Annotated in this window: 102 protein-coding genes (2 of these 102 running past the window's edge); 85 read left to right on the top strand and 17 right to left on the bottom strand. The window is 41.6% G+C overall.

All coding sequences use genetic code 11. The features are described 5' to 3' along the window. From IGI84_RS08725 to IGI84_RS08700, 6 genes are all read left to right on the top strand, one after another. On the top strand, window positions 1-855 hold the 3' portion of the coding sequence (locus IGI84_RS08725; protein WP_144771745.1) for a glycerol dehydrogenase. 246 nt of this gene lie to the left of the window's left edge; the window shows 855 of its 1,101 coding nt (coding positions 247-1,101); the start codon falls outside the window, past its left edge; it ends in the stop codon at window positions 853-855. 404 nt (window positions 856-1,259) lie between these two features. Continuing rightward, the gene (locus IGI84_RS08720; RefSeq protein WP_430600204.1) at window positions 1,260-2,225 is read left to right on the top strand and encodes a PLP-dependent cysteine synthase family protein; all 966 of its coding nucleotides are present in this window, start codon (window positions 1,260-1,262) and stop codon (window positions 2,223-2,225) included. Beyond that, entirely contained in the window at window positions 2,215-3,360 is a 1,146-nt protein-coding gene (locus tag IGI84_RS08715; RefSeq protein ID WP_081118613.1) for a cystathionine gamma-synthase, read from the top strand. Before IGI84_RS08720 ends, IGI84_RS08715 begins: the two co-directional genes overlap by 11 nt. 2 nt (window positions 3,361-3,362) lie before the next feature. Further along, complete coding sequence (locus IGI84_RS08710; RefSeq protein ID WP_077454420.1) at window positions 3,363-4,007, top strand: class I SAM-dependent DNA methyltransferase; 645 nt, start codon at window positions 3,363-3,365, stop codon at window positions 4,005-4,007. Window positions 4,008-4,019: 12 nt separating this feature from the next. Further along, window positions 4,020-4,475 (top strand): S-ribosylhomocysteine lyase, encoded by a 456-nt coding sequence (locus tag IGI84_RS08705; protein WP_430600203.1) that lies wholly within the window; start codon window positions 4,020-4,022, stop codon window positions 4,473-4,475. Window positions 4,476-4,894: 419 nt separating this feature from the next. Next, on the top strand, window positions 4,895-5,134 hold the full coding sequence (locus IGI84_RS08700; protein WP_081118611.1) for a hypothetical protein: 240 nt from the start codon (window positions 4,895-4,897) through the stop codon (window positions 5,132-5,134). A gap of 50 nt (window positions 5,135-5,184) precedes the next feature. Here IGI84_RS08700 and IGI84_RS08695 read toward each other — a convergent pair whose 3' ends face one another. Next, complete coding sequence (locus IGI84_RS08695) at window positions 5,185-5,922, bottom strand: amino acid ABC transporter ATP-binding protein (RefSeq protein ID WP_077454419.1); 738 nt, start codon at window positions 5,920-5,922, stop codon at window positions 5,185-5,187. A 1-nt stretch (window position 5,923) separates the two neighbouring features. Further along, window positions 5,924-8,077: an amino acid ABC transporter substrate-binding protein/permease gene (locus tag IGI84_RS08690; RefSeq protein ID WP_430600201.1), complete on the bottom strand. Its 2,154-nt coding sequence runs from the start codon at window positions 8,075-8,077 to the stop codon at window positions 5,924-5,926. A 270-nt stretch (window positions 8,078-8,347) separates the two neighbouring features. Between IGI84_RS08690 and uvrB the strand changes: the two genes are divergently transcribed. The 7 genes from uvrB (at window position 8,348) to whiA (ending at window position 18,402) form a co-directional block, all read left to right on the top strand. After that, window positions 8,348-10,339 carry an excinuclease ABC subunit UvrB gene (uvrB, locus tag IGI84_RS08685; protein WP_086292292.1) on the top strand — a complete coding sequence of 664 codons (1,992 nt, stop codon included), beginning with the start codon at window positions 8,348-8,350 and terminating at the stop codon, window positions 10,337-10,339. A 13-nt stretch (window positions 10,340-10,352) separates the two neighbouring features. Beyond that, window positions 10,353-13,169: an excinuclease ABC subunit UvrA gene (uvrA, locus tag IGI84_RS08680; RefSeq protein WP_430600199.1), complete on the top strand. Its 2,817-nt coding sequence runs from the start codon at window positions 10,353-10,355 to the stop codon at window positions 13,167-13,169. Window positions 13,170-13,477: 308 nt separating this feature from the next. After that, window positions 13,478-14,731: a carboxylate--amine ligase gene (locus IGI84_RS08675; protein WP_077454415.1), complete on the top strand. Its 1,254-nt coding sequence runs from the start codon at window positions 13,478-13,480 to the stop codon at window positions 14,729-14,731. A gap of 3 nt (window positions 14,732-14,734) precedes the next feature. After that, window positions 14,735-15,445 carry an amino acid racemase gene (locus IGI84_RS08670; protein WP_077454414.1) on the top strand — a complete coding sequence of 237 codons (711 nt, stop codon included), beginning with the start codon at window positions 14,735-14,737 and terminating at the stop codon, window positions 15,443-15,445. A gap of 114 nt (window positions 15,446-15,559) precedes the next feature. Beyond that, a complete protein-coding gene (gene rapZ, locus IGI84_RS08665) occupies window positions 15,560-16,450 on the top strand; it encodes an RNase adapter RapZ (RefSeq protein ID WP_077454413.1) in 891 nt (296 codons plus the stop codon). Beyond that, window positions 16,447-17,448: a gluconeogenesis factor YvcK family protein gene (locus IGI84_RS08660; protein WP_077454412.1), complete on the top strand. Its 1,002-nt coding sequence runs from the start codon at window positions 16,447-16,449 to the stop codon at window positions 17,446-17,448. The genes rapZ and IGI84_RS08660 overlap by 4 nt, the downstream gene beginning before the upstream one ends. An 18-nt stretch (window positions 17,449-17,466) precedes the next feature. Further along, window positions 17,467-18,402: a DNA-binding protein WhiA gene (gene whiA / locus IGI84_RS08655; protein ID WP_005235679.1), complete on the top strand. Its 936-nt coding sequence runs from the start codon at window positions 17,467-17,469 to the stop codon at window positions 18,400-18,402. A gap of 88 nt (window positions 18,403-18,490) precedes the next feature. Here the strand turns inward: whiA and IGI84_RS08650 are convergent, their stop codons facing one another. After that, window positions 18,491-19,006, bottom strand: a complete 516-nt coding sequence (locus IGI84_RS08650) for a DsbA family protein (RefSeq protein WP_077454411.1) — start codon at window positions 19,004-19,006, stop codon at window positions 18,491-18,493. 227 nt (window positions 19,007-19,233) lie between these two features. On the opposite strand from IGI84_RS08650, the gene nifJ reads away from it, so the two are divergent. From nifJ to glmM, 4 genes are all read left to right on the top strand, one after another. Further along, window positions 19,234-22,944 carry a pyruvate:ferredoxin (flavodoxin) oxidoreductase gene (gene nifJ, locus IGI84_RS08645; RefSeq protein ID WP_140964827.1) on the top strand — a complete coding sequence of 1,237 codons (3,711 nt, stop codon included), beginning with the start codon at window positions 19,234-19,236 and terminating at the stop codon, window positions 22,942-22,944. Window positions 22,945-23,245: 301 nt separating this feature from the next. Next, entirely contained in the window at window positions 23,246-24,127 is an 882-nt protein-coding gene (gene cdaA / locus IGI84_RS08640) for a diadenylate cyclase CdaA (RefSeq protein WP_005235688.1), read from the top strand. Continuing rightward, window positions 24,124-25,215: a CdaR family protein gene (locus tag IGI84_RS08635; RefSeq protein WP_220426573.1), complete on the top strand. Its 1,092-nt coding sequence runs from the start codon at window positions 24,124-24,126 to the stop codon at window positions 25,213-25,215. The genes cdaA and IGI84_RS08635 overlap by 4 nt, the downstream gene beginning before the upstream one ends. Before the next feature lie 39 nt (window positions 25,216-25,254). Then, window positions 25,255-26,610 carry a phosphoglucosamine mutase gene (glmM, locus tag IGI84_RS08630; protein WP_077454554.1) on the top strand — a complete coding sequence of 452 codons (1,356 nt, stop codon included), beginning with the start codon at window positions 25,255-25,257 and terminating at the stop codon, window positions 26,608-26,610. Window positions 26,611-26,895: 285 nt separating this feature from the next. Here the strand turns inward: glmM and glmS are convergent, their stop codons facing one another. Continuing rightward, window positions 26,896-28,707, bottom strand: coding sequence for a glutamine--fructose-6-phosphate transaminase (isomerizing) (gene glmS / locus IGI84_RS08625; RefSeq protein ID WP_077454553.1), 1,812 nt, complete (start codon window positions 28,705-28,707; stop codon window positions 26,896-26,898). A gap of 445 nt (window positions 28,708-29,152) precedes the next feature. On the opposite strand from glmS, the gene IGI84_RS08620 reads away from it, so the two are divergent. The 8 genes from IGI84_RS08620 to IGI84_RS08585 all read left to right on the top strand — a co-directional run bounded on the left by IGI84_RS08620 (window position 29,153) and on the right by IGI84_RS08585 (window position 36,906). After that, complete coding sequence (locus IGI84_RS08620) at window positions 29,153-29,443, top strand: hypothetical protein (protein WP_096742774.1); 291 nt, start codon at window positions 29,153-29,155, stop codon at window positions 29,441-29,443. 31 nt (window positions 29,444-29,474) lie between these two features. Next, window positions 29,475-30,506: a signal peptide peptidase SppA gene (sppA, locus tag IGI84_RS08615; RefSeq protein WP_081118601.1), complete on the top strand. Its 1,032-nt coding sequence runs from the start codon at window positions 29,475-29,477 to the stop codon at window positions 30,504-30,506. Between the two features lie 2 nt (window positions 30,507-30,508). After that, window positions 30,509-31,339, top strand: coding sequence for an RDD family protein (locus IGI84_RS08610; RefSeq protein ID WP_220426571.1), 831 nt, complete (start codon window positions 30,509-30,511; stop codon window positions 31,337-31,339). A 37-nt stretch (window positions 31,340-31,376) separates the two neighbouring features. Continuing rightward, entirely contained in the window at window positions 31,377-32,324 is a 948-nt protein-coding gene (locus IGI84_RS08605; protein ID WP_220426570.1) for a hypothetical protein, read from the top strand. 119 nt (window positions 32,325-32,443) lie between these two features. Next, entirely contained in the window at window positions 32,444-33,727 is a 1,284-nt protein-coding gene (gene tig / locus IGI84_RS08600) for a trigger factor (RefSeq protein WP_005225965.1), read from the top strand. Window positions 33,728-33,953: 226 nt separating this feature from the next. Beyond that, a complete protein-coding gene (clpX, locus tag IGI84_RS08595) occupies window positions 33,954-35,198 on the top strand; it encodes an ATP-dependent Clp protease ATP-binding subunit ClpX (protein ID WP_005235713.1) in 1,245 nt (414 codons plus the stop codon). Between the two features lie 70 nt (window positions 35,199-35,268). Continuing rightward, window positions 35,269-35,853 (top strand): ribosome biogenesis GTP-binding protein YihA/YsxC, encoded by a 585-nt coding sequence (gene yihA, locus IGI84_RS08590; RefSeq protein ID WP_077454549.1) that lies wholly within the window; start codon window positions 35,269-35,271, stop codon window positions 35,851-35,853. Window positions 35,854-36,024: 171 nt separating this feature from the next. Further along, window positions 36,025-36,906 carry a helix-turn-helix domain-containing protein gene (locus tag IGI84_RS08585; protein ID WP_220426569.1) on the top strand — a complete coding sequence of 294 codons (882 nt, stop codon included), beginning with the start codon at window positions 36,025-36,027 and terminating at the stop codon, window positions 36,904-36,906. 111 nt (window positions 36,907-37,017) lie between these two features. On the opposite strand, the gene IGI84_RS08580 is transcribed toward IGI84_RS08585, so the two are convergent. Continuing rightward, the gene (locus IGI84_RS08580; RefSeq protein ID WP_170920138.1) at window positions 37,018-37,194 is read right to left on the bottom strand and encodes an SPJ_0845 family protein; all 177 of its coding nucleotides are present in this window, start codon (window positions 37,192-37,194) and stop codon (window positions 37,018-37,020) included. Window positions 37,195-37,324: 130 nt separating this feature from the next. Here IGI84_RS08580 and IGI84_RS08575 point away from each other — a divergent pair, with 130 nt between their 5' ends. After that, entirely contained in the window at window positions 37,325-38,656 is a 1,332-nt protein-coding gene (locus tag IGI84_RS08575; protein WP_220426568.1) for a hypothetical protein, read from the top strand. Window positions 38,657-38,698: 42 nt separating this feature from the next. Here IGI84_RS08575 and IGI84_RS08570 read toward each other — a convergent pair whose 3' ends face one another. From IGI84_RS08570 to IGI84_RS08560, 3 genes are read right to left on the bottom strand one after another with little or no spacing between them, the layout of a single operon-like run. Then, window positions 38,699-40,624, bottom strand: coding sequence for a PTS fructose transporter subunit IIABC (locus IGI84_RS08570; protein WP_430600196.1), 1,926 nt, complete (start codon window positions 40,622-40,624; stop codon window positions 38,699-38,701). Window positions 40,625-40,637: 13 nt separating this feature from the next. Beyond that, entirely contained in the window at window positions 40,638-41,555 is a 918-nt protein-coding gene (pfkB, locus tag IGI84_RS08565) for a 1-phosphofructokinase (RefSeq protein WP_220426567.1), read from the bottom strand. Next, entirely contained in the window at window positions 41,552-42,307 is a 756-nt protein-coding gene (locus IGI84_RS08560; protein WP_220426566.1) for a DeoR/GlpR family DNA-binding transcription regulator, read from the bottom strand. The genes pfkB and IGI84_RS08560 overlap by 4 nt, the downstream gene beginning before the upstream one ends. Window positions 42,308-42,512: 205 nt before the next feature. Here IGI84_RS08560 and IGI84_RS08555 point away from each other — a divergent pair, with 205 nt between their 5' ends. From IGI84_RS08555 to coaE, 27 genes are all read left to right on the top strand, one after another. Beyond that, window positions 42,513-43,979: an alpha-amylase gene (locus IGI84_RS08555; protein WP_220426565.1), complete on the top strand. Its 1,467-nt coding sequence runs from the start codon at window positions 42,513-42,515 to the stop codon at window positions 43,977-43,979. Between the two features lie 214 nt (window positions 43,980-44,193). Next, window positions 44,194-46,437 carry a DNA helicase PcrA gene (gene pcrA / locus IGI84_RS08550; RefSeq protein ID WP_220426564.1) on the top strand — a complete coding sequence of 748 codons (2,244 nt, stop codon included), beginning with the start codon at window positions 44,194-44,196 and terminating at the stop codon, window positions 46,435-46,437. 13 nt (window positions 46,438-46,450) lie between these two features. Further along, window positions 46,451-48,481: an NAD-dependent DNA ligase LigA gene (ligA, locus tag IGI84_RS08545; protein WP_077454541.1), complete on the top strand. Its 2,031-nt coding sequence runs from the start codon at window positions 46,451-46,453 to the stop codon at window positions 48,479-48,481. A 215-nt stretch (window positions 48,482-48,696) separates the two neighbouring features. After that, window positions 48,697-49,002 (top strand): Asp-tRNA(Asn)/Glu-tRNA(Gln) amidotransferase subunit GatC, encoded by a 306-nt coding sequence (gene gatC / locus IGI84_RS08540; protein ID WP_005225977.1) that lies wholly within the window; start codon window positions 48,697-48,699, stop codon window positions 49,000-49,002. Beyond that, entirely contained in the window at window positions 49,002-50,474 is a 1,473-nt protein-coding gene (gatA, locus tag IGI84_RS08535; protein WP_430600195.1) for an Asp-tRNA(Asn)/Glu-tRNA(Gln) amidotransferase subunit GatA, read from the top strand. The genes gatC and gatA overlap by 1 nt, the downstream gene beginning before the upstream one ends. Beyond that, entirely contained in the window at window positions 50,471-51,901 is a 1,431-nt protein-coding gene (gene gatB, locus IGI84_RS08530; RefSeq protein WP_005225979.1) for an Asp-tRNA(Asn)/Glu-tRNA(Gln) amidotransferase subunit GatB, read from the top strand. The genes gatA and gatB overlap by 4 nt, the downstream gene beginning before the upstream one ends. 10 nt (window positions 51,902-51,911) lie before the next feature. Continuing rightward, entirely contained in the window at window positions 51,912-52,946 is a 1,035-nt protein-coding gene (locus tag IGI84_RS08525; protein WP_081118589.1) for a diacylglycerol kinase, read from the top strand. Between the two features lie 369 nt (window positions 52,947-53,315). Next, a complete protein-coding gene (locus IGI84_RS08520) occupies window positions 53,316-53,615 on the top strand; it encodes a YlaN family protein (RefSeq protein WP_077454545.1) in 300 nt (99 codons plus the stop codon). Window positions 53,616-53,617: 2 nt separating this feature from the next. Continuing rightward, window positions 53,618-54,781, top strand: coding sequence for an FtsW/RodA/SpoVE family cell cycle protein (locus IGI84_RS08515; RefSeq protein WP_077454538.1), 1,164 nt, complete (start codon window positions 53,618-53,620; stop codon window positions 54,779-54,781). Between the two features lie 22 nt (window positions 54,782-54,803). After that, complete coding sequence (locus IGI84_RS08510; RefSeq protein ID WP_430600194.1) at window positions 54,804-58,232, top strand: pyruvate carboxylase; 3,429 nt, start codon at window positions 54,804-54,806, stop codon at window positions 58,230-58,232. 15 nt (window positions 58,233-58,247) lie between these two features. Further along, a complete protein-coding gene (locus IGI84_RS08505) occupies window positions 58,248-59,378 on the top strand; it encodes a CAP-associated domain-containing protein (protein WP_220426561.1) in 1,131 nt (376 codons plus the stop codon). Beyond that, window positions 59,365-59,793 (top strand): YlbF family regulator, encoded by a 429-nt coding sequence (locus IGI84_RS08500; protein ID WP_430600193.1) that lies wholly within the window; start codon window positions 59,365-59,367, stop codon window positions 59,791-59,793. Before IGI84_RS08505 ends, IGI84_RS08500 begins: the two co-directional genes overlap by 14 nt. Further along, window positions 59,780-60,124: a YlbG family protein gene (locus tag IGI84_RS08495; RefSeq protein ID WP_077454534.1), complete on the top strand. Its 345-nt coding sequence runs from the start codon at window positions 59,780-59,782 to the stop codon at window positions 60,122-60,124. The genes IGI84_RS08500 and IGI84_RS08495 overlap by 14 nt, the downstream gene beginning before the upstream one ends. Window positions 60,125-60,224: 100 nt before the next feature. Then, window positions 60,225-60,779 (top strand): 16S rRNA (guanine(966)-N(2))-methyltransferase RsmD, encoded by a 555-nt coding sequence (gene rsmD, locus IGI84_RS08490; RefSeq protein WP_086292315.1) that lies wholly within the window; start codon window positions 60,225-60,227, stop codon window positions 60,777-60,779. Between the two features lies 1 nt (window position 60,780). After that, window positions 60,781-61,275 (top strand): pantetheine-phosphate adenylyltransferase, encoded by a 495-nt coding sequence (coaD, locus tag IGI84_RS08485; RefSeq protein ID WP_005231326.1) that lies wholly within the window; start codon window positions 60,781-60,783, stop codon window positions 61,273-61,275. Next, on the top strand, window positions 61,265-62,317 hold the full coding sequence (locus IGI84_RS08480; RefSeq protein ID WP_077454533.1) for a SepM family pheromone-processing serine protease: 1,053 nt from the start codon (window positions 61,265-61,267) through the stop codon (window positions 62,315-62,317). The genes coaD and IGI84_RS08480 overlap by 11 nt, the downstream gene beginning before the upstream one ends. 92 nt (window positions 62,318-62,409) lie before the next feature. Continuing rightward, window positions 62,410-62,823, top strand: coding sequence for a DUF1149 family protein (locus IGI84_RS08475; RefSeq protein WP_042890719.1), 414 nt, complete (start codon window positions 62,410-62,412; stop codon window positions 62,821-62,823). 22 nt (window positions 62,824-62,845) lie between these two features. Continuing rightward, window positions 62,846-63,217: a VOC family protein gene (locus tag IGI84_RS08470; RefSeq protein ID WP_081118582.1), complete on the top strand. Its 372-nt coding sequence runs from the start codon at window positions 62,846-62,848 to the stop codon at window positions 63,215-63,217. 164 nt (window positions 63,218-63,381) lie between these two features. Next, window positions 63,382-64,116 (top strand): metallophosphoesterase family protein, encoded by a 735-nt coding sequence (locus IGI84_RS08465; protein ID WP_086292316.1) that lies wholly within the window; start codon window positions 63,382-63,384, stop codon window positions 64,114-64,116. A gap of 136 nt (window positions 64,117-64,252) precedes the next feature. Continuing rightward, the gene (locus tag IGI84_RS08460) at window positions 64,253-66,439 is read left to right on the top strand and encodes a Tex family protein (RefSeq protein WP_220426560.1); all 2,187 of its coding nucleotides are present in this window, start codon (window positions 64,253-64,255) and stop codon (window positions 66,437-66,439) included. Beyond that, window positions 66,436-66,900 carry a SprT family protein gene (locus IGI84_RS08455; protein WP_220426559.1) on the top strand — a complete coding sequence of 155 codons (465 nt, stop codon included), beginning with the start codon at window positions 66,436-66,438 and terminating at the stop codon, window positions 66,898-66,900. The genes IGI84_RS08460 and IGI84_RS08455 overlap by 4 nt, the downstream gene beginning before the upstream one ends. Window positions 66,901-67,014: 114 nt before the next feature. Next, the gene (gene murC / locus IGI84_RS08450; protein ID WP_077454527.1) at window positions 67,015-68,349 is read left to right on the top strand and encodes a UDP-N-acetylmuramate--L-alanine ligase; all 1,335 of its coding nucleotides are present in this window, start codon (window positions 67,015-67,017) and stop codon (window positions 68,347-68,349) included. A gap of 142 nt (window positions 68,350-68,491) precedes the next feature. Next, a complete protein-coding gene (locus tag IGI84_RS08445; protein WP_430600192.1) occupies window positions 68,492-68,965 on the top strand; it encodes a MaoC family dehydratase in 474 nt (157 codons plus the stop codon). After that, window positions 68,958-69,650 (top strand): Bax inhibitor-1/YccA family protein, encoded by a 693-nt coding sequence (locus IGI84_RS08440; protein ID WP_200124605.1) that lies wholly within the window; start codon window positions 68,958-68,960, stop codon window positions 69,648-69,650. Before IGI84_RS08445 ends, IGI84_RS08440 begins: the two co-directional genes overlap by 8 nt. 125 nt (window positions 69,651-69,775) lie before the next feature. Then, window positions 69,776-72,421 (top strand): DNA polymerase I, encoded by a 2,646-nt coding sequence (gene polA, locus IGI84_RS08435; RefSeq protein ID WP_086292321.1) that lies wholly within the window; start codon window positions 69,776-69,778, stop codon window positions 72,419-72,421. A gap of 15 nt (window positions 72,422-72,436) precedes the next feature. Next, window positions 72,437-73,279: a DNA-formamidopyrimidine glycosylase gene (gene mutM / locus IGI84_RS08430; protein ID WP_220426558.1), complete on the top strand. Its 843-nt coding sequence runs from the start codon at window positions 72,437-72,439 to the stop codon at window positions 73,277-73,279. Continuing rightward, window positions 73,276-73,869, top strand: a complete 594-nt coding sequence (coaE, locus tag IGI84_RS08425; RefSeq protein ID WP_220426557.1) for a dephospho-CoA kinase — start codon at window positions 73,276-73,278, stop codon at window positions 73,867-73,869. Before mutM ends, coaE begins: the two co-directional genes overlap by 4 nt. 161 nt (window positions 73,870-74,030) lie before the next feature. On the opposite strand, the gene IGI84_RS08420 is transcribed toward coaE, so the two are convergent. Then, window positions 74,031-74,810, bottom strand: coding sequence for an ABC transporter ATP-binding protein (locus IGI84_RS08420; RefSeq protein ID WP_216696303.1), 780 nt, complete (start codon window positions 74,808-74,810; stop codon window positions 74,031-74,033). Between the two features lie 176 nt (window positions 74,811-74,986). Here IGI84_RS08420 and IGI84_RS08415 point away from each other — a divergent pair, with 176 nt between their 5' ends. The 12 genes from IGI84_RS08415 (at window position 74,987) to IGI84_RS08360 (ending at window position 85,209) form a co-directional block, all read left to right on the top strand. Further along, entirely contained in the window at window positions 74,987-75,316 is a 330-nt protein-coding gene (locus IGI84_RS08415; protein WP_008380072.1) for a hypothetical protein, read from the top strand. 246 nt (window positions 75,317-75,562) lie between these two features. Continuing rightward, on the top strand, window positions 75,563-76,204 hold the full coding sequence (locus tag IGI84_RS08410; protein WP_144771612.1) for a FusB/FusC family EF-G-binding protein: 642 nt from the start codon (window positions 75,563-75,565) through the stop codon (window positions 76,202-76,204). Window positions 76,205-76,407: 203 nt separating this feature from the next. Next, complete coding sequence (nrdR, locus tag IGI84_RS08405; RefSeq protein ID WP_005226004.1) at window positions 76,408-76,878, top strand: transcriptional regulator NrdR; 471 nt, start codon at window positions 76,408-76,410, stop codon at window positions 76,876-76,878. Between the two features lie 13 nt (window positions 76,879-76,891). After that, window positions 76,892-78,268, top strand: coding sequence for a replication initiation and membrane attachment family protein (locus IGI84_RS08400; RefSeq protein ID WP_430600190.1), 1,377 nt, complete (start codon window positions 76,892-76,894; stop codon window positions 78,266-78,268). Then, window positions 78,268-79,197 carry a primosomal protein DnaI gene (gene dnaI, locus IGI84_RS08395; protein WP_220426556.1) on the top strand — a complete coding sequence of 310 codons (930 nt, stop codon included), beginning with the start codon at window positions 78,268-78,270 and terminating at the stop codon, window positions 79,195-79,197. The genes IGI84_RS08400 and dnaI overlap by 1 nt, the downstream gene beginning before the upstream one ends. 26 nt (window positions 79,198-79,223) lie before the next feature. Further along, on the top strand, window positions 79,224-79,685 hold the full coding sequence (locus IGI84_RS08390) for a hypothetical protein (protein WP_140964789.1): 462 nt from the start codon (window positions 79,224-79,226) through the stop codon (window positions 79,683-79,685). Window positions 79,686-79,780: 95 nt separating this feature from the next. Next, window positions 79,781-80,476, top strand: coding sequence for a tRNA (adenine(22)-N(1))-methyltransferase (locus IGI84_RS08385; protein ID WP_220426555.1), 696 nt, complete (start codon window positions 79,781-79,783; stop codon window positions 80,474-80,476). Further along, a complete protein-coding gene (locus IGI84_RS08380) occupies window positions 80,473-81,591 on the top strand; it encodes a Nif3-like dinuclear metal center hexameric protein (RefSeq protein WP_321205996.1) in 1,119 nt (372 codons plus the stop codon). Before IGI84_RS08385 ends, IGI84_RS08380 begins: the two co-directional genes overlap by 4 nt. 11 nt (window positions 81,592-81,602) lie before the next feature. After that, a complete protein-coding gene (gene pepT / locus IGI84_RS08375; RefSeq protein ID WP_430600188.1) occupies window positions 81,603-82,835 on the top strand; it encodes a peptidase T in 1,233 nt (410 codons plus the stop codon). Window positions 82,836-82,935: 100 nt separating this feature from the next. Next, a complete protein-coding gene (locus IGI84_RS08370; RefSeq protein WP_430600187.1) occupies window positions 82,936-83,844 on the top strand; it encodes a diacylglycerol/lipid kinase family protein in 909 nt (302 codons plus the stop codon). Window positions 83,845-83,877: 33 nt separating this feature from the next. Further along, complete coding sequence (locus IGI84_RS08365; protein WP_005235800.1) at window positions 83,878-84,150, top strand: DUF1294 domain-containing protein; 273 nt, start codon at window positions 83,878-83,880, stop codon at window positions 84,148-84,150. A gap of 27 nt (window positions 84,151-84,177) precedes the next feature. Further along, window positions 84,178-85,209 carry a lysylphosphatidylglycerol synthase transmembrane domain-containing protein gene (locus tag IGI84_RS08360; RefSeq protein ID WP_081118567.1) on the top strand — a complete coding sequence of 344 codons (1,032 nt, stop codon included), beginning with the start codon at window positions 84,178-84,180 and terminating at the stop codon, window positions 85,207-85,209. Between the two features lie 38 nt (window positions 85,210-85,247). Here the strand turns inward: IGI84_RS08360 and IGI84_RS08355 are convergent, their stop codons facing one another. Continuing rightward, window positions 85,248-86,774, bottom strand: coding sequence for an ABC-F family ATP-binding cassette domain-containing protein (locus IGI84_RS08355; RefSeq protein ID WP_430600185.1), 1,527 nt, complete (start codon window positions 86,772-86,774; stop codon window positions 85,248-85,250). Window positions 86,775-87,082: 308 nt separating this feature from the next. Between IGI84_RS08355 and clpB the strand changes: the two genes are divergently transcribed. The 4 genes from clpB (at window position 87,083) to lepB (ending at window position 93,082) form a co-directional block, all read left to right on the top strand. Beyond that, a complete protein-coding gene (gene clpB, locus IGI84_RS08350) occupies window positions 87,083-89,689 on the top strand; it encodes an ATP-dependent chaperone ClpB (RefSeq protein ID WP_081118566.1) in 2,607 nt (868 codons plus the stop codon). Between the two features lie 164 nt (window positions 89,690-89,853). Continuing rightward, the gene (locus IGI84_RS08345; protein WP_223079760.1) at window positions 89,854-91,395 is read left to right on the top strand and encodes an ABC transporter permease/substrate-binding protein; all 1,542 of its coding nucleotides are present in this window, start codon (window positions 89,854-89,856) and stop codon (window positions 91,393-91,395) included. Continuing rightward, window positions 91,392-92,345, top strand: a complete 954-nt coding sequence (locus IGI84_RS08340; protein WP_216681754.1) for an ABC transporter ATP-binding protein — start codon at window positions 91,392-91,394, stop codon at window positions 92,343-92,345. Before IGI84_RS08345 ends, IGI84_RS08340 begins: the two co-directional genes overlap by 4 nt. 167 nt (window positions 92,346-92,512) lie before the next feature. Then, complete coding sequence (lepB, locus tag IGI84_RS08335; protein WP_008380056.1) at window positions 92,513-93,082, top strand: signal peptidase I; 570 nt, start codon at window positions 92,513-92,515, stop codon at window positions 93,080-93,082. Window positions 93,083-93,139: 57 nt separating this feature from the next. On the opposite strand, the gene IGI84_RS08330 is transcribed toward lepB, so the two are convergent. The 4 genes from IGI84_RS08330 to IGI84_RS08315 all read right to left on the bottom strand — a co-directional run bounded on the left by IGI84_RS08330 (window position 93,140) and on the right by IGI84_RS08315 (window position 96,019). Further along, window positions 93,140-93,325 (bottom strand): hypothetical protein, encoded by a 186-nt coding sequence (locus IGI84_RS08330; RefSeq protein WP_005226019.1) that lies wholly within the window; start codon window positions 93,323-93,325, stop codon window positions 93,140-93,142. A gap of 276 nt (window positions 93,326-93,601) precedes the next feature. Then, a complete protein-coding gene (locus tag IGI84_RS08325; protein WP_086292337.1) occupies window positions 93,602-94,267 on the bottom strand; it encodes a hypothetical protein in 666 nt (221 codons plus the stop codon). Next, entirely contained in the window at window positions 94,268-94,753 is a 486-nt protein-coding gene (locus tag IGI84_RS08320) for a nucleoside 2-deoxyribosyltransferase (protein ID WP_010748216.1), read from the bottom strand. Between the two features lie 51 nt (window positions 94,754-94,804). Further along, window positions 94,805-96,019 carry a GNAT family N-acetyltransferase gene (locus tag IGI84_RS08315; RefSeq protein WP_430600184.1) on the bottom strand — a complete coding sequence of 405 codons (1,215 nt, stop codon included), beginning with the start codon at window positions 96,017-96,019 and terminating at the stop codon, window positions 94,805-94,807. Window positions 96,020-96,164: 145 nt separating this feature from the next. Between IGI84_RS08315 and lepA the strand changes: the two genes are divergently transcribed. The 10 genes from lepA (at window position 96,165) to IGI84_RS08265 (ending at window position 107,360) form a co-directional block, all read left to right on the top strand. Continuing rightward, entirely contained in the window at window positions 96,165-98,000 is a 1,836-nt protein-coding gene (gene lepA, locus IGI84_RS08310) for a translation elongation factor 4 (protein ID WP_074535928.1), read from the top strand. Between the two features lie 360 nt (window positions 98,001-98,360). Continuing rightward, a complete protein-coding gene (locus tag IGI84_RS08305; RefSeq protein ID WP_216691368.1) occupies window positions 98,361-99,089 on the top strand; it encodes an ABC transporter ATP-binding protein in 729 nt (242 codons plus the stop codon). Between the two features lies 1 nt (window position 99,090). Continuing rightward, window positions 99,091-99,807, top strand: coding sequence for an ABC transporter permease (locus tag IGI84_RS08300; RefSeq protein ID WP_140965653.1), 717 nt, complete (start codon window positions 99,091-99,093; stop codon window positions 99,805-99,807). Window positions 99,808-100,565: 758 nt separating this feature from the next. Then, on the top strand, window positions 100,566-101,213 hold the full coding sequence (locus IGI84_RS08295) for a GNAT family N-acetyltransferase (protein WP_195265095.1): 648 nt from the start codon (window positions 100,566-100,568) through the stop codon (window positions 101,211-101,213). A gap of 132 nt (window positions 101,214-101,345) precedes the next feature. Beyond that, window positions 101,346-103,361: a HelD family protein gene (locus IGI84_RS08290; protein WP_216681752.1), complete on the top strand. Its 2,016-nt coding sequence runs from the start codon at window positions 101,346-101,348 to the stop codon at window positions 103,359-103,361. After that, on the top strand, window positions 103,348-104,103 hold the full coding sequence (locus IGI84_RS08285; RefSeq protein WP_086292342.1) for a MerR family transcriptional regulator: 756 nt from the start codon (window positions 103,348-103,350) through the stop codon (window positions 104,101-104,103). Before IGI84_RS08290 ends, IGI84_RS08285 begins: the two co-directional genes overlap by 14 nt. 37 nt (window positions 104,104-104,140) lie before the next feature. Beyond that, the gene (locus IGI84_RS08280; protein ID WP_185932359.1) at window positions 104,141-104,563 is read left to right on the top strand and encodes a GFA family protein; all 423 of its coding nucleotides are present in this window, start codon (window positions 104,141-104,143) and stop codon (window positions 104,561-104,563) included. Between the two features lie 240 nt (window positions 104,564-104,803). After that, window positions 104,804-105,502, top strand: coding sequence for a M23 family metallopeptidase (locus IGI84_RS08275; protein ID WP_411415369.1), 699 nt, complete (start codon window positions 104,804-104,806; stop codon window positions 105,500-105,502). A gap of 382 nt (window positions 105,503-105,884) precedes the next feature. Beyond that, window positions 105,885-106,835 carry a zinc-binding dehydrogenase gene (locus tag IGI84_RS08270; protein WP_216681751.1) on the top strand — a complete coding sequence of 317 codons (951 nt, stop codon included), beginning with the start codon at window positions 105,885-105,887 and terminating at the stop codon, window positions 106,833-106,835. A 273-nt stretch (window positions 106,836-107,108) separates the two neighbouring features. Continuing rightward, complete coding sequence (locus tag IGI84_RS08265) at window positions 107,109-107,360, top strand: hypothetical protein (protein WP_430600183.1); 252 nt, start codon at window positions 107,109-107,111, stop codon at window positions 107,358-107,360. Window positions 107,361-107,573: 213 nt separating this feature from the next. On the opposite strand, the gene IGI84_RS08260 is transcribed toward IGI84_RS08265, so the two are convergent. Together IGI84_RS08260 and IGI84_RS08255 are read right to left on the bottom strand one after the other, a co-directional pair. Beyond that, window positions 107,574-108,083 carry an AAA family ATPase gene (locus IGI84_RS08260; protein WP_118215236.1) on the bottom strand — a complete coding sequence of 170 codons (510 nt, stop codon included), beginning with the start codon at window positions 108,081-108,083 and terminating at the stop codon, window positions 107,574-107,576. Window positions 108,084-108,122: 39 nt separating this feature from the next. Next, window positions 108,123-108,527, bottom strand: coding sequence for a hypothetical protein (locus tag IGI84_RS08255; protein ID WP_430600182.1), 405 nt, complete (start codon window positions 108,525-108,527; stop codon window positions 108,123-108,125). Window positions 108,528-108,962: 435 nt separating this feature from the next. On the opposite strand from IGI84_RS08255, the gene IGI84_RS08250 reads away from it, so the two are divergent. Beyond that, window positions 108,963-111,011: a glycosyl hydrolase 115 family protein gene (locus tag IGI84_RS08250; RefSeq protein ID WP_430600961.1), complete on the top strand. Its 2,049-nt coding sequence runs from the start codon at window positions 108,963-108,965 to the stop codon at window positions 111,009-111,011. A gap of 78 nt (window positions 111,012-111,089) precedes the next feature. Here IGI84_RS08250 and IGI84_RS08245 read toward each other — a convergent pair whose 3' ends face one another. Further along, entirely contained in the window at window positions 111,090-111,602 is a 513-nt protein-coding gene (locus IGI84_RS08245; protein ID WP_430600181.1) for a GNAT family N-acetyltransferase, read from the bottom strand. 345 nt (window positions 111,603-111,947) lie between these two features. Between IGI84_RS08245 and IGI84_RS08240 the strand changes: the two genes are divergently transcribed. The 5 genes from IGI84_RS08240 to IGI84_RS08220 form a co-directional block, all read left to right on the top strand. After that, on the top strand, window positions 111,948-112,652 hold the full coding sequence (locus IGI84_RS08240; RefSeq protein ID WP_430600180.1) for a flavodoxin: 705 nt from the start codon (window positions 111,948-111,950) through the stop codon (window positions 112,650-112,652). Between the two features lie 416 nt (window positions 112,653-113,068). Continuing rightward, window positions 113,069-113,950 (top strand): LysR family transcriptional regulator, encoded by an 882-nt coding sequence (locus IGI84_RS08235; RefSeq protein ID WP_186366392.1) that lies wholly within the window; start codon window positions 113,069-113,071, stop codon window positions 113,948-113,950. Window positions 113,951-114,114: 164 nt separating this feature from the next. Beyond that, the gene (locus IGI84_RS08230; protein ID WP_077453315.1) at window positions 114,115-114,681 is read left to right on the top strand and encodes a flavodoxin; all 567 of its coding nucleotides are present in this window, start codon (window positions 114,115-114,117) and stop codon (window positions 114,679-114,681) included. After that, entirely contained in the window at window positions 114,650-114,994 is a 345-nt protein-coding gene (locus IGI84_RS08225) for a carboxymuconolactone decarboxylase family protein (RefSeq protein WP_430600179.1), read from the top strand. Before IGI84_RS08230 ends, IGI84_RS08225 begins: the two co-directional genes overlap by 32 nt. Then, a protein-coding gene (locus IGI84_RS08220) for a cupin domain-containing protein (protein ID WP_430600178.1) crosses the window boundary here: on the top strand, window positions 114,995-115,343 show its 5' portion. 71 nt of this gene lie beyond the right edge of the window; 349 of the gene's 420 nt are visible here — the first part of the coding sequence; the start codon lies at window positions 114,995-114,997; its stop codon lies off the right edge, out of view.

The raw sequence follows: 115,343 nt of genomic DNA, 5'->3' as shown, positions 1-115,343 counted from the left end.
GAATCCATTGAAGTGATTGCTGCATTAGGTGGCGGGAAAGCCATCGATACTGGGAAAGCTGTTGCAGATGAATTAAAAATCCCGATTGCCGTTTTGCCAACGATCGCTTCTACTGATGCACCAACTTCGGCACTTTCTGTTATTTATACAGATGAAGGTCGCTTTGAAAAGTATCGTTTTTATCACAAAAATCCTGAACTTGTCTTAGTGGATACAGCCGTTATTGCGAAAGCGCCTGCCAAGTTATTGGCAGCGGGTATTGCGGATGCACTCGCAACCTATGTCGAAGCACGCGCCGTTGCCCGAAGCCATAGTCAGAATATGGTTGGCGGCATTCAACCAATTGCCGGCATGGCGATCGCTGAAAAATGCGAAGAGATTCTTTTTGAGAATGCGCTGAAAGCCTATCAAGCAAATAAAAAACAAGTCGTTACCGAAGCGTTTGAACAAATCGTGGAAGCCAACACTCTGTTAAGTGGTTTAGGTTTTGAAAGTGCTGGTCTGGCAGCAGCTCATGCGATCCATAATGGCTTGACAGCCCTTGAAGGAGACGTCCATGATTTGACTCATGGAGAGAAAGTTGCTTACGGGACACTTACACAATTGATGCTGGAAAACGCGGATCCTGATGAAATTGACCAATATATTGAGTTGTATCAGGCGTTGGAATTACCAACGACATTAGCTGAAATGCATCTTGCGGATGTCAGTGATGCAGACCTTATGAAAGTCGGCAAACAAGCAACCATCGAAGGGGAGACGATTCACAATATGCCGTTCACGGTATCTGCAGAAGATGTTGTAGCCGCGATCAAAGCCGTGGATGCCTATGTGACCGCTTATTATCCTCTATGATGTTATTTTATAAACGTTCATTGATCGATACTTGTTGATTAAAAAAAACGTTTGACAATGAAAAAGAGTCGTGCTATTTTGTTAACAAGCAAATTAAAGGAGGGAACAAGACATGACGAACTTCAACACGCAAACTACATGTTGTTGTTGTATGGTGCAGAAAGCAGCATACCCATTTGTCATGCCTATTATTAGTTCCTTTGTCGCAGCAGATCGCTGAGTTTTTTAGTGATTCGCTTCTATCCGGATAAGACGACATTTTTGGGGTACTGATGTAATAGTCAGTACCCCTTTTTGTTTGCTATTTTTTACCGCTTTCATTGGCGACGGCTGATGATTGCAAACGAAAATGAGTACATGAAGCATACGAGTTGTACCAAAAAAGTTGAGCGAGGAGTCGAGCGATGATCGTTAATAATATAAAAGCATTGATTGGGCAAACCCCATTCTTTGAATTTGATGCCGCAGCATTTGGCGGCAAAAAGGGAAGTACCATCTATGCAAAACTTGAGTATTTAAGTCCTGGTGGAAGTATCAAGGACCGATTAGGAAAATATTTGATCGATGAAGCGTTTCGTGAGCATGTGATCAATCATGAGACAACCGTTATCGAACCGACAGCGGGAAATACTGGAATTGGTTTGGCTTTAGCTGGGATCGAGTATGGCTTAAAAATGATTTTTGTCATTCCTGAAAAATTCAGCCTTGAAAAGCAGCAATTGATTGAAGCATTAGGCGGGACCATCGTTCATACGCCCACTGAAGCAGGCATTCAAGGGGCGATTGAAAAAGCAAAGGAACTAGCAAAACAGCTGCCAAATAGTTTTATGCCAATGCAATTTCACAATCAAAACAACCCTGCAGCCTACCAAGCAACCTTAGGCCCAGAGATCTTTCAGGAGCTATCTGGAAAAATTGATAGCTTTGTTGCCGGGGCTGGTAGCGGGGGAACCTTCGCAGGTGTCGCAACATACTTAAAGAAACAAAAATCTAGTACTCGTCTTGCTGTTGTTGAACCGGAAGGATCAATCTTGAATGGCGGTCCTGCCCACGGCCATGAGATTGAAGGGATCGGTGTTGAGTTCATTCCACAATTTTTTGACGATTTACGTATTGATCAAATTTATACGATCAGTGATGCGGAAGGCTTTGCCTTTACTCGTTACTTGGCAAAAAACTATGGTCTGCTTATTGGGAGTTCAAGTGGTGCCGCCATGGCAGCAGCCGTCAAAGAAAGTTTTGTTTTGCCAACGGGCAGCTCGATCGTCACAGTTTTTCCCGATGGTGGCGACCGCTATCTATCAAAACAAATTTATGCTGGCGAATCCACAATTACACCATTTACAGGAGGAGAATACAATGCACTTTAATACAAAAGTAATCCACGGTGGTATCAGTGAAGACGAAACGACTGGGGCGGTCAGTGTGCCGATCTATCAAACATCAACTTACAAGCAAAACGCACTTGGTCAGCCAAAGCAATATGAATACAGTCGTTCAGGCAATCCAACTCGTTTTGCCGTAGAAGAATTGATTGCGGATCTTGAAGAAGGCGCCCAAGGGTTTGCTTTTGCCTCTGGATTAGCAGCCACCCATGCGGTCTTCTCGCTGTTTCAGACAGGAGATCACGTCATTTTAGGGGATGATGTATATGGCGGGACGTTTCGTTTGCTTCATCAAGTATTAGAAAAAAGCGGCTTGACTTATTCGCTAGTCAAAACCGATGATTTAGCTGCTATTGAAGCAGCAATTCTTCCTGAGACCAAAGCGATTTTTCTAGAAACACCGACGAATCCATTATTGAAGATTACGGACATCGCAATCGTTGCCCAACTAGCTAAAAAACAGGACATTTTGACGATCGTGGATAATACCTTTGCGACGCCATATTTTCAAAAGCCGCTACAATTAGGCGCAGATATTGTGATTCACAGCGCTACTAAGTATCTCGGTGGACACAGTGATGTAGTAGCTGGGTTAGCGGTTGCCAAAGAGCTACAAATCGCCAAAAGAATTGCTTTTTTACAAAACGCCATTGGTGGTGTATTGGGGCCTCATGATAGCTGGTTGATCCAACGAAGCATCAAAACACTTGCTTTGCGGATGGAAGCACATCAAAACAACGCGATGAAAATTGCCCACTACTTACAAGCACATCCAGCTGTCGCAAAGGTTTATTATCCAGGATTGATTGACCATGAAGGACATGAAATCGCCAAATCACAGATGTCTGGGTATAGCGGTATGATATCTTTTGAACTAACCGATGAAACGAAAACAGCCGGCTTTGTTGAAGCATTAAAGATTTTTACTTTAGCAGAAAGTTTAGGTGGCGTGGAAAGTTTGGTAGAAGTGCCAGCCGTGATGACCCATGCCTCAATCCCTAAAGAAATTCGCCAGCAATCTGGGATCAAAGATGGCTTGATTCGATTGTCGGTCGGCATCGAAGACGGTGAGGATCTACAGGCAGATTTAGAGCAAGCGTTTGAAAAGGCAGGTAACTAGTGATGGGGAGAGAGTTTATTCCAATTTTTTCAGACTGGGCAGCTGAGTACGATGAAACAGTTGCAGGTAAGGATGAAGAATATCGAGCAGTTTTTTTAAAATATGAACAGTTACTAGCAGAAATTGCTGAAAAGGCAGGGCGGTCTGTGGTAGAATTTGGTAGTGGAACTGGAAATCTAACACAAGCTCTACTTGATCAAGGAAAAAATGTGCTGGCGATCGAGCCATCGCCAGAGATGCGGCGGATCGCCAAATCAAAACCCAGTCTTTCTAAAGTGACTTTTGTTGATGGTGATATGGAGGTTTTTCCTGAGATCACGGATGCGATTGATACGATCGTTTCTACCTATGTTTTTCATCATCTTACGGAGGACGAAAAACAACGGGTGATCGGCAAATATGCGGCGATGCTGCCAAAAGGCGGGAAAGTGCTTTTCGGTGATACGATGTTTCTTTCTTTAGCCCGCAAAATGGAACTAATCGACGAAGCGCGTCAAGCTGGTCACCAGCGACTAGCCGCTGATCTGGAACGGGAGTACTATCCAGTTACTGCGGATATCGAACGGTACTTTCGCCAACATGGGTTTACCAGTCGTTTTAAGCAAATCAATGAGTATGTTTGGCTTGTGGAAGCACAAAGAGAGTAGGAGAGAAGTACAATGAAAATGAACGTTGAAAGCTTTAATTTGGATCATACGAAAGTCAAAGCACCTTATGTACGGGTTGCCGATAAAAAACAAGGAACGAATGATACCATTATCAAATATGATGTCCGTTTGAAGCAGCCGAACCAAGCGCATATGGATATGGCAAGTCTGCATTCTTTAGAACATTTGACGGCAGAATTGATTCGTAATCATGCAGATTATATCGTGGATTGGTCACCAATGGGCTGCCAAACCGGCTTTTATTTGACTGTCTTGAATCATGACGATTATGAAGAGATTTTGACAGTCCTTGAAAAAACCATGAGGGATGTTTTGCAAGCAACTGAAGTACCTGCCAGCAATGAAGTGCAATGCGGTTGGGCGGCGAACCATACCTTAGAAGGTGCGCAAAAATTAGCGCAAGAATTTCTTGATGAACGTGACAATTGGTCGACCGTTTTTGCCTAAATGAAAAAGATCATAGAAAAAAGTGCCTGTGTTTGTATTCACGGGCACTTTTTTTGTTGGCTAAGCAATAAGAAGAGGATTCAATATTTGGGGTTCTTCAAAGTGATAAGCTGCATTTTTGTTATCTTTTTGTAAGGCGTATTAGTTTTGGGGTGAACGTTGGTAAATAAGTGTAATATGTCACTTCTGATCTGCTCACTGGATTTCAAATATTATTTGATAGTTTCAGTAAATTATGAGCTGCAGCTTACGCGGGTGAAAAGGAAATGTTATAATAGATTTATCTATTCAATAAAAATATGCTGTATCAAAGGTGAATCCTAGAGGCTCTTCTCAGGTCGATAGGAAGTAGCACGCGGTTTGCCAAGAATGTATATAAGCAATTCTTTTTTAATAAAGAAGGAGAGGAGGACAAGAAGATGAGCATCTTAAAGCAATGGCAAGCAAAACATCAAGCGAAAAAAGAAGTGAAAAAACAAGCGTTACGTTTAAAAAATGCGAGGCTTCGTGCGCAAGGAAAAGAGCCATTGAAAGGTTGGGGAAAGATGGTTGATACCGGCATCGGTGGGGCAAACAAAGCAAACCCGATCGATACAAAAGTATTTTTAGGTGAAAATCAAAAACGGATCTCAGAAGAAACAAAAAGAAAAAATCAATGAAAAAAGACCTCTGGAACAGTCCGAGAAAAGAACTGTTCCAGAGGATTTTTTTAGATATTCAAAACTTTGTCTAAGAAATCTTTCGTACGATCGTGCTTAGGGTTGGTAAAGATTTGCTCAGGTGTGCCGTCTTCTAAGAAATTACCGCCATCAATAAACATCACGCGGTTCGCTACTTCTTTGGCAAAGCCCATCTCATGAGTGACGATCACCATGGTCATTCCTTGTTTTGCCAAATCCTTCATAACATTTAGTACATCCCCAACCATTTCGGGATCGAGTGCGGAGGTTGGTTCATCGAACAGCATCACATCGGGATTCATCGCTAAAGCTCTCGCGATCGCCACCCGTTGTTTTTGTCCTCCAGATAGATTGTCAGGGTACATGTCTTTTTTATCAGCCAGACCTACCGTCTCTAATAAACGAATCGCGTTTTGTTCCGCTTCTTGCCGAGAAGCATTTTTTAGATCCATCGGGGCTAGGATGATGTTTTCTAAAACTGACAAGTGCGGGAAGAGATTAAAATGCTGAAACACCATGCCGATATGTTGTCGTACAGCATTGATGTTGGTGTTCTTATCCATCAGATGCGCGCCATCAATGATGATATCACCGCTGGTTGGTTCTTCTAAGCGGTTCAAACAGCGTAAGAACGTCGATTTTCCAGATCCTGAAGGACCAATCACACAAACAACTTCTCCTTCAGCGATGGAAACATTGATATTGTTCAATACGGTATTGTCTCCGTATTTTTTCACAAGGTTTTCAACTAAGATTTTTTCTTTCATGCTATTTCACCTTCTTTTCTAAAACTTTTGCAAGTTTCGTTAAAGCTGTGATCACGACTAAGTAAATAATCGCGATGATCAAGTAAACATAGGTACTTTGCGTGGTCCGAGCAACGATGATTTTCCCGGTTTGCAATAATTCTACGACTCCGATAACCGAGATGATCGTTGTATCTTTCAACGAGATAACGAATTGGTTAACGAAAGATGGAATCATGATTTTGATCGCTTGCGGTAAAATGATTTTCTGCATCGTCCGAGTGTAGGTCATCCCCAAACTTCGAGAAGCTTCCATCTGACCTTTTGGCACCGCATTGATCCCGCCACGAACGATCTCAGCGATATAAGCACTGGCATTTAAGGTCAATGTAATGACCCCGGCTGCAAAGTCCGGAATTGTGATACCAATCGCATCGGAAAGACCGAAGAAGATGAAGAAAGCCAATACCATCATCGGGATACCACGAATGATATCTACATAGATTCCTGCAAAAACCCGTAAAGCTTTGATTGGTGCGACACTAAATAGTCCAAAAATGATCCCGATCACTAATGCTAAAGCAAATGAAATCAAGGCTAGTAAAAGGGTATTCCATAATCCTTTTAATAAGACGTTATAGTTGTTGCTGATCAAACCAGTGATCGTTGATTCATCTACTCGTTTTTCTGTGGCAGAACCATCTTCAATGTATTTGTTGATGATTTGATCGTACTCCCCAGTACGTTTCATTTCTTTCAATGCTTCATTAAACATTTGGATCAATTCAGGATTTTGGCCTTTTTTCACCGCAAATCCGTACTGACCGCCAGATTCTTTTTCAATCGGTGTCATTAGTTTTTGTCCTTGGCTGATGGCATAACCAATCACTGGATAATCATCCATCATGGCATCAATTTGCCCACCGTTAACAGCCGCATATAATTGATCGGCGGCATCATAATATTTGATGGAATAGCCATATTTCTCTTCGTTGGCGATCAAGAAGTCTGCACTTTCAGTCCCAACTTTCGCACCGACGGTTTTCCCATCTAAATCTTCATAAGATTTGATGGAATCATTGCCTTCTTTTACAGCAATCTGAATACCACTTTCAAAGTAAGAATCAGAAAAGTCATAGGATTGACGACGCTCATCAGTGATTGTCATCCCAGCGATCATCCCATCTGCTTGGTTGCCATCCAACGCTTGCAAAGCTCCTGAAAAACCGATGAAATTGAATTCAATGTTGAATCCTTGCAATTCTGCAGCCCGATTCATTAAATCAACATCGATTCCCACATATTTGTTGTCTTCGTTTTGAAACTCGAATGGGGCAAAAGCGGAATCACTGGCAATGCGGTAAACATCTTTCTTTGGTTCGACTTTCACCATTTCGCTAGTGTCTGCATCTGAATCAGACGTTGTGATGTAAGTATTGACGATTTCATCGTATTTGCCGGAAGCTTTCATATTGGCTAAACCAGCATTGAATTTTTCAAGTAGCTCTTGATTTTGGCCTTTTCTGACAGCGAATCCGTAAGAAGCACCTTTTTCAGGTTCGCCGACAAGTTTCATCGGTTCGCCATTGTTAATAGCATAGCCAAGCACTGGATAATCATCAAAAGCGGCTGCCACAGTGCCATTGCGTACAGCGCCATATAGTCCAGTAGCGTCATCATATAATTTGATGTCGTAGCCATATTGGTCTTTATTGCTTTCTAGAAAGCGGGCACTTTCGGTACCAACCTTTGCACCGACCGTTTCGCCCTCAAGATCTTCATAGCTAGTAATGCTGTCATTATCTGCAGCTACAGCCATTTGGATCCCGCTATCAAAATAAGGGTCAGAGAAATCAAAGTTCTCTTTGCGTTCTTCTGTGATACTCATCCCAGCAATCATTCCGTCCAACTGATTGGATAAAACACCTTGGATGGAAGGATCAAAACCGAGTGGGCGTAAATCAACTGCAAAACCCTGATCTTCAGCGATCGCGTTTAATAAATCTATATCGATCCCAACATATTCATTATTTTCATTCTTGAACTCGAAAGGCGCAAATGTTAAATCTGTTCCTATCTTATACGTAGTTTCCTCCGCATTCGCTGACTTTACCGAAAAAGTAAAAAAGCTGATGATCAGCGCGATTATAGCGAAGGTCATGTGTTTTCTTTTCAAGAAAATTCCTCCTTTAGATATAACGTATCTATAAATTATATGGATTTTTTCTTCAACACACAAGTCTTTCTCTTTAAAAATATGACAAAATCCTGCAAACCTCACATCGGATGTTAGAAAATCGGACATGTTAAGTTATGCTAAATCGCATGAAACTTTCATAGCAAATGATGGCGAAAGTATGTTCGCTATGATATACTTATTTATGGAAAAGCGACAGCGAGTTTTTCTTTTTTTGTTGTCGTTTAGAATAATCGAGGGGGAATGAAGATGATCGAAAGAACAACTTCCCATGAATTTGACTTAGTATCAAAATATCAACCAGCAGGTGATCAGCCGGAAGCGATTCGTCAGTTGGTTGACGGGGTGGTCGGTGGAAAAAAAGCACAGATTTTGTTGGGAGCCACCGGTACTGGAAAGACTTATACGATTTCTAATCTAATCAAGGAAGTCAATAAACCGACATTGATCATTGCCCATAACAAAACATTGGCTGGACAATTATATGGCGAGTTCAAGGACTTCTTCCCAAATAATGCGGTCGAGTACTTTGTCAGTTACTATGATTACTATCAACCAGAAGCGTATGTTCCTTCCAGTGATACATACATTGAAAAAGACTCCAGTGTTAATGATGAAATCGACAAGCTACGTCATTCGGCAACCAGTTCTTTATTAGAAAGAAACGATGTGATCGTTGTAGCGTCCGTCTCCTGTATTTTCGGTTTAGGTTCGCCGATTGAGTATGCGAGACAAGTTGTTTCTTTACGAGTAGGGATGGAAAAGTCTCGAGACCAACTATTAAAAGAATTGATCGAGATCCAATTTGAGCGAAACGACATCGATTTTCAACGGGGACGTTTTCGCGTGCGTGGCGATGTTGTGGAGATTTTTCCAGCTTCTCGTGACGAGCGAGCATTACGCATTGAGTTTTTTGGGGATGAAATTGATCGGATCCGTGAAGTCGATGCCTTGACGGGTGAAATCATGAGTGACACCGAACATGTGTCGATCTTTCCAGCAACCCACTTTGTGACCAATGAAGACCATATGGAACATGCGATCGCCTCGATTCAAAGTGAGCTGGATGCCCGACTGGAAGTCTTGCGAGCGGAAAACAAGCTGCTAGAAGCACAGCGTTTAGAGCAGCGAACCAATTATGATATTGAAATGATGCGGGAAATGGGGTACACCTCAGGGATCGAAAACTACTCTCGCCACATGGATGGACGAAAAGAAGGGGAACCGCCCTATACGTTATTGGATTTCTTCCCAGATGATTTTCTATTAGTAATCGACGAATCACACGTAACGATGCCGCAAGTTCGTGGGATGTATAACGGTGACCGGGCGAGAAAACAAATGCTAGTGGACTACGGTTTCCGCTTGCCTTCTGCGCTGGATAACCGTCCGTTGCGTTTGGAAGAATTCGAGAAACATGTCAATCAAATCGTCTATGTTTCGGCCACGCCTGGTCCTTATGAGTACGATCAAACCGATACCGTCGTTCAACAAATCATTCGTCCAACTGGTCTGTTAGATCCGGTGATCGAAGTACGACCGATCATGGGTCAAATCGATGATCTCGTGGGAGAAATTAATGAGCGCGTTGAGCGAAACGAACGGGTCTTTGTTACGACCTTGACGAAAAAAATGTCAGAAGATTTGACGGATTACTTCAAAGAATTAGGAATCAAAGTCAAGTATTTACACAGTGATATCAAAACGTTGGAACGAACAGAAATCATTCGCGATCTACGTCTCGGTGAATTTGATGTACTAGTGGGGATCAACTTGCTACGGGAAGGTCTTGACGTACCGGAAGTTTCTCTGGTTGCGATTCTTGATGCCGATAAAGAAGGTTTCCTACGAAGCGAACGTTCATTAGTCCAAACTATTGGACGGGCAGCTCGTAACTCAGAAGGAAAAGTAATCATGTACGCCGATAAAATGACGGATTCGATGCAGCGAGCAATCGACGAAACAGCCAGACGCCGTGGTATTCAAGAAGCGTACAATAAAGAACATGGGATCGTACCGAAAACTATTATCAAAGAGATTCGCGATCTGATTGCGATCACGAAAGTGGCGGAAGAGACCGGTGAATACACTACGACATCTTATGAAGAACTAAGTCGTGAAGAAAAAGCAACCTTGTTGCTGAAATTAGAAAAAGAAATGAAAGATGCTGCAAAAGCATTGGATTTTGAAACGGCTGCTACCTTAAGAGATACTATTCTTGAGCTGAAGGCTGCTGATTAGAAGGAGAAACAATATGGCAAATGATAAAATTGTGATCCATGGGGCACGGGCCCATAATTTAAAAAACATCGATGTGACGATTCCCCGAGACCAGCTCGTGGTTGTAACTGGTCTTTCGGGTTCAGGGAAAAGCTCCTTAGCATTTGATACGCTGTATGCTGAAGGACAGCGCCGATATGTCGAAAGTCTATCGGCGTATGCCCGTCAGTTTTTAGGGCAAATGGATAAACCCGACGTAGATAGCATTGATGGACTTAGTCCAGCGATTTCTATCGATCAAAAAACCACCAGCAAGAACCCACGATCAACAGTAGGGACGGTTACTGAAATTAATGATTATCTGCGTCTTCTTTACGCACGAATCGGTCACCCGATTTGTCCCAATGATCATATCGAAATTACTAGTCAGTCGGTTGAGCAGATGGTGGATGAAGTTTTGGCGTTACCAGAACGCACCAAGATCCAATTGTTGGCACCGATCGTTTATCAAAAGAAAGGGCAGCACAAAAAAGTCTTTGAACGTATCCAACGGGAAGGCTATGTTCGGATGCGGGTGGATGGCGAAGTTTACGATGTCTCCGAAGCGCCTGAATTGGAAAAAAATAAAAAGCATGATATTGCTATCATCATTGACCGAATCGTTGTAAAGGAAGGCATCCGTTCTCGTCTGTTTGATTCCTTTGAAGCAGCATTACGTTTAGCGGATGGCTATGCGGTAGTCGATGTGATTGGTCAAGAAGAGATGCTTTTCAGTGAACATTATTCTTGTCCGTATTGTGGCTTTACAGTTGGTGAATTAGAACCACGGCTCTTTTCATTCAATGCGCCTTTTGGTGCTTGTCCAGACTGTGATGGTCTTGGTGTGAAGCTCGAAGTCGATGTAGACTTAGTGATTCCCGATCAAACTAAAACCTTACGTGAAGGTGCCATATTGCCATGGAACCCAATCAGTTCTCAATATTATCCACAAATGCTAGAACAGGCTTGCCAAGAATTCAATATCGATATGGACACACCCTTTGAAGAACTGCCAGAAGAACACAAAGACATTATTTTGAATGGTTCGAATGGAGAAATTTTCCATTTCCATTATGAGAATGATTTTGGTGGGGTACGTGATGTTGAGGTCGCTTTTGAAGGGATCTTACCAAATATCAAACGCCGTTATCATGAAACCAATTCTGATTTTACCCGGGATCAAATGCGTCTGTACATGACGGAATTGACTTGTAAAACTTGTCATGGCTATCGTTTGAACCCTCAAGCGCTGTGCGTGCAAGTCAACGGGAAGCACATTGGTGAAATGAGTGAGATGGCCATCAACAATGCCTTGAACTTTGTCGAAGAATTGAAACTAACGGAACAAGAGCAAATGATCGCACGTCCCATTGTGAAAGAAGTCGATGATCGTCTAAGCTTCTTAAAAAATGTCGGATTGGACTATTTGACCTTGAGCCGTGCGTCAGGCACGCTCTCTGGTGGGGAAGCGCAACGGATTCGTTTGGCAACACAAATCGGCTCCAATTTGTCTGGAGTGCTTTACATTCTTGATGAGCCATCGATTGGTCTTCACCAACGAGACAACGATCGCTTGCTCGATTCATTACGGAAAATGCGTGATCTTGGGAATACCCTGATCGTCGTTGAGCATGATGAAGACACGATGCGGGCAGCGGACTACTTGATTGATGTTGGTCCAGGTGCGGGACACGCAGGCGGTGAGATCGTGGCTGCCGGCACTCCAGATGAAGTTGCAGCCAATGCATCTTCTTTAACAGGCCAATACTTATCTGGGAAACGACAAATCCCAACACCGGCAGAACGCCGCAAAGGCAATGGTGAAAAGATTCGTGTGACCGGTGCTTCTGAGAATAATTTGAAAAACATTTCGGTCGATTTTCCATTAGGAAAGTTCGTCGCCGTTACTGGGGTCTCCGGCTCTGGTAAATCGACATTAGTCAACGAAATTTTGAAAAAAGCCTTGGCGCAAAAAATCAATCGGAATTCGAACAAGCCCGGTCGCTTTAAAACCATTACTGGTTATGAAGCTATTGAGAAATTGATCGATATCGATCAAAGCCCTATCGGCCGGACGCCTCGAAGCAATCCAGCAACGTATACCAGTGTCTTTGATGACATTCGCGATTTATTTGCTAAAACCAATGAGGCGAAAGTCCGTGGTTACAAAAAAGGCCGCTTTAGTTTTAATGTGAAAGGTGGACGCTGTGAAGCATGTAAAGGGGACGGAATTATCAAGATCGAGATGCACTTCTTACCTGATGTCTACGTACCTTGTGAGGTTTGTCATGGCAAACGTTATAACTCAGAAACCTTAGAAGTTCATTACAAAGCAAAAAATATTTCTGAGATCTTAGATATGACCGTGGAAGATGCAGTGGAATTTTTCCAACATATTCCAAAAATCCATCGGAAATTGCAAACGATCGTTGATGTCGGTTTAGGTTATGTCACTATGGGACAACCAGCCACTACTTTGTCTGGTGGGGAAGCGCAACGGATGAAACTTGCAAGTGAACTGCACAAAAATTCCAATGGTAAGAGTTTTTATATCTTAGATGAACCGACAACAGGTCTGCATACGGATGATATTGCCCGTTTGTTGAAAGTCTTGGAACGGTTTGTTGACGCAGGCAATACTGTTTTAGTGATCGAACACAACTTGGATGTCATCAAATCAGCGGATTATGTAATTGACTTAGGTCCAGAAGGTGGCGAAGGCGGTGGAACGATCATTGCAACTGGTACACCAGAAGAAATTGCTGCCGTTCCAGAAAGCTATACCGGTCATTATTTGAAAAAAGTCCTATGATCAAGAGGGAAAGCTTCCACTTTTTTACTTATCTGTCAATAGGTTTCGCTAAAGTTTAAGGAAGCCTGAAATATCTGTAAATTTCATGATAAAGGCTTGAAATCAAAAATTTATTTGATAGAATAGCAATAGGTATACGTATATTCGCATTGAATAAACTGCCTATAAGTTCTATCCGTTCAAAGTGGGAGAAAGCAATCAAAGATAGATACTTTGATTGCTTTTTTCTTTGTGGTATGATAATGCTATTGTAATTAAACGAAACGAGAGCGGTCGTTTTTCGTATTCAAAAGAGAGAGTGATTTTTGATGAGTCAGGAAAATTTTCTTCCCATATTATTAGGAAGCGATATGAATGTTTATGGTATGGCCAGAGCATTCCACGAAGCTTATGGCATTCAATCAGTTGCCTATGCTGGTGCGGAACTTGCGCCAACCCGCTTTAGTAAAATTGTAAAAATCAATCAAGTGGAAGGTTTTGACCATGATCCCGGATTCACTGAGACGCTGATTGAGTTAGGGAAAAACACTTACAACGATCCTACAATGAAGTATTTGTTGATTCCTTGCGGCGATGGCTATGCGGAACTGTTGGCAAAACACAAAGAAGAATTGCAACCTTATTATACCTTTATCGCCAATGATTATTCCTTATTAAAACGGTTGATCAATAAAGTAAGTTTTTACGAAGTTTGCGAGGAGTATGGTTTGCCTTATCCAAAGACGTTCATTTTAACGCCTGAACTGTTGACGGAAGGAACGTTTAAAGGAGAGCTGCCGTTTGATTTTCCTGTAGCCTTGAAACCTGCAAATAGTGTCGCGTGGCTTTCGGTTGATTTTGAAGGTCGCAAAAAAGCTTTCATCATTGATGATCGAGCAGAATTTGAAGAAATCGTTTCTCGCATTTATCAAGCGGGGTATCAATATGAAATGATCGTCCAAGATTTTATTCCTGGTGACGACAGCAACATGCGGGTTTTAAATGCTTATGTTGATGAGAATCATGAAGTTCGCGTGATGGGTTTAGGTCATCCGTTACTAGAAGACCCAACCCCAGGTGCTGTTGGGAACTATGTCGTGATTATTCCAGACGAAAATGAGCAAATTTATCAAATGATCCGCAAGTTTCTAAAAGAGATCGAATATGTTGGATTTGCCAATTTTGACTTGAAATATGATGCACGAGACGGGCAATACAAATTATTTGAAATCAACTTGCGTCAAGGAAGAAGCAGTTTCTTTATTACCTTAAGCGGATTGAATCTGGCGAAGTTTATCACAGAAGATTTAGTCTTCGATAAACCTTACACAGAAACGGTTTATGGCAAAGCTGACGCGCCAGAAGCGAAATTATGGTTAGGTGTACCAAAAAACATCTTCTTGACCTATGCAAAAGAAAATCCTGCGAAAGAACGGGCAAAAAAATTATTAGCAGAAGATCGTTGGGGAACGACTGTTTTTTACAAAGAAGACTTATCTTTAAAGCGTTGGATTCTATTAAAGAGAATGTTCCATCTGTACAACAAACGATTCAAAACGTATTTCCATACGAAAGAAGGCTAGAAGATGGAGAATTTTTTTAGTATTTTAGGCGGCATGGGAACGTTAGCGACGGAAAGTTTTGTTCGCATCTTAAACCGACGGACGCAGACCCATAAAGACCAAGACTATTTGAACTATGTTTTATTCAATCATGCGACAGTTCCAGATCGGACCGCGTATATTTTAGATAATACGTTAGAAAATCCGGTTCCTTATTTAATGGATGATATCGAAAAGCAAAATCTATTAAAACCCAATTTTATTGTACTGACTTGTAACACGGCTCATTATTTCTTTGATGAATTACAAGCAGCCACTGAGATTGAGATATTGCATATGCCTCGGGAGGCGGCGAAAGTCGTTTTTGAAAAAGGCGTCACTGGCAAAGTGGCCTTTCTTGGGACAGAAGGCAGTGTCAAAGCCGGCATCTATGAGAAAGAACTGCGCCAGTTGGGACTTGATGTCTATCTGCCAGAGCCAGCGATTCAAAAAAAGGTCAATACATTGATCTATGATCGAATCAAAGAGAATGATCATCTTGATCAAGGGCTTTACTTTGAGATATTGGAAGAAGTCACCGAACGCATCGGCTGTGAAAGCGTAGTGCTTGGATGTACCGAGTTGTCCTTGATGGATGAGTTTGTGACTGACAATCCTTATCCAGTCGTGGATGCTCAATCCATATTGGTTGATCGGACGATCGAAAAAGCATTGGCAGATCGCCAAGCAATCTAAAGCTGATAGCGACGTTAGCGGCATCTATTGAGCTAACGTCTTTTTTTTATGCCGGTGTTCCAATGATACGCCCGGCATGATATAATAGAGTTGTTTCAGAAAGGAGTTTTACCTATGACTGAAGTGGATCATTTAGAATTGGTTATTATTACTGGGATGAGCGGAGCCGGCAAAACGGTCGCTATCCAGAGTTTTGAAGATATGGGGTACTTTTGTATCGACAATATGCCCCCAAGCTTGATTCCTAAATTTTGGGAACTGATCAAAGAATCAGGTAAAGTGACAAAAATTGCCTTAGTTGTCGATTTGCGCTCTAGATCGTTTTTTGAAGAAATCCAGAGTATGCTGATCGATATTGAAAATACGAATTTTATCGACACCCGGATGCTCTTTTTAGATGCATCGGACAATGAACTGGTATCAAGATACAAAGAAACGAGAAGAGCTCATCCTTTAGCGATGGATGGCTTAATTACGGAAGGGATCCGCAAAGAGCGTGCGATCTTGGATGATTTGAAGACTCGTGCCAGTATCGTTATCGACACAACGACGTTAACTCCAAGGCAACTGAGAGAAAAAATCAATCAAGAGTTTCGGGCTTCCCATGAGACGGGCTTTCGTGTTGAGATCGTATCTTTTGGGTTTAAGTACGGTTTGCCGATCGATGCTGATATCGTTATGGATGTGCGTTTCTTACCAAATCCTCATTACATTCCTGAGTTGCGTCCTTTAACTGGTAAAGATGAGCCGGTTTATGACTACGTTATGTCTTTTCCGGAAACGGAAGAATTCTATCAGCAATTTACTACGCTGTTGCAAACCATCTTGCCAGGGTATGTCAAGGAAGGAAAAAGCAGCTTGACGGTTGCCATTGGTTGTACCGGTGGGCAACACCGTTCGGTTGCTTTATCGGAGCGAATCGGGGCAACTTTGTCTGAAGACTATCGTGTAAATATTACCCATCGTGACAAAGATAAGCGTAAAGAGACGGTGAATCGCTCATGAAAATGAAAACATACCGGATCAGAAAGCCGAAGATCGTTGTGGTGGGTGGCGGAACTGGGTTACCAGTCATTTTAAAAAGTTTACGAAACCAAGGCGTTGACATCACAGCGATCGTTACGGTCGCTGATGATGGTGGCAGCAGCGGCGAAATCCGCAATTTGGTTTCATCGATTTCACCTCCGGGGGATCTGCGCAATGTTTTGGCGGCTCTATCTGATATGCCGCAACTGTATAACGATATTTTTCAATATCGTTTTAAAGCAGAAGACAAATTTTTAGCCAATCATGCCCTTGGGAACTTGATTATTGCGGCGATTGCCGAAATGCGCAACAGCACCTACGAAGCCATTCAGATTTTATCGAAAATCATGCATATCGACGGACGGGTTTTTCCTTCCTCTGATCTGCCGTTAGTCTTACATGCAGTGTTTAAAGACGGCACTGAAGCTGTAGGCGAGTCCAAGATCGCGGTCGATCGCAAAACGATCGATCGGGTCTTTGTTCGTAATCAAGAAAATAATGATGAGCCGAAAGCAGCTCGTAAAGTTGTTTCTTCAATTATGGAGGCAGATATGATCGTCTTGGGTCCTGGTAGTCTCTTTACTAGTATTTTGCCCAATCTCATGATCAGCGAGATTGGCCAAGCAATGTTGGAAACCCAAGCGGAAACCGTTTATATTTGTAATATTATGACCCAAAAAGGTGAAACCGAACACTTTAGTGATGCCGACCATGTCCGGGTCCTGCATAAGCATTTAGGCAAACCCTTTATTGATACGGTGTTAGTTAATACCGAGAAAGTTCCAGAAGGGTATATGGACCCAGAGATTTATGATGAATATCTTGTACAAGTGAAACACGATTTCCAAGGACTGCGAGAAGAAGCCAGCCGTGTCATTTCAGCTGACTTTCTGGAGCTTAGAGATGGCGGAGTTTTTCATGATGGAGATAAAGTGATTGAAGAACTTCTACGTATCGTTTACGGGGCCAAAATCTAAGAAAGGAGGGATTTTTTTATGTCCTTTGCAGCAGAAGTTAAAAAAGAATTGACTGCATTAGAAGTTCATCGCGAACATGCCAAGGCAGAATTGGCAGCTTTGATTCGGATGAATGGGTCATTAAGTATCAACAACCAGCAATTTGTTTTAAACGTTCAAACAGAAAACGCGGCGATTGCCAGACGCATCTATTCTTTACTAAAAGATCATTACGACGTGCGCAGCGAATTGCTGGTCCGTCGCAAAATGAAATTAAAAAAGAACAACGTCTACATCGTTCGTTTGAAACAAGAGACAAAGCGCGTGCTTTTGGACTTAGATATCATGGACGGGCTGATGTTTCAAAGCCATGTTTCTGATGAGATCATGGGCAATACTCAAAAAATGCGTTCCTATTTACGAGGAGCTTTTATGGCATCTGGATCGATCAATAATCCAGAAACCAGCCGCTATCACTTAGAGATCTATTCCATCTACGAGGAGCATAACCAAGATATTTGCGATATGCTAAACGCATATGGCTTGAATGCCCGTGCATTAGAGCGTAGAAACGGGTATATCTCTTACTTGAAAGGCGCTGAGAAAATCGCTGATTTTTTGACCCTGATCGGTGCCACCAATTCCATGTTGAAATTTGAGGACGTGCGGATCGTGCGGGATATGCGTAACTCAGTCAACCGCTTGGTGAATTGTGAAACCGCCAATATGAACAAAACGATCGACGCTGCTTCGAAGCAGATCGACAATATTGAATTTATTCAAGATCGAGTTGGCTTGCAAGCTTTACCTGAAAAGCTGCAAGAAATCGCCGAATTACGTCTGGAACATCCCGAGGTCAGCTTGAAAGAACTAGGAGAAATGATTCCATCAGGAGCGATCTCGAAATCAGGGATCAATCATCGTATTCGCAAAATCAATGAATTTGCGGATCATTTGCGTGAACAAGTCAGTTAATCTAAGTAGTGAATGAAATCAAAAAAGCAGGAGCTTGCATTTGACATGGATTTTAGTGTCAAATCAGCTCCTGTTTTTTTGTTAGAGGTTATTCATTGATCAATGCAGTTAATTCTTCAGCAGAGATCGATTCATCAAAAATGTGCCCACCTAAGATAATCGTTGGCACAAATTGAATGTTGGCGTTTTTCGCTTCTTCCACAATTTCTCCGGCGATCGCAGGATGGTTTTGTTCAGCTAGCCCTAAGGTATTTTTCGCATATTCTGCCACTTCAGGTAAAGACAAATGACCCCATTCGTCTTGTGTTTGATAAATTTTTGTGATCTCAGCGATCGTTGCTTGTGGGTCTGTACTAGAAACAAAGCGGTGCATCACATTGCCTCGTTGCAAGGATTCTTTTTCTTTGTCAAATAATTTGATGACACGGCGTAGTTTCCCAGCTGCGACAGCTTCACTTAAGATCGGTAACGATTCCTCAAACCATTGCCGACAATAAGGACAGCGCAAATTCATAAATTCTACGATTGGTTTTGCAGACGGGTCTCCGATATGTATCCCTGTTACCGCATTTGTTTCTTGTGCTTTGATAATTGAAATATCCATTTAAATTCCTCCTTTTTCTCTTAGTTTACCGAAGTTTCTATTGAAAGAAAAGCCACAGGTCTTTTCATCAAACTCTGTGAAATGAGAGCAAAAAAGAGCGAGAATCTATGTATTTCGTTTCACGAAATTAACAGAATTATACTGGGAATGCTTTTATATTCCCTAATTTTCAGCTATAATGAATTGTGTTTTATTGTGCAAAATGATGATTAAAGGAAGTTATATAGATGAGAAAAAGAAAAACAATGGATGGCAATACGGCAGCTGCCTATATTTCCTATGCCTTTACGGAACTTGCGGCGATCTATCCGATAACCCCTAGTTCAACCATGGCCGAATTAGTGGATCAGTGGTCTGCTCAAGGAAAGCATAATCTTTTTGGGCAGCCGGTGAAGGTTGTTGAGATGCAATCCGAAGCAGGGGCTGCTGGAGTGGTTCACGGCTCTTTAAAAACAGGTGCCTTAACGACAACCTATACGGCGTCACAGGGACTTTTACTGATGGTGCCTAATATGTATAAGATTGCTGGTGAAATGCTGCCAGGCGTCTTTCATGTCGCCAGCCGAGCAGTGACGACCAACGCCTTGAATATTTTCGGAGATCATACCGACGTAATGGCCACCCGACAAACAGGCTTTGCTATGTTAGCGGAAAGCAGTGTTCAAGAAGTAATGGATTTAGCGCCAGTCGCTCATTTAGCAGCTATCGAAGCCAATATACCTTTTTTAAATTTTTTTGATGGTTTCCGAACCAGTCATGAGATTCAAAAAATCGAGGTTTTGGACTATGAAGAACTCGCACAACTGGTTAATCATGAAAAATTGGCTGCTTTTCGTCAAAAAGCCATGAATCCGAATCACCCAACAACGAGTGGAACGAATCAAAACCCTGATATCCATTTTCAACAGCGGGAAACGATCAATCAGCATTATCAAACATTGCCTGAGATCGTTCGTTTTTACATGAAAAAAATCAATGCTTTAAGAGGGACCAACTATGATTTAGTGGATTATTATGGTGCTTCAGACGCCGAAGAAGTCATCGTTTCGATGGGCTCCTCGACGCAAACGATCCAGCAAACGGTGGATCATCTGTGCGCTTTAGGCCGCAAGGTAGGGGTCTTGTCGATCCATTTGTATCGACCATTCCCATTAGAAGTCTTCTTAGAAAAACTGCCTGCTTCCGTCAAAAGTATCGCTGTATTGGATCGCAGCAAAGAACCTGGCGCCAATGGCGAGTCTTTGCTTTTAGATGTGCAAAGTGCCATGTATGATGCAGCGATGCGGCCGACGATCATTGGTGGACGCTATGGTCTGGGGTCAAAAGATGTGACGCCTGATCAAATCGTTGCTGTCTATGACGAATTGCTCAAGCCAAAAGCCAGTCAAAAGAAACGCTTCACTATTGGGATCACGGATGATGTGACGCAATTGTCGTTGCCATCAAAGGGAACGCTAGATCTAACTGATCCATCCACCTTCCAAGCGAAATTCTGGGGATTCGGCTCTGACGGGACCGTCGGGGCGAATAAGTCAGCAATCAAAATCATCGGTGACCATACCGAAAAATATGTGCAAGGCTATTTCCACTATGATTCGAAAAAATCTGGTGGTCTAACGGTTTCCCATCTGCGATTTGGGGATACCCCCATTCGTTCCACCTATCTGATCGAACACGCGGATTTCGTTGCATGTCATACGCCTGCGTATTTGCATACGTATGATTTGCTGAAAGGACTCAAAAAAGGCGGAACCTTTTTGTTAAATACGACCTGGTCACAAGAGCAAATCTTTAAAAATCTACCGAAGAAGATGAAACGTTATCTTGCTGAAAACGAGATCCGTTTTTATACCATCAACGCCATGCAGTTGGCAATGGAAGTTGGTTTAGGTGGACGGATCAATACCGCGATGGAAACAGCCTTCTTTTACTTGGCAAACATCATTCCGACCGAGGAAATCTTGCCGATTTTAAAAGAAGAGGCGCTGAAAAGTTATCGGCACAAATCGATGGCGATCGTTGAAAAAAACCAAGCAGCCATTGATCGCACCATCGAATTATTACAAGAAATCCCTGTTCCAAACAAGTGGGCAACGATCGAAGTGCCGGAAAGGACATCCACTGCGACAACACAATTTGTGCGAGAAATCGTGGAACCCATCAACCGTCAAGAAGGCAATCAACTAAGCGTGGGTACCCTCGTACGGAATCAAATGACTGAAGGGGTGATTCCTGTCGGGACCACAGCGGTTGAGAAGCGGGGGATCGCTGTTGAAGTCCCCGAGTGGTTATCAGATCGCTGTACCATGTGTAATGAGTGTGCCTTTGTCTGTCCTCATGCGGCGATCCGTCCGTTTTTGGCAGATGAAGATGAATTAGCCGAAGCGCCGGAAGGCTTTATCGTCAGAGAGATGCGAGGCGCGAATGGGCAAAAATATCGAATTCAAGTTTCCGTTGAAGATTGTACAGGTTGCGGTCTTTGTGTGGAAGCCTGCCCCGCCAAAGGGAAAGCTTTGACGATGCGTCCTTACGAAGAACAAAAGGAACAAGCTTTAAATTGGGCTTTTGCGATGACTTTACGTCAAAAAGAAAATCCAGCAAAACCTGGGACGGTCCTAGGCTCCCAATTCAATAAACCTTTATTGGAGTTCTCTGGTGCTTGTGCGGGTTGTGGGGAAACCCCTTATGTCAAATTATTGACCCAAATGTTTGGGGATCGCATGATGATCGCCAATGCGACCGGCTGTTCTTCGATTTGGGGTGGAACCTCACCAGTATCCCCTTATACAACCAATCACTTAGGACAAGGTCCAGCTTGGTCAAACTCGTTGTTTGAAGACAATGCCGAATATGGCTACGGCATGTTCTTAGCCAATCAAACCAGACGGGAGAAATTAGCAGCCCAGTTGCAGTCATTGAAAGCCGCTGTATCAGAAGAATTGCAGGCTTTGATTGAGGATTGGGACTTTCATCGAGAAGAAAGTGCTGGGACCCAGCAGCGAGCAGCGAAACTGATCGCCGCCTTAGAAGCGGAAGTCTTCGATACTCCGCAGCTGGCTCCAATCTTGAAGGAGAAAGATTTATTCGTTAAGCCAAGCCAATGGATGATTGGCGGGGATGGCTGGGCGTACGATATCGGATTTGGTGGTATTGATCATGTCCTCGCTTCTGGTGCAGATGTCAACATTCTCGTGTTAGATAATGAAGTCTATTCTAATACAGGGGGACAAGTCTCTAAAGCAACACCGACTTCGGCAATTGCTAAATTCGCTGCGAGTGGCAAGTTTGTTTCCAAAAAAGACTTGGGAATGATGGCGATGACCTATGGCCACGTTTATGTCGCACAAATCGCATCTGGTGCCAATCAAATGCAAACAATCAAAGCCTTTGAAGAAGCCGAGCGATTCCCTGGGCCGTCAATCATTATTGCCTATACACCATGTATCACTCATGGTCTTGCTGGTGGAATGCGTCAATCCTTGAAGGAAGCACAAGAAGCAGTTGCATCGGGGTATTGGAGTCTCTACCGCTATAACCCGCTTCTGGCAGAAAAAGGGAAACAGCCAATGACCCTTGATTTCAAAAAGCCGGCATTTGACCAAATGCCCGCCTTTATGCAGACCCAAGTTCGTTTTGCATCTTTACACAGTGCCAACCCCAATGCGGCGCAAGCATTGTTTGAAAAAACCGTTTCAGATGCCAAAACTCGTTTCTATAACTATGCCCGTTTAGCAGGTCAAGAAGAAAAAATACGAGCAAAACTTGAAAAAACAGACGTTACGGACGAAAATAGCCCATTGGAATGTGGTCACCCGGAACAAACAACGGCTGTAAAATCGACTCGTGTGCGTAGAGAAAGACAGACCCTAAGCGAAGAACAGTTAGCTGAAAGGGCTGCGCGGCGAGCGGCACGCGCGAAACGCCGTCAGCAAGAGTAAGCTAAGTGGTTTTAATCGCTCTTTGAGGAATCAATCGATTGCGGAGAAACGACCCTGAAAAACGGTTTGTGCTGTTTTTTCAGGGTCGTTTGTTTTTTTTCTATGAAATGGGTACCGATGACTCCTTAGATGAAATCTTCGAAGACCTTTGACAAACAATGATTTCAGGATAATGGTAAACTAAGTAAAAGAGCTGTTTATTTTTTCAAAACTTTTTCATAAATTTGTTTTTTTTCAAATCTTTGAAGAAGTCCTATGTTATACTATTATCTGAAGTCTTAAGAATAAAGGAAGGCTGTTTATGTTGATAAATTTCAGGGATTTTTTTAATTTAGATTATTGGAGAGAATTGCTCTCATTTGATATATTTTCTTGGTCATTTTTAGTAAATGTTTTAGACGTGATCGTTGTTTGGTACTTGGTTTATAAGCTGATCCAGCTTGTGCGAGGCACAAAAGCGATCCAGTTGTTCAAAGGAGTCGGCCTGTTCATTGTTCTAAGGTTTTTGGCAGGTATTGTAGGATTAAAGACGCTATCTTGGTTGATGGATCAAGTCATCACTTATGGTGTGATTGCTGCAATTGTTATTTTCCAACCAGAAATTCGACGAGGGTTAGAGCATCTAGGACGCAGCTCTTTCTTCAAGACTTCTAAGAATGAAAAACGACGGGATGAAGTTTTGGTCCAAGCGTTAGACAAAGCTGTTCAATATATGGCAAAACGAAAGATCGGTGCGTTGATCACGATCGAGCGGACGACGGGATTAGAAGAATATATCGAAACCGGGATTCCTTTAGATGCGGATGTGACGGGTGAATTGCTGATCAATATTTTTATTCCCAATACACCGCTTCATGATGGCGCAGTCATTTTAAGAGATGATAAGATCGCTGTTGCTAGTGCCTACTTGCCATTGTCGGAAAGTCCGCTGATTCCGAAAGAATTCGGGACACGCCATAGAGCGGCTGTCGGGATTTCAGAAGTCAGTGACGCATTGACCATTATCGTCTCAGAAGAAACCGGTGATGTTAGTATTACGCTAAATAATCGCATGTTGACCGAACTTTCTCGCCAAGAGTATCTTGACGTGTTGAATCGCGAATTAGTGCCGGAAGAAAAACCTGGTAAACGCAACTTGCTGCAATCTTTCTTTGAAGGGGTCAACAAAGGAGGAAGAAAATGATCAAGAAAGAACGTCGTCAAAACGTATTTTATGGTATACTAGCGCTGTTCTTTAGTCTGGTTCTGTTTTTCATCGCCAGCGGATCAAGTCTGCAAGTCAATCTTGCGGGAACATCAAATCCTTATGAGGAAGAGATCGATAATGTACCGATTCAGACCACCTACGATACGGATGAATACTTCATCCAAGGATTTGAAACAACAGTGGATGTGACCTTATCTAGTCGAAATCGTGTACAATTGAATGCGGAACGTAGTGAGGAAACACGGAGCTTTCGAGTCGTAGCTGATTTGACTGGGCTCGATGAAGGAACGCACGAGGTCCCTTTAGAAGTAAAAAATCTTAGTTCAAGTGTCACAGCTGAAATCGAACCAAAAACAGTCACTGTGACGATCGAGAAAAAAGTCACTCAAACCTTTACCATTGAACCCGTCATCTCCACCGACGGAGCAACCAGCGGCTACGGCGTCGATTCAATGAGTGTCGATCCGCAGAAAGTAGAAATCACGACCGGCGATCAAACGTTAGCGGAAATCGACCGAGTGGTAGCAATCGTCAATCCCGATGATATCACAGGTGATTCAATCACTGTCAGTGGAACGATCGAAGCATGGGATAGTGACAACAATCCACTAGCGATCATCGCTGACCCTGATTCGGTAGATGTTGCCTTGATGATGGAAGCACCAAGTAAAGAAATTGAGTTGTTTGTTACGCAACAAGGGACAACACCAGAAGGGGTCTCCCATTATATCTACCGCATGAGCAGTATTAGTGCCGTTTTGACAGGACCACAAAGTATCTTGGATGAAACACAGCAGATTGGTGTGCCGGTGGACGTTAGTGAGATCACGACAACGACGGAACGGACAGTAACCATTCCAGTGCCTGATGGGACGACGATTAATCCGACGGTCGTGACGATCCAAATCACACCAGTTGCACAAACTACTACGGAGAATCAATCAAACAATGATAGCAATGAAGCAGAGAATAGTGAGAATTCTCAAGATAATTCTTCGGCAGTCGACACGACAAACGAGCAGACAGAGAATTCCGCAAGCAGCACAACGACAAGTAGTCCTTAGTCGTTTGACTGTAGAGAATGAATAAGAGAGGTTATTAAAATGGGAAAATATTTTGGTACAGATGGTGTTAGAGGAGAAGCAAATAAGGAGTTGACACCTGAGTTAGCATTTAAATTGGGTCGGTATGGCGGCTATGTACTAAGTCAGCACGAAACCGGTGACCGTCGTCCTCGCGTATTGGTTGGGCGGGACACACGGATTTCTGGACAGATGTTAGAAAGCGCATTGATTGCTGGTCTATTATCCGTTGGGATCGAAGTATTCCAGCTAGGTGTTATTTCCACACCGGGAGTGGCTTACTTGACGAAAGTACAAAAAGCAAGCGCAGGTGTAATGATTTCTGCTTCTCACAATCCCGCACAAGACAATGGGATCAAGTTCTTCGGAAATGATGGCTTTAAATTAGTTGATGAACAAGAAGCTGAAATTGAAGCATTGCTTGATGCGCCTGAAGACACACTTCCGCGACCTTCTGCCGATGGCTTAGGAACGGTGGATGAGTTCCCAGAAGGGTTATTGAAATACTCTCAATTTCTACGTCAAACGATTCCTGACGATTTGGAAGGGATCACGGTTTGCGTTGATGCAGCAAATGGCGCAACAGCTACCAGTGTCAATCGACTGTTTGCCGATCTAGAAACAGAATTCTTCACGATGGGTACTTCCCCAGACGGATTGAACATCAATGATGGTGTTGGTTCAACGCACCCCGAAGCATTAGCTGAGTTCGTCGTTGAAAAAGGTGCAGATGCTGGTCTTGCGTTTGATGGAGATGGTGATCGGGTCATTGCAGTTGATGAATTAGGGAACATTGTTGATGGCGATAAAATTATGTATATCTGTGCAAAATATTTAGCAGAACAAAAACGCTTGAACCAAGGAACGATCGTTACGACGGTCATGAGTAACTTAGGCTTCCATAAAGCAGTCGAAGCCATTGGTTTGAAAGATGTGATCACACAAGTTGGTGATCGCTATGTCGTAGAAGAAATGCGTAAAAATGATTATAATTTCGGTGGCGAGCAATCTGGGCATATGATTTTCTTAGATTTTAATACGACCGGAGACGGCTTACTTTCAGGGATCCAACTATTGAATATCATGAAACAGACAGGGAAAAAATTGTCTGAATTAGCAGGAGAAGTAACGATCTATCCACAAAAGCTGGTCAACATTCGAGTGACCGATAAGAATGGTGCGATGGATGTTCCTGCAATCCGTAAAATCGTAGAAGAGACAGAAGCAGAAATGAACGGTGAAGGCCGCATCTTAGTTCGTCCTTCCGGAACAGAACCATTGCTTCGGGTGATGGCGGAAGCGCCAACGATTGAAAAAGTTGACTATTATGTAGAAAAAATCGCAGCGGTCGTTCGAGAAGAAATCGGTGCGGAATAATTAAACGAAAAAAAGACGATCAGAGGAAAGCTTTGATCATCTTTTTTTCAGTTGCTAATCAGAAAAAAGTGAAAAAGGATCGTCCTAATTATCACCGGAATAAAGGGTGCTCATTTAAGGTAAGTCGCGGTTTCAACAAGTGGAGCTAGTTTTTTAAAAGTCTTTTTGTATTTATTGGGCAAGCGATAAGGGAAAAAGACCGGCTAAGTAAGATCGAGAGATCCTCTTAGCCGGTCTTTTTATTTTGTAGAGTCTAATCAATTTGCTTTTGATCTTTTAAAAAACTTATTCGACCGTAACGGATTTTGCTAAGTTTCTTGGTTTATCAACATCGAATCCACGTTGTAAAGTAGCAAAGTATGCTAGCAGTTGCGTTGGAACGACTGCCACTAAGCTGGTTACCAATGGGTGGACGTTTGGCAAGATGATTTGATCGGTCGCTTTTGCTAATTCTTGGCTAACGATCACAAGGGTATGAGCCCCACGAGATTCGACTTCTTTTAAATTGCCTCGCGTATGAGAGCCGGTCACTTCTTCCGTGATCACACCGATCACTGGTGTACCTTCTTCGATCAACGCGATGGTGCCGTGTTTTAATTCACCAGCCGCAAAACCTTCCGCTTGGATATAAGAAATTTCTTTTAATTTCAATGCCGCTTCCATCGATACATAGTAATCATTCCCACGACCAATATAAAAGGCGTTGCGGGTATCAGATAAGAAATCTTCAGCAAATTGACTAATAACAGCTTTTTCATCTACTAGAGCTTCCATTGCAGAAGCAACGATGCTTAGTTCATGGAAGACATCAAAGTCCAATGCTTCAGGGACGGCTTTTTCATCACCAATGGCTTTTGCTAATAACGTCATCACTGCGATCTGTGCAGTATACGCCTTTGTAGAGGCAACAGCGATTTCTGGACCAGCATGAAGCAACAAGGTATGGTTCGCTTCTCGAGAAAGAGTAGAACCAGCAACGTTGGTAATCGTCAGACTAGGAAGACCTAACTGGTTGATCGTCACTAATACTTGACGGCTATCTGCCGTTTCACCACTTTGTGATAAGAACAAGAAGAAGGGTTTTGCTGACAACAATGGCATGTTGTAGCCAAACTCACTAGATAAGTGAACCTCAACAGGGATCTGTGTTAGTTTTTCTAAAATGGATTTTGCTGCCCAGCCAGCATGATTGCTGGTACCACAAGCAATGATGTAGATCCGATCGCTCGCTAAAAGTTCGTTTTTTAACGCTGGATCGATCACTACTTCACCGGATTCTCCTTGATATTCTTGGATCAAGCGGCGCATCACAGTTGGTTGATCATCGATTTCTTTTAACATGTAGTAAGGGTACGTTCCTTTTTCGATGTCAGTCAGATCTAGTTGTGCTTCATAAGATTCACGGTACACAAGGTTTCCTTTTGGATCTTCAATTTCGATCCCATCGGCGGTTACGGTCACCATTTCGCCATCTTCGATCTCAACAAAATGAGTCGTTTGATCAAGCATTGCTAAGGCATCACTACAGATGACATTAAATCCATCTCCCAAACCGATCAATAAAGGACTTTTGTTTTTGGCAACATAAATGGTTTCTGGATCATTTTTTTCGACTAAAGCAAAGGCATAAGAGCCGCGAATCAAGGACAAAGCTTTTTTGAAGGCTGCTTTGGTCGTGCTGTTGTCTTGCTCTTTCAACACTTCAATCAAATGAACAACGATTTCGGTATCTGTTTGACCTTCAAACTGGTGGTTGCTTAAATATTCTTGATGAAGCTCTTCAAAGTTTTCGATCACACCGTTATGAACCAAAACGAGTGCTTGGTTTGCTGAAGTGTGAGGATGAGCATTCATTTCTGATGGTTTGCCATGGGTCGCCCAGCGGGTATGTCCGATACCGATCGTTCCTGTTACTTCAGAAGTCACTTTTTCTTCCAAGTTTTTGATTCTTCCTTGGGCTTTCACTAAATGATCTGAAGTGCGATCAGCGACATAAAGACCTGCTGAGTCATAGCCACGATATTCCAAGCGTTCCAATCCGTTCAAAATAATCCGTTCTGCATTTGATTTTCCTACGATTCCTACAATTCCACACATAATGATAATCCTACTTTCAAAAAATTTAGTTTGACATTATGTATTTCTATCTGCGTAGCAAGTCTTTGTCATCATCTTGCGATGAGATTTGTTCTTGCCTGTAGAGTGCAGTCCCTAGAGTCATCCGCCGAATGTTTCGATAAACTCTTTCCTCGTCATCTGTTTCCAGATCAGGCGCTATCCTTATTGGTCTATCTATCCTCCTTGTGAGATATTTTATAGAAATACAAGCAATATCATAATATTTATTCCTGTTTCTGTCAACTGTAAGTTATATAAAAATAATTGGTATAGTTATTGGTAAGGCTGATTTGAACCTGTCTAAAGGGAATCAAAACAGCTGACATAGCTTTGTCGAATAAGATTCCCAAGAAATTTCCTCATAAAGCTATGCTTTTTTTTTTAAGTTCGATACAATAAAAAAGTAAGAAAGTGAGGGAATGAAATGCCAGAATTTGTAAATTGTATGACTTTTTCAGAGCTAAAGAAAATGATAGCTGCGATAGAAACAGATCCTAATGTCACAGATGAAACAAAGGTCATGTTGGATACGGGCTGGGACAGCTTGCAAGAAATTTTGCCCGGGTCAGTCACCGTTGAAACCGCGCAAACATTCGAAGTCCAGGATGAACTAACAAAGGAATTTTTTGGTGGCTATGTGTTAGCTGAAAAAAGTGGAAAATTTGATGCGGTTGGAGACGAAGAAGCAGTGATCGTCATTAAAAATCTATACTAATTATGGGAAAGGTGAAAAGTTAGGTGGGAAAATGAATAAAAGAAGATGGATCGCAGCGGCGATCGCAGCAGGGTTATTTATCTGCTCGGGGGTTTTTTCAGCAATCACAAATCGTCCAGAGCAAGAGGAAACTCAGACGCTGCAAGGGTTAAATGCTTTGTTCTATGGAAGTAATGCGATCGAAGAGACAACGTTAGTTGCCGGAGATCAAGACAATCGCATCGTTCGCTTATCTTTAGAAGGAACGATCGCCAGCAGCTCCAGTGGCGGCTTATTCACGACAGAATCTTATGATCATCAGCGGTTTTTAGAAGAACTACGGATGATCCAAGAAGATCCAACTATTGGGGGCATTTTGATGGAAGTCAATACGCCCGGAGGTGGCGTCTATGAAAGTGCCGAGATCGCTCGTGAGTTAGCAAAAATCAAAGAGTTAGGGATTCCGATGTATGTCAGCATGAAAAATATGGCAGCCAGTGGCGGTTATTATATCTCGGCAGGTGCTGATAAAATTTTTGCAACGGATGAAACGATTACCGGTTCAATCGGAGTGATCATGTCAGGGCTCAACTATGCCGGCTTATTCGAAAAGCTAGGGATCGAAGACAATACGTATAAAAGTGGTGCACTAAAAGATGTAGGTTCAGCAACGAGAGAACCAACAGAAGCCGACAAAGAAGTCTTGCAAACCTATGTCGACAATGCCTATGGTCGGTTCGTTAAAATCGTAGCAGAAGGACGTGGCATGACAGAAGAAGCTGTCAGAAAAATCGCTGATGGCCGCATCTATGATGGTCAGCAAGCAGTGTCTGTTGGCTTAGTAGATGAAATCGGCTTTCCTGAAGATACATTAGCAGCAATGCAAGCAGATCTAGGCTTGGAAGATGCCGAGATTTTCAGCTATGACGTTTCATCTACTGGATTTGCTTCTACTTGGTTAGGTTCAAGTTTAGCCGAATTGCAAGGATTAAAAGAATCAAACACAGAGCGAGTGATCCAATTGATGGAAAGCCTTGGAACCAGCGATGCTCCTAAACCTCTTTATTACTATGGAGGTGAATAACTATGACAGAGAAAAACAAGTATTCCGCTGGCGCATCGTCAACGGATGACAATCACACAAGTACGTCAATCGATCAAAGGAAACAGCGGGAAACTTCCACACCGGCAACCGGTCAAACGGATGTGCCAACTGAAGCACAGGTTTCAGAAACAACCGAACCAGTAAACGCCAGCAAAGCGATGAGAAACGGACAAGTAAACCATCCCGATGATTTTTATCAACAAGTCTTGACGTCTTTTCAAGAAGAAGAGTATACCCAAAGCGAGATCGAAGAAAGACAAAAAGCGTGGCAACATTTTGAAGAACCTGAAAAACAGACCGAAGACAAACGGTTCTTTAATGACTTTCCTAGTTACTTTTTTGCCGGTTTTTGGATCCGTCTGTTTGCTTTTTTAGTGGATCTTCTAGTGATCCGGGCAATCACGCAAATAACGATCGGCAGTATCTATAATCTAGCGAATCTAACGGCAACTAACCAGCGGTTTGGCCTTTACAACATCTGTGCCTTAGTGATCTATCTCGGCTATTTTGTTCTGATGACGAAGCTGAATCATGGTCAAACAATTGGGAAAATGCTTTTTGGCATCCGCGTTATTTCTTTCGTCGAAGAAGAACTCAGCTGGCAAACGGTCTTGATCCGCGAACTTTGCGGGCGCTATGTGCTGCAATTCAATGTTTTCTTTTATCTCGGTTACCTGCCAATCATTTTTAATAAAAATAAGCAACAAGCTGCGGATTATTTTGCTGAGACGAGTGTGGTGACCATCAATCTGATCAAAGCCTTTAATAAACAGGTAGATGCCAATCATGTAATAGTTGGTGCACAGAACTAACCAGCAGATCAAGCAAGTAGTAAAGGAGGGATCGTGAATGGGTGAGACGATTGATTTCCCAGGTCCAAATGAACGGCTTCGTCTGGCGGCAGAAAAAGCCTATCAATCAAAAGAATTTTTGCAAGCTTTTCGCCTGTACAATGAACTGTATCAAAAAAACGCCAGTTTTGAGATCAATCAATGGCTGGTTGAATGTCTGCAGCAGCTGAATGATTTTGCCAAAGCGTTAGATCTGGCGGAAGACTATTTAGATGACTATTTAAAAGAAACCGATGGGTATTTACAAATTGGTCATCTGCTGATCTTGGATGGACAGTATTTAAAAGCTCGGCGCTGGCTTACATTAGGTAAAAAAACAAAAATTGCGAGCCGCTACCAGGAACAGTTAGCAAGTGAATTAGCTAAAGTAGAAGAAGTGCAGCAAATTTTAGGGCTGGAAGATTTTCATGGGAAACGCAAGCATCTACGTGCACTGGACGAAGCCAATCAACCGGTGAGTGCAACAGAATGGCACGTTTTTACCCAAGCCATTACTAAACCACAATTTGTCACGCTGATGCATGAAACGCTGGCTTCCATCAAAAATCCGTATTTACTGCCTAAATTAGTGGATGAGCTGGTGCGTTTAGAAGTAGACGAACCATTTGATTTGATCGATTACCTTGGGAATATGCAGCAGATCGTTCCGAAAAAGGTGAAACTTTTGCAAGAGGATGACGCTGTTAAGGCGATCAAGAAAGAGATTGACGAAACGATCGCCCAAGAAGATCCGATTTTAGCAGAAAGTGTCTCAGCAGAAATCAATGATCATTTAGCCATCAGCTACCCATTTTTACCTGCAAAAGAAGAGGCAAAAGCGTGGGTGGCAAGCTACGTTGCAGATTATCGCGGGTTATTTGAAGAAAAAGAACAGCCAAAAGCAGCGAATGAAATAGAAGAGCGCAAACGACACTTGCGCAATATCCTACGATTGAGCATTCGCTGAAAGAAAAATTCGCAACTTTCATGGTAAAATGTTTACAATTAAACAACGTTAGTGTACTATTTAAAGGTATGCATGAAGCTATTTCATATGTAAATCAATTAATATTCGGAGGGAAATAAATGACTGCAAAATGGGAAAAAACAGGCACCAATGATGGTGTTTTGACATTTACGATCGCTCAAGCAGAAATCCAAAAAGGCTTGACGACTGCATTCAATAAAGTGAAAGGCAATCTTAACGTACCTGGCTTCCGTAAAGGAAAAGTGTCACGCCAAGTATTTAACCGTATGTATGGCGAAGAAGCGTTGTATGAAGATGCATTGAACGCAGTTCTTCCAGAAGCTTATGAAGCTGCTGTAAAAGAAGCAGGGATCGATCCTGTTGCGCAACCAAAAATCGACGTTGACAGCATGGAAAAAGGCCAAGATTGGGTAATCAAAGCAGAAGTTACTGTAAAACCTGAAGTTAAACTTGGTGATTACAAAGAATTAACAGTTGAAAAACAAGACCGTGAAGTAACAGAAGAAGACGTGGATGCACGCATCAAACGTGAACAAGAAGCACAAGCTGAATTAGTTATCAAAGAAGACGAAGCAGCTGAAAATGGCGACACAGTCGTTATCGACTTTGAAGGCTTCTTAGGGGAAGAAACATTTGAAGGCGGCAAAGGTGAAAACTACTCACTTGAACTTGGCTCAAACTCATTCATCCCTGGCTTTGAAGAACAATTAGTGGGAACAAAAGCTGGCGATAGCAAAGACGTTACCGTGACTTTCCCAGAAGATTACCAAGCAGAAGATCTAGCTGGTAAAGAAGCAGTTTTCAAAGTAACGGTTCATGAAGTCAAAGCAAAAGAACTTCCTGAATTAGATGATGAATTCGCAAAAGACGTTGATGACAGCGTTGAATCATTAGCTGAATTAAAAGAAAAATACCGTGCTGAATTGACAGAAACAAAAGAAAAAGCAGCAGAAGATGCAAAAGACGAAGCTGCAATCCGTCAAGCAGTTGAAAATGCAGAAATCGTTGAATTACCACATTCAATGGTGCATGACGAAGTTCACCGTTCAATGGATGAATTCTTAAACAACATGCAACGTCAAGGAATTTCACCAGAAATGTACTATCAATTAACTGGATCAACTGAAGCTGATCTGCACACACAATTCGAAGGCGAAGCAGAAACACGCGTGAAAACAAACCTTGTCATTGAAGCAATCGCTAAAGCAGAAGGTTTGGAAGCAACAGAAGAAGATATCGAAAACGAAATCAAAGAACTTTCTGAAGCTTACAACATGCCAGTGGATCAAATCAAACGCGTCTTAACAGAAGACATGTTGAAACATGATATCACAATGAAAAAAGCAGTTGAACTTGTAACAGGTACTGCAAAAGAAGCGTAAGCAAAACTTTTAAAAGCGGCGAACATCTACCGGTGTTTGCCGTTTTTTCATGGGAGTAAAAATGGAGATTTTGGGAATTACTAACAAATGATAAGAAAACATTAGGCAAAGTAAAAAGAACTTTTTCTTTCAAAAAAGTTATGATATGATTGTTTAAGACTGCAAAGTTAGTAAACCAAATTCCACTCCTTTAAATAGGTTGGAAAATTTTCAAGGGGTGAACAGTATGTACGATAATACAAACGGTAATGAAGCTGTTCGTTGTTCTTTTTGTGGAAAAACACAAGAAGAGGTGAAAAAGATCGTTGCAGGTCCTGGGGTCTATATCTGTAATGAATGCATCGATTTGTGCAAAGAAATCATTGATGAAGAGTTTTACGAAGAAGCAGTTCGGGAATTTACTGAAGTGCCGAAACCGCAAGAACTATTGAATGTTCTCAATGAATATGTGATTGGACAAGATCGTGCCAAACGAACATTGGCTGTAGCGGTTTACAATCACTACAAACGGGTCAATGTAGAAACGACAGCTGAAGATGTAGAATTACAAAAAAGCAATATTTGCTTGATTGGACCAACGGGTTCAGGGAAAACATTCTTAGCACAAACGTTAGCACGTTCTCTGAATGTGCCATTTGCAATCGCTGATGCAACTAGTTTGACAGAAGCCGGCTATGTCGGTGAAGATGTGGAAAATATTCTTTTGAAACTGTTACAAGCTGCTGATTATAATGTAGAGATGGCCGAAAAAGGGATTATCTATATTGATGAGATCGATAAAATCGCCCGTAAGAGTGAAAACGTATCGATTACTCGTGATGTCTCTGGTGAAGGTGTTCAGCAAGCTTTATTGAAGATCCTAGAAGGAACCACTGCTAGTGTGCCGCCTCAAGGTGGACGGAAACATCCGCATCAAGAGATGATCCAAATCGATACGACCAATATCCTCTTTATCGTTGGTGGGGCGTTTGACGGGATCGAAACAATTGTTAAAAACCGCTTAGGTGAAAAAACTATTGGATTTGGTACAAACAACAAACGTCTTGAAGAAGGCGAGAGCGTGATGCAACAGATCATTCCTGAAGACTTGCTTAAATTCGGTTTGATCCCTGAATTTATCGGTCGCTTGCCAGTGATGGCTGCTTTAGAGAAATTGACGGTAGATGATTTAGTGCATATTTTGACTGAACCTAAAAATGCCCTTGTCAAACAATATCAAAAATTGATGGCATTAGATGATACAGAACTCGAATTTGAGCCAGAGGCTTTACGTGCGATTGCTGCGCAAGCAATTGAGCGAAACACCGGAGCTCGTGGATTACGTTCGATCATCGAAAATATTATGATGGAAGTCATGTTCAATGTTCCTTCTGATGAGTCGATTCAAAAAGTCACTATTACGGAAGAAGCTGCGAAAGGACTTGGCGAACCAAAAATCATTTACAATGAAGAGACCAAAAAAGCAGTCTAATCGAGACCAAGTCGGATAGTTTCATTGCTATCCGGCTTTCTTTTTGAAAAAAATGAAAAGGAGCGATCCAATGAAAGTACATGATGCTGAGATCGTCATCAGTGCTGTATCACCAGCACAATACCCAGACACACCCTTACCGGAGATTGCCTTAGCAGGGCGTTCCAATGTCGGTAAATCATCCTTTATCAATACATTGATTAACCGTAAAAACTTAGCCCGTACCTCGTCAAAACCGGGGAAGACCCAAACGTTGAACTTTTATTTGATTGAAAATACGCTGCATTTTGTCGATGTCCCTGGCTATGGCTATGCAAAAGTATCGAAAACCGAGCGAGCGAAATGGGGGAAAATGATTGAAACGTACCTCGAACAAAGAGAGCAGCTGCGAGCAGTAGTATCTTTGGTTGATTTACGTCACGCACCTTCCCAAGAAGATATTCAAATGTATGAATTTTTAAAGTATTATGAGATCCCGGTGATCGTGGTTGCTACCAAAGCAGATAAAATTCCTCGTGGAAAATGGAACAAGCACGAGAGTATGATCAAAAAAGCGTTGTCCTTTGATCCAGCAGATACGTTTATCCTATTTTCTTCTATTACCAAACAAGGAAAAGAAGAAGCCTGGAAAGCGATTGAAGCAGCAATAAAATAATTATTAATTCGGAAACCGAAGCAAAGAAGTCCCTTGCTTCGGTTTTTCGCATTTTATAGTGGAAATTAGCTGATTTATGCTACTCTACGCAGCGTAGAGTGCTAAATTTGCCCAATTTTAGCGAAAATCTCCTTGTTATTTGTTAAACTTGTAACAAGGAGGTGTGGTCGAATGCATGAAACATTGAGTAAAAAACTAAAAGAGTATCGATCAAGGCATAACTTAACTCAGAAGGAATTAGCTGCAAGGTTATTTGTTTCTGATAAGGCCATTTCAAAATGGGAACGAGGGAATGGATTGCCAGATATCGAGACATTGGTTCATCTAGCCGATTTATTAGGGACACCAGTGGAAGAGTTACTAAAAGAAAAGAAAGAAACCTATTATTATGAATACAAAAGTGAACGGATGGTTCTGCGGCTTCCGTTAATGCACATTTTGATTCCCAATTTATTCTTGTTGCTGAATCAAGTGACGAGCGTTCGAGAGTTTTTTGTTCTGATGAAAGAGTTACCAACTGCCGGCGGCTGGTTTAGCCTTGGTGTCAAAGCCAAAGGGGTTATTGCTTTGGGAATTGTCAGCTTAGGTTTTTTATCGATTGGCTTATTGTCCTTCGGAATGCTGGGGATTGGGACAGTCAGCACCGGTGTTATTGCAATAGGGAACCTCTGTTTTGGCTTTTTAGTTGGGATTGGCAATCTTGCTGTCGGCTCGATTGTTGTCGGTAATCTTGGCATTGGCTGGCTCGCTCTAGCGAATGTTGCAATTGCGTGGATTGGGGTTGCCAATTACGGTGTGGGGAGTTTTATGGCTGTTTTGCCATCAAATTCAACCACGGAAGATTTTAACCAAGCGATTCAACAACTCTTAGCCTCGGAGATCCCTGACTTGATCAAGACCACTATCTTTGAACCAATGATTCATTTTACAAATTCACCGATTTTTGTGGTGATCTTCGTGATGATGATCTTAGCAGCCGTCTTCCTTATTCTCTGCTTGTTGACCATTGGCTTGGTGCGATTACGTCAAAGCATGATGTATGAAGAGCTATAAGGAAATCGTTAGATGCCAATTCTGATTGTTGCATTTAAGTAGACTCAGTGGCTCATTTTCTATTCGCATAAGTAAAAAGGCAAGGGACGGAAGCGTCCTTTGCCTTTTTTATTAGTCTGCTTTCTTACTATCTTTTGTTTGTGTTTTTTTCTCATCATCAGGTTCGTTTTTTAAGAAACGTTCAATATCGTTTTGTTGCTTTTTATTGTCCTTATCGTTATCGGGAAGAAAGGCAAAATCATCAAACATTTTATCTAGCGAGTCTTCTCGTTGGAATTTTAAGCCCATAGGTTCACCTCCAAGCGCCTTTAGTTTACCACGAAAGGTGTGAGATTTCATCAAAAAAAAAGCGAAATAGTGTTCAATCGTTTCTCCCTTTACTATAATTAAAGAAAGGGGATAGAAAAGAGGGATAGCGATGATCAAAACTGAAAAAATCTATGGCTTTCTACAATCGACACAAATGGAAACATCACAGTTGCGTTTGTTGATTGAGAATTGGTTCACTTTGGTTCGTCTTAGCTATCAGCCGACGGAATATTACTACAATCAGCAAGAAAAGAAACCCTACGATTTTAATGAAATCAGTCGGTTGTTGCATAATGCCCCTGAAGAAATCAATACAGAAATTATTGTGACGGATGGCCAAAATGAGTCCAGTATCCATGTCATTCAAGAAGCAGTGTTGCAACGACATCTGTTTACTAAAGACGTATTTTCCACGCAAAAACCAGTGATTTTAAGTTACTTCGATGAAACGATGCAAAGAGATGGCTTGTTCGGCTATTTGCGTTCATATGACGAGTACTTGATGCATAACGTCGAGCGAATCGAGAAAAGACAAAATTTTCAATCGATTGCTGAAATCAACGCGTTACCGAAGCGGAAAAATTTTGAACAAGAAATCGTCATCGACTGCAATCAGTTTTCTGGTTACGATGTTTTTTACAATGGCTATACACTGACCTCTTGCTGGCGAATGTACTTTTCGGCATTCTACGCGCATATCATTCCTCAGGTGATCATTACGGATGCGCAACAAGTTGAGCAAGTCCAAGTGAGAGAGCATGGAATCGTGATGGTGGAATTGTATCGCGATCCATTTCAGTGGGATCACGAGTTGAATCTTTCTTACCAGCGTTTGTTTCGTGATCAAACTGGGATCGATCAATTGACATGGGATAACGGCGTCGGTATTTTAAGAGAACCATATATTGAATACGCCTTTGGCGATCACTTGATCCAAACCATCCAATACCAAAATGATCGGATGCAGCCGACAACTAAGCGTAACGCGACACATTTCGTCACTCGAAGCTTCGACCTGGTGAATGAAGAGTACCAGGAGCGTCGGGTAAAAGGTTACTTGAATGCACAAGCATATTTTCCTTGGATTGATCAAGAGCGGTTGCGTATGATGGATTATATCGTATTAAAACCGGAATTGACTGTAGATGATGGGGTCGAGGCATATGCCTTTTATATTCGGAATCACCTCGAAATTGATTACTCAGAGGATCGCTTTAAAGACTACACGGCTTGCTTACAATTTTATTTACCAGAAACAGCCTTGAAGGAGCTGCCGATAGACGGATTGAAAGCAGCGATGCCGGATGTTCATTTTGGGTATTTGCACCGCACGCGCAAATATACGTGGGTTAACCTAAAGAAGGATGGGAAAAAACTACGAGTATATTTTATGAATACCCAAAAGCTAGTCGAACAGCAGCTTTTTACCAATCAAGAATGAAAAAGACCCGCAAGATCACGAGGATCTTGCGGGTCTTTTCAATTAGGCTGTTTGCTCAGGCGCTTTTTTCAACAAACCGAATACGACGCCAGAAACAATTGCACCGATCAGGATGAATAGCAAGAACAAAATTGGTTTAGATAATAATAGGACAACGAAGATCCCACCGTGTGGGGCCATTAATTGGATATCAAAGGCACCGACAAGCGCACCAGTCAGTGCAGAACCGACGATAAAGCTTGGGATCGCCCGTAGTGGATCTGCTGCTGCAAATGGGATCGCACCTTCAGTGACGAAGGATAGCCCCATGACGATATTTGTCAAACCTGCTTCTTTTTGGTCTTTCGTGAATTTGTTTTTGAACAATAGTGTTGCGACAAAAATTGCCAATGGAGGAACCATTCCGCCGGCCATTACTGATGCCATCACGACGCTACCACCTTCAGCAACGGTGGTTGCCAATGTTGCAGTACCGAAAACATAAGCGGCTTTGTTGATTGGGCCACCTAGATCGGCTGCCATCATCGCTGCTAGCAACGCACCAAGCAAAGCAGCATTTGTGCCACTTAAGCCGGTCAGGAAGCTGTTTAAACCATCGTTGATGGCTTTCATTGGCACGTTGATCAATAACATCAAGAAACCAGTGATCAAAAGACCGAAAACAGGGTAGAAGAGGATCGTTTTGATTCCTTCTAATGATTTTGGTAAGCCTTTGAATAATGAACGTAAGAACTTGATGACGTAACCAGCTAGGAAACCGCCGATCAAGGCACCTAAGAAACCAGCACCACCTGTATTTGCTAAAGCACCTGCTGCGAAACCGACGATCAATCCAGGTCGGTCACTGATACTTGAAGCGATAAATCCAGCTAAGACAGGTAGCATAAAACCAAATGCCGCGCTACCGATTTGATTGAACCAAGAAGCTGCTTGGTTGTAGTTTCCTAATTGACTCAAGGCATCTTGAGGGACACCCATGAACTGGTCAACCATGAAGGAAATAGCGATCATGATTCCACCGGCAATAACAAATGGTAGCATGTGAGAAACACCATTCATCAAATCTTTATAGATTCGTTGACCGACTGAACCATCAGCTGAAGCGTCCTCTTTATCAGAAGCTTGGCCGCTACCATGAAAAACAGGAGCAGTTCCGCTCATTGCTTCATTGATTAATTGCTCGGTTTTACGGATACCATCGCTGACTGGACGGTTTACTAAATGTTTGCCGTCAAAGCGATCCATTTCAACTTTTTTATCGGCAGCTACGATCACACCAGTAGCTCGGGCGATATCAGCTTCTGTTAAACGATTTTTGATTCCTTCTGAACCATTTGTTTCAACTTTGATGTCAACGCCAAGTTCTTTGGCTTTCTTTTTCAAAGCATCTTCTGCCATGTAGGTATGAGCGATCCCTGTTGGGCAAGCTGTAACTGCGACGATATAGGGACGTTCGCTAGTAGTTGCTGCTTCTTGGTTTGCCGCTTCTTCTGCTAAAGCATCGGCTTCTTGCTGTGCCTCAGCTTCTGAGAAAAGTTGCTGTACTTGATCAGCAGTTGTCGCTGTTTTTAATTTAGCAACGAAATCTGGATCGATCAATAAGCGAGAGAGAGCTGCTAATGCTTGTAAATGAGTATCATTTGCTCCTTCTGGTGCTGCAATCATAAAGAAGAGGTACGTTGGTTGTCCATCTAACGCCTCATAGTCGACACCCGCATTGCTTTTTGCGAATAAGACCGTCGCTTCTTTGACCGCACTATTTTTGGCATGGGGCATTGCGATGCCGTCACCTAGCCCTGTTGACGTTTGGGCTTCTCGGGCAAGAATTCCTTCTTTGTAGACTTCGATATCTGAAATTCGTCCGACAGCATATAATTTTGCGACCATTTCATCAATGGCACCTTTTTTGTCTGTTGCTTGCAAGTCCATGATCATGGCATCTTTCAGCATCAACTCGTTGATTTTCATTTTTTCCATCCTCCTATAAATTTACTTGTTCAATAATGACTTCCGGTAGTAGTTCTTCGATAAATGACGCCTCAGCTAAATCATCAGAAAAAGCAGTAGCACTGCCACAAGCGACACCCCATTTGAATGCGTCAACCACATCTTTGGTCTTCGCGTAACGTCCAATGAATCCAGCAATCATGGAATCTCCAGCACCAACTGAATTTTTCAAAGGTCGTTTCAACACATTGGAGCGATAGATCTCATTGCCAGTAAAGAGCAGGGCACCATCACCACCTAGAGAGACGATGACATTTTTAGCACCATCCTTTAACATTTTTTGACCATAAGGCAAAATATCTTCGATTGTTGAAAAAGAAGTTTCATATAGTTCGGCTAATTCATGATTGTTTGGTTTGATCAACAAAGGTTGATCCGTTAAAGCATCAAAAAGTTCCGCACCGGTCGTATCAATGACAAATTCCGCACCGGCTTCTTTAACGATTTTGATCAATTCTTTATAAAAGTCGGCTGGAAGACCAGCTGGTTTACTTCCTGATAGGATGACGATGTCTTCGGCAGAAAGAGCGGCTAGTTGTTGTTTTATTTCTCCGATTTCCTTGTCACTGATCACTGGACCAAGCCCGTTGATCTCAGTTTCTTCGCCAGATTTTAATTTGATATTGATTCGGGTATCGGCAGCGACTTGTGTAAAGTTGCTGTTGATTTCCTCTTTGGTCAGCCACTCTTCAATAAAACGACCAGTAAATCCGCCAACAAAACCAAGGGCAGTCGAGGAGATGCCAATTCGCTTCAAAATCCGTGAGACATTGATTCCTTTGCCACCAGGTAGTTTAAAGTCTTGTTTCATTCGATTGAGGGCGCCGATCTCCAAATGATCGACGTGGACGATAAAATCGATCGATGGATTGAGTGTTACTGTGTAAATCATTGTATTACCTCCATAATGGTTGTTTTTGCTCTGAATTTCGTTAGATAGTTTTTTGGGCAATAATCGGTGATGATCGTAGCCCCTTCGATAAAGGCAACTTGAGCAAAAGTTGTTTGCTGAAATTTGGAATGGTCTAGCAAGACATAAGCTTGTTGACTGTGCTCTAGTGCAATCTGCTTGATCAGGGCTTCTTCAGGATCGGGTGTGGTGAACCCAGCCTCAGAGTGAGCCCCGTTCATGCCCATAAAACAACGATTAAAGCGTAGTTTTCGCAGTTGTTCTCCAGCATTGATCCCTAACACAGCGTTCGTAGTTATCTTAATGGTTCCCCCTAAAATCATGGTGTCGATCCCGTGATCAATCAGTAGGGAAGCGTGCTTGACGGAATTTGTGACCACCTTAAGGCCTGTGATAGCCGATAGGAAAGGAATCATTTCGAGGGTCGTTGTTCCAGCATCTAAGTAAATGACTTCACCATTTTTGATCGTCTGGGCAGCTGCTTTTGCTATTTTTTGCTTTTCCGTTTGAAACTTCGCCGTTTTTTCTGACATGTTTGGTTCGAAGCCTAATTGCTGGCTTTTCTTGGCTCCACCGTGAATTCTGACTAAAAATCCTTTGTCTTCCAATTCTTGCAGGTCTCTGCGGATCGTTGATTCTGAAGCATCCAACAGTTGAATCAGTTCACTGACCTTGACGATCTCTTCTTGTTCCAATCGTGCCAAAATTGCTTGATGACGCTCCTCTGTAAGCATTTTCATCACCTCTTCACTTGCCATGATACCATATGATTCATTCAAAATCAATCACAAACAGTAAAAATCATTCATAATGTAAGCGTGAATAATTATAATCGGTCATAAACGGTCATGATAACCGTCATTTTGATTTGATCGCTATCCTTATATTTGACAATTTTTACTATTATTTGGCTTAATTGAAGTAAGGGGGGATAAATAAATGAATAACAAAGTCATTTTACAAGGGTTCGAATGGGACCTGCCGGCAGATAGCCAGCATTGGAACAAATTGAAAGAAATGAGTAAAGAAATCAAAGAGTATGGATTTACCGCAATTTGGCTGCCACCTGCCTATAAAGGGACAGCTGGGTCCGAAGACGTTGGGTATGGTGTCTATGATTATTATGATCTAGGCGAGTTCGATCAAAAGGGGTCGGTGCCAACAAAATATGGGACAAAGGATGAATATCTAGAAGCTATCAAAGCACTGCAAGAACAAGGAGTAGAGGTTTATGCCGACATCGTCTTCAATCACTTGATTGGTGCCGATGAAAAAGAAGTCGTTCCGGCGGTCAAATACAATACCGAAAACCGGAATGAACCGATCAGTGATGAGGAAGAAATCGAAGCCTGGACCAAGTTCACCTTCCCAGGACGTCAGGGGACGTACAATGATTACGTTTGGACGTGGCATAATTTTTCTGGTGTCGATTATGATGACCGCAACAAAGACCACGGGATTTTTAACTTCGCTGATAAGGGCTGGGAAAACCAAGTGGATGATGAGATGGGCAATTACGACTATTTAATGGGTTGTGACTTGGACATGGAAAATCCCGAAACAGTGGAACAACTCAATAAATGGGGCCAATGGTACCAAGAACTGACCGGCGTTGATGGGTATCGACTAGATGCGGTGAAACACATTGAGTTCAACTATTACGCAGATTGGATCTTGAATCGTCGGGAAGAAAAAGGCAAACCACTATTTGTTGTTGGAGAATATTGGTCAGGGGATCTGCCAAAATTAGAAGAGTATTTAGATTCTTCAGGAAATCTGATTTATTTATTCGATGTGCCTTTGCACTATAATTTATATGAAGCATCTCACTCGAATGGCGAATATGATATGAGTCAAATTTTTGCCGGTACACTGACTGCCGCGCGCGAAGATTATGCGGTGACTTTTGTAGACAATCATGATACGCAAGTCGGACAAAGTTTACAATCTTGGATAGACGGATGGTTTAAAGTCCATGCCTATTCATTGGTCCTTTTACGTAAAGCTGGCGTACCCGTAGTTTTCTGGGGGGATTTATTTGGGATTCCCGCGCAAGAAATCGCCCCTGTGGGAGATGCGCTGGTCCATATGCTGAAACTTCGAGAGAAGCTTGCATTTGGGAACCAAGTGGACTATTTTGATGATCCTAACTGTATCGGCTGGGTATTAACTGGCGATTATGAACATGAGCTTTCTGGATTAGCGGTCGTGATGACCAATGCCCAAGGAGCGGAAAAAGAAATGACCATCAGCGCGATCCATGGTGGAGAGACCTTCGTGGATATATTAAAGAATAATGAAGCGAAAGTGGTTTTAGATGATACCGGAAAAGGACTTTTCCCGGTCAATGATGGACAAGTATCGATCTATGTGAATGAAAAGCTAGTGGAGAAATATTTTAGCTGATTTTCATTAATAAAACTAATAAAGAGGCTGGTAAGTTTACAGCCTCTTTATTATGTAAACAAATATGGACTGACTCTTTTCTTTCAAAACGGAAGGCATCGTAAGGAAAAAAATCAAAGCGCTTTTAATTAAAAGTTTTCAAAGCGTTCGGTTTTCCCCTTTCCCGGATAATGCTATAATTGAGAAGATTGAGAAAGAAAGGATGTTTAAAATCATGTCATCCAAAAGTGAATTACTTGAACGCATGAATCCACGGCAAAAAGAAGCCGTTATGCATACGGAAGGACCGTTGCTGCTGATGGCAGGGGCAGGAAGCGGGAAGACCCGTGTCCTAACCCACCGAATCGCCTATTTAATAGAAGAAAAAAATGTAAATCCATGGAACATTTTAGCCATCACTTTTACCAATAAAGCGGCGCGGGAAATGAAGGAACGGGTCAGCCAATTATTAGGTTCCGGTGGAGAAGACGTTTGGGTCTCGACCTTCCACTCGATGTGTGTCAGAATCTTGCGCAGAGATGTTGATCGAATCGGTTATTCGAAGAATTTTACTATCATTGATTCTTCTGAACAAAATACCCTGATGAAACGGGTATTAAAAGAATTGAATATCGATCCAAAAAAATATGATCCTCGTTCCATTTTGGGAACGATCTCTCATGCAAAGAACGAGCTATTGACACCTGAAGCTTACCAAGCCATGGAAGGTAGTCTATTTGAGCAGATCGTAGGTCGTTGTTATGAAAAATATCAAAAAGAGCTGCGCAATAATCAATGCATGGACTTCGATGATTTAATCATGAATACGATCCGCCTCTTCCAAGACAATGAAGATGCGCTGCAATTTTACCAACGGAAATTCCACTATATCCATGTCGATGAATACCAAGATACTAACCACGCCCAATACACGCTGGTCAATTTATTGGCCGCTCGTTTTCGAAATCTTTGTGTTGTTGGGGATGCGGACCAAAGTATTTACGGTTGGCGTGGTGCCAACATGCAAAATATTTTAGACTTTGAAAAGGACTATCCAGATGCCGCGACGATTTTGTTAGAGCAAAACTATCGTTCAACGCAAACGATTTTAAATGCGGCAAACCAAGTAATCAAAAATAACCGCAACCGTCCAGATAAAAATCTGTGGACAGAAAATCGTGATGGGGAAAAGATCACTTATTATCGCGGGGATAGTGAACGAGATGAAGCGCGATTTATCGTCAGTGAAATGCAGAAACAAATTGCAGAAAAGAACCGTAAATTCGGTGATTTTGCGATTTTGTATCGGACCAACGCCCAGTCACGGATCATTGAAGAAATGCTTTTAAAAGCCAACGTTCCTTATACGATGGTCGGCGGCAGAAAGTTCTATGACCGCAAAGAAATCCGTGATATTTTGGCTTATTTATCGGCGATCGCCAATCCTCGTGATTCCATCAGCTTGGAACGAATCATCAATGTACCAAAACGTGGGATCGGTGCGACATCCGTCGAGAAACTACGAGAGTTTGCGAATCTTCATGAATGGTCATTGTTAGAAGCAGCCATGAACGTCGAGTTAGCAAATATTTCGGGGAAGGCCGGCAAAGAATTAGGAAGCTTTGGGATGATGATGGATGACTTCGCCCAAATGATTCCTTACCTCTCAGTAACCGAACTGACGAAAGAAATATTAGAAAAAACGGGTTATCGTCAAGAGTTAGTCAACCAAAATAATTTAGAAGCACAAGCTAGACTTGAAAACCTGGAAGAATTTTTATCGGTTACCCAAGAATTCGACAAACGGTTTGAGGCGCAAAACGAAGACGATGCAGATGCACCAGATGAGAAGTTGAGTGTTTTCTTAAATGACTTAGCTTTATTGTCAGACGTCGATAGTTATGAAGAAGAAAGTAGTCAAGTGACTTTGATGACCTTGCATGCGGCAAAAGGACTAGAGTTTCCAGTGGTATTCTTAATTGGGTTGGAAGAAAATATCTTCCCACTTTCTCGAGCTTTAATGGAAGAAAGCGAACTCGAAGAAGAGCGGCGCCTTGCTTATGTGGGGATCACTCGTGCCGAGGAAGAGCTCTTTATGACCAACGCTTTTTCCAGAACATTATACGGCCGTACCCAATACAATCGTCCGTCACGGTTTATCGAAGAAATCGAACAAGATCTGCTGCAATCATTAGGCGAGCGTTCACAGCCGAAAGCTGCTGCACCGTTTCAACCAAAAGTCTTTAAACCGAGCTATACACAGCCGCGTCAAACGACCGTCGCTTCTAAGCAACAGACCTCTGCAGCGGGGAATACATGGCAAGTTGGTGAGAAAGTTCAACATAAAAAATGGGGAATCGGTACGGTCGTTCGGACGACTGGCAGCGCGCAAGACATCGAATTAGATGTGGCATTCCCACAACAAGGCGTCAAACGACTGTTGGCGGCCTTTGCGCCGATTGAAAAAGTTGAAAAATAAGGAGGATATTAGGATGGATGTCCCTTCAAAAGAAATCCAATCACGAGCAGAAGAGCTGCGTACGCAATTAAATCAGTACGCCTACGAATACTATGTAAAAGATCAACCTTCTGTTGAAGATTATCTCTATGATCAGCTGTATGCAGAACTGGTTGAAATTGAAACCAACTACCCGCAGCTAGTAACCGAAGACTCGCCCACCCAACGAGTAGGTGGCATCATTTTACCTGGCTTTGAAAAAGTCACCCATGATATCCCACTTTATAGTTTGAACGATGTGTTTGATAAAGAAGGAATCGTGGCTTTTGATGCCCGTGTTCAAAAAGCATTGGGGAAAGCGGTAGATTATGTCTGCGAGCTAAAAATCGATGGATTGTCTATCTCATTAAAATATGAAGAAGGGCGCTTTGTTCGGGGAGCAACTCGAGGGGATGGTACGGTAGGTGAAAACATTACAGAAAACCTAAAGACCGTCAAATCGATCCCACTAAAATTAAAAGAACCAATCTCGTTGGAAGTTCGTGGCGAATGCTATATGCCAAAGGCTTCGTTTTTGAAGTTGAATCAACAGCGAGAAGAAGAAGGGGTGGAAGTTTTCGCCAATCCGAGAAACGCAGCTGCTGGAAGCTTGCGACAATTAGACACACGGATCGCAGCCCAAAGAAACTTAAGCACCTTCTTGTACACACTGGCTGATTTTGGTCCGATTGAAGCCAATGATCAATTTTCGGCATTGAATGAATTAGATCAATTAGGCTTTCGTACAAATCACGAACGCAGAGTGTGCCACACCATCGATGAAGTATGGGCATATATCGAAGAGTTTCATGACAAGCGCAGTGAGCTTCCCTATGAGATTGACGGCGTAGTCATCAAAGTCAATAATTTTAAAGATCAAGATGCGTTAGGCTTTACCGTAAAAGCACCCCGATGGGCGGCGGCATATAAATTTCCACCGGAAGAAGCGGAAACAGTGATCGAAACGATCGAATGGACCGTGGGACGAACGGGTGTTGTGACACCGACCGCTGTTATGACCCCTGTCCGGGTTGCCGGAACGACGGTCAGCCGCGCCAGTTTGCATAATGTAGATTTCATTAAAATGAAGGACATTCGCATTGGCGATTCGGTCATCATCTATAAGGCGGGGGACATTATTCCAGAGGTTGCGAAAGTCTTGGAAGAAAAACGCACGGAAGCAAGTCAACCCTTTGAATCGCCTACACATTGTCCCGAATGCGGGAGTGAGCTGATCCATTTAGATGAAGAAGTTGCCTTGCGTTGTATCAATCCGAAGTGTCCAGCGCAGATCAAAGAGGGCTTAAGCCACTTTGTTTCCCGAAATGCTATGAATATTGATGGTTTAGGGCCGCGTGTTTTAGAGCAAATGTTCGATAAATCCTTAGTCAAAGATGTGGCCGACTTGTACTTTTTAACAGAAGAACAATTGCTGACCCTCGATAAAATCAAAGAGAAATCAGCTAATAACCTTTTGCGTGCCATCCATCAAAGCAAAGAAAATTCAGTTGAGCGCTTGATTTTCGGGCTAGGCATCCGTCATGTTGGTGCCAAAGCGGCTCGGATTTTAGCGGAACATTTTGGTGACCTTCGGACCCTTAGCAAAGCCAAAGAAGAAGAGATCATTTCGTTGGAAACCATTGGTGCTACAATTGCCGAAAGTGTCGTCACGTATTTTGACAATCAAGAAGTTCACGACCTTTTAGATGAACTTGAAAAAGCGGGTGTTAACTTTGCTTATCTAGGGCTGAGAACGGATCAATTGGAAGAAGTGGAGTCGCCATTTAAAGAGAAAACCGTCGTTTTAACAGGAAAATTAAGTCACTTCACTCGTGAAGAAGCCAAGGAACGAATTGAAAATCTCGGTGGGAAGGTAACAGGCAGTGTGTCGAAAAAGACCGATATCGTTGTTGCCGGGGAAGAAGCAGGCAGCAAACTGACCAAAGCACAGTCCCTAGGCGTTACCGTTTGGGATGAAGCTCAAATGGTGGCTGCGATCGAAGGCAGTCATTCGGCAGAACAATAACTGTTAAGTATTGTCACAGACGAGAAGCAGTTGTTTCTTCTTGTCTAATTGAAATCATTTCTTCCCTGCAATACGAGGAAAGAAATGATTTCTGCTTTTATTTGCAATTATATTTGATAATTTTCAAATTCTATTTCATGATTTGTTAAAAAAATGATACAATACATTGGAAAAACGTAAACGTAGATTACGGATACGAGAAAGAGGAGGATTTTATGGCGATCAGCGAAGAACAAGTCAAACACGTTGCCAAACTAGCAAAACTTTCATTCTCAGACGATGAATTACATGAGTTTACCTCTCAGCTAGGAAAAATTATTGATATGGTTGAAACACTTGAAGAAGTGGACACCACAGGAGTACCATTCACATCGAATGTCGCAGAAACGATCAATGTGATGCGTGAAGATGTAACGACCGGCGGCTGGGACCGTGATGAATTAATGAAAAATGTTCCAGAATCCGAAGAAGGCTTTATTAAAGTGCCTGCAATCATTGACAATGGGGAGGCGGGTGCCTAATGACTGAACTATATAATAAAAGCTTAGAAGAATTGCATAGCTTATTAGTGTCAAAGGAAATTACTGCGACAGATCTAACGAGCGAAACCTTTGCTCGCATTAAAGAAACAGAGCCAAAAGTCGATGCGTTTCTTGCATTGAACGAAGAAAAAGCCCATGCGTTAGCGCAAGCTATCGATCAAAAAGGTATCACTGAAAGCAATGTGTTGGCAGGGATTCCCATTGGGATCAAAGATAACATTGTTACCAAAGATCTACGGACAACAGCTGCTTCTAAAATTTTAGGCAACTTTGACCCAATCTACAATGCAACCGTCATGGACAAAGTTTACCAAGCAGACATGATTCCAGTAGGTAAGTTAAACATGGATGAATTTGCGATGGGGGCGAGTACGGAAACGTCGTTCTTTAAGAAAACAAAAAACGCTTGGGACGAGACAAAAGTACCTGGTGGTTCATCAGGTGGCTCGGCGGCTGCCGTTGCAGCGGGACAAGTCCCCTTATCATTAGGTAGCGATACGGGTGGTTCGATTCGCCAACCAGCAGCTTTCAATGGAATCGTCGGGTTGAAGCCAACATACGGACGGGTTTCTCGTTTTGGTTTGATCGCGTTTGCATCTTCGTTAGATCAAATTGGTCCAATGACCCGTGGGGTGAAAGACAATGCCATCGCATTAAATGCCATCAGTGGGTTTGATGCAAAAGATAGTACGTCAGCCGGGGCAGCTGTTCCTGATTTTACAGCAGGTTTGACTGGTGATATCAAAGGCATGAAAGTCGCTTTGCCAAAAGAATACTTAGGCGAAGGAATTCAAACGGGCGTCCGGGAAGCGATCTTAAAAGCTGCAGACACTTTCCGTGCGTTAGGAGCGACCGTGGAAGAAGTCAGCTTGCCACATTCAAAGTATGGGGTAGCTGTTTACTATATCATCGCTTCTTCAGAAGCAAGTTCTAATTTGCAACGTTTTGACGGCATCCGTTACGGTTTCCGTTCAGAGAATGTCAGCAATTTAGAAGATGTCTATGTTAATTCTCGCAGTGAAGGATTCGGGGAAGAAGTAAAACGTCGGATCATGTTAGGTACGTTTTCACTAAGTGCTGGCTACTACGATGCCTACTTCAAAAAAGCCGGTCAAGTACGAACGTTGATCAAACAAGATTTCGATAAGGTCTTCAGCCAATACGACTTGATCATTGGCCCAGCTTCCCCAACGGTAGCATTTGGTATTGGAGAAAATATCAATGATCCGATCACTATGTACTTGAATGATATTTTAACCATTCCTGTGAATTTAGCAGGACTGCCAGGGATGTCGATTCCAGCAGGTTTTTCTGAAGGACTGCCTGTCGGCTTGCAGATCATTGGGAAACATTTTGATGAAGCAACCATGTATAAAGCGGCTTATGCCTTTGAACAAGCAACTGATTTCCACACGAAAAAACCAGTGATTTTAGGAGGGGATAAGGCATGAACTTCGAAACAGTCATTGGGCTTGAAGTCCACGTAGAATTAAAAACAGAATCAAAGATTTTTTCTCCAGCACCTGCTCACTTTGGCGCTGAACCAAATAGCAACACGAATGTGATTGACTGGGGCTATCCAGGTGTTTTACCAGTAATGAACAAAGCGGCTATCGAATTTGGGATGAAAGCTGCGCTTGCGTTGAATTGTGAAATCTCAAAAGAAACACATTTCGACCGCAAAAACTATTTCTATCCTGATAATCCAAAAGCCTATCAAATTTCACAATTCGATCAACCGATCGGTCATGATGGGTGGATCGAGATCGAAGTGGAAGGTAAAAAGAAAAAAATCCGCATCGAGAGAGTTCATTTGGAAGAAGATGCCGGGAAAAACATGCACGGCAAAGGCGGTTATTCTTATGTTGATCTAAATCGTCAAGGAACCCCTTTGATCGAGATCGTTTCCGAAGCGGATATGCGTTCACCAGAAGAAGCATATGCGTATCTAGAAGCATTGCGTTCAATCATCTTGTTTACAGAAGTATCCGATGTGAAGATGGAAGAAGGTTCTATGCGTTGCGATGCGAATATTTCGTTGCGACCTTACGGCCAAGAACAATTCGGAACAAAAACAGAACTGAAAAACTTAAACTCTATGTCCTTCGTGAAAAAAGGTCTGGCATTTGAAGAAAAACGCCAAGCCAAAGTATTGCTTTCTGGAGGCGAGATCCAACAAGAAACTCGTCGTTTTGATGAAGCAACCAGCAAAACATTATTGATGCGTGTCAAAGAAGGTTCTTCTGATTATCGTTACTTCCCAGAACCAGATATCCCACGGTTTGTGATCGATGATGAATGGATCGAACGTGTACGTCAAAGCTTGCCAGAAATGCCTCAAAAACGCCGGGCTCGTTACATCTCTGAATTGGGCTTACCAGAATACGATGCAATGGTCTTGACTTTATCAAAAGAAATGTCCGATTTCTTTGAAAAAACCATTGATGCCGGTGCGGATCCCAAACAAGCTTCTAACTGGTTGATGGGTGAAGTTTCAGCGTATCTGAACAGTGAGAAATTGGAACTGCCAGAAACGAAATTGACACCAGATAATTTAGCGGGAATGATTCGTTTGATCGCCGATGGCACGATCAGTTCGAAGATTGCGAAAAAAGTCTTCAAAGAATTGATCACAAACGGCGGCGACGCTGAAGAAGTCGTAAAAGCCAAAGGATTGATCCAATTATCAGATCCTGCGCAATTACTACCAATGATTAATGAAGTACTAGATAACAACCAACAATCCGTCGATGACTTTAAAAACGGAAAAGACCGCGCAGTTGGTTTCTTAGTTGGTCAAATCATGAAAGCAACCAAAGGACAAGCGAATCCAGGCGTTGTGAACAAGCTGTTGCAAGAAGAACTAGCAAAGCGATAAGAGGCAAGCGATGAAAAGAGCAAGAGTAATCTATAACCCGACATCTGGGAAAGAATTGATTCGAAAAAATTTAGCAGATATTTTAGATGTTTTGGAAAGAGGCGGTTATGAGGCGAGTGCGTTTGCCACGACCGCTGCACCATTTTCCGCCCGTGATGAAGCAAGAAGAGCCGGTGAAGCTGGTTTTGATTTGGTGGTAGCGGCCGGTGGCGATGGTACGATCAATGAAGTCGTCAACGGAATCGCTCCATTAGAAAAACGCCCGAAGATGGCGATTATTCCTGGAGGAACCACCAATGACTACGCACGTGCACTAAAGATTCCTCGGACCGATATCAAAGCAGCTGCGGAAGTGATTTTAAAACAGCAGACGGTGAAGATGGATGTCGGAAAAACACCCAATACGTATTTTATCAACATTGCTGCTGGTGGACACTTAACGGAACTGACCTATGATGTTCCTTCTGAGTTGAAAAGTGTTTTTGGCTACTTAGCTTATCTAGCAAAAGGAGCCGAATTACTGCCCCGCGTCAAACCAATCAAAATGCATCTAAAGTATGAAGACGGAGAATACATTGGCGGAGCCTCAATGTTCTTTTTAGGACTAACGAATTCAGTAGGGGGATTTGAACAGATTGCCCCCGACGCTAAGCTTGACGATGGGAAGTTTTCACTGATTATTGTCAAAACAGCCAATATTTTTGAGATCGTCCATTTAGTCGCTTTGATGATGAATGGTGGCAAGCACATCAACGATCGTCGTCTGATTTATACGAAGACATCTTTTCTTGAAGTAGACGCGCCAGAACAGGTTAATCGTTTAATGATCAACCTTGATGGTGAATATGGCGGAGATGCTCCTATGCGCTTTGAAAATCTACACAATCATATCGAATTTTTTGCAAATGTTGATCAAATCCCTGATGATGCGGTCGTAGGTGAGCAGAACTATCAAGAAATGAGCGAAGGATTTATTAAAGAAGTCGAACGTCTTTCCGATGAGGACATCAATGGCGATGGCAAAATCGGCGACGAAACACAGTAAAGGATTTTCTTTTCATGCAAAGTGGAAGAACAGGGACTTTTGGACCTGTTCTTTTTTTAAAATGAATTGTGGAAAAAGTAATAGGATTATTTTTTCGGAAAGTTGATAGAACAGCTTTTCTTAAATTTTTGTAAAGAACGTTTTTTGAACGGTGTTTCACGAATTGTGTTTGTTTCACGAAAGTGTCGAAGGCAGTCAAAGATAAAACGAATAAAAATTACGAAAAAAGGACATTCTATCCTAAAAAAACGAACGTTAAGAATATATGCTCATTAAAGTTCGTTATTTCCGTATTTCTATGCAATCTAAGGATGCAAAAGCGGAGGAGAATATGCTATAATGGTGAAACGAAGAAATGGGGGGACCGGAATGGAGCAAATCGATTCTACAAAAGCGCTTGATCTGCTGAGAGATGACGCAGAACGAATCAAAAAGCTGATCCGAAACCAAGAAAATAGTTTATGTATCGCACAATGCAAAGCATTTGAAGAAGTGGTTGATACTCAGATGTATGGTCTATCACGGCAAGTGGCATTTGCGATCCGCTTGGGGATCGTCGATAATCAAACAGGACAACAATTGATGGCGGATCTTGAAAAAGATTTGAACCAATTGTACAGCGAGGTCTATGAAGACCAGCGGACACCTGAAATCGGCAAGGAGGCATAAACTTGCCAGAAAAAGTAAAGAAAAGACATTTATTAGATTATAGTATTCTCTTGCCGTATATTTTTATGTGTGTCACGGGTTTGATGATGGTCTATAGCTCCACGTCCTACGTCGCGATGACTGCTACAAATCCAACTACAGCTGCTTCTTATGTCATCAATCAAGCAATTTTTTGGTTGTTGAGTCTAGTAGCGATCACTGTCATGTATAAAATGAAAACGGATGTTTTTCGGAACAAAAAATTTGTCCAGATCGCCATGATCGTGATCTTATTCTTATTGATCGCTGCTTTCTTCTTTCCAAGAAGAAATGGGGCACTAGGATGGTTGTCGATTGCTGGTTTTTCCATTCAACCAGCTGAGTACTTGAAGTTTATTGTTATTTGGTTCTTATCTGTGACGCTATCTTATCGGCAAAAAGGCATTCAACAGGAGTTTTGGAAAACGGTTTGGCGCCCAATCGGAATCGTTTTCGTCTATACTGGGATCATGGCCCTTTACCCAGACTTTGGGAATGCCGTGATCGTCATGTTACTGGCTTTTGTCGTTTTATTATCTAGTGGTCTGAATTACCTGTATACCTTGATATTAGGCGTGGCAGGCATCGTTGGTAGCGCATTGATCGTCCTATTTGTGAATCTAACCGGCGGTAAGCTTTTGCCAGCGTATGTCTACAGTCGCTTTTCATCCTTTTTGAACCCGTTTGCTGATGAATACGATACTGGTCATCAAATGGTCAATGGGTATTACGCAATGTTCAACGGTGGGCTGTTCGGGCGCGGGCTTGGAAATAGTATCCAAAAACGTGGTTTCTTAAACGAAGCGCACACCGATTATATATTTTCGATCGTTATGGAAGAATTAGGCTTGATCCCATCGATCATCATTTTAGGTGTTTTGTTCTATATGGTGGGACGGATCTTTCTTGTCGGTATTCGTTCAAGAGATCCCTTTAATTCCATGATGTGTATCGGCATAGGGGCTCTATTTATGTCCCAGATTTTTATCAACTTAGGGGGGATCACTGGTTTGATCCCATTGACGGGAATCACATTTCCGTTTCTAAGTCAGGGAGGATCAAGTTTGCTGATGCTGTCGATTTGTATTGGTTTTGTATTAAATATCAGTGCCGAAGAAAAGAGGAAACAATATTATTTGAATTATTGATCAATTGAATGGAGTGGATTAGATGAAGAAAATTCTTGTTGCCAATCGTGGAGAAATCGCGATTCGTGTCTTCCGCGCATGTGCGGAGTTAGGAATCAAAACAGTCGGTATTTATGCTGCGGAGGATGAATACTCCGTCCATCGCTTTAAAGCAGATGAAGCGTATTTAGTAGGGAAAGGCAAACGACCGATCGATGCGTATTTAGACATTGAAGATATTATTCGCACAGCGAAAAAAGCCGGGGCCGAAGTGATTCATCCAGGGTACGGCTTTTTATCAGAAAACCTGAGCTTTGCGCAGCGCTGTGAAGAAGAAGGTTTGATTTTCATCGGACCATCCACTCACCACTTAGATATTTTTGGCGACAAGATCAAAGCAAAAGCAGCGGCGATCGATGCGGGGATTCAATCGATTCCCGGATCTGACGGCCCAGTAGCATCGATTGACGACGTTTTAGCATTCGCCGACGAACATGACTATCCGATCATGATCAAAGCAGCCCTTGGCGGTGGTGGTCGAGGTATGCGTGTCGCTCATGATGAAAAAGAAGCACGTGATGGCTACGAACGCGCCAAAAGTGAAGCGAAAGCGGCTTTTGGTAGTGATGAAGTTTATGTTGAAAAATATATTAGTAATCCAAAACATATTGAAGTGCAAATTCTAGGCGACAAGCACGGAAATGTCGTCCATCTATTTGAACGTGACTGCTCCGTTCAGCGCCGTCACCAAAAGGTAGTCGAAGTGGCACCATGTGTGTCAATGACGGCTGAACAGCGGGAAAAAATTTGTCAAGCTGCCGTTCAACTGATGAAGCATGTTGGCTATATCAATGCCGGAACAGTGGAATTTTTAGTTGAAGGCGATAAATTTTACTTTATTGAAGTAAATCCTCGGGTTCAAGTGGAACATACGATCACTGAAATGATCACCAATTTAGATATCGTGACGACACAAATTTTGATTGCACAAGGCAAAGACTTGCATAAAGAAATCGGGATTCCTGAACAAAAAGACATTCGCTTTGAGGGTGTTGCGATTCAATGTCGGGTGACAACGGAAGATCCAGCCAATAATTTTATGCCAGATACTGGTAAGATCGATACTTACCGTTCTCCAGGTGGATTTGGGGTTCGTTTGGATGTCGGAAATGCTTACGCCGGTGCGGTGGTAACCCCTTATTTCGACTCGCTGCTTGTAAAAGTCTGTACACATGCGGCAACCTTTGATCAAGCGATTCAAAAAATGATGCGCTGTCTGAAAGAATTCCGAGTACGTGGTGTAAAAACAAACATTCTCTTTATGCGTAATGTTGTTTCTCATCCAGCCTTTCGTTCAGGTGAAGCCAAAACCACCTTTATCGACAATACGCCAGAACTATTCAATTTCCCTCGGATTCGTGACCGTGGAAACAAAACCATGAAGTATATCGGTGAAATCACGATCAATGGATTCCCGGGAATCGAAAAACAAAAGAAACCTTTCTACAATGAACCACGGATGCCACAACACATCCAAGCAACGCCTGATTTCGTCAGCGCCAAAAACATTTTAGATACGAAAGGTGCCGAGGGAGTCGTTGAGTGGATCGGTCAACAAAAGAACGTCTTGCTGACGGATACAACCTTCCGAGATGCCCATCAAAGCTTGTTAGCAACTCGTGTAAGAACCCATGACTTTAAGAAAATTGCCGCGATGACAGAAGCAGGTCTGCCGCAATTGTTCTCAAGTGAGATGTGGGGTGGAGCAACGTTCGACGTTGCCTACCGTTTCTTAACAGAAGATCCATGGGAAAGATTGCGGATGTTCCGGAAAAAAATGCCGAATACCTTGTTGCAAATGTTGTTTAGAGGCTCCAATGCTGTGGGATATTCCAATTATCCAGACAATGTATTGGAAGAATTCATCAAAGAATCTGCAGCGCAAGGAATTGATGTGTTCCGAATCTTTGATAGTTTGAACTGGGTTCCACAAATGGAGAAAAGTATTCAAGCCGTTCGCGATACAGGAAAAATCGCAGAAGCAACGATTTGTTATACCGGGGATATCAATGATCCGACCCGTCAAAAATATTCAGTACAATACTACAAAGATATGGCGAAAGAATTGCAAAACCTTGGTGCCCATATCATTGCTATCAAGGATATGGCTGGATTATTAAAACCGCAAGCAGCTTATCGTTTGATCAGTGAGCTAAAGGATACGATCGATGTGCCGATTCATCTGCATACCCATGATACCAGTGGAAATGGGATCATTACTTACTCAGCAGCTACTAAAGCCGGTGTTGACATCGTGGATGTCGCTATGTCAGCGGTCAGTGGCGCAACGAGTCAACCAAGTATGAGTAGTTTGTATTATGCACTATTGAACGGCGAACGCTGCCCAGAAATCAATGTAGACAACATCCAACAGTTGAACCACTACTGGGAAGATGTCCGCATGTACTATCATTCCTTTGAAAATGGCTTGAACGCACCTCAAACAGAAGTGTACAAGCATGAAATGCCGGGGGGACAATATACCAACCTCCAGCAGCAAGCCAAAGCCGTTGGTTTAGGCGAAAAATGGGATGAAATCAAAGAAATGTATCATGAAGTCAATATGATGTTTGGAGACATCGTAAAAGTGACACCTTCTTCGAAAGTCGTTGGTGACATGGCACTCTTTATGGTACAAAATGGCTTGTCAGAAAAAGATATTTTTGAAAAAGGCGATACATTGAGCTTCCCAGAATCAGTGATCACCTTCTTCCAAGGCGAGTTAGGTCAGCCAGTTGGTGGTTTCCCGAAAGAATTGCAACGCATTATCTTAAAAGGACGCCCAGCTTTTACAAAACGTCCCGGAACATTTGCGAAGCCAGTTGATTTTGCTGAAGTGAAGCAAGAACTAGCGGAGAAAATCGGCTATGAACCAAAACATGAAGAAGTCTTGAGCTACTTGATGTATCCGCAAGTCTTCCTTGACTATCGGAAAGCTTATGAACAGTTTGCCGATGTGAAAGTTCTTGATACGCCAACTTTCTTTAACGGCATGCGCTTAGGTGAAACGATCAATGTTGAATTAGAAAAAGGCAAAATCTTGATCATTCGTCTCGACGAGATCGGTGAGGCAGATATTGAAGGCAACCGGACCCTCTTCTTTAACTTGAACGGGCAACGTCGAGAAATCGTCGTTAAGGACAACTCTATCATCAGCTCTGTTCAAACAAAACGTAAAGCGGAGCCAACGAATAAAGAACAGATCGGTGCTTCCATGAGTGGCTCAGTCTTAGAAGTATTAGTCAAAAAAGGCGACCGAGTGGCACGTGGACAGACCTTGATGGTCACGGAAGCAATGAAGATGGAAACTTCTGTCGAAGCTCGCTTCTCAGGTGTGGTTGAACATGTGTATGTAACCAATGGTGAACCAATTCAGTCAGGAGACCTTTTGATTGAAGTCAAAGAGAAGTAAGGAGTCGACCCACAGATGAAGCGAAGAGGATTATTGTTTTGCGGCTTATTTGTCCTGGCCCTAATAATCGTGTATTTGCAGCCAGTATTCATGCAAAACGCTTCAGATTCAAGAATGACGATCGAAAACCCAATCAAAGCGCCAACAACCATGAATTACGAACCGATCGCAGCCCAAGGGTTAGCTGAAATGATTGGGGAGCCTGTTTCGGATTTTGAAGAAGTCTATGGTCTTCCCATTCAAACCTATCGCTCGGGCTACGAGTTTGAAATTCGGGTCTACAATCAATTAGACGATCAACAGTATGTTGAGATCAATACCGATGGTGAAAGTGTGCAAGCAATCAAAGTAATCGGCGCCGGGGGCTCTTCCCTGGCACCTTTTACGATGGGCATGACCTTGACTGACTTGACGGAGTTGACCATGATTTATCCTAACTTTACCTTGACACAAAATGATCGTGCGATCAGTTTCGAATTGATGGAAGAAGATATGAACTATCGTCCATTAGTGGCTTTTGACAACGGGACATTTGCTGTTTTGTTCTTCGATCAGGAGACTACCCAACTGCAAGCCGTCACTTACTTGGATCAGACCACGCTACTTAAACTGGCACCTTATCCCTTGACGGAAGGACAGCGACCGCTGTTTCAAGTTTCGCAAACAATTGACCAAGCCCAAGCCAACCTTGAAAAAGAGACCCTGGCGTTTGTTATCATCGATAAAATTCGCCAGCAAATCGGCTTAGAAACCTTCTCACAGGATACCCAAACACATCAAGAAGCAGCTGGACTTTTATTTGATTTGACGAATAATCTATCAGACTATTTGACTTCTCAACGAATCCATTCTTATCAACGCGCTCTTTCTTCAGAAAAAACGAGTAATTTTGTTTTAACGAACGACGAGTGGCGAGAGTTGTTGGCGGATAAGGAATTGGAAGCATCTGCTTCGATCTTCGAAGCGCCTGTTTACGATCCGACTTTTACGATTTTGTCTTGGTTCAGTAACCCAAGATTTGCTGAACGTCTGACCTATGAACAATCAGAAAAGATAGGAATTGCTTTTTCTGAAGCAAATATGGTAGTCTTAGTGCAAGAAGATGTGGAAGGGACCGAGGATAGTACGTCAGATGATTTACGATGAAGCCTTTTTCGAGATTGAAGATCAAATCAATTCACTTGTGATGGCGATCAAAGCAAGTGAAACGTGTAGAACCTATCAAAAAGCGAAAACAATTATGCATCAAGATCCTGTTGTTCAGGAATTGATGCGATCGTTTTTAGAAAAGAAGCTGGATTTTGAAAGAATTGAAGCTTACGGTGAGTATGCGCCTGATTTCAAAGAAAAAAAACGGGCGTTGCGCACAGCCAAGCGGCAGTTGGATCTTAATGAACAAGTAAGTGAGTTTCGCTGGAGTGAAACACAACTACAGCGTTTGCTGGATGAACTGACTGTGGCGATCTCTACTTGTTTTTCTCCCTCTGTCAAAGTGGACGCTGGGAGTCCCTTTTTTCAATCAAAATCAAGTTGTGGAGGAAATTGTCATGCACGAGGATAAAGAGCCTTTTACGATGCAAAAGCGTCGAGGATTGATCGTATGGGTTTACAGCCTACGCCAACTAAAAAATTTGCGTCGTTTTGGTTTTGTTCATTATGTATCACGTAAGATGAAATACGTGGTCATGTATTTGAACGAAGAAGAATACGAAAGCAAAAAAGCAAAAATCGAGCAGTTTCACTTTGTTCGACAAGTTGAAGCTTCCTATCGACCAGATGTCGAAATGGATTTTGCTGAAAAAATTGGTACTTCAGCAGCCTATCCAGTGAAAGATGAAGGGTTTGATATCGAAGAAAAAAATACGATGATTCGATTGGCAGAAAACGTGTAATAAAAAAGTGGGGGTGCCTTGAGTCACCGCCATTTTTTTATTGCTATTTATAGAAACAGTGCTATATTTGTATTTACGAAGATCTTGGAGGGAAAAAAGCATGCGTGTAGTAGCCGGAGAATATGGTGGCCGCAGATTAAAAAGTCTCGCTGGAGACAACACTCGCCCCACGACAGACAAAGTAAAAGGGGCGATTTTTAACATGTTAGGGCAATATTTAGATGGAGGTGTTGTACTGGATTTATTCAGCGGAAGCGGGGGCTTAGCTATCGAAGCGATCTCTCGGGGAGCTGATCATGCGGTTTGTGTCGACCGTAGTTTTCCAGCAACCAAAGTGATCCGCGAAAATATTGCTATAACCAAAGAACCCGAAAAGTTCACGGTGTTAAAAATGGATGCGAATCAAGCTTTACGGCAGTTTGCAGCTGAGGGACAAAGTTTTGACTATTTGTTTTTAGACCCGCCATACGCAAAGCAAGAGATTCTGCAACAGTTAGAAGCTATGCTGAAGGATGAATTGATTCGTCCGTCTGCATACGTAGTTTGCGAAACAGACAAGTCCATCGACTTACCAGAACAAATCGGCTCGTTGCATTTGGTCCGTGCCCAAACCTATGGCATATCGGCCGTGACGATCTATAGAAATGAGGGATAACGTGAAAAAGATTGCTTTATTTCCAGGGAGTTTTGACCCATTGACGTCCGGTCATGTTGACCTGATCGAGCGAGGAGCCACGCTTTTTGATGAACTGATCGTGGGTGTTTTTACAAATACCAATAAAAAAAGTTTTTTTACGAGTGAAGAAAAAGTTCATTTGATCGAAGAAGCCCTCGCCCATATTCCTAACGTCAAGATTCTGGCACAAGAAACGGAGCTGACGGTTACGATCGCAAAAAAACTAGGTGCTCAGTTTCTGCTAAGAGGCATTCGCAGTGTGAAAGACTATGAATATGAGCGGGACATCATGGAGATGAACCATCACCTAGAACCCTCATTAGAGACCGTTTTTCTTTTAGCAGACGCAAAACACAGTTTCATCAGTTCCAGTTTGTTGAAAGAAATCTTGACCTTTAACGGCGATGTTGCCGAATATTTACCTCAAAATATCTACGATGCTATAGTAAAGAAGCGTGATACCAATGAATCTTAAATCAACGATCAAATATCTTCTTCTGTTTGTTTTAGCACTGATCATCGCAGCTTGTGCTTTTTTGCCGATTCCCTATTATATCGAGCAACCAGGAGCAACGATCGATTTAAAAGAGCTGATTACCGTCAATCAAAAAGAAGACACCTCAGCCGGCTCCTTTTCTTTGACCAGTGTTGGGATTCGACAAGCTACCGTGTTCACAGCGATTGGAACGAAATTCAATGAATTCCAAGACTTGATCAGTGAGGAAGAACTTTTAGGCGGTGCGACAGATGAGGAGTACAATCGCATTCAACGTTACTATATGGAATCCTCGCAAAATAGTGCGATTGAGCAAGCATTAAAGCTGGCAGACTTACCTTATGAAATGACCTATAAAGGGGTCTATGTCATGGGGATCGATCCAAATTCCAGCTTTGCTGGGAAAATATCCGTTGGAGATACCGTCACCGCAGTCAACGGTAAAGAATTTAAAAGCAGTCAAGATTTTATCGACTACGTCCAAAGTCAAACCATTGGTGATGAAATCACCGTGACTTACTTGCAAGATGGCGAAGAAAAAGAAGCAACGGGCAAACTAATTGAACTGGAGAGCAATCAAAAAGCCGGTATCGGCATCTCCCTCGTCGATCATACAGAGATCACTTCTGATGAAGAGATCGTGATCGATTCTGGCAATATCGGAGGACCTTCCGCTGGTTTGATGTTCACCCTTGAAATTTATGAACAGTTGACCGGAGATAACCTACGTAAAGGCCACAACATAGCTGGGACAGGAACGATCTCAGCTGACGGAACCGTTGGTCGAATCGGTGGGATCGATAAAAAAGTAGCGAGTGCCAGTGAAAGTGGTGCAGAAATCTTCTTTGCCCCAGATGATGAGATTACTGACGAAGAGCGTGAAATAGATCCTTCCATCAAAACAAATTATGAAGAGGCAGTGGCAGCAGCGAAAAAGTTAGACACGGATATGAAAATCGTTCCGATCGCCAATGTCCAAGATGCCTTGGATTATCTAGCAACACTAAAAGAAGCAAATTAAAACGGCACTCGCCGTTTTTTTTATTGTCTAAAGAATACAGTAGGCTCAAAGAAAAGGTTATGCTATACTTTTAGATAAGGAGTGTGAATCTAGTGGAATTAAAAAGACAACAACCGATCGTTGAAGCATATCATTTCGATATGAAACCGAAAGACAAAGAAATGGAAACCAAATTGAATGTCGGCTTTGCGCCGTTAAAAGTCAAAGATGAAGAATATATGGAAAAAAACAGTATTATTGGCGCTCGGCTAGAATTCCAATTGGTGTTCCCTGATTATGTTTTGTCAGGACGTGTCGGACAGGTCAATCATATTTTGAATCGTAAAGTCAATTCCGGAGAAGATCTAACAAAAGCCGAAACTGACCGCTTGGTGGAGCCATTGTTTGATATCGTCAAACGCTTGACTTATGAAGTGACAGAGATCGTAACCGACAAACCAGGTTTACAATTGAACTTTAATACCAATTCGAATGCTGCGCAAGAAGCGAAGGAAGAAGACAAATAACGAGAAAGAGGAGGGATGCCCATTGTTTTCCAATCAAATGCAAGTGATGCTATACGTCGATGATGTGACGAAAGCAGTTGAGTTTTGGCAAGAACTAGGGTTTGCGATCATTGAACAACAAACCGTTGATGGAACATCCGTCGTCGAAATCGCGCCATCAAAAGAGGCAGAGGCTCATTTTGTCTTATATGACCGTGAGTTCATCGAAACGCACTCACCTGAAGTCGCATTAAATTCCCCATCGATCATGTTTTTTGCAGAAGATATTACGACACTTTATAAGAAGCTTCTAGAGATGGAAGCAGAAGTCGGTGAATTGATTCAGATGGAAGAACAGCTGGTTTTCAATTTTGCCGATCCGGATGGCAATTATTTTGCTGTTTCAGGAAAATAGGTTTTACCGATCGTAATCAATCATTCGTCTTTATGAACCCGACTCTATGCTGTCGAACCGTTCAAGACGAATGATTGTTTTTTGATTTTAATGCAAGACATTTTGCAGCCAAAGGGCTAAAATTGATAATAAGAGACTCAATTGCCTTTAAGGAGGGAATGACTATGCAAAACTATCTATATGCAATCAGTGATATTCATGGAATGGCCGATCTTTTTAAAAGTCTTCTTGCGGAATATGATCCTAAAATCCATCAGTTGCTTTTGATTGGTGATCTAAATGACCGAGGACCAAAGTCCAAAGAGTGTTTAATGTTCGGAAAGAAATTAGTTGAAGAACATCAAGCGATTTATTTACGTGGCAATCATGAAGAGTATTTTCTGCAATTTCTAAATGCCCCAGAGGATTGGTTCGCCGCCTACGTACGCAATGGCGGCAAAGAAACGATTGAAAGTCTTTTGCATTCAGGAGCTACTGAAGAGTATTCTCCAACGGAAATTGCCTTGATGATCCGAAGTAGATATGGAGACTTAATAGAGTTTTTGATGGAGCGGCCGCTTTATTACGAATGGGGGAAGTATCTTTTTGTCCATGCGGGCGTGGATTTAAGTAAAAAAGATTGGCGGAAGACCGCCGACCACGATTTTATCTGGATTCGCGAGCCATTTCATAAAGGAAAAAACCGTACAGGAAAAACGATCGTTTTTGGTCATACCATCACGCCAATGCTGCATGGAGATATGCAGACGACGGATCTTTGGCAACAAGATGACAAAATCGGCATCGATGGCGGGGCAGTATTTGGTGGATCGGTGCATGGCGTGATTTTTGATGAGAAAGGGATCGTTCAGGACATCGAATACCAAAATTTAGCAGGCCCTTGGCAACCAGACTTTTAAAAGTCTTTTTTGAAAAGTCAAAAGCAGCCATAACAAGAGTCGTGAAAGCAACGTTGTTTTCGTGCAATCTTGTTCGCTCAATGGCTGTCTTTTTTATGTTAAAATAGCAAAAGCAACAAAGGAAAGGTGAGAACAAATGGCAGAAATGAATCAAGAGGTACTTGATTTAGTGAAACAAGAATTAACCGCTTTTACCCAAAAACAAATCAGTACGGTGTTGCAGTTATTGCAAGAAGGAAATACCGTCCCCTTTATTGCCCGCTACCGTAAAGAAATGACGAATGGACTTGACGAAGTTCAGATTCGAGAAATCGAAGAGCGATACCAGTACTTAGAAAATTTAGAGAAGCGCAAGCAAGAGGTTTTGCGTTTGATAGAAGAACAAGAAAAGCTAACGCCTGAACTATCTCAGGCTATTTTAGCTGCGACAAAAATGCAGGCCGTCGAGGACCTGTATCGTCCTTATAAACAAAAACGACGCACCAAAGCGACGATCGCTAAAGAAAACGGCTTGGAACCATTTGCTCAGTGGCTGTTAAGCTTTCCAAAAACAGGTGACGTACAAGAAAAAGCGGCCGAATTTATGAGTGATGCTGTTCCTACTGTAGAAGATGCCTTAGCAGGCGCGCACGAGATCATTGCAGAAGGCGTTGGTGATACTGCAGAGTTTCGTAGTTGGATCCGCAGCTATTACACAAACAAGGGGCTGTATCAAAGCACGGTCAAAAATGCTGAAAAAGATGAAAAAGGCGTTTACGAAATGTATTACGATTTCCAGCATCCTATCAATAAGATGGTATCCCACCGAATTTTAGCCACCAATCGTGGGGAACAAGAAGACATCTTGAAGGTCGCGCTTGTGGCAGATGAAGAAAAAATCATGGATTACCTACGGCGTAAACTGATTACAAATAGTGATTCACCCGCAGCCAGTTTTGTTGAAGCTGCAGCTGCTGATGCGCTGAAACGTTTTATTTCACCAGCCATCGAACGAGAGATCCGCAATGAATTAACAGAAAAAGCCGACGAACAAGCCATTGCGATTTTTGGCGAAAATCTTCGCAATCTGTTGCTGCAGCCGCCACTAAAGGGCAAAGTCGTTTTAGGTTTTGATCCAGCGTATCGTACAGGCTGTAAACTAGCAGTCATTGATGAGACAGGAAAAGTACTAGCGATCGAAGTGATCTATCCTCATAAACCAGCGCCTATGAATAAGCGAGAAGCGGCTGGACCAGCGTTTCGTCGCTTATTGCAAACCTATAAAGTCGAGATGGTCGCAATCGGTAATGGGACGGCGAGCCGTGAATCAGAGCAATTCGTCGCTGAACAATTAAAATTGATCGATCAAGAAGTATATTATGTGATCGTGAATGAGGCAGGGGCTTCTGTTTATTCGGCCAGCCCGATCGCTCGGCAAGAATTCCCTGATCTGCAAGTGGAAGAACGTAGTGCCATCAGTATTGGTCGCCGTCTGCAAGATCCGCTGGCAGAATTAGTCAAAATTGATCCACAATCGGTGGGCGTCGGGCAATATCAGCATGACGTCTCACAAAAACACTTAGCCGAACAATTGGATTTTGTCGTTGAAACAGTCGTCAACCAAGTAGGCGTTGATGTCAATACCGCAAGTGCGGCACTCTTACAGCACGTGGCTGGTCTAAATAAAACGACCGCTCAAAATATTGTGACTTATCGAGAAGAAAACGGGGTATTTACGCAGCGAAATCAACTGAAAAAAGTCCCTCGCTTAGGGCCAAAGGCCTATGAACAGGCAATCGGGTTTATGCGGATTCCTGGCGGAAAAGTCATTTTGGATAATACCGGGATCCATCCAGAAAGTTATGACACTGCTAAAGAAATTTTGGCGATCGCCGGCATTTCTTTAGCGAAACTAGGGAAAGAACAAATGGAAGAAAATAAAGCGAAGCTTGCCCAACTGCGCCCAGCAGAGCTTTCTGCAAAATTGTCAGTCGGGAAAGAAACCATCACGGATATCTTAAAGGCATTAATGCAGCCTGGACGCGATATGCGAGATGAAATGCCAGCTCCATTATTGCGTAAAGATGTGTTGAGTATGGAAGATCTAAAACCGGGAATGGAACTGAAAGGAACGGTTCGAAATGTGATCGACTTTGGTGCCTTCGTCGATATCGGTGTCAAACAAGACGGACTGGTCCATTTGTCGAAGCTAAGCCGTTCGTTTGTAAAACATCCGAAAGATGTTGTTTCCGTCGGTGATGTCGTAACCGTTTGGATCGAGCAAGTAGATGTCAAAAAAGGCCGTATCAGTTTAACAATGGTCGATCCAGGAAATGCTAAATGACCCAACAAGAATTGCAGCGTTTGGTGGAAGAGCTGTCGCTGTCTGTTTTCAATAAACCATTCACGCATCGAGCGGTGTTTAATTCTCGCTTAAAAACAACCGGTGGCCGTTACCATCTAAGTGATCATCACTTGGATTTCAATCCAGCCATGCTCACAGAACACGGGATGGAGGTTTTTATCGGCATTATCAAGCATGAATTGTGTCACTATCATTTGCATTTAGCAGGTCTTGGTCACCGTCACCAAGACCCTGCCTTCAAGGCATTGCTGGCAAGAACGGGAGGCTTGCGATATGCACCTCCTGCCAAAAGGACAACCAAACATCGCTATCAATGCCAAAATTGCGGCTGTGTGATTCGGCGGCAGCGACGTGTGGATATCAAAAAATATGTTTGTGGAAAATGTCGCGGACGTTTGCTAGAAATAGGAAATGATGAGAAAAGTCAAGTCGAAAAATAAAACTCGTTGCTATTTTTTTCATTTTGTATGATAATGTAGGTCGTGTGACAACCTGATATTTGTCAATACACGCGTTTTTTTACGACGCGGATTTGAGAAAAGAGGATTATAATAATGGAAAATCAAAACAAAATACATCATTTTGTTGGAATCAAAGGTTCCGGTATGAGTTCATTGGCTTTGATTCTGCACGAAAAAGGCTACCAAGTACAAGGCTCTGATGTGGAAGAATATTTCTTCACTCAACGTGATCTAGAAAAAGCAGCGATCAAATTGTTGCCTTTCGATAAAGCAAACATTCAACCAGAAATGGTCATTATCCAAGGAAATGCTTTCCCTGATACCCACGAAGAAATCGTACGAGCCAAAGAACTTGGCTTAGAAGTTACTCGTTATCATGACTTTATCGGCCAATTCATTCAGCCCTATACGAGTATTGCTGTGACGGGCTCTCACGGGAAAACCAGTACGACAGGCTTGCTTTCTCATGTCTTAAGCGGCATCCGTCCCACAAGTTTCTTGATTGGCGATGGTACCGGTCATGGGGAACCCGATGCGGAATTCTTCTCGTTTGAAGCCTGTGAATACCGTCGTCATTTCTTAGCCTATTCACCGGATTATGCAATTATGACCAACATCGATTTTGATCATCCAGACTACTTCCACTCGATCGAGGATGTCTTCTCAGCCTTTCAATCGATGGCAAATCAAGTGAAAAAAGGCATTTTTGCTTTTGGGGATGATGAATACTTGCGTAAACTTGAAGCAGATGTCCCAATCTACTATTACGGCGTCAACGATAACGACGATGTGCAAGCTAAAAACATTGAACGCACCACCCAAGGTTCAGAGTTCGACGTCTTTATCCATGGTGAAAATATTGGCCATTTTGTCTTGCCAGCTTTTGGTCAACATAACATCAACAACGCACTCAGTGTGATCGCTGTTGCTTACAAAGAAGGATTGGACATGAAAGAAGTTGCTGCGGAGATGATTTCATTTCCTGGAGTGAAACGTCGCTTCAGTGAAAAAATTGTAGCGGATATGACGATCGTAGACGATTACGCCCATCATCCTGCAGAAATCAAAGCAACGATCGATGGCGCTCGCCAAAAATATCCAGAGAAAGAAATTATTGCTGTCTTCCAACCGCATACCTTTACTCGTACGATCGCTCTAATGGATGAATTTGCGGAAGCCTTGGATCTTGCAGACCATGTCTATCTATGTGACATTTTTGGATCTGCTCGTGAATCACGAGGAGATGTTAAAATTGAAGATCTAGGCAATAAAATTCAAAAAGGCGGAACTGTGATCAAAGAAGAGAACGTATCTCCGCTATTGGATCATCAAAATGCTGTCGTGATTTTCATGGGAGCAGGCGATGTACAAAAATTTGAAACAGCCTATGAAAAACTATTAAGCAATACAACTCGTAACGTATTGTAATCAAAGACTCTTGTGGCGTGTTTGCTGCAAGAGTTTTTTTACCTTTGAAGTTTTTGCAAAAGCAGCACCGCGAACTTGCACTTTTGTCGGCATCTGATAGAATATACTCAGATGAAACTATTCTTTTTGGAGGAATTAAATTTTGAATATAGAGAAACCGCGAAAAATAGGAAAAAGTATTGAAGATATCGAGGAAGGCGATTCGTTATCCTTAACAGAATCGATCGAAGACAATCAACTGTTGTTATATTTAGGGCTTACTAATGATGCAAATCCTTTGTATATACAACATGACTACACGCAAAAAACTGAGTATCAGCGTCCCATCGTGCCATCCATTATGTTGATGGGGATCATCACCAGTGCCGTATCGAAACATTTGCCTGGTCCTGGTTCTCATGTAGTCAATTTTTCGGTAAACTTTATTGAACCTGTATATCATTATGAAACGTTGACCTTTGAATTCGAAGTGATCAAAGTGGATAAAATGAAAGACGTGGTAACTATTTCGGTTGAAGCGATCAACACAGAAGATCATCGTATTTTAGATGCTGTGGTCATGGTCCAGCCACCAAAAGCAGTAGCAGAAAATGAGGAGGAACAACAAGATGAATAATTTAAACAATGAAACCGTCCAAGCCCAAGGCTTAAATCGCTTTTATTCGAAAGTGTATTTATTCTTCGGCGTTGGGCTTGCGATCAGTGCGATCTCGGCCTATATTTTTGGGGAAGTCTTCAAAGCGCAAACCCTGCAATTTATCAGTAACTTTCCGCTAGGATTTACCGGTCTTTGGATCGTACAGATCATTCTAGTTATTGTATTAGGGGTGAAGGCGCAGAAAAATCCTTCCTTGACCGTTGCTGGCTTTTTAGTCTATTCGCTCTTGAATGGATTGACCTTGTCTGTGACACTGATGATCTATGACTTTGGATCGATCGTGGGGGCATTTGTTTCCGCAGCTGTCACTTTTGGTGTCATGTCAGCATTTGGGATCATGACCAAACGTGATCTAAGTGTGGTTGGACGTATCGGCTATGGTCTGTTGATCGGGATCATCATCTCGACGCTCTTGAATGTATTTATTTTACGCAGTCAACCGGTTGATTTCTTTTTATCGATCGTGACCGTCTTTGTCTTTATGGGAATCACCGCTTATGACAATCAACAAATCCGCAATGTATACTTCGCAACGAATGGTGGCGCAAATACTGGAGTGGCCGTTTTCATGGCATTACAACTGTATTTAGATTTTATCAACTTATTCCTTGCGTTATTGCGAATCTTTGGAAAAAACAACTAAAAAAAGTGCGAGGAAACTCGCCTTTTTTTTTGTATAAAATGAGAGAGAAAACAAAGCAATTCATCGCTTTTGTGCCCGTTCTTTGATAGAATAAAGAGGAACTTTTTGAGAAAAGGAGTAATCAAATGCCAAAAAATAAATTACTACTCGTTGATGGGAATAGTGTGGCTTTCCGTGCGTTTTTTGCGTTGCATAATTCATTAGAACGGTTTAAAAATGCCAATGGGCTGCACACAAATGCCATCTATGCGTTTCATACTATGTTTGAAAATGTGATGGCAAAAGAACAGCCAACACATGTTTTAGTGGCTTTTGATGCTGGAAAAACCACCTTCAGGACAGCGATGTATGAAGATTATAAAGGTGGACGTTCAAAAACCCCTGGGGAATTTAAAGAACAAATGCCTTACATTCGCGAATTGATCAACGCGTTAGGTGTTCAATACTACGAATTAGATAACTATGAAGCCGATGATATCATTGGCACATTGGCAAATAAAGTCGATAAAGAGCTATTTGATGTCGTCGTTTTATCTGGCGATCGCGATTTGACTCAGCTGGCAACGGAGCACGTGAAAGTTGACATTACGGTCAAAGGAGTTAGCGAAATTGAAAGTTATACGCCCGCTCATGTGGCTGAAAAATATGACGGCCTAACGCCCTTACAAATCATCGACATGAAAGGACTAGCTGGCGATGCTTCCGATAATATTCCCGGCGTCACCAAAATTGGTGAGAAGACAGCCATCAAGCTATTGAAAGAATATGGCTCTGTTGAGGGGATCTATGAACACATCGATGAAATGAAAAAAAGCAAGATGAAAGAAAACTTGATCAATGATCGTGAGATCGCCTTTCTTTCAAAACAATTAGCAACCATCGATGTGGATGCGCCCATTGAGGTCGATGTCGACAAACTCAAATATGAAGGCAAAGATTTAGAGAAATTGGTGCCATTCTACCAAGAAATGAACTTTAATAGCTTCTTAGATAAGCTGCAGATTACAGCTGAACCAGTTGAGATGGAAGACATTTTGTTTTCGGTCGTTGAAGAAGTAACGGAGGATATGTTCCAGGGAGACACAGCATTGTATGTCGAGATGATGGGGGATAACTATCATTTGGAAGACATCGTCGGTGTTGCTTGGGGCAATCAAGAAAAAATTTATGTCAGCAATCGTGAAGAATTGTTTGAAAGTCCAGTCTTTACCGACTGGTTAAAAGACGAGAAACGTAAAAAATTCGTCTATGATGCCAAACGCACGTACGTGGCGTTAAACCGGTACACGACAGCACCAAAAGGAATCGCTTTTGATGTTTTATTGGCAGCTTATCTTTTAGACACGAATGATACGAATAATGACATCGCAGGTGTTGCCGCTCACTATGGCTATGATGCGATCCAATCGGATGAAGCGATTTATGGAAAAGGCGCGAAAAAAGGGCTGCCGGCGGATGAGGAAGACTTCTTTGCTCATTTAGCCCGTAAAGTAGCGGCGATTACAAACCTAACCCCAAAACTTACAGAAGAATTGGCAGCGAAGAATCAAACAGCGCTATTTGAAGAAATGGAATTGCCTTTATCAATGATTTTAGCTGAGATGGAGATCACTGGAATCAAAGTTGATGCGTCTCGCTTGCATCAGATGAAGGGCGAATTTGCGCAACGGTTGCATGAAATTGAAGAAAAAATCTATGCCGAAGCTGGTGAAACCTTCAACTTAAACTCACCGAAACAATTGGGTGTGATTTTATTTGAAAAAATGGGCTTACCAGTTATCAAAAAAACCAAAACTGGCTATTCGACCGCAGTCGATGTGTTAGAACAACTAAAAGAGCAAGCACCGATCGTTGAAGACATTTTGACTTATCGTCAAATCGCTAAGATCCAATCAACCTATGTAGAAGGTTTATTAAAAGTGATCCAAGGAGATGGCAAAGTACATACGCGATATGTGCAAACCTTGACCCAAACTGGTCGTTTAAGTTCTGTCGATCCAAACTTACAAAACATTCCGATTCGTTTAGAAGAAGGTCGAAAGATCCGCGAAGCCTTTGTGCCACGCGAAGCTGATTGGGTGATCTATTCTTCTGACTACTCTCAAATCGAATTACGGGTGTTGGCACATATTTCAGATGATACCCATTTGAAAGAAGCCTTTATCGAAGGTCAAGATATCCACTCAAGCACAGCGATGCGAGTCTTTGGTATCGAAAAAGCAGAAGATGTGACACCAAATATGCGTCGTCAAGCCAAAGCAGTCAACTTCGGTATCGTTTATGGTATTTCTGATTATGGCTTATCCCAGAATCTAGGAATCACCAGAAAAGCCGCCCAACAATACATCGATACGTATTTTGAAAAGTATCCTGGGGTGAAAACGTATATGGAGGATGTCGTTCGTGAGGCGAAGGACAAAGGGTACGTTGAAACCTTGTATCATCGCCGTCGTTACCTACCTGATATCAATTCGCGCAATTTCAATATTCGAACTTTTGCCGAAAGAACTGCCATCAATACACCGATTCAAGGCAGTGCGGCGGATATCTTAAAAATTGCCATGATTGATCTGGCGAAACGTTTGAAAGAAGAAAAATTAGCAGCAACGATGCTGCTGCAAGTACACGATGAATTAGTCTTTGAAGTACCTGAATCTGAATTGCCTCGTCTTGACGCTTTAGTGAAAGAAGTGATGGAGCAAGCCGTTGCATTGCATGTCCCTTTACTGACAGACAGCAATTGGGGCAAAACATGGTACGATGCTAAATAAATGAGGTGAACAGAGGTGCCGGAATTACCAGAAGTTGAAACGGTCCGTAAAGGACTTGAAAAACTTGTTTTGAATAAAACGATCGAATCGGTCGAGATCCTGTGGCCGCGAATCATCGAAAGTCCTGAAGTGCCGATCTTTTCGGCGCTTTTGAAAGGGCAACGCTTTGAAAAATTCGAACGACGCGGGAAGTTTCTGATTTTTAAATTGACAGATTATGATTTGATCTCACATTTGCGAATGGAAGGCAAGTATGAATATTTTGAGTCAGAACCAATTGTTGATAAACATACACATGTCATTTTCCATTTTACAGATGGCAGTCAGTTAAATTATCATGATGTAAGAAAATTTGGTCGTATGACCTTAGTGGATAAAGACCAAAGCGCAGCCTATAAAGGGATCATGCAATTAGGTCCTGAGCCTAAGCCTGAGTTGTTTTTATTAGAAGCATTTGAACAAGGATTGAAGCGGTCTAAAAAAGCCATCAAACCGTTATTGCTTGACCAAAAGCTCGTTACTGGTTTGGGCAATATTTATGTAGATGAGGCGCTCTGGCAAGCGAAAATCCATCCAGAGCAACCAGCGGATTCATTAATGCCAACTGAAGTAGATGTGCTGCATGAAGCAATTATCGATGTCTTAGAACGAGCTGTTGAAGCAGGCGGAACCACCATTCGTACCTATCTCAATGCACTAGGAGAAGCCGGGAAATTCCAAATGTCATTAAATGTCTATGGCCATACGGGCAATCCTTGTGGCAGATGCGGTACACCAATCGTCAAGATCAAAGTTGCCCAACGGGGGACACATTTTTGTCCTCAGTGCCAAAAATTGCATGTGAGGTCCAGTAAATGAGTTTTGTCTTAGGAGTCACGGGGGGGATTGCCACCGGAAAAAGTACCGCAGTCGCGCATTTTCGATCACTGGGTTTACCGATTATTGATGCCGATATCATCGCAAGAGAAGTCGTTGAACCGAATACGAAGGGCTTGCAGGCGGTGACGCAAGCCTTTGGTCCGCAGATTTTGACCGATGATGGACACCTAGATCGGCAAACCCTCGGTGCTTTGATTTTTAACGATCCAGAGAAACGCCGGATACTGAATCAGACGTTATCTCCTTTTATTCGACAAGAGATTTTGTCTCAGATCGAAGAAAAAAAGCAGGAAGTGCCATTGTTGATCGTTGACATTCCTTTGCTGTATGAAGCCGACTATGACCAATACATGGATCAAACCGCAGTCGTTTATGTGCCAGAAGCCATTCAAAAAGAGCGGTTGATGGCACGCAATCAGTTGACTGAACAAGAAGCGCAACAACGAATCGACAGTCAGCTATCAATTGAGAAAAAGAAACAACGGGCCGATATTGTCTTTGACAATCAAGGAACGATCGCCCAACTCAATCAGCAGATCGATGATTGGTTTGCATCTATAAACAAATAGGTAAAGCAGCAGGTTCCCTTTCACCAAAGGAAACCTGCTGTCTTTTTTTGTACAACAGCAAATCTTCGTAATCTTACAAAGAACTATCGTTTCTGAAAAAAGTTGACTTGTGGCAAAAATCATTGTGTGTCTAATGTTTACCATGCATTGATGCGTACCTCTTACTTGGGTGTCACAATGATTCGGTCACCTGTGAAGGGGTGAAGAAGGATCGGCTGATCATAAAAAGTAGTGAGAACCTCCTCAGTAAAAATGGCCTCTCGTTTACCTGCAGCATGGACCTTGCCGTTTTTTAGCATCAGCAAATGAGTGAAAATCGGTAGCAACTCTTCTGTATGATGGGTAACGTAAAGAATGGTGGGTGTATTTGTCAGCTTTGAAAAAGCCTCCAATCGTGCTAACAGTTCTTCTCGCGCAAATAAATCAAGACCCGTACAAGGTTCGTCCAAAATCAGGATCTCTGGTTGTGCCATCATGGCACGTGCAATCATGACAAATTGTTTTTCTCCTTGAGAAAGGACGTGATAGGAACGATGGATCAGATGAGTCAGGCCCAAGTCAGCCAACAGCGCTTTTGCTTGGTCCAGTTGGTTTTCATCATAAGATTCATAAAGACCAATACTGGAATAAAGCCCAGATAGAACGATCTCTTCAGCAAGATCTCGTCCATAAAATTTATTTTGTAAAGCGGAACTAACCCAACCGATGCGCCGTTGAAGATCCGGGACAGATGTTTTGCCATATCGTTCACCTAGGACTGTTCGTTGACCAGAAGAAGGCCATAAGGTTCCTGTTATCAGCTGCAATAGTAAGCTTTTACCTGCGCCATTCAGGCCTAAAATCGCCCAATGTTCATTTTTTTTCACTTGCCAATTGATAGTTTCTAATAAAAATTGCTGGTTGCGAATGAATGAAACCTGTTGAAAATCAAGGACTGTCATCGATAATTGAACCTAATCAGGTTCTTCACCTCCATTTATAAGAATATTCAGAAAATAATACCTGCTATTATAACACATCCTTCCAAATTTCGCTGGTTGATTGGTATCGCATTCATATCTTTTGTCAGAATTCAGAATGCTTGTTATGATGAAACTATACAGGAGGGATGATAACTATGGGTACTTTTAAAGACGAAAAAGATGTGATCGTTGGCAAGGCTAAAGAAAAAATCGGTGAATGGACCAATAATGAAGAACTTGCCCATTCTGGAAAAGAACAAGCACACGAAGGTCAGATCAAGAAAGAGCACGATCAAAAAAGAGTCAACGAATTAGAAGATCAAAATGACGAGCGCGATGCGCGCAATGATCGAACTACCCCAGAAAATGTCAGCAGTGAAGAATTGTTGCGAGCTGAAAATCCTGATGCCAATAAAATTTCTTCTGCGGATCGTCGAGATGCAGACCAGCTGAAGCATTATACTGGAATTGAAGATAAATTATAACTGAACACGGATGCCTTCGTCTTCTAGACGAGGCATTTTTTGGTTAACCAGAGTGGATGAAGAGTCAAGAGACTACTGCTCAGTTGACAATTGCTCAACATCTCATTATAATCCATTAAGATCGCATAGCGAGAAGCAGAGAAATTGGGAGGTGGTCATCAAATGCTTATTTATGCATTGTGTACGACTGTCAAGAAAGTAGAACAGCCGCGAGAATAAATGAGAAAATAGAAAGAAGGCTTTTCAATGATTGAACCTTACCAATTTCACGCGATTAAACACCAAGTGTACCAATTAGTCCGAACCTATCAATCGGTCAATGACCCTCGAACGATCAAAACGGTCGAATCGATGACCAAAGATGCAATTGAACAATTTTTTCCTGAAGAAGAAACCGCACCCCGAGCCATTTTAGCTGCTTTCTTCCAACCAGGAATGACGATCAGCCGGAGTAACGAGCTGTTAGCTGAACTTAAAGAATACGTTCGCCCCTTTCAGGTGCCGACAACGAAGCAAATTGAAAAAATGTTTCGGAAAGTAAAAAAACTGAAAGTACCTGATTTTGCTTCCGTGGATTTGAAGGAAACCACTTATCTTGCCTGGGATGATATCGGTAGTCAAAGTAAGTTTATGATCATAGCCACTGAACAAGGGTTTACAGGGCTTCACGGTCATGTGTCAACGGAAGTCAAAAAAGGAATTTGTCCCTTGTGCCAGCAGGAAGGAAATGTGTCAATGTTTCTTTCTTTGACCAAGAGCAACGGCGATGGGACGTATACGAAACGCGGAAATTATATTTGCCGTGATAGTCAACAGTGTAATCAGCAGTTGGAGCAGCCGGAGAATTTGCATGAGTTTGTTTCTTTGCTGCAAATGAAAGATAAATAACGAAATGAAACGGCAGAAAGATTTCTGTCGTTTTTTTACATTGAAAAAAACAACAGTTATAACATTATTTAAATTTTGTATTAAATGAACAGAATAAACCACTTTGGCTATTGTACCAATGGATTTCATGTTATAATTAATCATAGAAATCGATGACTTTACGTGAAAACGTAAGCGCATAAGAGAGAAAATGAGGTGGAACTATGCAATGTCCAAAATGTCATCATAACAATTCGAGGGTAGTTGATAGTCGACAAGCCGATGATGGACGTGTGATTCGCCGTCGTCGTGAATGCGAAAATTGCGGCTATCGCTTTACAACATTTGAACGTATTGAAGAGGCACCCCTTCTTGTAATCAAGAAAAATGGTGCCCGTGAAGAATTTAACCGAGAAAAAATTTTACGGGGCTTGATTCGTTCTGCTGAAAAACGACCAGTGACAATGGATCAGATGGAAACGATCGTCGATCATGTTGAAAGCCGTGTTCGTGCTCTTGGAGAAAACGAAATTTCAACTACGCAAATTGGTGAATATGTGATGGAAGATTTAGTTGATTTAGATGAGATCGCGTATATTCGTTTTGCCAGTGTGTATCGGCAATTTAAAGACATGTCGGTTTTCTTAAAAGAACTGCAAGACATTGTCGAGAAAGCGAAAGAACCACAAGAATAGAGGGGGACAGCAAGTGGGCAATAGTTTACCGAATCAAACGTACAAAGTGTTTAAAAGCCGTCCACTTACAACGGAAGGAAAAGACGCCCTCATTTATTTGTATCAACCAATTATTGAAAGTGATGCTTTAGCATTGTATTTGACACTCGCAAGTGATGTCCAAGCCCAAACCTTTTATGGTGAGGAGGCGATAACGACGGTGCATTTAGATATCTTGAATGCCATGAATGCCGGAATGCCTCGCTTCATAAAAGCCAAGCAAAACTTAGAGGGCATTGGCTTGCTAAAGTCGTATGAGAAAGCAGATGCTCAAAACGGAAGCTCGTATCTGTATTGGTTGCAAGAACCGGTTCATCCAGCAGCGTTTTTTCAAGATGAATTGTATGCTTATCTTTTGTTGGAAAGAGTCGGGGAGCGTAAATTTAATCAACTGGTCAAGCTGTATCAACCAAAACAATGTTCTTTAACCGATTATCAGGAAGTGACTCAATCCTTCTCAGCCGCTTATGGGTTAAATACCGCTCGTTTTGCTTCCCAGGAAGAAACGCTACAGGCAGTCAGTGATTCTTTTCAGGAAACCAATGCGAACTTGGTGCTTGACGAAAAGCAGTTGGATTGGGACTTTCTTTTATATGAAGCGCAGCGCCGGTATATCCGTGCCGCTAATTTCACGCCAAGTTTTCGACAAAAGTTAGTTCTATACCATTCTTTATACGGCTATGATGTGTTGGAATTGTTGGATTTGATGGCGGACAATGTTTCTTTGACAACAGGCGAGATCGATAAGAAGAAGCTGGAGCAAGCGATCATGAAAAAATCGCGGCAGACCTTCACGAAAACAACAAAAAGGGAAGATCCTCAAGCAGAAAGCCAATTACGCCGCTTCAATACACTAAAGCAGAATGGTTTTTCAGAAAATGATGTATTATTGATTCAAGAAAGTGAAAACAATGCGCCAATCGCCTTTTTAAAAGCGATCAAAGCGGAGAAAAACAGTTTTATGACAGATTCAGAACAATGGTTGATCAAAAGCCTTGTCGAACGATCACCATTACCGAATAGTGTGATCAATGTTTTGGTTCATTACGTTTTGGTAGTCCAAAACAACGCCGCTTTGTCAGGAAATTATGTAAATAATATTGCCGCTCAGTGGTCAGAATTAAAAATCGGTACGGCAGAAGATGCGATCAAACATGTCCGGAGTCTTGTTCGAAGTGCCAAGGAAAAGCGCAGCCGACCACAAACCAACGGAAAAAAAATCATTCGCGAAGAAAAGCTGCCTTCTTGGGCTGAAAAACCAGTGGAAGAGACAGCATTAACACCAGAGCGACAAGCAGAATTAGATAAAAAACTGCAAAACTACTTGCATAAGAAAGCTGGTGACAAGTAATGGAAGATGTAGGGAAAAACTTAGGAAAACTATTGGATAAACGCAATTACCGTGATCAGTTTTCAGCAATGATGGCAGAGGTTTTACAAGATCCTGATGTTAAAGCGTTTATTGCCGAAAATGAAGAGGTATTGACCGAAGCAGATATTCAAAAAAGCTATGCGAAACTGTATGAGTTCGTCCAAGAAAAGCGGAAATTCCGCATCAATGATCCATCCATGATCGCACCGGGCTATGAGCCGCGCTTAGCGTTAAATTTTCATTTTATTGACGTCACCTATGTACCAACGAAAGAACTACTGGCACATCAGAAGCAAGAAGAGATCCGCAGTCGCATCAAAGCGATGGATATGCCTAAAGATATACAAGAAGCAAGTTTTGCAGATTATCAGCAAACGCCTGGCCGAATGGAGGCCATCGCAGCTGCCGTTGATTTTATTAGTGAGTTGACAGCCAATCCACAGGAGTTTCATAAAGGACTGTACTTTGTGGGGAGTTTTGGGATCGGAAAAACCTATCTGCTTGGCGCGATCGCCAGAGATTTAGCGGAGGCAGGCTATACGACGACATTGGTTCACTTCCCGACATTTGCAGTAGAGATGAAACAAGCAATCGGCAAAGATCAGGTGGGGGATAAGCTGAATGCAGTGAAAAAAGCCCCCATTTTGATGATGGATGATATCGGTGCGGATGCGATGAGTAGTTGGATTCGTGATGAAGTCTTCGGTGTGATTCTGCAATACCGAATGCAAGAGCAACTCCCGACGTTCTTCACCTCGAATTTTACCATGCATGAGTTGGAACAGCATCTTTCGGTAACGCAACGCGGCGAATCCGAACCATTGAAAGCCAAACGTATTATGGAGCGTATTCGTTACTTGACACAAGAGATCCAAATGACGGGCAAAAATCGACGAAATGATGCCTAAAAAATGACCATTACTGGAGGAAGAAGATGATGAAAAAACAACTGATTCTCGGCTTGTCCTTAGCAACAGTGCTGCTGTTAACGGCTTGTGGCAGTCCCGAAAACAACAATGCATCAAGTGGCGATAACACGCCTTCTGAATCAAGTGAGAATGCTAGTTCCGTTGCCAATAATTCTTCAGAGAGCGAAACAGCGACGGTTTTTACTGGTATTATCCAAGAAGATGCCCAAGCAGGTTCGGATGATACCTTTCAATTATTTTTGAAAGACGTAGCGGCTGTTGAAGATGAGGATCAAGTCGTCCAAAGTTTTCAAAATGATGGGGTCATTCTCCATGTCCCTGTTGAGGCCTATTCAGGAGAGATCGAGGAGTTAGTTGAAGGAGACAAGGTCCAAGTGTCGCTGCAAGGCGTCCCGATCATGACGATGTCAATCCCACCGCAAATTCCCGGCAACTCGATTCAAAAGGTTGAATTAGTGAAGGATTAATGCAATGTGCGCCTTGGCAATGGCACCACAGTCAAGACGCACATTTTTTTCTATTTTTGGAAAGCGTGTTATACTACGAAAGAAGGAGTGACAATATGAACGAACATGCATTATCGGATCGTTTGGCTTGCGTGGGCGAACAAATTCCCGACCAAGCACGTATCGCCGACATCGGCTCCGACCATGCTTATTTACCTGTGGCATTAATGCTGCAGAACAAAATCACTTATGCTGTAGCTGGAGAAGTCGTTCAAGGACCTTATGATTCTGCCAGTAAACAAGTACGTAAAAACGGGCTCACAGAGAAGATCGTGGTGCGGTTAGCAGACGGATTGGACGCTATTCAGCCGGAAGATAAGATCGACACAATTGTGGTTGCTGGAATGGGCGGCACACTGATACGTTCGATTTTAGAAGAAGGAAGCCAGAAAAATCGCTTAGCGGGGGTCAAACGTTTGGTCTTACAACCGAATGTTGGCGAAAGGACCTTGCGGGAATGGCTTGTTGATCACAACTTTACGATCATTCATGAAGTGCTGTTAGAAGAAAATGATAAAAATTATGAAATCATCGTTGCGGAAACTGGAAAAGCGACGTACACGACCCAGCAATTATTTTTTGGTCCTTTTTTATTAAAAGAAAAAAATCCAGTTTTCCTAAAAAAATGGCAGCATGAATTGAAGCAGCGTCAACGAGTGGTCAAAGAGTTAGAGAAAGCCAAAGAACCACCTGCTGAGAAAATGAATGAATTAAAGGAACAAATCGAATGGATCAAGGAGGTGTTGGCATGATTTCTGGTCAAGAATTTATCAAACGCTTTGAAGCATACTGCCCGTTATGGTTGGCAGAAGAAGGCGATCCTGTTGGTCTACATGTTGGCACATTAAACAAACCGCTCGAGCGAGTCATGATGACTCTTGATGTGCGACCAGAAGTGGTGGCAGAAGCCATCGAGAAAAAGATCGACTTGATCATTGCCAAACACCCACCGATCTTTCGGCCTTTGAACCGCTTGCTGACAGATGATCCACAACAAAAGATGCTAATGGATCTCGTCAAGCATGATATCGCCGTTTACGCTGCCCACACCAATATGGATATTATTGAAGATGGTTTGAACGATTGGTTTTGTGAACTGCTAGAAGTTGAACCAGATACGTACTTGAAACAAACCCATCAAGTAAAAATGAAGAAGTTAGCTGTTTTTACACCTGTTGAATCGGCACCAGCATTACGCAAGGCATTAGGAAAAGCTGGTGCTGGTCAGCAAGGCAATTATCAAAATACCAGCTATTCCTTGATTGGCACTGGACGTTTTACGCCGCAACAAGCTGCTCATCCAGCGATTGGTGAGATTGGAAAAGAAGAACAGGTGCAAGAAGCGAAAATCGAAGTCATTTTTCCAGAAACGATCGAGAAAAAGGTGCTTTCGGCAATGATCGCCGCGCATCCATATGAAGAGCCGGCTTATGATCTGTATGCCTTAGACAATTTGCCGAAGACTTATGGGATCGGGCGGGTTGGTAACCTTGCTGAACCTCTTTCCCTTGATCAGTTTGTTGCACGTGTCAAAGAACGCTTTGGTTTGTCTGCTTTGCGCCTCGTCAGCTTTCCTGGTGCACCTGAAAAAATTCAGCGAATCGCCATTTGCGGCGGCAGTGGCCAATCGTTTTATTCGGATGCCTTACGCCATCAAGCGGATGTCTACATCACTGGCGATATCAGTTACCATTTCGCCCATGACATGCAAGCCAATGGGTTGATCGGGATCGATCCAGGGCACAACATCGAAAAGGAATGTATTCCTCGGTTTATTGAGAAATTCAACCAGTGGAAAGCAGAAGAGAACTGGGCTGTGACCTTTGTTCCTTCCACCACTTCAACAAATCCATTTGACTATAGATAGGAGAATTATTTATGTACGAAAATTTATTGCCTCGCTTTTTGAACTATGTAAAAACAGAAACCCGTTCGGATGCGGCAAGCACGACAACACCTTCCACCGAAACACAGGTCGCTTTTGCTAAAGAACTGCAAAAAGAACTAGAAGAATTAGGATTAAGCGATGTTCACTACAACGAATCCAATGGTTTCGTGATTGGGACATTGCCAAGTAACGTGGATCATGACGTACGCTCCATTGGATTTATCGCCCATATGGATACGGCCGATTTTAATGCAGAAAATGTTGATCCGCAGATCATCGAAAATTACGATGGCGAATCGACCATTAAATTAGATAAAGAAGGAAAATACACATTAAACACAAAAGATTTTCCGAATTTAAAAAATTATGCTGGCGAAACCTTGATCACTACTGATGGTACCACTTTATTAGGTTCTGACGATAAATCTGGTATTGCAGAAATCATGACAGCTATGGAAATCTTACTTAAAAACCCAACGATCAAACATGGGGAAATCAAAGTCGCTTTTGGCCCTGATGAAGAAATTGGTGTTGGTGCAGATAAGTTCGATGTTGAAGATTTCAATGTTGATTTTGCCTATACAATGGATGGCGGTCCAGTAGGAGAATTGCAATATGAAACCTTTAATGCGGCGCAAGCTGAAATCACGATCCAAGGAAAAAATGTCCACCCAGGAACTGCGAAAGACACCATGATCAACGCTTTGCAACTAGCAGTCGATTTTCAAAATGCGCTACCGGCTGATGAAGTCCCTGAGAAAACCGAAGGAACAGAAGGGTTCTTCCATTTGATGAGCCTCAGTGGCTCAGTAGAAGAAGCGAAAATGGCATACATTATTCGAGATCATGACCGGACCCGTTTTGAAGAAAGAAAAGAACAATTATTAGCGGTTCAAGAAAGCTTGAATACCCGCTTTGATGAACCGCGAGTGCACGTTCATCTATATGATCAATACTACAACATGAAAGAAATCATCGAAAAAGATATGAGTATCATTGATTTAGCAAAAGATGCGATGGAAGCAGTGGGAATCACTCCAGTAACAGAACCTGTTCGTGGTGGGACCGATGGGTCGAAAATCTCCTATCTAGGGATTCCAACACCGAATATCTTTGCTGGTGGAGAAAATATGCACGGTCGTTATGAGTTCGTCTCGCTACAATCAATGATGAAGGCGACGGATGTGATCGTGAAAATCGCCGAACTGAATGCTCAAGCATAAACGTTGCTTTTGATTTGATGGAATAAATGAAAAACTCTTGGGCTGGGAACTCTTCACGCAGGTCTTGCGTAAGACCCGGCCTTTTTAGGATGTGAATAGGATGAAAATTCTCGTTTTATACAATGATACAGCGGGGAAAAGTGAAGCAAAAGAAACAGCAGAAAAATTCCAAGCCTATGTGAAAGAACAAGGCGAAGAGCATCAAGCGTTCTTGCAGGCCTCAAATCCAGACGTGGATCCAAAAGACGTTCGAGAGGCTGCCAAAAAACACGCAGTCGATACGATTGTGATCATCGGCGGAGATGGCACGATCCATCATGGGCTGCAAACCTTCAAAGAAAAGCTGGATGAGCTGAAGATCGGGATCATTCCTGGAGGAACGGTAAATAATTTCGCTCGAATGTTGGGTATACCAGTCAAGCCAGAAGAAGCGTTTGAGAATGTTTTAACAGGGGTTGAACGTCCGATCGATTATGGGATGGTCAATGATCAAGTAATGATCTCGACGATGACCATTGGTCTTCTGGCAGATACCGCCGCCGCAACTTCCCAAGAAGAAAAACAGCAGTATGGGCCGTTAGCGTTTATGAAACGGTTCATTCATCTGTTGATCAAAAAGAAACAATACAAATTAGAAGTTATTGCTGACGAACGGAAATGGCAGGGAAAAAGTCAATTACTGACGATCGTCATGTCGAATTCAGCAGGTGGGTTTAAGAACTTTGATGAAGAAGCAAAACCTGATGACGGGTTGTTTCATGTCATTCTTTTGCCAAAACTGAATATTTTACGGTTTATTTTGTATCTACCAAGAATTATTCGTGGTAGAATTGCCAAAGTACCAAGTGTTGAATATTTCACTGCCGCAAAGGTCTCAATAAAGGCCAAAGAAAAAACGGTTCATACTCGAACCGATGGCGACCCAACGGATGATCTGCCGATTGAGATGGAAGTCATCAAACATGGGTTGACGATGCTGGTACCTGAGGAAGCAAAAGAATCAAAATAATGGTCCCTACGATCAATCATATGGAGGAAATGGATGAATGCACTGATTTACAATCCATTGTGGTTTTATTTAATTGCAGTCAATCTTTATCTTTTCTGTCTGATGGGGTATGATAAATATCAGGCAGTGAAACAAGGTTGGCGGGTTCCCGAAGCAAATCTCCTTTTTATGGGGGCGATTGGCGGCGGATTAGGCGGTTTAATTGCGCAACGCGTATTTCGCCACAAAACAAGAAAGAAGAAGTTTCACCTCTTTTTTGCTTTTGGCACCGTTTTTGCTATCCTGCTGATGGTCTTTTTTGCATAAATTCGGTATAACAAGCAAGGAGTTAATATGAAAACTAAAGTGAAGTTCGCCCTTAATTTACTTTTACTAGTAGGGATTCTGGGTGTGATGTATTTTTTTGTCCGTAACTCGATGATGGATATTTTGGCGGGGCTAAGAGAGACCAGCTTTCTCGTCGTCTTATTAGTTATGGGACTTGGCACATTGTACCTGGTGATCGAAGGACGGACAGTGAAAGAGATCGCTGTGACGTTTCAACCGGAATTTACTACTAAGGCAGGCTTTTTAACGGTTTGTTACAGTGGTTTTTACCGGATCGTGACGTTTGGGGCGGGCACCTTGATCTCAGAGGTGAATTTTTATCGTAAAAATGGTTTGCAATTGTCACAAGGGGTTGGTGTCACCACCTTACACATGGTGATGTATAAGTTTGCCATATTGACATATGCAATCGCGGGGTTGATTATTCAATTCTCGCTATTCTATGACAATGCACCGAATATGATTTGGGTAATTTTGGTGGGGATCGTACTCGTCTTTTTGATCATTGCCGCTTTATTGGCACTTTCTGTCAGTATCAACATTCAAGTCTTTTTTGTGATCATCAGCAATAAGCTGTTCAAAAGTGCAACGTTAAGAGGGATCGTTGACAAATGCAACACCCAGATCTATTCTTTGCGAGAAACGGTCAATGCAATCATTACCGACCGCACCGCTTTCTTGCGCATCTACCTTTGGAATCTTTTGAAGATGCTACCTTGGTATGTGATTCCTTATGTGATTCTTGTTGTGCAGCATCCAGAGATCGATTTCTTATTGACGTTATCCTTCATCAGCTTTGCCGTCGTCTTGTCCGGGGTGATCCCAACACCGGCGGGGATCGGATCATTTGAATTTATTTATATGCTGCTTTTTGGTCCATTAGTTGGCACGGTCGATGCTGCGTCTTCCATGCTGCTGTATCGCTTAGCGACATTCATTTGGCCCTTCATTATTGGCTTTGCATATGTAATGAAAGAAAAGCGCAAAGATATCAGCCAAGAGTTGACTGAATTAAGAAAAGAAAAAGTGGAAAGTTAAAAACACGCTTATCTTCGAGTAGAGGATAAGCGTGTTTTTTAGTCTTTCAAATCAATGATCCGATCAACAAAGGATTCATAAAATTCAGCTTCATGGGAAACGATCAGAACGGTTCCAGGAAAGGCTGCCAGGGTTTCTTCCAAATTGTTTTTCGTGTCTTGATCGATATGGTTGGTCGGCTCATCAAGAATCAAAAAGTTGCTTTTGATCAACATCATTTCAGCTAACTTCACTTTTGTCTGTTCGCCACCACTTAATAATTTCAATTCTTCTTGGGCTAATTGGCTAGGTAATCCCGCCCGAGAAAGTTGCCGCCGCAATTCTTTGTTGGTGGCCTTTGGGAAAAGATCCTCAAGGTATTGAAGAGGGGTCTGCAAGGGATATTCCCAGTCCAGGTCTTGAGAAAAGTAATTGAATTTTGTATGCTGCGGGTAAGAAACGGTTCCTTCAATTGCAGGGATCACACCAAGTATCGTTTTGATCAAGGTCGATTTACCGATCCCATTAAATCCCCGAATCGCAATTTTTTCGCCATAGCGGATCGTTAGGTTGATCGGGGAGAGTAAGGGTTTTTGGTCGTACCCAATCACTAGATTGGTGGTTTCCAAGGCCAAGGTCGTAACGATTGGTGCCAAATCAAATCCTAAATGGGGTTTAGGGACATCTTGCGGTGGGGTCAAACGTTCAATTTTTGCCAACTGCTTTTCACGACTCTTTGCCATTGTTGAACGAGAACCAGCTTTGTATTTACGAATATAGCTTTCAGTTTTCTTGATATGCTCTTGCTGTGCTTCGTATTGCTTCATGTAGCTTTCGTTTTGCAACGTTTTTAGTTTTAATGCTTTGTCTAAATTCCCAGTATACTTAGAAAGCTTGCCAAATTCAATATCAATGATATGGGTCGTGATTTCATTCAAGAATTGACGATCATGAGAAACGACTAAGTAGGTACCAGTAAAGTCTTGTAAAAATTCAACTAACCATTTGATATGTTCATCATCTAGGTGGTTGGTTGGTTCATCCAAAATCAGCATGTCGGGTTTTTCTAAGAGCATTTTCGCTAAAATCAGTTTCGAGCGTTGACCACCACTTAAGGAAGCAAGGGGCGTAGCCATTCCAAGAACCGAAATTCCTAACCCTTCAGCTAAATCATCGATCAATGTATCCATTTGATAGAAATTTCCTTGATCCAATTGATTTTGCAATTCGCCCGCTTTTTCTAAAAGCTTATCGTCGAGACTTTCGCCATAAGCAGTATAAAGGTCTGCGATCTGTTGTTCTTTTTCGAAGTCTTCTGCAAAGGCAGAGCGCAAAAAATCACGGATCGATTGCGTTTCATCAACATTGACGTATTGATCCAAATAGCCCATTTTCAAATTTTTTGGAAATTGAACAAAGCCATCGTCTGGGAGAATTTCTCCTGTAATGATTTTGATTAATGTACTTTTGCCAGCGCCGTTCCGTCCAATCAAACCGACTTTTTCCCCACGGTTGATTTGAACGGAAACATCTTCGTAAAGCAATTTGTCGCCAAATTGTTGGCTAATATTCGTTAATGTTAACATCGTTTCCTCCATATAAAAAAGCTGTAAACAGTAGACGTTACAGCTAAGTAGATAATCTTACTGAATAAAATACGCCAAAAAGCGCTTAAAACGATCAGGAAAATCGGTTGTTCCTGACCAATCAGGACCTAGCATACCATTGCTACTTCCCATCTGTCAATTTTCATGAAATAATACTGAAAAAATTTTTGATGTTCGAGGGAAATCTTTTGACCATTACTGACCAATATTGTATAATAGAAGAGTAGAAAAAAGGATACTGCTTGCAGCGTACTTTTTTTCTGACTACCATTTTGGGAGGGAAAAGTATGAACCCAGAAAAAATGACGACTACATTACAAAGTGCTATCGCTGAAGCCCAGCAGATTGCCATGACCCGTCACCATCAAGAAATTGATATTCCGCATTTATGGAAGATTTTATTGCAAGCCAATCAATTCGGCCGCAATTTTTATACGGACACAGGGCTCGATGTCGATGCTTTTGAAAAAGAAGTCGACCGATTATTAGATGAACTGCCTTCCGTTGAAGGAGGAAATGTTCGTTATGGTCAATCCATGAGTCAAAATCTGTTTCATCTTTTGTCTGAGGCAGATCAATTAAAAAATGAATTTCAAGACGAGTATCTTTCCACAGAAATCGTCCTTTATGCGTTGATGAAATTGAAAAATCATCCCTTGACGGTGTATTTAAAGAAACAAGGAATCACCGCAAAAGAAATCAAGCAAACGATCGAAACATTAAGAGGAGGGGATCGTGTGACCTCACAAAATCAAGAAGAACAATACAAAGCATTAGAAAAATACGGCGTTGACTTGGTCCAACAAGTCCGCAGCGGAAAAATGGACCCCATTATCGGTCGAGACGAAGAAATTCGCGATGTGATTCGCATCCTTTCTCGGAAAACCAAAAACAATCCCGTTTTGATTGGTGAACCGGGGGTTGGTAAAACAGCCATCGTTGAAGGATTGGCTCAACGGATCGTGCGAAAAGACGTCCCAGAAAACCTAAAAGACAAAACGATCTTTTCTCTGGATATGGGTGCCTTGATCGCAGGTGCTAAATTCCGAGGTGAATTTGAAGAGCGTTTGAAAGCCGTCTTACAAGAAGTGAAAAAAGCCGATGGCCGGATCATTCTCTTTATTGATGAGATCCACAATATTGTAGGTGCTGGTAAGACGGAAGGCAGCATGGATGCTGGAAACTTACTGAAACCAATGCTGGCACGGGGAGAATTGCATACGATTGGCGCAACCACCCTTGATGAATACCGTCAATACATGGAAAAGGACAAAGCCTTGGAACGTCGTTTCCAAAAAGTGCTGGTACAGGAACCAACCGTTCAAGATACGATTTCGATTTTACGTGGCTTGAAAGAACGGTTCGAGATCCATCATGGCGTCAACATCCATGACAACGCGCTTGTTGCTGCGGCGACCTTATCTGATCGGTATATCACGGACCGCTTTTTACCAGACAAAGCCATTGACTTGATCGATGAGGCGAGTGCCACAATTCGGGTGGAAATGAATTCAATGCCTACTGAGCTCGACCAAGTTACCCGTCGTTTGATGCAACTGGAGATCGAAGAAGCCGCATTGAAAAAGGAATCCGATGATGCATCGAAAAAACGCTTAGGCATTTTACAAGAAGAATTGGCGGAATTGCGTGAAGAAGTCAATACCATGAAAATGCAGTGGGAAACGGAAAAAGAAGAAGTCAATGCAGTTTCCAACAAACGGGCAGAGATCGATAAAGCCAAGCATGAGTTGGAAGATGCTGAAAATAACTATGATTTGGAACGGGCCGCTGTTCTTCGCCATGGGACGATTCCCCAACTGGAAAAAGAACTAGCTGAACTAGAAGAAAAAAACCAAGTCGAAGGCATTCGGATGGTCCAAGAGTCAGTGACCGAAAATGAGATCGCCTTAGTCGTGGGACGTTTGACAGGAATCCCTGTTGCGAAATTAGTGGAAGGCGAACGAGAAAAACTGTTGAAATTAAATGAGACCTTGCATCAACGAGTGATCGGACAAGACGAAGCAGTCGATGCTGTCAGTGATGCAGTTATTCGTTCACGAGCTGGCCTGCAAGATCCAAATCGACCATTAGGTTCCTTCTTGTTCTTAGGTCCGACCGGCGTCGGTAAGACCGAATTAGCGAAAGCGTTGGCGGTCAACCTCTTTGATTCAGAAGAGCATATGGTTCGGATCGATATGAGCGAATACATGGAGAAACATTCAGTGTCTCGTTTAGTTGGTGCCCCTCCAGGCTATGTAGGGTTTGAAGAAGGTGGGCAATTGACTGAAGCTGTCCGCCGCAATCCTTACACGATCGTTTTGTTAGATGAAATCGAAAAAGCCCATCCTGATGTCTTTAATATCTTGTTACAAGTGCTTGATGATGGCCGTTTGACAGATTCAAAAGGGCGAGTCGTTGATTTCAAAAATACAGTCTTGATCATGACTAGCAATATCGGCTCTCAAGTCTTGCTAGATGGCGTGACCGCAGAAGGGACGATCCCAGAAAACGTTGCTGAAAATGTCCGTAATCTCTTGAGAGGGCATTTCAAACCAGAATTCTTAAATCGGATCGATGATACGATTTTATTCACACCGCTTAGTCTAAACGATGTGACAGGCATCGTCGACAAGATCATCGCACAGCTTTCACAACGACTGGAAGTCCAAGATATACTGTTGACGATCACTGAAGAAGCCAAACGCTGGATCGCTGAAAATGCTTATGAGCCAGCGTATGGTGCGCGTCCTCTCCGTCGGTTTATCACGAGAGAAGTCGAAACCCCATTGGCAAAAGAAATCGTTGCCGGCAGAGTCTTACCAAAGACCCAAGTCACGATTGAATTATTGAACGATCAACTGGTTTTTGAAAATACGCCAATTACCGAAGAATAAAAAGATAAAAAATGGATAAATGCAAAACGATGGTTGCCGTTTCATTGGCAGCCATCGTTTTTTTGTCGCTCAACATAAGACAAAAAAGTTCCCCTTGCTTGTTGTTTGGAGGAAATTCGCACTTCGATTATACTGTTCTTATGGAGTAGGAGAGGAATGAAAAGATGAATACTTTTTTTGAAACGTTGAATGAGCGAAAAGGGGAATTGCTGACAGCTGTCTTTGAGCATTTGTCATTGTCGATCATTGCGCTGCTGGTCGCGATCGTTATTGCTGTCCCGTTAGCCATTTGGCTGGTTAATCATAAACGGGCAGCGGAAGTCGGCCTACAAATAACGAGTGTGTTACAAACGATTCCATCACTGGCACTGTTAGGTTTATTGATTCCATTCGTGGGGATCGGAACGCCACCTGCGTTGATCGCACTAGTTATTTATGCGTTATTGCCGATCTTTCAAAATACCTATATTGGCCTTTCGGAGATCGATCCATCAATCGAAGAAGCTGCGGCGGCATTTGGTATGTCTCGGATGCGCCGATTGATCAAAGTCGAGTTGCCGATTGCCTTGCCTGTCATAATTTCGGGGATTCGCACGGCGCTGGTCTTGATCATCGGAACAGCAACTTTAGCCGCTCTGATTGGCGCTGGTGGGCTAGGTTCCTTTATTTTGTTGGGGATCGATCGGAATGCCCCTGAATTAACGCTGATCGGTGCGATCGGGTCTGCTTTACTGGCTATTATTTTCAGTACGTTGATCCGATATCTACAACACCTGAAACCGCGCTATACCTTGATTACGCTGGCAGCCATCATCTTGCTGATTGGCGGCGTTTCTTTTTCACAGAGCGGATTTTTCGCGCCGAAAACCATCACTATCGCAGGGAAACTAGGGTCCGAACCTGATATCTTGATCAACATGTACAAAGAATTGATTGAACAAGAAGACCCTGATGCCCAAGTTGAACTAGAGCCAAATTTCGGAAAGACCTCATTCTTATTCAGTGCATTAGACAATGGCCAAGTTGATATTTATCCGGAGTTTACCGGTACCGTGTTGGAGAGCTTAGTTGAGGTACCAGAAGAGCTTGCGAGTCAAAACCTTGACTCCGACGAAACCTATACGGAAGCAGTTAATCTATTGAAGGATCAGTTTGAGATGACCTTGCTTAAGCCGATGGCGTATCAAAATACCTATGCGTTGGCTGTGAAAAAAGAATTTGCTGAGGAAAATGCACTAACCACGATCTCTGATTTGAAGAAAATCGAAAATCAAATCAAAGCCGGCTTCACCCTCGAATTCATTGATCGGACGGACGGTTATGCGGGCATCCAAGAACGCTATGGGCTAGATTTTCCAAGTGTCCAAAGTATGGAACCAGCATTGCGTTATCAAGCCATCAATAATGGCGATATCAATCTACTGGATGCCTATTCCACGGACAGTGAATTGCGTCAATATGGCTTAGTTATTCTAGAAGACGATCAAGAACTATTTCCACCTTATCAAGGAGCGCCTTTGATGAAAGAAGCCTTTGCCAAGGAACATCCAGAAGTCGTCCGTGCATTGGAAAAGTTGGCAGGGAAAATCACTGAAGAACAAATGAGTGAAATGAATTATCAGGTCAATGTCGAAGGAAAAAATCCAGCAGAAGTCGCGCGTACCTTCCTGATAGACGAAGGATTAATTGAGGAGGGACAAGAATGACACCAATTATTGAATTTAAAAACGTCAGTAAAAAGTTTGATCAAAAACTAGTGATCGATCAGTTAGATCTGAGCATCAATAAAGGGGAAATCTTTGTTTTGGTCGGTCCTTCTGGGAGTGGGAAAACGACGACTTTGAAGATGATCAACGCGTTGTCAGAACCGACAGATGGTGATATTTACTTCAAAGAAAAACGGATCAAAGAATACAATATTCAAAAAATGCGTTGGCAAATGGGGTATGTTCTCCAACAAATCGCTCTGTTTCCGACGATGGATGTCAAACAAAACATCGAAGTGATCCCAGAGATGTTAGGGTGGTCAAAAAAAGATCGCTCAGAAGCCGTGGATCGTTTGCTGACACAGGTCAAACTTGACCCAGAGCAATACCGCCATCGAATGCCTAAAGAGTTGTCAGGAGGAGAACAGCAACGGATCGGTATCTTAAGAGCGTTAGCTGCTAACCCAGAAATTATTCTGATGGACGAACCCTTTAGTGCTCTTGATCCAATTTCTCGTAATTCCTTGCAGGAGTTAGTCCTTGATCTGCACCAAGAACTTGGGACGACGATTATTTTTGTCACGCATAACATGAAAGAAGCGGTAAAATTAGGTACACGCATTGCTGTCATGAATCAAGGGAAGATCGTCCAATGTGATACACCGGAAGTGATTGTCTCGCAACCGAAAACTGCTTTTGTGAAAAGCTTTTTTGAAGAGACCGGTGAAGACGAAGCAAAACTGGTCACAGCAGGGGATTTGATGCGGATGAACTTTTTCAGCGATGAAGTCAACCCTGGGGCTCCTCAAATCGCTGCATCTACTACTTTAAATGAGTTGTATACCTTATTTACAACTCATGACACGGTAGTGATTGAAGAAGAGCAGAAACTGGTAGGAAGTCTAAGTCGAAAAGATGTGTTTGCATTCTTGAGTCGTGATCGAACGTAAAAGGTTCTTTATGGCCACTAGAATTGTCATATTTTTTTAAAAATCGATGATTTCTCTTGCTCAATGTAAAAATTCCACGTAAGATTGAGGAAGATATCTTTTGTCAGAATGCCAGAAACGAGCTTTGATAATGACAAAAGATGCAGTAAAGGAGCGAAAGAGCAGCTATGGTAAAAATCCTAAAAGAGAATTGGTTACTGCTTTTCTTTATCGTCGCCGTGGTTCTCATCCGTCTGTTTGTCCTGACGCCTGTTCAAGTCAGTGGCCATTCTATGGACCCGACTTTGGCCGATAAACAGCGGCTGATTGCATCAAAAATTTCTTCATATGACCGGCAAGACATCGTGATCTGCGTTGAACCAGATGATCCAAGCAAAATCGCTGTCAAGCGGCTGATTGGTTTACCCGGTGATACTATCGAAATGAAAGATGATGTCTTAACGATCAATGGAGAAGTATACGAAGAACCCTATTTAGATGATTTTAAAGAAAAATTTGCGGACGATCAATTACAAGATGAATATTCTTATCGCGAAATGTTTCAGCAAATCGCCGCTGGTGCCGAACACTTTACCGATGATTTCACGGTAACGGTTCCTGAAGGCAGCTATTTTGTGATGGGAGACAATCGTTTGATCTCTCGGGACAGTCGCAGTTTCGGGGTTGTAACAGAAGATCAAATGGAAGGGAAAGTGCTGCTGCGCTTTTGGCCATTGAATCAAATCAAACTTTTCTAACCAAAAAAAACATTCTTACCAATGCAGCGAAAACGCCGCAACTGGTAAGAATGTTTTTTAGATCACCCAAGCGACAAAGGCAACCATTGAGAAGAACATTGTCCAAACCGCAATAATAGCTGATGCAATAAAAATAATTTTGATTGATAAAGGTTGGACAAATTTCCGGGCATCTTTAGAGAACGCATAGGTGATCGATGAAAAAATCAAGCAGCATAAAATAAAAAACACTGTTAGGACCATAAGCCTCTCCTTTACTGACGCAATGTCAAATGAATAATGTAATTATAACAGACCAAGGTTTTTTGGGGAAATAAAAATGATTAAACGAGGGAATTTTTTTAGATTGTAAACGTTTTATTAGTTTCTACACACGATAGGAACCCTTGGTATACAGTGAATCAGCAAAAACAAGAGCTACCATTTAAGTATTTTTATAAATTTTTCTTTATCAATAAAAGAACAACAGAAAAAAGCTGGTTGAAAAACGATGCTTTTCAACCGGCTTTTAAAGGTAGACTATGATAATTTCCGAATCCGATAACTTTCAAAGTAATCAGGTTTGCCTCGTCCTTGTACGTAAGCGAACACGCCCATTAGAGCAGCACCAATCGTGTTGGTCAGTAAATCGCCCATCGTATCCATCAATGCTTCACGGCCGATAAACGGTGTGCCATCTAAAGTTGCATAACGTTGGAGATTCATTCCACCAACGGAATCGCAGATGAATTCCCAAAACTCCCAGAAAACACCACATAAGCCAGCAAAAGCAAAGCCCATTAATAAAAATAACCATGGAGAAACTTTTGAAACGGGGACTTCTTTTAGTAAGAGACAGATCAATCCATAGCCAACAGCCGTCAAGACCATAGGACTCACCGCATGTAGAATTTTATCCCAGAAAGCAATGGTTTCAATCAAATGCAGAATTGTCCCCATAAATACAGAGATCAGCAAGAAAAACCAATAAAAGTAGACGGTGGCATTTGGTAGCTGGATTTTTAAGAACTTTTTACTCATTTCTGGGACGAAAATCAATAAAATCCCAAGCAATGCCTGAACTAAGAAAATCAATCCTTGTGTTTGCGGATAGACCCCACGGAAAAATTCCCACAAAGAAAAACAAAACACGAGAATACCAAAAATAGTGAATACCTTTTGCAGTCGCTGATAAGTTTGTCCCATTTAGTTGTCCTCCGAAAGATAGTCGGCTAAGCCAGCTAAAAGGGCTGCTTCAGAGGAATAAATCTCACCATTTAGTTTGATCAAACCCACCGTATAAAGATTGACATAGTGGAATTGGTTTTCCGCAACGGTTTGTAATGCTGCCAGCTTTTGCTGATTGTCGGCTCCTTGTTGGCGACTATCTGTATAAAGCCCTAAAACAGGAATGCCTTTTGCATAGGCGACACCGATCTCAGAGGCAACCCCAGCATCGATGGTCAAACCATCCAGTAATGCGATCATCAAATCACTTTCCAGTACTTTTTCGGTATCTGCCAAAGCGATCATTTTGCTATCCGCATAGGCGGATTTATCATTGATCGCGGCATTTTCTTGAGGTAAATAAATCTCCAGCTGCGGATACTGCTGGCGAATCGACGCAACAAGTTCGGCGTTGTAGCGCAGGTCACTAGCAGCAAACAGGGGAGCAGCAAAATATAGTTTCATTCAAAAACACTCCTTAATCATTCATAGTTGTCCGTTTTGTTGATTCGTTGTTTAGAAATAATCGCTGAAATAGGCTTCCATATCAGGGATGATCGATTCCAGTAATGCCAGTGTTTCTGAATCGGTATTTAGCCGTTCCACACGCTCTAAGTAAGCCGGACGGCGGTAATTCATCAACAGACACGACAATGTCTGAATATCCAGCTGGACCGCTTTTCCGATAGCTTCTCTTGAAACTACGATCTCTCCGTGATTGTATTGGACACCAAAGATTCCGTTGTTCCAATCGGCAACTGGGTCGGATACAACAAAGTGAAAGGGTGTTTGGAAGGCTTCAAACGGGAAATTTGTCAAAAACTGTTCAACATCGACGATCCGCGCCATGTAATAAGGCTCGATGGTTTCTTTGATTTGGCTATCATCCAAGTAGAAGGACAGGGGTTCATTTGAATAAATGTCTCCTTTGACCCAATAAACCATTGAGAAATGGGCAGAGATAAAATTCCATAGACCATTGCGGGCTTCTTGATTCAAGTAGAACATTTCCTTTACGTGGAAGACTTCTTCGGCTACCCAATAAAAAAGTACACCAGTCGGATGACCGCTGGCATTGTAATAGACAGCCGCGGTGCGCTCTTCTTCATTTTCATAGCGCCAATACTCCTCCCAGTGAAAAGAGGTCCGCTGCAAGGCACCATGGTTGTCGCGGGAGAATTGGTTGTAGACAGTAAAGACATCAGGGTCATCCACTTCTTTGCGCTCTACGATCCCAGAGACTTCTTTGGTTTTCGGAAGCTGGGTATCACGAATTTTGAAGGTCAGCTTGTCGGACATAATCTCCCAGCCTTTGCGACGATAGTAGGGCACATTGTATGGATAAAGGTAGGAGATCCATTGCTGATCTTCCCGCATGGTTTCTAAGGCAAGCTTGATCAGGTCTTTCATCAGGCCATGTCCGGCATACTCAGGGTAGGTCCCAACACCGGTCACTCCGCCCATTTTGATCAATTTGCCGTGTATATTGACTTCACAAGGATAAACGGCGATTTGCGAGATCAATTTGTCTTCATTGAACCAACCAAAGACCTTGGAAAGTTCTAAAATCGGGCGCTTAGATTTGATCATTTCCCGTTTGCTCTCATAGCCGCTTTCTTCAATATCCGATTCAGTGATCTGAAAAACGTAGCTTAACAGTTCATTGAACTGATCAACGTCTTTTTCATCCACCGCTCGAATATGTAGATTTTGATGAAAATTATTGTCCATTCTTTCAACTCCAATTTATTTGCTAGCTCTAGTATAGCAAAACCTGAATGAATATGTCTAAATAACGGTTAAGAAAAATACTTTAACTATTGGCGTTTCGTTGGTATAATAGAAAAGCTGACTAAAAGAAATGAGGAACGTATCCATGAACATAGAAGAAATGAAAAAACGACAGGAGAAGATTCGTAATTTCTCCATTATCGCCCATATCGACCATGGGAAATCAACATTGGCGGACCGTATTTTGGAACAAACCCATACAGTGACGTCACGGGAAATGCAAAACCAATTATTAGACTCCATGGATCTTGAACGTGAACGAGGAATCACGATCAAATTAAATGCCGTGGAACTTAACTATACCGCCAAAGACGGAGAAACCTACATCTTCCATTTGATCGACACTCCAGGGCACGTCGATTTCACCTATGAAGTGTCCCGCAGTTTGGCCGCTTGTGAAGGCGCCGTGCTCGTCGTTGATGCGGCTCAAGGGATCGAAGCACAGACATTGGCAAACGTCTACTTGGCGTTAGACAATGATTTAGAGATCCTACCAGTCATTAATAAAATAGACTTGCCAGCTGCCGATCCTGAGCGAGTACGAACAGAGATCGAAGATGTGATCGGTATCGATGCCAGTGAAGCTGTTTTAGCGAGTGCCAAAGCAGGTATTGGGATCGAAGACATTTTGGAACAAATCGTTGAGTATGTCCCAGCTCCAGCAGGTGATATTGAAGCACCGTTAAAAGCGTTGATCTTTGACTCCGTGTACGATTCCTATCGTGGGGTGGTCTTAAACGTCCGCATCATGGACGGGATGGTCAAACCAGGTGACAAGATCAAAATGATGAGTAATGGCAAGACCTTTGATGTCACAGAAGTCGGGGTCTTTTCACCCAAAGCCATTCAACGAGATGCGTTGATGGTGGGCGATGTTGGGTATATCACTGCTGCCATCAAGACCGTTAAAGATACCCAAGTCGGGGATACGGTGACTTTAGCCAACAATCCAGCAGAAGAAGCCTTAGCCGGTTATCGTCAAATGAATCCGATGGTTTATTGCGGATTGTACCCAATCGATACCTCACGTTACAACGACCTTCGAGAAGCATTGGAAAAATTACAATTGAATGATGCAGCATTGCAATTTGAACCAGAAACCTCTCAAGCATTAGGATTTGGGTTCCGTTGCGGCTTCTTAGGCCTATTACACATGGATGTCGTGCAAGAACGGCTAGAACGTGAATTTAACCTTGAGTTGATTACGACTGCACCATCCGTAATCTATCACGTCAACAAGACTGATGGCTCAATGGTCGTCGTTGATAATCCAGCAGAGTTTCCTGAACCAGTCACGATCGACAACGTGCAAGAGCCTTACGTCAAAGCACAAATCATGGTCCCTAACGATTACGTCGGTGCTGTAATGGAATTGTCCCAACGCAAACGGGGAGACTTTGTCACGATGGATTACTTGGATGATTATCGCGTAAACGTCGTTTATGAGATCCCATTATCGGAAATCGTCTTTGATTTCTTTGATAAATTGAAATCCAGCACCAAAGGATACGCATCACTCGATTACGAAATGTCTGGTTACCGCACTAGCAAGCTAGTGAAGATGGACATCTTGCTGAACACTGAAAAAGTCGATGCGTTAAGCTTTATCGTTCATCGCGACTTTGCCTATGAACGCGGCAAAGCCATCGTTGAAAAACTGAAAAAACTGATTCCACGACAACAGTTCGAAGTGCCGATCCAAGCAGCCATCGGACAAAAAATCGTTGCCCGTTCCGACATCAAAGCCTTGCGTAAGAACGTATTGGCGAAATGTTATGGCGGTGACGTTTCTCGGAAACGCAAACTTCTGGAGAAACAAAAAGAAGGGAAGAAGCGGATGAAACAAATCGGCTCCGTCGAAGTACCGCAAGAAGCCTTCATGGCAGTTCTGAAGATGGATGAGGATGAACCGAAGAAATAAGGCTTTAGATAGAAAACACTGTTTTAAAAGTCGTATTCACTTTACTTATTTCACTACTCGGATTGTCTGCAAACATTTACGAAAAACTTCTTATTCGGTTCTTAAACAGAAAGTTATCGAATAGAAAGATACAACTGATAGTAAAGTTATAACCAGTTAGGCAGCGTCCCTAACTGGTTTTTCTTTATTTGGAAGATCAAGAACAGATGGATGTAATCGAGTATTTAAGTGATGCATTGCTATTATGTATTATTTATTGGAAGTCGAGATAGGATTTTCCCCTAATTGAGAACCCTCCACTAGACCACCTTCGAATCGTTTTCGGCTAGAATGAACCTAGAAAATGATTGGAGGGATAAAATGATCGATAAAAACACCAATGCAATAGAAGTGAAAGATCTGGTCAAAACATATGGAGACAAACGTGCAGTAGACAATTTGAGTTTTGCTGTAGAGAAAGGAACGATATTTGGCTTGCTCGGTCATAATGGAGCAGGCAAATCAACGACGATCGATTGCCTTTTAGGTACGCAAAAATATGATTCTGCAGATATCACCTTGTTAGGCAAAGATCCAAGAAAAGAGCGAAAAAAGCTCTTTCAATATGTAGGGGTTCAGTTTCAAGAAGCAGCTTTTCAAAATCAGTTGAAGGTCAAAGAAATCTGTGAAATTACTCATTCCTTGTACGAAAAACCGATTGATTGGATGAGGACGTTGGATGAATTTGGTCTTTCAGCAAAAAAAAATTCGTTTTTAGCTACATTATCTGGCGGAGAAAAACAGAAGCTATGTATCCTATTAGCGATTATGGGGAATCCGGAGATCATCTTTTTAGACGAACTGACAACGGGTCTGGATCCTAAAGCAAGGAGAGAAGTTTGGCGATACTTGCTGATGCTTAAAGAAAAAGGTGTGACCATTTTCCTAACTTCACACTATATGGACGAAGTAGAAACTTTATGTGATCGAATTTTAGTCCTAAAAGAGGGCAAAGAAGTGGCAAGCGGTACAGTCGAAGAAATAGTATTGAAAAGCAAAAAAGACACACTTGAAGAAGCCTTTCTAACACTTATTGGGGAGGAATATTAAGATGAAGACATTTTGGTTACTTTATAAATCAGAAGCAAAACTGTCGATAAGAGAAATGTCCTCCATTATATTTGGCATTTTTGTTCCCCTTGGGATTGTTTGTCTTATGGGGGTTATGGATTCTAGTAATGATTCGCTGAATACAGCTTTTGTGTCAGTTTCGACTGTAGGGATTTGTTCAGCAGGTGTGATGGGGCTTCCTCTTGCATTATCTTCCTACCGTGAGCGAAAAATCTTGAAAAGATATCAGGTGACACCAATTAGTCCGATCCAATTACTTTTGGCTCATTTACTTTTTTGCTTTACGATCAGCATCGTGTCGATGTTGTTACTATTAGGCGTGCTAGTTGTTTTCTTTCAATTTTCTTACGTTGGCAACTGGCTGTACTTTATACCAGCGTATCTGTTAGTGATGATTTCCATTCATGCCATAGGTTTGATCGTTGCCAGCTTATCGCCTAGTGAGAAAGCAACAGGGGCGATAAATTCAGCAATTTTCTTTCCAATGTTTTTTTTATCAGGAGCGACAGTTCCTTATGAAATCATGCCGCAGGGATTGCAGAAAGTAGCGGATATTATGCCTTTGACGCAAGGCATCAAGTTATTAAAGACGGTTACGTTTCCAGAAGAAAATGGGCTGCTTTATATGGTTTTATTGTTAACAGCTATTTCCATTATTGGTATTTTTATTGCGGTGCGCTATTTTAGATGGGAATAGGGATAATCGGTTATAGCCAGTTGTTTATATGTGAAAAATAGTTTGGATAAACTTTGTGCGAAGGCATGATTTGTTCTACTAAAAATTGAATGGAGTCTGTCCGATGAGTAGCATAAGTATCTGAACAATAAGTTGAAAAACGAATAAAGTACGGTCTATTTTTATGCTAATAGAAAAAGTATTTGCAGAATTATCAAATTTTTATAGCTTAGACGATTGGTGAAACCTATCGTCTAAGACTGTAGGCAAGGTTGAATTTAGAAAGACAGTAAATGTGCACCTATAATTACGCAATAGTAATCATTTAGTTTTACTTCTTATTAGCAATTCCAAATTGCTAGTCATAAAGACCCATTGCCTAAATAAGAGGTAATAGCTGGATAACACTATTTAAGTAAATTCCACGTTTAAGAGTACTGAAAGTTTCACCATTCTCTACACATCTCATCATTGGGAATGTCTTTTTCCATGAGAATGAGCTAGAGATATTCTTTCAGTTAGAATAAAAACGACGATAAAAAAGGAGTTCAAGATGGACATACCAGTTTTGTTCGTCCTAAATAGAACTAGATGATGTATTTCATATGGTTAGTATTTAAACGAGCTATCATGTGGTATTTTAGTTCAACGATGATAGTATAGAAACGAAATAAAGATCTTTGACTATAGTCTAGGCCTTCTCCTACTATTTCGAGGATTAGACAATTAAGTCAGTTATCTTTAGTAAAAAAAGGAAAGAAATACTTTTGGAGGAAATTATGACTATTACAATTAGACATGAAGAAGAAAAAGACTATAAAATAGTGGAAGAAATCACACGAGAAGCATTTTGGAATTTATATTTCCCAGGAGCAGTCGAACATTTACTTGTTCACAACATTAGAAAACATCCTGACTTTATCCCCGAGTTGTCCTTCGTTATTGCATTAGACAATGAGATCATCGGCAGCATTTTTTATACAAAAGCGAAAGTGATCGATAAGCATGGCGGAGTACATCCAATTATAACCTTCGGACCAGTAAGCATTTCGCCAGAGTATCATCGGCAAGGGTTTGGTCGCATGCTGATTGAGCACTCACTTGCTGAAGCGAAAAGACTAGGCTTTAATGCCATTATTCTTGGCGGCTTTACGTATCATTACCATCCATATGGATTTGTAGGAACAAAGAAATATAATATATCAATGCCTGATGGTAAATTTTATACTGGCGTAATGGCATTGCCTCTATTTGAAGGTGCATTAGATGGCATAAGCGGCAGTGTTCATTTTTCAGAAGCGATGTATCCAGATGAATCCATCTTAAATGATTTTGACAAAACATTCCCACCAAAAGAAAAAAAAGTCCTACCGCATCAATCAGACTTTGAAAAAGCTGTCAGTGAAATTGATACGTATGATTACTAATTGAAAATGAGAGAATCACTTTAAAAGAAAATTAGACAAAGAACAATCAATCTATTTTAAAATTTCTAAACCCTACACTAAACCACCAATGTACCCTTTCTTGATAAGATCATTGAGAAAGGGGAATTTATCATGTTAAATACGAAAGAAAATGAGCATTTAAAAGAAGTTATAACAAAAATTGAGAAAAAAATAAAACAAATTGATGGAACTGTCAATGCTAATGAACAAGCTTATAAAGATATCAAAAAATATACAGTTGACTATAAAAATGAATTAGACAAATATGAAGTTTACAATCACCAGCAAAACTTAAGTTTTATTGATAAGCGTAACAACTTTGAAACGAATATCAGTAAAAAGTTAGCATATTTAAAAGGAGCACCTTACTTTTCAAAAATTAAGTTTCAGTTTGAGGATGACGAAGATGTAGAAAATTTTTACATTGGTAGGTACGGGTTTGCGGATGAATTTGGACAGCAGCTGATCTATGACTGGCGGGCACCGATTTCCTCATTATACTATGATTTTAGTTTAGGTTCTGCCTACTATGAGTCATTAGGGGAGAGATTTCATGGATACTTAAAAGGAAAGCGACAGTTTGAAATTGAAAATGGAGCGCTTAGAGTTGTTGTCGACACAGATGACACAGTAAACGATGAATTCTTGATGAATGAGCTGAGTAAAAACACTTCAAGTGAAATGAAGACCATTATCCACACGATTCAAAAAGAACAAAACGAAGTAATCAGAGATGTAAAAGCCAAGAACTTGATTATCCAAGGTGTTGCTGGTTCCGGAAAAACATCTATCGCACTCCATCGAATTGCTTATTTACTTTATCAAAAAAGAGAAGAACTACAGGCTTCAGATGTTTTGATTCTATCGCCTAATGATGTTTTCTCCAGTTACATTTCAACTGTTTTGCCTGAATTAGGAGAAGACGAGCTAAATCAGCTTGAAATCACCCAGCTTGTCCAACCAATGATCGAAGAAAAGTTAAAAGTAACTGATAAACAGGATGAAATAGATCAAATGATAGAAAAGCCAATGTCAAAAGAGGCAAAAACCTTTTTATATAAAAGATCTGAGAAATTCTTTTTGTCTTTGAAAAACCATATCCAACAGCTCAATAATAGATTATTTTCCGAAGATATTATCGTTGATCATCACTACACATTTTCAAAAAAAGAATTGGAAAAAGTAAATATTACTCTTTCAGAAAGTGCATTATTCGTTAGAACTAAGCAATTAGCACGGCAATTAAGTAAGATCGTGCCTGAAAATGACCAAAATCATATAAGCGAAGCAATAGAAAAAGAGTTGCTAAGCAGGTTGCAAATAACAACTAGCTTGAATGAGTACGTGAACTTCTTGACGTCAAAAAAGATTCCTTTTAATCAAAACAAAAATAAGATTGATTATGCAGATCTATTTCCATATCTCTATTTCAAAATGAACATTGAGGGAATCCTTCCCAACCGACAAATCAAACATATTGTTATTGACGAAATGCAGGATTATTCGCTGTTGCATTTTTATGTGTTGGATCGTTTGTTTCCTTGCCAAAAAACAATTTGTGGAGATGTCAATCAAGATTTACTGACATCGGAAATGAATTTTTTGGAGCGGCTACAAACCGTTGTTTCAAACAACCGTGTAGTCACATTCAATACCAGTTATCGGTCCAGCTATGAAATAATTAAATTTGCTAAACAATTTACGGCAAATAATGCACTTACTCCGATTGAACGTCATAATAAAGAAGTTGAGTTGAACTATATTGATCACCAACAGGAAAAACAAGAAAAGCTGACAAAAATAATAGAAAGATTTGAATCGTCAGCTCATAAAACCTGCGGCATCATTTGCCAAACTTGGGATGAAGTTGCTAAAATCGAAAAAAGCCTATCTTCTTATGAGGTCACTCGATTTGGAAAGCAGTCTACAGCCATGACGGAAGGAATCATTGTCACGACGCCACAATATGCTAAAGGCTTGGAGTTCGACCAAGTTATCCTGACTGATATTAGGAAGGAACAATTATCATCAAAAAGCAATCTCTTGTATACAAGCTGTTCCAGAGCACTTCATGAATTAACGCTTTTTATTTTGAACGATGGGGGAGAAACGGATGGAAACATATAAAACGTCTGAGGTAGCAAAACTAGTGGGTTTTCATCCTAACACGATTCGACGCTATGAGGAATGGGAACTGATTCCTAAGCCTCAAAGAGCGAAAAATGGCTATAGAATTTACAATGAATATCATGTTGAATTGATAAGAACAGCAAAAGTTGCTTTTCAGGTCGAGGTGCTCCAATCTGGTTTAAGAGCAATGATGAGAGAGCTGATCAAAGCCTTGGCAAAATATGAATTTGCTTCAGCCACAGCATTGCTCCATGATTATGGATTGGCTATTGATCAAGAAATCGATGAGGCGAATGAAGCGATTCATATCGTTGAAGATATGATCAAAGGAACGACTGAAGAGGAAGACATTTCTTTAAAGCGGAGTGAAGCAGCTGAATACTTAGGCGTAACAACTGATGCGTTAAGAAACTGGGAGCTGAACGGCTTGTTATCGCTAAAGCGAAGTGAAAATGGGTATCGCATTTATGCAGCAGACGATCTAAAGCGATTAAAAATCATTCGTATATTACGCGCAGCAAAATATTCATTAGAAGCCATTTTGCGCTTACTTCATTCGATCGATCATCAAGAAGAGCATGATGTAAGAGCTATTTTGAATAATCCTGAACCGTCAGAGGATATCATTTCTGTCTGTGATATGCTGATCCTCTCTTTAGAGAAGGCTAAAATGAATACAGCCGAATTAGCCAAATGTATCAATAATTTGAAAAAAGTTGCTGCAAAACGCTTTGTTTAAAATGACAAAGGAAATCTGTTTAAAAGGAGGAATTTCATTGAAAAAAGCCACTTGCTTATGCGGAAAAGTTTCTATCATTGTCAAAGATTTTCATTCGGAGATTAGTGCTTGTCATTGTTCCATGTGTCGAAAATGGGGGTCCGGACCATTTCTTTCTGTTTCAGCAGGAAGCGGTGAAGACATCACCATCACTTCTGAGGAATCAGTTACAAGATACAAATCCTCTGATTGGGCAGAGAGAGGATTCTGCAGAAATTGTGGATCCAATCTATTTTACTATCTTATTCCTACAGATTCTTATGACATTCCCATTGATTTGTTTACTGATGAAAGTGAATCCTGCTTAAAATTAGAAATATACTACGATCAGAAGCCTCATTATTATGATTTCGCCAACGATACCGATAAAAAAACAGAAGATGAAATTATGCTGGAGATACAAGAAAAATTTTTTGATTGAATGATCAGTATGTTGATAAATTAATGAAAAACACCGGCAAAAAAATAAAGATATTTATTTGAATTAGCAAGAAATAGAACCCATTTAGGTTTCCAATCGCTCACTCTTTCCTGAAATAAAAAAGAAGCAAGACACTCTTTCTACGAAGTTGGGAAAATTTGACCAAAAGAAAAGTGGACTTCAAAAAAATAATTTTTCAAAAAGAGACTGAAGAGGCTTTTTTGAAAGGAGGAATCAGTGGTGATAAAAGACCAGCACCGATCGATTATTATAGAATTTCCACTTAGAGGGGAATGGCAAGCACCTACTACACCAGTAAAGAAAATCCCTAGTCACGGTACTAATCGTATGGGATTAAGATTTGCATTTGATTTTGTGCAAGTTGATTGGGAAAAGGAAAGAAAGCCGTTTTACAATACTAGTTTTACTAGGTATTTTTTCTTTGGAGTACCGTTAGATAAATGCTATGGTTGGGGGAAACCGATTTTTGCGCCTTGTGATGGTGAGATCGTAACGATTAGAGATGGTATTCCAGAACGTGCTGTTGTGCATTGGATAGTGGATTCGGCAATTGCTATAAAAAATGCTAACTCATTTAACGAGTATAATGACGACTTCAGTCAAATTGCCGGGAATTATCTGGTTTTAAAATGCCAAAATAATATCTATATGGCATTTGCACATTTACAAACGAATTCGATAAAAGGAGTAGTTGGTGATCGGATAAAAAAAGGAGAGAAACTAGGAAATGTTGGACATTCAGGTAACTCTACGTCCCCCCATTTACATTTTCAATTGATGGATAGCGCGGATATTGCTCAGTCGAATGGTTTGCCCTTTTTATTTGAAGAATATGAAGTCTATCGAAAGGGTGTTTGGGAATCAGTTTATAATCAGATACCAGCACATACAGATCGAATTCGCTTTTATAAAAAATGATTTCCTTAGAACATAAACGTTTTTTTAATAATCAATGATTACTACTCTAGTCTTTACTTAGTTTAAGAGTATAGTAATATAGCTAAACATCTCTTAGATTGACTATTTAATAAATCAATTAATATGCAGGATCCATTCATAACCGTTTTAAGATGGAAAATGACGAACCATAAAAACTTTCTCTTTTGACGCATGGCATCTAGTGGCATAGAAGAAGAGTACCTTCAAAATAGGGGGGGTTCGAACAAAAGATAGCTAATGAAACTTCAAACGGTTGATTGTGATACTGTTCCGTTCTATGAAAGCTTGGCGATTGATAGATTTCTGATTTTAGACAGAATAGGACGATTTCGATAGACTAAAGATAGGAGAGGATTTGCGCATGAAGGCGTTGTATTTTAATGAATTCGGTGATTCAACTGTTTTAACATATGGGGATTTGCCTGATCCCGTCATTCAAGAAAATGAGCTATTGATAGAAATGATGTATATTGGTTTGAATTATGCAGATATTTATCGAAGAAAGGGCAGCTATCATATTGAATCCCGAGACCCTCTAATTAATGGCTATGAAGGTGTAGGGAAGATTATTCAAAAAGGAAGATCAGTCTCTAAGTTTCAGCTAGGGGAAACGATTCTTTTTGTGGACGTTCCTTTTGCTAATGCAGAATTGGTGGCTGTTCCTGAGGAAAATGCCATCCGTATTCCATCTAGTATACCACCTGAATTAGCAGCCAGTATTGGCCTGCAAGGGTTGACAGCTGATTTTTTAGCTCATGATCTTGGCAATAATGTGAATAATAGTAAGGTCTTCGTCCATGGGATAAGTGGTGGCGTCGGACAAATTTTATCGCAACTCTTAACCGCAGATGGCCTAGAAGTCTTCGGCGTCACTTCTTCGGAAGAAAAGCGACAACTGGCTTTAGACCAAGGAGCAAAACAAGTCTTTTTAAGAAACACAGAATGGCAAGAAACCTATACTTCTTTCTTTGATACCGTTTATGATGGCATTGGACATACATTAGCCGAAAGTGTCGACTTGCTCAAAAATAGAGGGAAGGTTATCTTTTTTGGCATGGCAGGCGGAAATCCGCCAGCGATCGACTTTATTCCCTTGTTATCAAAATCAAAAAGTATTTTGACCGGGGATCTCTGGGATTACTTAACAAGTTATCAAGAGCGGGAGAGAAGAAGCACCCGACTATTCACTTACTTTAGCAAGAATCAAATTAAAATCAGTCAACCAACCATTTTTTCATTAGCTGACGGAAAAGCTGCCCATGATTATTTAGAATCTGGAAAAAGTGTCGGGAAAATTTTGCTGCAACCATAAGAAAGTAAAAAAGCTAAATGACTTTATCATAAAAGATACACCGAATGTTTGCTAATTCACTAAATCATCTTTTTATATAATCGATACTTCTCTTAGGATAAATCTTTAAGGATAAAAATAAATGTAAAATGAATAGAATATTGCAAGAATCTAATGTTTTCTATTTCTTCAGTGAGAATAAGATAAAACTTTGTGATAAACAGTACATTTAATTTGAAAACATTTAATTACAGCAGTAAGATAAATATATCAAATACTTAAGGAGTGATATCTATGACAAACTATGAAGAAAAGGAAGCAAAAGCATTGGTAAAGATTGCAGAGGTTCTTGATAAGTTAGATGAGAATTTAGCTGAATTAGACACACTAGATGCAGACGCAAAAAAACATAGTATGATGAAATGGATCGTTGAGAAAAAAGCGATTCATGAAATCAAAAAGATCGCACACGAAGCCGGTAAGTATGAAAAGTACGATGAAAAAGCACTACAAAAAGAAATTGATGAAGTTGAGAAGTATATGTAATTGAAGAATAATAAGAAATTGTCACCATTATTCAGCAATTGAAATCTGAACTGATAAAAGCCAGATTTCAATTGAAGATATAGAATTGACAATGATCTCAATAAGCCCATGCTCTTATGAGTGTGGGCTTATTTGTGTCAGTCACAAGAAGTAGCTCTCTGAGAATAGTTACGTTAAAAAACATGGGCCAAAATTTACTAATTGAAGGAATATTTAAGAAGATGCCAAAATTATTTTTCTTATTTTTGAAACGGTCTCCGCAACAGAGTAATGGGAAATATCAATTTTTCTTGAACGCAATTCAGTATATTTTGGTAACCTATCCAGTGAACGCTGTAAATCAGATAGTGTTCGTTTCCCGGTGGTTATATCTCCTTCAAAGTTTTTCTGCAATTTTTCTGGCGAGGCAATTAATGAGAAGTGTTGCACGTCAATATCTTCCAATGCGATGCCGTTCAAGACTCGATCCACAATTTTTTGCTCATCCATAACCCAGCAAAAATAAATGACGTTGATCATAGAGTTATTGATAAAAGAGTTTAACAGAAAATGGATATTGTTGATCACCATATCCTTATTCTCTTCATTGACGATAAACGGATTCATCATCCAGCACCAATCCCCGTCAAGGTAAACAGACTGCTTTGTTTGTTTGGATAGTTCTTCAGTTATAGTTGATTTACCAATTCCCATCGTACCACTGATCAATATAAGCTTTTTCATCAGACTACCGCCAGCTTTCATATAAAAAGTATTTTTTTCTCAATCCAAAAACGTGTTTAGATTTTTAACTGTGATCCAATCATTCTCTTTCCACAGCCCAATCTCTTCAGAGCAAGCTACTTTTTCACTCGGTTCCTCATGCAAAAACAATTGGATTTTCTGTCCGTACAGTAGTTTTCGAGTCAAAGCAAAGGTTGCTTCCGCAAAGCCAGCTGCACCGATATAACCACAGATGCCATTTTTTTCTTTGTTATACAAATAAAAAATCTCGGCTTTTTCTATGTCTTTATAAAAGTCTACGAATAAGGTTGGAAACTGAGTAGAAAGATCGTCCGTGGCTTTTGGATAATTGATCACCTGATGACCATTTTCAGTAAGTGTATTCGTCAGTTCTTCAAAATCCTTTTGAAAAGCGATACTTCCAGAAATAATTATTTTTGACATGCTATGGCTCCTTGTCGTTGATTTACTTCATTATATCAGGATGAAGGTGCTAAGCGAGGGAAATTTTAGCTAACTTGTATCGCCAATCTAGTAATGGGAAGGACGAAATTATTGATTGAATTAAAGTAATCTGTCTATGAGAGACGTGTTTACTTAAAAGAAGACGATTAAAACCACAATACGAAAAAAGTCTGTTTTTTTATTTTTTTTATCGATTTTCTCTATTTTTTTGGGGAAAGGTTTCGTTTATTCTATACTTGTAAACGATCTCAAAGTGTTTAGATCGGGATTATTAGAATGATTTTTAGAATGTGGTCCTATTTTTTCTAAGAGCGAATTGACTATCAAGTTATAGATAGAATATTAGTTACAGTACAGTAGTTGGATTTCATTAGAGTTAAAGTAATGAAAGAAAAAGATGAAACGGGGGATTACATGGAAACAACATTTTTCATTTCGAAAAATACTTCTATCACGTCAAAACAGTTGGAAAATGAAGTGATTGGACATGCTTGCGAGATCTTGCAACGTGACATTTTAACCGTTGTGACAGACACGAGGAAGGCAAATAAAATTGAATTGGTTTTACTTGATGAAAAAAATGAAACGGATGCTTTTCATATACTTTTCGTATCGCCAGATAAAGTAAAAGTGTGTGCTGAAACACCGTTAGGATTAATGTATGGGGTTCTTGAAATCTCTCATAAAATTTTAGGTGTTCAACCCTTTTGGTATTTCATGGATATTCCCCCAATAAAAAAGCCATTTATTGAATGGACAGGTTTTGACTTAAAATTACCTGATTTTACAACGGACTATCGGGGCTGGTTCGTCAATGATGAGTTGCTGCTGGATCAATGGGAAGATAATGGTTCAAATGAATATGTCTGGGAACGTATTTATGAAACTTTGTTACGTTTAGGTGGAAATGTTATCATCCCGGGAACAGATAAGAACAGTCATAGATATCGACAAAGTGCACAAGCGATGGGGTTGATCTATACACATCATCATGCCGAGCCACTAGGCGCTGAGATGTTTGCTAGAAGGTATCCTGGTTTGAAGGCTTCATACGAGGAACATTTTGAGTTGTTTCAGGAATTATGGAAAAAAGCCTTACACGAGCAAAAAGGTACCAAGGTTATCTACACACTTGGTTTTCGCGGACAAGGGGATTGTCCTTTTTGGGCAGAAGATCTTGATCGACAGTGGTCAGCAGCGGAAAAAGCAGCAGTGATCAACGAAATCGTCCATCTGCAATATCATATGGTTAAAGAAGTCGATCCTCATGCAGTATGTTCAATGAACATTTATGGTGAGATGACGGAATTATTTAATCTTGGCTTACTTGAGCTTCCAGATGATGTGATTGAGATTTGGGCGGATAATGGTTATGGTAAAATGGTTTCTCGTAGACAAGGGAATCACGATCCACGAGATGAGGTGTTAACAAACACACCAAAACCAAATCATTCAAGAGGAATCTATTATCACGTTGCCTTTCATGATTTACAAGCATCTAATTTCTTGACGATCTTGCCTAATAGCCCAGAATTTGTTTCTAGAGAGTTAATGGCGGTTAGAGAAGTCAAGATGGATAAGTTTGTCTTAGTCAATACAGGCAACATAAAACCGCATATTTTGTTCTTACAAGAAATAGCGAATTTCTGGCGAGCAGATTATCAGTTACGAACCAATCAAGAGATAATTTCAGAGCATGTAACACAATACTATCAAAATCAGCAAGAAGAGATCCAAGCTGTCTATGAAGATTACTTTGAAGCGGTTATCCGCTATGGAACGCATGAGGATCAAACCACTGGGGACGAGTTTGCCTGTTATTTGATTCGAAAAATTATTCAATCTTGGCTCAAGCAAGAAACAAAAATTCCGAGGATAGAATGGTTGACGGGTGATCGGAAAATCAAGGAGCAAGTCAATGAAATTTTCTCTATGGTAGGAGAAAAGATAGCATCCTGGGAGAATCTATTGCTGAGATGCCAGCAGATTACATTATCCCTTCAGGATAAACATGCACAAAATGCTCGCTTTTTTAATGATATTTACCTCTCAGTAGCTGTTCAATGCAAAACATTAAAAGCATTGCTCCATTTGTTAGACGCTTATCAGATGATTGATCGGGAAGAAATGGTTTTTGTATTTGTAAAAGTTTTCGATGCGTTAGAAGAAATCCATCAACTAATTCAAATACTGAAAGAAAATCCAAGTGATACATGGTATGATTTTTATGAAAACGACGGCTATACTAATCTAACATTGACAAAAGAGATGATCAAAAGTCTGTTGTCTTACATTCGCATCATTGGCGATGGTCCAGATCAAGACCAGTGGGAGAGGAAATATATTATGGACTCCACTGAATCAAGAGTTATGTTGCTTTCGAATACTAAAAAAGCGTTGACGGATGAAAAGTTAGCAAGAAAAATCAGAGTAGGTTTAAGTGAAGAACTTAAAAAATATTAATTCGAGATGAAACACCTTTCAAAAGCAAGCGATTTATCCTAGCTTTTGAAGGGTGTTTTATCTAGTATACAAATTTTATTATAATTCACTAGGCATATCGTCCAACTCTAGCACCATATTATACCAAGCAACACCTGCATGTTGTGATTCTGACAGTCCTTCTAGTTGATAGCCGTGCTTTTCGTAATATGGAATCAATGATTCTAAACAAGTTAATGTGATTCCTTTTCTATTTTGAAGACGACATTGTTGTTCAAGGGCTGACAGTAGTTTACTACCAATCTGGCAGTTTTTGTAATCAGGAGCGACAGCCAAGCTAAGAATACTTTGGTAGCCACCAAAAAGTTGATTAGGACAAGTACTTTCAAAGAGATCGTCAGAGAGATAACGTTTAGAAATAATGGGCCCTACAACGTAGCCGATCGGACAATCCTTTTCATTTACTGCCACAATAAAACTGTCACTAATTGTATGTATTCGATCCATCATCGCTAGTCTAGATGCTGCTTCATCCGCTGTAAATCCTGCATTTTCGATCTGCATGATTTGATCAATATCATCTTCTTTTGGTGGTCTAAAGAAAACGTTCATTCAATCACTCCTATCCTATTTAGGATTAGTTTATCATATAATGATCCTTTTAAAATCCGTCTTACGCGCTTCTATTTTATTTTTGCTTGTCTAACGTTTTTTACCATAAATGCGTTGACTTTTTTACCAAATATTTGAGAAAAACCGAAAGATACATGGAAAAGTCGTTAAATAAAATACTGTTTACGGCTTTATAAGTGCTTTTGCATGAATGACTTTTTGTGAGGGAGTTGTGAGAAAAGTGAAAAATTAAGACAAGATTTATCTGAATGCCTTGCCTTAAAGTCCACTTCAAGAAATATACTGAAACTACCTTTACTTAAGGAAGATGAAAGGAGCAATTCAATGAACAAATGGACAAAAGGACTTTTTCTGACAATGATTTTTCTAGCAGGATGCAGCAGTGATTCAATGAATGACGAGCCAGACATTGGTACAACGGAAACAAGTACTAGTGACACCATTACGCAACAAATGAGAGAAGCAGGGATTGATGGGGAGGCCGATATTTTGATCGCCTACTTCACAAGACCAGAAAATTTAGAGTATGAACCAGCAGTCGAAGCAGTTTCTGGAAGTAGTTTTAATGTGATCGATAACACTTTAATAGGAGATGTCCAAGTCATAGCAGAGATGATCGCTGAACAGACAGGAGGTGAGTTATTTTCGATTCAAACAGAAGTAGGTTACCCTAACGATTACGATGAACATACAGCTTTTGCCACTAGAGAGGTGGAAGAAGATGCCCGGCCAACATTGATGACTGACGTTGCCCAAATGACTGAAGTGGATGTTCTCTTTATCGGCTTTCCGGTTTGGTGGAACCGTGCCCCAAGAGCCGTTTTAACATTTCTTGAAGCCTATGATCTTACGGATAAACAAATCATTCCTTTTGCAACCCATGGGGGAAGTGGACTGACCAATAGTCAAAATGAACTTCAAACGTTGTATCCAGCGTATGACTTTCTTGAAGGCTTTGCAGCAAGAGCGGGAAGTGTTGAAGACGCTGAACCCAATCTGTTGAATTGGCTCGACGAACTTGGGTACTAGGAACATTACGGTTTAATAGATATTTCTTGACCGGCTAATAGTCCATTATGTTATAAAACTAAAAGAAACATAATGTTATTATGGTAAACAAGTATGTTTGACTCATGAATCCTATGAGAACGAGAAAATAGTATTCCTTCAAGTCATTGTAAGAAGAATCATACCAAGATACTCATATAACCTATAACAAGTGTCGCAAAAGTATATAGCTGATAAACCTGTTCGTTTGTGCGAACAATTTTCATGTCATTCCATAAAACGATCCTCTTAAAATTCTGCAGTTTTATTCTTTTTTATTAGTATGATTCGCTGGAATAGCGATTCTTTGTTATTATTAGAAATGAATAGACCAAAAAGAAGGATGATTATTTTCATTGCTAAGAGTTAAAATGTTGTAAAAAAGAGGAGGCGATTTAGTGGAATTTCGTTTATTAAAATATTTCTTCACGATTGCAGAGGAAGGAACGATCTCACAAGCCGCAGAAGTGCTCCACATCACCCAACCGACATTGAGCCGCCAATTAAAAGAATTAGAAGATGAATTAGGAACGGCTCTTTTCATTCGTGATAATCGTACAATGCTCTTAACAGAAGCAGGTCGTTTTTTAAAAAGCCGTGCCGAGGAGATACTGAGTCTAACGGATCAAACCATGCAAGAGTTTGAAGATCGTAAGAAACAGTTGTTTAGTGGTCATTTCACAATTGGCTGTGTGGAAGCAGATAATTCCGACACGCTTTCTTTGATGTTGGAAGAATTTATCAGTGACTATCCAGATGTCCGCTTTCATATTCACAGCGGTACAGGAGATGATATCAACGAGCGTTTGGAAAAAGGTTTATTGGATTTGGCGATTTTGATCGAACCCATCGAAATCGAGAAATACGAAAAAATCGTTCTACCAAGAAAAGAAACTTGGGGCATACTAACATCGGCTGATTCTTTTCTCGCCCATAAAGAGGAGATCACACCAGAAGATATCAAAGGGGTGCCATTGCTAGTGTCAAGGCGTCCGGAAGTGCAGCAAATGTTCAGCCAATGGTCAAAAATACCAATAGAAGAATTACCGATCGTTGGAACATATAACTTGATTTTCAATGTCTTTTCCTTAGTAGAAAACCATGTTGGTTCGGCGTTGACCATCAGCGGAGCAGTCGGAGAACGGAGGGATGAAACGATCAAATTTTTGCCTTTAGTCCCTCAAATCGAAACCAGCTGTGTCCTGGTGTGGAAAAGAAATCGTGTGATGTCGCCGGTTGTGACGGCGTTCATTGCCCGCTTTCGTGAAGCTTTTGAATAATTGCATCCTAAAAGCCAAAAGAAGTGGAGTAATCCGCTTCTTTTTTCTTCCACCTCTCCCTATGCTTCATAAGCATAGGGACTTTTTATAGAAAGCATTATTCAAAGGCTCCGCTTTGCCTTACTATTAAATATACCAAGAAGAGAAACCAAGGAGGTGACAAAATGCCGGCAATACTTGTGTATTCACGAGCAGGAGAGAATCTTATTGAAGGGCAGCGAAAAAAGCTGATAGTGGGAAATACCCGGGTTCTAGCAGAGAAAATAGCAGATAAATTACAATGTCCGCTTTATTCTCTTGAACCGGCTTATCCTTACCCTCAAAGCTACCAAGCAATGGTCGAGCTAGCAAAAAAAGAAAAAGCGGCTAATGATTTCCCCCTCTATCAAGAGGTATCGGCAGCGTTTTTTAAAGAACGGGTTTTGTTTATCGGTTTTCCAAATTGGTGGGGCACATACCCGATGATCCTAGCGAGTTTTTTAAAAGATCATCGATTGGAAGGGAAGAGTATTTTTCCGTTTTGTACTCATGAAGGCTCAGGATTTGGCAACAGCCTAGAAGACTTTAAAAAGACTTGTCCTGAAGCAACTGTTTATCCTGGATTAGCTGTTCGTGGTTCAAGAGTAGCTAAAGCGGATATAGCTATTCGAAATTGGTTAAATCAGCATTTTATTAAAATAGATGAAGGAGTCGATCGATATGGTAAAGAAACAAACAGCAGGAAGAGATAACTTAGGCAAATTTGCGCCGAAATTTGCGCAACTGAATGATGATGTATTATTTGGTGAAGTTTGGTCACGTGAGGCAGAATTGGCTCCTCATACGAGAAGTTTATTGACGATATCTGCCTTGATTTCCGGTGGCAATTTTGAACAGTTGCCCGCCCATTTAACGATTGGCAAGGAGAACGGGATCTCTGTAGAGGAAATTGCAGAAGTAATCACTCATCTGGCTTTCTATGTTGGCTGGCCTAAAGCTTGGTCTGCTTTTAACATCGCCAAAACGGTTTATCAAGAAGAGCTAGCTGAATTGGAGGAAAAATAAATGTCAGAACTCGATGCAGTAAAAGAAGCAGGAATCTTTTCACTGGGCAATACAAATGACGCCTATGCAAAATATTTTAGCGGTCAGAGTTACTTGAATCCTTTAGTAGCTGATCCAGCGATTCCAGTCAACGTTGGCAATGTGACCTTTGAACCAGGTTGCCGCAACAATTGGCATCGGCATATCGATGGTGGGTATCAATTGTTGTTGGTGACTTCAGGAGAAGGCTGGTACCAAGAAGCAGGGAAGAAACCGCAAAAACTTACTGTTGGTGATGTCGTAGTCATCAAGGAAGGGGTCAAACATTGGCATGGTGCAGCGAAAAATAGTTGGTTTGCCCATGTAGCGA

It is taken from the genome of Enterococcus sp. DIV0008, from assembly GCF_050542615.1.
Taxonomy (GTDB): Bacteria; Bacillota; Bacilli; order Lactobacillales; family Enterococcaceae; genus Enterococcus_D; species Enterococcus_D innesii.
The sequence above is the reverse complement of the archived record's forward strand: the minus strand, read 5'-3'. Positions and strand labels throughout refer to the sequence as shown.

Excerpts from the sequence above, each read along its gene's own strand:
- IGI84_RS08720 (WP_430600204.1), top strand. The coding sequence starts at position 1,260 with ATGATCGTTAATAATATAAAAGCATTGATTGGGCAAACCCCATTCTTT.
- IGI84_RS08715 (WP_081118613.1), top strand. The coding sequence starts at position 2,215 with ATGCACTTTAATACAAAAGTAATCCACGGTGGTATCAGTGAAGACGAA.
- IGI84_RS08710 (WP_077454420.1), top strand. The coding sequence starts at position 3,363 with ATGGGGAGAGAGTTTATTCCAATTTTTTCAGACTGGGCAGCTGAGTAC.
- IGI84_RS08705 (WP_430600203.1), top strand. The coding sequence starts at position 4,020 with ATGAAAATGAACGTTGAAAGCTTTAATTTGGATCATACGAAAGTCAAA.
- IGI84_RS08700 (WP_081118611.1), top strand. The coding sequence starts at position 4,895 with ATGAGCATCTTAAAGCAATGGCAAGCAAAACATCAAGCGAAAAAAGAA.
- IGI84_RS08695 (WP_077454419.1), bottom strand. The coding sequence starts at position 5,922 with ATGAAAGAAAAAATCTTAGTTGAAAACCTTGTGAAAAAATACGGAGAC.
- uvrB (WP_086292292.1), top strand. The coding sequence starts at position 8,348 with ATGATCGAAAGAACAACTTCCCATGAATTTGACTTAGTATCAAAATAT.
- uvrA (WP_430600199.1), top strand. The coding sequence starts at position 10,353 with ATGGCAAATGATAAAATTGTGATCCATGGGGCACGGGCCCATAATTTA.
- IGI84_RS08675 (WP_077454415.1), top strand. The coding sequence starts at position 13,478 with ATGAGTCAGGAAAATTTTCTTCCCATATTATTAGGAAGCGATATGAAT.
- IGI84_RS08670 (WP_077454414.1), top strand. The coding sequence starts at position 14,735 with ATGGAGAATTTTTTTAGTATTTTAGGCGGCATGGGAACGTTAGCGACG.
- rapZ (WP_077454413.1), top strand. The coding sequence starts at position 15,560 with ATGACTGAAGTGGATCATTTAGAATTGGTTATTATTACTGGGATGAGC.
- IGI84_RS08660 (WP_077454412.1), top strand. The coding sequence starts at position 16,447 with ATGAAAATGAAAACATACCGGATCAGAAAGCCGAAGATCGTTGTGGTG.
- whiA (WP_005235679.1), top strand. The coding sequence starts at position 17,467 with ATGTCCTTTGCAGCAGAAGTTAAAAAAGAATTGACTGCATTAGAAGTT.
- IGI84_RS08650 (WP_077454411.1), bottom strand. The coding sequence starts at position 19,006 with ATGGATATTTCAATTATCAAAGCACAAGAAACAAATGCGGTAACAGGG.
- nifJ (WP_140964827.1), top strand. The coding sequence starts at position 19,234 with ATGAGAAAAAGAAAAACAATGGATGGCAATACGGCAGCTGCCTATATT.
- cdaA (WP_005235688.1), top strand. The coding sequence starts at position 23,246 with ATGTTGATAAATTTCAGGGATTTTTTTAATTTAGATTATTGGAGAGAA.
- IGI84_RS08635 (WP_220426573.1), top strand. The coding sequence starts at position 24,124 with ATGATCAAGAAAGAACGTCGTCAAAACGTATTTTATGGTATACTAGCG.
- glmM (WP_077454554.1), top strand. The coding sequence starts at position 25,255 with ATGGGAAAATATTTTGGTACAGATGGTGTTAGAGGAGAAGCAAATAAG.
- glmS (WP_077454553.1), bottom strand. The coding sequence starts at position 28,707 with ATGTGTGGAATTGTAGGAATCGTAGGAAAATCAAATGCAGAACGGATT.
- IGI84_RS08620 (WP_096742774.1), top strand. The coding sequence starts at position 29,153 with ATGCCAGAATTTGTAAATTGTATGACTTTTTCAGAGCTAAAGAAAATG.
- sppA (WP_081118601.1), top strand. The coding sequence starts at position 29,475 with ATGAATAAAAGAAGATGGATCGCAGCGGCGATCGCAGCAGGGTTATTT.
- IGI84_RS08610 (WP_220426571.1), top strand. The coding sequence starts at position 30,509 with ATGACAGAGAAAAACAAGTATTCCGCTGGCGCATCGTCAACGGATGAC.
- IGI84_RS08605 (WP_220426570.1), top strand. The coding sequence starts at position 31,377 with ATGGGTGAGACGATTGATTTCCCAGGTCCAAATGAACGGCTTCGTCTG.
- tig (WP_005225965.1), top strand. The coding sequence starts at position 32,444 with ATGACTGCAAAATGGGAAAAAACAGGCACCAATGATGGTGTTTTGACA.
- clpX (WP_005235713.1), top strand. The coding sequence starts at position 33,954 with ATGTACGATAATACAAACGGTAATGAAGCTGTTCGTTGTTCTTTTTGT.
- yihA (WP_077454549.1), top strand. The coding sequence starts at position 35,269 with ATGAAAGTACATGATGCTGAGATCGTCATCAGTGCTGTATCACCAGCA.
- IGI84_RS08585 (WP_220426569.1), top strand. The coding sequence starts at position 36,025 with ATGCATGAAACATTGAGTAAAAAACTAAAAGAGTATCGATCAAGGCAT.
- IGI84_RS08580 (WP_170920138.1), bottom strand. The coding sequence starts at position 37,194 with ATGGGCTTAAAATTCCAACGAGAAGACTCGCTAGATAAAATGTTTGAT.
- IGI84_RS08575 (WP_220426568.1), top strand. The coding sequence starts at position 37,325 with ATGATCAAAACTGAAAAAATCTATGGCTTTCTACAATCGACACAAATG.
- IGI84_RS08570 (WP_430600196.1), bottom strand. The coding sequence starts at position 40,624 with ATGAAAATCAACGAGTTGATGCTGAAAGATGCCATGATCATGGACTTG.
- pfkB (WP_220426567.1), bottom strand. The coding sequence starts at position 41,555 with ATGATTTACACAGTAACACTCAATCCATCGATCGATTTTATCGTCCAC.
- IGI84_RS08560 (WP_220426566.1), bottom strand. The coding sequence starts at position 42,307 with ATGCTTACAGAGGAGCGTCATCAAGCAATTTTGGCACGATTGGAACAA.
- IGI84_RS08555 (WP_220426565.1), top strand. The coding sequence starts at position 42,513 with ATGAATAACAAAGTCATTTTACAAGGGTTCGAATGGGACCTGCCGGCA.
- pcrA (WP_220426564.1), top strand. The coding sequence starts at position 44,194 with ATGTCATCCAAAAGTGAATTACTTGAACGCATGAATCCACGGCAAAAA.
- ligA (WP_077454541.1), top strand. The coding sequence starts at position 46,451 with ATGGATGTCCCTTCAAAAGAAATCCAATCACGAGCAGAAGAGCTGCGT.
- gatC (WP_005225977.1), top strand. The coding sequence starts at position 48,697 with ATGGCGATCAGCGAAGAACAAGTCAAACACGTTGCCAAACTAGCAAAA.
- gatA (WP_430600195.1), top strand. The coding sequence starts at position 49,002 with ATGACTGAACTATATAATAAAAGCTTAGAAGAATTGCATAGCTTATTA.
- gatB (WP_005225979.1), top strand. The coding sequence starts at position 50,471 with ATGAACTTCGAAACAGTCATTGGGCTTGAAGTCCACGTAGAATTAAAA.
- IGI84_RS08525 (WP_081118589.1), top strand. The coding sequence starts at position 51,912 with ATGAAAAGAGCAAGAGTAATCTATAACCCGACATCTGGGAAAGAATTG.
- IGI84_RS08520 (WP_077454545.1), top strand. The coding sequence starts at position 53,316 with ATGGAGCAAATCGATTCTACAAAAGCGCTTGATCTGCTGAGAGATGAC.
- IGI84_RS08510 (WP_430600194.1), top strand. The coding sequence starts at position 54,804 with ATGAAGAAAATTCTTGTTGCCAATCGTGGAGAAATCGCGATTCGTGTC.
- IGI84_RS08505 (WP_220426561.1), top strand. The coding sequence starts at position 58,248 with ATGAAGCGAAGAGGATTATTGTTTTGCGGCTTATTTGTCCTGGCCCTA.
- IGI84_RS08500 (WP_430600193.1), top strand. The coding sequence starts at position 59,365 with ATGATTTACGATGAAGCCTTTTTCGAGATTGAAGATCAAATCAATTCA.
- IGI84_RS08495 (WP_077454534.1), top strand. The coding sequence starts at position 59,780 with ATGCACGAGGATAAAGAGCCTTTTACGATGCAAAAGCGTCGAGGATTG.
- rsmD (WP_086292315.1), top strand. The coding sequence starts at position 60,225 with ATGCGTGTAGTAGCCGGAGAATATGGTGGCCGCAGATTAAAAAGTCTC.
- IGI84_RS08480 (WP_077454533.1), top strand. The coding sequence starts at position 61,265 with ATGAATCTTAAATCAACGATCAAATATCTTCTTCTGTTTGTTTTAGCA.
- IGI84_RS08465 (WP_086292316.1), top strand. The coding sequence starts at position 63,382 with ATGCAAAACTATCTATATGCAATCAGTGATATTCATGGAATGGCCGAT.
- IGI84_RS08460 (WP_220426560.1), top strand. The coding sequence starts at position 64,253 with ATGGCAGAAATGAATCAAGAGGTACTTGATTTAGTGAAACAAGAATTA.
- IGI84_RS08455 (WP_220426559.1), top strand. The coding sequence starts at position 66,436 with ATGACCCAACAAGAATTGCAGCGTTTGGTGGAAGAGCTGTCGCTGTCT.
- murC (WP_077454527.1), top strand. The coding sequence starts at position 67,015 with ATGGAAAATCAAAACAAAATACATCATTTTGTTGGAATCAAAGGTTCC.
- IGI84_RS08440 (WP_200124605.1), top strand. The coding sequence starts at position 68,958 with ATGAATAATTTAAACAATGAAACCGTCCAAGCCCAAGGCTTAAATCGC.
- polA (WP_086292321.1), top strand. The coding sequence starts at position 69,776 with ATGCCAAAAAATAAATTACTACTCGTTGATGGGAATAGTGTGGCTTTC.
- coaE (WP_220426557.1), top strand. The coding sequence starts at position 73,276 with ATGAGTTTTGTCTTAGGAGTCACGGGGGGGATTGCCACCGGAAAAAGT.
- IGI84_RS08420 (WP_216696303.1), bottom strand. The coding sequence starts at position 74,810 with ATGACAGTCCTTGATTTTCAACAGGTTTCATTCATTCGCAACCAGCAA.
- IGI84_RS08415 (WP_008380072.1), top strand. The coding sequence starts at position 74,987 with ATGGGTACTTTTAAAGACGAAAAAGATGTGATCGTTGGCAAGGCTAAA.
- IGI84_RS08410 (WP_144771612.1), top strand. The coding sequence starts at position 75,563 with ATGATTGAACCTTACCAATTTCACGCGATTAAACACCAAGTGTACCAA.
- nrdR (WP_005226004.1), top strand. The coding sequence starts at position 76,408 with ATGCAATGTCCAAAATGTCATCATAACAATTCGAGGGTAGTTGATAGT.
- dnaI (WP_220426556.1), top strand. The coding sequence starts at position 78,268 with ATGGAAGATGTAGGGAAAAACTTAGGAAAACTATTGGATAAACGCAAT.
- IGI84_RS08390 (WP_140964789.1), top strand. The coding sequence starts at position 79,224 with ATGATGAAAAAACAACTGATTCTCGGCTTGTCCTTAGCAACAGTGCTG.
- IGI84_RS08385 (WP_220426555.1), top strand. The coding sequence starts at position 79,781 with ATGAACGAACATGCATTATCGGATCGTTTGGCTTGCGTGGGCGAACAA.
- IGI84_RS08380 (WP_321205996.1), top strand. The coding sequence starts at position 80,473 with ATGATTTCTGGTCAAGAATTTATCAAACGCTTTGAAGCATACTGCCCG.
- pepT (WP_430600188.1), top strand. The coding sequence starts at position 81,603 with ATGTACGAAAATTTATTGCCTCGCTTTTTGAACTATGTAAAAACAGAA.
- IGI84_RS08370 (WP_430600187.1), top strand. The coding sequence starts at position 82,936 with ATGAAAATTCTCGTTTTATACAATGATACAGCGGGGAAAAGTGAAGCA.
- IGI84_RS08365 (WP_005235800.1), top strand. The coding sequence starts at position 83,878 with ATGAATGCACTGATTTACAATCCATTGTGGTTTTATTTAATTGCAGTC.
- IGI84_RS08360 (WP_081118567.1), top strand. The coding sequence starts at position 84,178 with ATGAAAACTAAAGTGAAGTTCGCCCTTAATTTACTTTTACTAGTAGGG.
- IGI84_RS08355 (WP_430600185.1), bottom strand. The coding sequence starts at position 86,774 with ATGTTAACATTAACGAATATTAGCCAACAATTTGGCGACAAATTGCTT.
- clpB (WP_081118566.1), top strand. The coding sequence starts at position 87,083 with ATGAACCCAGAAAAAATGACGACTACATTACAAAGTGCTATCGCTGAA.
- IGI84_RS08345 (WP_223079760.1), top strand. The coding sequence starts at position 89,854 with ATGAATACTTTTTTTGAAACGTTGAATGAGCGAAAAGGGGAATTGCTG.
- IGI84_RS08340 (WP_216681754.1), top strand. The coding sequence starts at position 91,392 with ATGACACCAATTATTGAATTTAAAAACGTCAGTAAAAAGTTTGATCAA.
- lepB (WP_008380056.1), top strand. The coding sequence starts at position 92,513 with ATGGTAAAAATCCTAAAAGAGAATTGGTTACTGCTTTTCTTTATCGTC.
- IGI84_RS08330 (WP_005226019.1), bottom strand. The coding sequence starts at position 93,325 with ATGGTCCTAACAGTGTTTTTTATTTTATGCTGCTTGATTTTTTCATCG.
- IGI84_RS08325 (WP_086292337.1), bottom strand. The coding sequence starts at position 94,267 with ATGGGACAAACTTATCAGCGACTGCAAAAGGTATTCACTATTTTTGGT.
- IGI84_RS08320 (WP_010748216.1), bottom strand. The coding sequence starts at position 94,753 with ATGAAACTATATTTTGCTGCTCCCCTGTTTGCTGCTAGTGACCTGCGC.
- IGI84_RS08315 (WP_430600184.1), bottom strand. The coding sequence starts at position 96,019 with ATGGACAATAATTTTCATCAAAATCTACATATTCGAGCGGTGGATGAA.
- lepA (WP_074535928.1), top strand. The coding sequence starts at position 96,165 with ATGAACATAGAAGAAATGAAAAAACGACAGGAGAAGATTCGTAATTTC.
- IGI84_RS08305 (WP_216691368.1), top strand. The coding sequence starts at position 98,361 with ATGATCGATAAAAACACCAATGCAATAGAAGTGAAAGATCTGGTCAAA.
- IGI84_RS08300 (WP_140965653.1), top strand. The coding sequence starts at position 99,091 with ATGAAGACATTTTGGTTACTTTATAAATCAGAAGCAAAACTGTCGATA.
- IGI84_RS08295 (WP_195265095.1), top strand. The coding sequence starts at position 100,566 with ATGACTATTACAATTAGACATGAAGAAGAAAAAGACTATAAAATAGTG.
- IGI84_RS08290 (WP_216681752.1), top strand. The coding sequence starts at position 101,346 with ATGTTAAATACGAAAGAAAATGAGCATTTAAAAGAAGTTATAACAAAA.
- IGI84_RS08285 (WP_086292342.1), top strand. The coding sequence starts at position 103,348 with ATGGAAACATATAAAACGTCTGAGGTAGCAAAACTAGTGGGTTTTCAT.
- IGI84_RS08270 (WP_216681751.1), top strand. The coding sequence starts at position 105,885 with ATGAAGGCGTTGTATTTTAATGAATTCGGTGATTCAACTGTTTTAACA.
- IGI84_RS08265 (WP_430600183.1), top strand. The coding sequence starts at position 107,109 with ATGACAAACTATGAAGAAAAGGAAGCAAAAGCATTGGTAAAGATTGCA.
- IGI84_RS08260 (WP_118215236.1), bottom strand. The coding sequence starts at position 108,083 with ATGAAAAAGCTTATATTGATCAGTGGTACGATGGGAATTGGTAAATCA.
- IGI84_RS08255 (WP_430600182.1), bottom strand. The coding sequence starts at position 108,527 with ATGTCAAAAATAATTATTTCTGGAAGTATCGCTTTTCAAAAGGATTTT.
- IGI84_RS08250 (WP_430600961.1), top strand. The coding sequence starts at position 108,963 with ATGGAAACAACATTTTTCATTTCGAAAAATACTTCTATCACGTCAAAA.
- IGI84_RS08245 (WP_430600181.1), bottom strand. The coding sequence starts at position 111,602 with ATGAACGTTTTCTTTAGACCACCAAAAGAAGATGATATTGATCAAATC.
- IGI84_RS08240 (WP_430600180.1), top strand. The coding sequence starts at position 111,948 with ATGAACAAATGGACAAAAGGACTTTTTCTGACAATGATTTTTCTAGCA.
- IGI84_RS08230 (WP_077453315.1), top strand. The coding sequence starts at position 114,115 with ATGCCGGCAATACTTGTGTATTCACGAGCAGGAGAGAATCTTATTGAA.
- IGI84_RS08225 (WP_430600179.1), top strand. The coding sequence starts at position 114,650 with ATGGTAAAGAAACAAACAGCAGGAAGAGATAACTTAGGCAAATTTGCG.